Here is a 112,092-nt window from a genome sequence, read left to right as displayed (position 1 = left end):
ATGACTTACCATTTGAGTTGATTCAAGAACTGTCACTTTCATGTCAGGCGATAATCTCCTTATCCATGAAGCAGCTGACATTCCAGCTGCTCCTCCTCCTATAATTAAGACTCTTTGCATAAATCTTCCTTAAGAAACACCTTTATAACTATCATGGGGAAATTTATCTCATGAAAGCAGAAACTAAATTCGACGAAGTATATGAGCAGCTCAACTCCATTAAAGAAAATGAACTTTCCTTTAATGAAGTTGATACTGTAAGATTTGTTAAGTCTCAGATTCAAAAAATGAAAGGAAATCTATCAGAAATTGAAAATGCTTCACAAGATAAACGGTGGGAAGACATGCTTGCTAATTTCTTTCAGTTATTAGAAAAGATTAATATAATAAATATATACCTATTGCAACCTACTTCACTTTCTATGCTGATGAAAGAAAAAATTTCAGGTATAATTGAAAACCTGATAGCTTCAATATCATATTCGGTAGCTGAAGCCACGCTTTTAATAAAAGAAAACGCAAAAGAAATAGGAATAGAGTCGATCAATGTTTCAGTTTCAGGAACTCCAGCAACTATAAATGTAAGCTTAAGTATGAAGAAAACTTGAAGTTAAATGGAAAATCCTTATATTGATTGGGATACTAAGTTTGCGGAAGCTCTAAAGCTTAATGTGCCTGAAGCTAAATTTGACAATTTTGCCTTCTCAGGAATTGGAGGTAGCGGGATAATAGGCGACATAGCAAGAGTGTTTTTCCCTAATATAAAACCCGCGTCCATGATGGAAGGAAAGGAAACGCTTTTGGCTGTAAGCTATTCTGGAAATACGTCAGAGACAATAGAGGACGTTAAAACGGCTCTGCAAAAGGGTTCAGAGGTAATAATTATTACCTCCGGAGGAATTTTAGGACAATTTGCAAAAGAAAAAGGCTTAAAGCATATAATAGTCAAGGGAGGTTCTCAAACCAGATACTCCTTTCCATACTTAATTACCCCTCTTCTCAAAATAGTTTCTGAAAGAACGGGATCCAAGCTAAATCTAAAGGAACTCAAGGAGGGCGTCGAAACCAAAAAACAGGAAGTAATTGAAGAAGGAAAAAGATTAGCTAAACTGATTATAGGTAGGATACCTGTATTTTATAGTTCAAAACTTATAGGAATAGCAAAAAGATATAAACAGGAAGTAAATGAAAACGCAAAATACCCCGCATTTTACGGTGAGATACCCGAAGTTAATCACAACGAAGTAGAGGCTTATGTCCATGGTTACAATATTCATCCTGTCGTGCTACTTTCTAAGGAAATAGATGAGGTAACAGCTAAGGTATTGAATGCAACTGTTATTAAGGGAATGTTCGACAGCGATTTAAAAAACGTAAGTTCCCTCATGATGATGGGAGGCATAATGTCAATCGAAATCGCAGAAACTCTTCATGAAACTCCTGATAAGCTTTACAACATACCTAAAGCGAGGGAATTAACTTCTAATCTATTTAAGCCATCATCTATCTTGTAAGTCAAATGAGAATTTTTAACACGCTTGGAAGATCCCTTCAACCGTTTGAGCCTTTAGGGTCAACAGTAAAGATGTACGTATGTGGGCCAACAGTATATGATGAAGTCCACATGGGCCATGGAAGAACATTTGTAGCATATGATCTAATGAGTAGATATCTAAAATTAAGAGGTTTCAACGTAATCAGAGTTCAGAACATAACGGACATTGATGATAAAATAATAAAGAGGGCCAACGACAGCGGAAAAAGTTGGGAAGAAATAGTTGACGTTTATTCAAAGAGTTATCTAGAAGCCTTAGATTCCCTAAAGGTGAAGGTAGACCTTCATCCTAGAGTATCAATGCATATAAATGAAATCATTTCCTTCATCGAAGGTTTGATAGAGAAAGGACATGCGTATCAAACAAGTAGCGGTAGCGTTTACTTTGACGTCGACACGTATAGAAATTACGGAGAGCTTTCCAACACTGCAAAGAACTTGTGGAGCCAAGGAGAAGAAAGCGTGAGGGAGAAAAAGCATCCTTACGATTTCGCCTTATGGAAGGCCTCAAAGCCCAATGAACCATTTTGGGATTCACCGTGGGGAAGAGGAAGGCCAGGTTGGCATATAGAATGCTCAACTATGTCAACACGCTATCTAGGAGAAACATTCGATATCCATGGCGGAGGTATGGATTTGATATTTCCACACCACGAAAATGAAAGGGCGCAAAGCGAATCCATGCTTGGACATCCTTGGGTAAAGTATTGGGTCCATACTGCTTTCATAACAATTAAGAAAGAAAAAATGTCAAAATCTTTAGGAAATATAATACCTTTAAAGGACATAATCAAGAAATGGGGTGCTTCTACCTTAAGAGTTTGGTTCCTTTCTTCTCATTACAGAACTAACGTCGATTTCAGCGACGAGAGCATGGAACAAGCTAAGAGCTCCCTTGAAAGATTCAGAAACGCCATAGCAGTGTTAAGATCCGTCATAAAGGAAGGAAATATCTCATACTCTTCAGAAAGGGGTATAAAGACATCAAATAAGGTTCTCTCAATTTATCAGAAATTCCTTACCTCGATGGATGACGATTTCGATACCGCTTCCGCATTAGCTTCCATACACGAGTTAGCTACTTTAGTTTTTACTGAAATTCAAGAAAGCAGAGATTTCCTGAGCTCAGTTCTTGCTATGCAAGTAATGGAAAATTTCAATAGTGTATTTAGAGTTTTAGATGAGGAAATTAATGCAAATAGCCTTTCATTGGAGCGAATAGTAGATAACATTTTAGAAGTTAGAAAAACGCTGAGGGAAAAGAAAATGTATGAGGCGTCAGACATGATAAGAGATGCTCTGATGAAAGCAGGAATAAAGATCATGGACTCTAAGGAAGGCTCCACTTGGAGATTAGAGTGAAGGAAGAGAAAGTCATATAAAGGATTATTTTAAGATTCATTATAAATTCCAATAAAAAGTTATGTAGTATTAAAAGTCATATCAAAGGAATTCCATTATATTTTTCTCCTCTATTTATTTGTTTTAACTCTCCCTATCTAAAATGTAAATTGGTAATTCCTCTCCTTTAATATACCTCTTCAGCATTTCAATAGTAGTAGAAGAAATTCCCAATTTTCCTAATTCTTCTACGGAGAAAAATCTAGCTTCCTCAGCATCGGAAGCAGGCCTTAAACTCCCTCCTTCTATATTACAAATGAAATCTAAAATAATGTAATGGAATCCTTCCTTAATTATCTGAACCACAGCTAATAGCTTACTTGGCTTTACTATCAGACCTGTCTCTTCATTAATCTCCCTAATGAGAGCCTCCTGAACAGTTTCTCCGTATTCTACCTTTCCTCCTGGTATAGCCCATGTACCTGCATTAGGAGGTTTTGTCCTTTTCACAAGAAGAACTTTTCCGTTTTGCTGTATTAGTGCACCTACTGCCATTAATGGTCTATTCATAATGTCTTCCCTTTACATACGGATAAAAATTAATATTTTCCACCTTACGTTTTTCACGATGAAAGGTTTACTCTTTGCGTTTGTTATTGTCCTTATAATTAGCGAGATAGCCTTACCTTCACTGGCTCTGAATGATTTTCCTCAGCCACCTGACGTAGGTAAAACCTACAGTTTGCTTCAGGTACCGAGCTCGCTTAATTACATAGTAAAGCAGATTAATGCAACCGAAGTAAAATATGTAAAAGCTACTAACTCTACAAATGCTACAACTTCAACGAAAAAGTTGATACACATAAATGCAACCTATAGCGTTAACATTAATCTAATAAAGTATAACAGCTTCGGAAATCTAACGGTTTCGGTAACAGGAAATTTCACTAAGGATAATATTTCCTTCTATGAAGGTAACTTCACATTAAATCCGACTATGGATCCATTTACAATGGAGTATCCGTTCATAACACCTCAATATCTCTTTAATTCGACGTATGAAATACAGACGTCTAGTTATCAAGCTGTATTCGATTTAATTAAAACCCTAAACCTCAACTTTGCAGGAAATAGTGAAAAAGCACTTAAATACATAGTATATGACTCAATTACAGGAAATAATTACACAGTTACGGTACTACCTAACGGCTTGATATACGAGATTTCAAACTCCTCGTTTAATATGACTTTACAGTCTCTTCCTTCAATTATAAACATAACTTTAGAAAATTCAATTAAGGCATTAAATGAATCAGTTATAAATTCATCTTATGAATATTCTCTATACCAGTTTAACCCTACAGCTTCTACAATTCTACCACAATCGCAGTTAGAATTATATTATCCTATCACGTTTTCAAATGGAATAGTCACATTTAATGAGTTTGAACTTAGAATTTTGCCTAACGAAACCGTAACGGCCCCTAGAACCCTAGGTGGATTTACAATATACAATTATATTGATATATCAGAAATAAACCAGACATTTGTATCTTTTGTGTATAATCCGGGACAAGACAATGTAGTGTTCAATGGCGAGAACTTCACTTTAGTTAATATGACAAAAGTTTCAACCCCAATAGGTCAGTTTAATGCTTACTTGTACAAAAACGTGTCAGACGGAGGAAACGCAATTCAGTATTTATATGTAGCGAAATCTGGTTTGTTACTAGAATATAAGGGAGTTGAGGTCAGATCTGGAGTTCCCACAACAGTCGACGAGTTAAAATATATTGGAGATAACTATGTAAGTCCTACACAGACATTTCCATCCCACTCCATATCCGACACTCAACTTCCATATAATGTAGTTAATCCTAATACCTCATTAATAATTGCAGTAGTAGTAACATTAGTAATTGTTGCAATAATTATTCTTCTTCATAGAAGATTCGGTTAAAGCATAATTTTTTTAAACAAGCTGACAAAAAGACTTTAATTTTTGAAAGACGAGTGTGTTTCATGAGTCTCATATCTGATATTGTAACTTCTGATTTGTATACACAACAATTAAAGAAACTAGAGAGAGTATCCCAGATATTGTCGCTTGAAAATGACGTTATAGAGTCGCTATCCCAGCCAGAGAGAGTAATTCAGGTAAAGGTTAATCTAAAGGGCAACGATGGAAGAGTTAAAACTTTCATTGGATGGCGTTCTCAGCACAACAGTGCCTTAGGACCTTATAAGGGAGGAGTGAGGTTTTCTCCGAATGTGACCCAGACAGAAGTTATGGCACTATCTATGATGATGACATGGAAGAATTCCCTTTTAGGTCTTCCGTATGGAGGAGGAAAAGGGGGTATAAGGGTTGATCCTAAGTCTCTACATAGAGATGAGCTGGAAAGATTATCGAGAGGATACGTTAAGGCAATTTATAACTACATAGGAAGCGATATAGACATCCCCGCTCCTGACCTTAATACAGATCCACAAATAATGGCATGGTTTCTAGATGAGTACATTAAAGTAAGTGGAAAGGTAGATTTCGCTACGTTCACGGGTAAACCCGTTGAAATAGGAGGACTAAGCGTAAGGGAGTATAGCACTGGACTAGGACTGGCAACTATAACGAAAGTTGCAACAGAAAAGATTTTAGATGGCATTGAAGGAAAGAGAATAATAATTCAAGGTTTCGGTAATGTAGGATATTATGCTGCTAAATTTCTAACGGAGATGGGAGGAAAGGTAATAGGAGTTAGTGACTCTAAAGGTGGGATTATAACCGAAAATGGAATCGATCCTGAAAAGGTATTGGAATTAAAGAAAAACGGAGAGCCCATATCGTCTTACGAAGGTAAGAAGGTTACTAATGAACAATTATTGACATGGGATTGCGATATTCTAATTCCGGCCGCTGTTGAAAATGTAATCAATAAGACAAACGCGTCGCAAGTTAAGGCAAAAATAATTGTAGAAGGAGCTAACGGTCCCCTAACGGCTGACGCGGACGACATTCTAAGGAGGAACAACGTGACAGTAATTCCTGATATATTGGCAAACTCTGGTGGGGTAGTGGGAAGTTATGTAGAATGGGCGAATAACAAAATGGGAGACATAGTAGAGGACGAAGAGGCAAAGAAGCTAATTATTACAAGAATGGAAAAGGCATTCAACAACATGTACCAAGAACACGAGAAGAAGTTTAGTGAGTATGATTTCCGTACTTCAGCTATGGCAATAGCAATAGAAAGGGTAGTTAGGGCGTCTAAATTAAGAGGACTAATGTAATTTTTTAAGCCAATAATAACAAAAACCTATCTAGTTTTTACTGATGTTTATGAATATAACTATTTTCTAGAGCTTTATTATAAAAATATTACGAAATAAAGTAAGGTAGAGCGTAAAGAAGTATCAAAACTATTGTTATTATAGCTGCAACAACTAGCATCCATTTTGAAATGTTCTTAGAAGAGCCAAATATTATGGGAATTGGACCGAGGAATATTACGCCTCCGACTTCCGTCTTTCTTTCCTCTTGTTCTTTCGACTTCACTCTACTAGACCGTCTAACTGACTTAGCTAACTCGTAAATTACTCCAAAAAAAACAATTATGAAGCCTATGAAAATCATCAAGGTTCCAAAGTCAATTAACGAATTCATATTTATGTTAGAGTCTGAATGGATTTAATTTTGTTTGCCAAGATTTCTATCTCTTTAGGTATTTCTACCGTGTCTACTTGGCTTATCATTTCTCCTATTGAAGTTCTAATTTGATTATAGTCAATTCCCCTCTTTTTCATTAGATTGAAAAGCCACTTCAAATTCTCCTCCTTACCTAAATCCTTTAGCTCCTTATCATCAGGCGATATTCCCATGTTTTTCAGAACGTTAAGTAAGACTTGCTTATTATAATAGCTTTCAACTTCCTTACTCATTGGAACGCAATATTCCCTAAGGCTGATGTCTATGCTATCGCACATACCAAGAAATATGGTATCTAGCTTTAGCATTCTCCTTAACTTTAGCCAATTATCCAATTCCAATGTAGATGTGACCTTAAATACTTGGATTCCAGTATCCTCAGGTACTATGTTGAGTCTCCTCAACCAGTTGTTGATAACTACCGGCTCTGCGTTATAGTCAGTTAAAATCACAATTCTATTAAATACTATATCACTAAGACTAATCTTAAGTATACTTAAAATGTTCTTTAAGCCATCTCTAGGTTTCACAAGCACTGCAGTAGAGCTACCTTCAATCCTCCTGAGTACTATGTAGGAGTCTACGTTTGAGGAGACAACGTAGGGGGAGTGAGTAGTTATGAATGCTTGAAGGATTCCAGAATCAGTCCAGCTTTTGATTAACTTCATTATCTTAGACTGAAGCGTGGGATGCATATTGATCTCGGGCTCCTCAACCAAAAGTATTTTGTTACCACTTAACCATATTATAAATAACATGAGAAGTACTCTTTGAAAACCACTTGCAGCCCAGTCGATATATATAGGCATGTCATATACATTAAGCACAAGTTTCCTTCCCTCCCAAAATTCCATGCCCTTTATTTCCGGTATGGTCTTGCTTACTAAGTTAACGAAATCATACCAATACCTTCTTAGATTTATTGGAGAACTATTCATGTCCATCATTCTCTTCATAGTTTCATCGAAATAGGTTTGATCGAATATGGGGACATACTCAACGTGTTGAGATGCATACTCCGCGATTTTCCTGATAGTCTGTAGATCGTCTTTGCCCGGCGGGGAGCCGTTTATAACTACCCTATCCACGTTCCACTCAGCATAACCTCCACTGTATTTAACTTCGTTTTCAACCTCCAAAATTATAGGGGCATTTTTGCCTAAGATTTTATTAGTCTCTTCTGAAGTAAACTCTATCCTTCCTCCAAGTCGCATCTCTGACGATGTATCGTAACCTTTCCATAAAAGAAGAAGCTCGTTATTCCTATCCTCTATTGACTTCTTTTCAATTCCAGAAGAAAGGTTTCTAAGGAATAGATAGATTGCAGTCAGGAAATTAGTTTTGCCGTACCCATTATATCCTACTACAACATTGAAGCCACCGATATCATTCAATTCTATCGCTGATATACTTTTAAAATTCTTTATGTGTAAGTCGGTAATCTTCACTGCCTCTCACAAGTAATACTACAGGAATTAAGTTATAATCGTTAAGTACTTGAGGTATGGGATTTTCTCATAATAAAGAAAAAGGCGGTATTATCGGCCCAATGCTTTAAAAGATTCCCTTTACAAATCCACCGTCTACTGTTATTAATTGACCGGTTATATACGTTGACATGGAGGAAGCCAAGAACAAGAAGACGTTAGCTACCTCCTCTGGAGATGCTATTCTCTTCAAAGGAATTTGAGATGTAATATCTCTCAGAACTTCATCTTCGTTTTTAGACTCCCTTTGAGCTCTGTCCTTGACTAGCTGTGAAACCCTCTCTGTCATTGTCCAACCTGGGAGAACAGCGTTGACGAGAATTCCCTTCTCTGCAAGTTCATTTGAGGCTGACTTGACTAGTCCAGCAAGCGACAATCTGACTACATTAGATAGATCTAGATTAGGCAAAGGTTCCCTTAAAGTCATTGAAGTGGAAAGAACTATCCTGCCCCCATCTTTCATCAATTTTGCAGATTCCCTGACTGCAACTACCGCGTTAAGGAGCAAAAGATTAAACGCGTCCCTCCAATCGTCATCTGAGAGTGTAGATATGTTACCTGGTTTAGGGGAACCTGTAACGTAACATAGAACGTCCAATCCACCCATACTAGCTTCAGCGTCTTTTATAAGGGACTTTACTTGGTCAACATCGCGCATATCTGCTACAAAAGAATACACTCTTCCTATAGATGATAGCTTCTCTTTGGCTTTATCCAGATTTATCTTTGAGCTTGAGGAAATTGTTACTATAGCCCCTTCCGAAAGAAAGGCCTTTGCTACGGAAAATCCAATACCCCTGCTTGAAGCAGTTACTAAAACTCTCTTACCTTTAATTTGTAGATCCATCTTTATCGAAGAACTGATCTATGGTGAATGATTTAGAGTTTATCTCTTTTTTTATTTTAAGGAAGTCTTGTCTTATAATTTCCCTTAAGCTGGGATTATATAGTGCAGCTGCAGGGTGATATGTGGGAAATACTTTGATTTCAAGTTCGTAGAATTTAACTTGATGAAATTTTCCCCTTACGCTTGTTATATTAGCAAATGATATTCCTGAACTCGAAAAGATAAAGGAAGTAGAATGTCTACCTAAGGTAACTATAACACGTGGTTTTATTTCTCGTATTTGAGAAATAAGATAAGTTGAGCATGCCCTTATTTCCTCAGGTAGTGGATCTCTATTATTTGGAGGTCTACATTTCACTACGTTCGTGATAAATACATCTTTCCTCTGAATTCCCAGAACTTCGTTTATCATAGTATCCAACAACTTACCTGCAGCTCCAACGAAAGGCTTACCCATCATATCTTCCTTTGCCCCCGGAGCTTCACCTATAAACATAATTTCTGCCTTCGGGTTTCCCTCTCCAGGAACTGGATTTAACCTTAGCTTTGAAAGTTGACATTTTTTACAGGATAGCACTTCTATTGCTATGTCATCTAGAGACATCTTACCTTAAACTGATTCTAACCTTGTTATTTAAGTTTCAGGTAATCGACCCATCATCACTGATCATCCTATGTCGGCGTCATCACTAACTGTTCCCCGCCATGCTGACTACCCTCATTTAAGCGACTTCGCAAAATCGGGTAGGGATGGAAGGCGGGGATAAATATTAACTTGTTATATAACCTTTTAACTCTTATTAGTTCTAATCATCTTGTATGCCCTATAAAGAATAACAATTAGAACTATCTGGCCTAGATCTATTACCAGTGTTTTTGCTCCATTGAAGGTTATTTCTATCAGAAATGGTAATATCATTATTTCTGGTTTCCATGTTTCATAGATCAAATAATAGTTAAAATAATTTAAAAATACAAATGAAATACCAGAAGAGTCTATTAGAACGTTATAGAATGTGGACTTGGTCCCATAAAAAATCACTATAGAAATAAAGAATAGCATCAGAGCCAAAAAAGTGGAAAATGAGACGCCCACCGGTAAAGAGAGATTATAGTGAACACCAGTAGGTGAAATGCCTGCTAATTCCTCATCTCCTACTGGAACCACTGGAAAAACGGAAAGGAAAATCAAGGTCAATAGCGAAGCTATTATAAAGACATAGGCATAATACCCCTTCAAATCCATGCATAGTTTTCTAAAGGTATGAGTAAAAAGACTATTCATTATGTCTAAAAAGTTCTTGGATCTTCAGGACCTTATCTTGATAAAAACCTCACTTGAAAAGGTAAAGATGCATGTAAACGAGAGAGAAGATAAAAGTATATTCAAATGGATAAAAAGGGAATCTGCAGTAACTATCTCAAAGTGCTATAAATTTCCAGAGTTGAAAGAACCTGCAGAGGAGATGAAGAAGGCTATAGAAGGAGAAGATTATGAGAAGTTAAAGGAAATTCTGCCAGAACTACTGAATAAGGTCGAAACTAAAATTAACGAATATTATAACTCAATGCAATAAAAAATATCGAGTATTTATTAATATCTATATAATAATAAATAGAATTTTATAAGAGATGAATGATATAATATAGACCGTTTACGTTTTGATACATAGTATAGAAAGCCACTAGAACAATTATTATAGCAAATATTTTTCTTAATGTAGACTTTGGAATGGTAGAAGCCATTGAAGCCCCTAGATAACCTCCAGCTATACCTCCAAGTAGATACAAGATGCTTACTGTAACATTAATATCACCGTAAACTGCATAAGTGGAAGCAGCAGTAACTCCAAAGGTCCCTACGGCAATTAAGGAAGTACCTACTGCCCTTAGCATATCTAAAGAGGAACTGAACAGAAGCCCTGGAACTACGAGGAATCCTCCTCCTATTCCAAAATAGCCTGAGGCAAAACCTACAGCAAAACCTGCTGGGATTACCCTTTGAAGGTTTATTCCAGATGTTAGAGATGCTAAACCTAACTTACCGTTTCCTACAACTGTGCTATCAGTCTTTGCTTGGATTGACTTGCATCTAGTTTTCCACATCTTAGCTGCAACGGCTATCATTAAGAAACTGAACAGAAATAGAACGAATGCCCCAGACATTAGATGGCTAAGATAAGCTCCTATGATATCTCCTATGACTCCAGGGATTGTAAAGAAGATACCTTGCTTAATTCTAACGTTTCCTTTCCTAAAGTGCATATACGCGTTAAGGTAAGCATTCAAACCAACTGCGAGTGCCGTTGTCCCTAAAACTAGATGTACGATATAACTATACTCTGAAGGTGTCTTAGCCTCTGATGCTAATCCTACGAAATATAAGAGCAGTGGTATTGCAAGTATTGATCCACCTCCGCCTATCAATCCAAGGCTAAATCCAACTAGAACCCCAGATATTATTGACAACAACAATTGTAGGGGCGACAAAGTTACTGAAAACGATGGATCGGCAAGCATGAGATGAATTTATCGTTTAAACTTTAAAAAGTTATGTTTGTATAAAATCACAACTAGTATCAACACTATAATTAGTATTATTGTTATCACATAAACTAAATGATCTATTTGGCCGACCACTGTAGAGTAGTTCTTGCCAAATAGAAAGCCTACGTAAGCTAACACTCCGTTCCAAATAAGTTGGCCCAATAGCGTGGCTATTGAAAAGCGACCTATGTTCATCCTCACCAATCCAGCAGGATACGATATTAAGGCACGTAAGGCAGGAAGGAATCTAGCAAAAAAGACCGCAAAAACTCCATAAGAGTTAAACCATGAATACATCTTCATTAAATTACTTTGATTTAATTTGATATATTTTCCATATCTTAAAAGAATAGGCTCTCCTATTCTAGATGCTATGAAGTAATCAAACAAGGATCCTATCATAGCACCTAGCGTTCCTATTAATATAGCACCTACCAAATTATATTGACCTTGAGATGAGAAATAGCCAGCTAATGGCATTATAACTTCGCTAGGCACGGGCAAACCTAGTGCTTCTAAAAACATAAGAACAAGTAAAATAGTGTAAGACGTAGGCTCTAAATTCATTTATGGAATCTCGCCACCGTGGGGGCATTTTTTGGGTCTTCCCAGGTATACATAAAGTTTTTCCATAACCTCCTCAGGAATCATGTAATCGAATTTCTTAGAGATGTCGCATGCAGATTTTTCATCAAATCCTATTTTAACTAATAGAGTTTCCACAACTCTATGAGTTTTTGTCCATTCTTCATATTCCTTCTCTCCACTCTCTGTAATCCATATCCCGTCCTTTTCCTTCTTTACCAAGTTCTTCTCAGTAAGATGAGATATCTCTTCAAATACGCTTGAAGGGGCTATATTCATATCTTTGGCTATTCTAGCTATCTTTGCTGGATTACCATTATCGTTATACTTCTTTATGACAGTCAGATAATCATATTCTCTCTTAGATACCTCCATCGCTAAATATTAGCTTTTAAAGTAAATAAACCTTAGTAAAGCCGACCAATGATGAGAATCATAACTGCAATGGTAACTCCTTTCAATTTAAAGGAAGAAATTGACTTTCCAGCAGTAGAACAAATGATATCGTTCCAAAAGAAGAACGGGATTAATGAGTTCTGGATCTTAGGAACTACCGGAGAGTTTAACATGCTAAATGAGGAGGAAAAGGTTTCATTAGTAAGAAAAACATTAGAAAAAACTAAAAGCGAAGACTTGCACGTAGGAGTTAGCTCGGATTCCGTATCTAACGCAATAAGGTTAGCCAAGAAATTCATAGACTTGGGAGTTGGTTCTATCTTCAGTTTACCTCCTATTTATCATAGAACCGAATTAAAGGGATTGATTACTTACTTCGATTCTTTGAGAAAAACGGGGGACAGAGTTACCCTATATTATAATCCGTTGGCAACGGGCTTCAATATTCCACTAGTTTACATCGAGAAGTTACTCGAAGAAGGATTAATAGATGCGATTAAGGTATCTACAAACAATTTCCAAGAATTCCAGAATTTCATTAATTTGAGAGAAAGAACAAAATTTACGCTACTTTCTGGAAACGATTCCATGATACTGGAAGCCTTTTTAGGGACTGATGGAGTAGTGTCGTCAGTAAGCAACTTTGCTCCTGAACTCTTTGTCGAGATATCGAAAAAGGCATCAGAAGGATTGTCTACTGATATACTTAACGTCACAAACAAAATAAAGAAGCTATCTGAGGTTACAAGCATGAAAGATTATCCTACTGGGGTTAAAATAGCGATGAAATACAGGGGACTTTACGTGGGGAATTGTAGATCTCCCTTACAAGAAGACCCCAACGCTCAATCTGTTATTTACTTTACTTTGAAGGAACTAGAACTCTAAGAAATAGATTTTTCTAAATATTTTTGTTATTATTGTTAAATAATATAAATACTACATTTTGAGTAGAGCCTAGCTTATCCTTCAATGAAATTATTATTAACATTACCTGATAATTTTGAAATTGACTTTTTTTTATGTGAAATTGAAGATAAACTTGAGCATAAACTCTATCATTAACTTGACTGAAAGTGCTTTTTATTGCTTTTACAGAATAGAAATCATGACATGAAGGGAAGAATACCGAATCGTTAGGTAGGAAAGATATCAAAACTGGAAGAGTCTCCGTTGAATTGATAACTATCAGATCAGGATACACCGAAAACGAAGAACCGTGAGAACATAATAGGGATAAACTCATAGCAAAATTGAATAATTGAGAGTTAGTGAGAGTTAACCTACTTGCATTTGATTGATTTGAAGAGAGCGAACTTGGAGTCTCGTTCAAAACATCGTAAATTGTACTTACATTAACTAATAATACCTCTATAGTGGAATTCCTAGAAACGTTAGGAGAAAACGAGGGAACCTTGCTATAAGTTGTTCCATAAGATAAATAGAATACTGATTGATTGTACTCCCTTACTATTCCTTCTTCGCTAGAAGTTACTACTCCTTCTAGTCTTGATGGAGATTGCATCGCAGAAAGGACGAAGGGTAAAAATAACGCCACAACAGCCAACGATACAGAAGCCATTATGCCAGCGGCTGCCACTAACCACGTCTTCACATCATTCATTCTAATAACTATATTTATATTCTTATTCGAAATTCAACATGGCTTTTAGTTAGTCCTACAATTTAGGGAAAACCTTATATAGTGAGATCTAATCATCTTAATCTCAAAATGCTGAAAATCTGGTTTATTCACATAGGTATTGCAACTATAGGAATTATAATTACCGCGTTAATACTGATTGAGTTTTTGAAATTAAATAAGGAATTTAAGAGCAAGACTTCCAAGGTTCTAAGTATCCTTGGAGGTTTAATGGTAGCTGAATTCTTCTCCTTCTTAATTGATTTTATAATGTGGAGAAATGACTCGAACCCAATTTACATTTTCCCATCATTGGTAACGATTGTAATGGCATTTTCAAGCTTGCTAGTATTTTACTATTATATAGCAAAGCTATAACGAATGAATTGATTTTAAGTAACAAATAAATTAAGTTGATATATTTTTCATTTTCTTTAAAACATCTCTTATGAAATATACAGCCGCAGTAGATATTGAAAGAAATCCGAAAATCTCGCTTGCCCCCGTACCTTGATAAAACAAAGACAGTGCAATGAATATTACTAATGAAGTAAGAAAGAACGATGCGAGAAACATAGAATTGGGAAGTATGGTATTCCTTATTCTTATGTAGTCCTCAAGAACTACCTTACTGACTACATATCCGTCATCCACTTCTCTGATCAGACCTTCTTCCATTAATTTCTTCAAATGATAGTGAACCAAGGATTTCGAACTCATGTTCAAGTCTCTCTGTATCTTGGTCAGCCTAACTGGTTTCTTCTGCTTTATCATGTAGTTATAGATCTTCAACGTTGTTCCCGAAAGCTCTGCCATTGCTATATCTCTCTTTTCTGTAACTCAAAAAAGTTTCTAGAATTTTATACAGATGATTCTTGCGAAAGGTTTAAACGTTTTAAAGTTTACAGTTCTTTGATGTCTTCCGAGAAAAGAATCAAGGTAATCGTGGCTAAACTTGGCTTAGATGGCCATGATAGAGGTGCCAAGGTAATAGCAAGAGCTCTTAAAGATGCTGGAATGGAAGTAGTATATACTGGATTAAGGCAAACTCCAGAACAAATCGTAAAGGCAGCGATACAGGAGGACGCGGATGTAATTGGAATAAGCATACTTAGTGGTGCTCATTTAGAACTCATTCCCCACATTACAAAGTTGATGAAAGAGAATCATATAGACGATGTAGTTCTAGTTGTAGGAGGCGTAATTCCTCCACAGGACATTCAAACGTTGAAAAACATGGGCGTAGATCATGTCTTTATCCCAGGCTCAAACCTAAAGGAAATCTCAGAATTCATCAAGGAAGCTGTAGCGAAGAAGAGGGGCCAAAAGCTTGAGCGAACTTCTTGATAGGGCTATCAAGGGAGACGAGCTTTCAATAGCCAGACTTCTGACTAAAATAGAATACGTAGATCCACAGGGACTTATAGCCCTGGAGGAGCTAAGCAAAAGAGCGGGAAAAGCTTTCACTATCGGAATAACGGGTATACCAGGAGCTGGTAAGAGTACAATAATAGGTGCTCTCATAGAGGAATATCTTAAACGCGGACATAAAGTAGGAGTCGTAATGATAGATCCATCTAGTCCTTTCACTAAGGGTTCCTTCATGGGAAATAGGATAAGGATGCAGGAGAAAACCATGTTAGATAACGTCTTTATAAGGAGTCTGGCTTCAAGAGGCCATCTTGGAGGAGTATCTGCAGAGGCATTAATGCTAATAGAGGCATTGGACGGTTTAGGTTTTGATAGAATAATAGTGGAAACTGTAGGCGCAGGACAAACTGATACAGAGATAGTATCCAGTGTTCATTCAATAGCTGTCCTTACAGTTCCTGGAACGGGGGACGAAATCCAGGCTTTGAAAGCTGGAATAATGGAAATAGGTGACTTTTACGTAATCAACAAGGCTGATAGACCTGAGGCTGAGGCTTCCTACATTTCGATTAAGTTCGCTATAGATTCAGCAGAAATAAATTTCAGAGATGGATGGAAACCGTTAGTTCTCAAAACTATCGCAACTAAAGGAGAGGGGATAAAGGAGCTAGTTGACACGTTTGAAGAGCACAGATCATTCTTGGAAAGCAAGGGCATTTTTTCGAAGAGGATACTCGAAAGAAAGTCCAAGATGATAGAACTAATTGTAAGGAGAGAAATTGAGCAGCTATTACAGAAAAGTATGGAAGAGAGAAAAGAGGAATTGATCAAATTACCCCTAATGAATGCTGTATATTCTCTCAGAGCAGAATTATTAAAGAAGATGAATAAATAAAACAAAAATTACGTTGTCGTCGCGCAAGCTTACATTTATTTTAACGGCTTATAATGCCCTTACGTTTCATTTCTCTGACTACAAGCTCTCCTATTCTAGTTAAGCCATAATACTTATGATGGGTTCTTGTTTCCTTTTTAGGTTTAGATTTTCTATCTCCAAACTTTATTACTTTAGATTGAGCCTCCTCGAATATACCCATCCTTTCTAACTCCTCCAGCTTGGGTATTATCTCCTCGATAGGCTTGTGAGTAAGCTTTGCATAAGTTAAGGCATGATCTGCATTGAGCTGATCTGCAAGAGACACTAAAGTCAAATATAGATCATCAGACTTTAGTAGATTTATGTAACCCTTAATTAACATCCTCTCGTCAAGCTTCCTTAAAAGATGGTCTCCGATTCTCGTTAAAGTATAATACGTATGATGCTTGTGTACCTCAGAGCTAAGTTTAAACTTAGCTTCTGTGTTCTTCAACGTTGCGCCATGAACTCTCTCTATTAATCCTTTCTTTTCTAAATAATCTAGAATATCTACGACGTCTTGTATTGGAATCTTGGTGTTAAGCATAATTGATTTACCATAGTCAACATTAGCTTTCTTTAAATGCTGAAGAACTTGTAGGTACCTACTATCTACGAGTACATCTTTCAACTTGTCCATTAATATTTGATCCTCATCTGACATCACAGACCCTTCAGGAACTCCTTTATTTTAACATTGAAACCATTTGCGTCGTCTAAATAGCACGCATGTTGCTTGCCTACATTGTAAAACTTGGAGGTCTTTATATACCTTTGTATGAGCTCAGCGTTACTCCTAGGTGAAACGCTATCTTGAGAGCCCCAGATCAGCAAGACTGGTTTACCGTCAAGTTTAGGAAGATACTTCTCGTATGATGGAACTCCAACTGCGCCGACTAGTACAAGTCCTCTTACCTTCTCAGGATGAGTTACAGCAAAACCTAAAACTGCCTCACCTCCCATCGATGCACCTAAAAGAATTGGTTTATCTAGCTTCATTGTATCAACGAATGAGTTGATAAAGTCACTCAAACTTCCAAAGTTGCCTGAGGAAGACTTACCGTAACCAGGAAAATCAACAGAAATTGCTTTATATCCAACTTCAGCTATTGCGTCGATAGTTCCAGTTTCCTTATACGTATAGGCGTTAAACCTAGCTCCATGAAATAATAGAAAGGGTTTACCTTCCCCCTTTTCTAGATAATGTATCTTAACTCCATTTACTTCCACGTACTTGTCTTCTAATGACAACATAACTTTAACTTATACTTTAATGTCTTTAAAGTTTTTTTTCAACTTTTCCATTTAAATATATTACATATAAAAATAGATATAACATTTTTATACATTAATTTATATATAAGTTCTAAATATCATATATGAGAAGAGAAATTAAAAATATTATAAAACTATTTAATTAGATTAATTAGTTATCCACCCATAAACGCACTTTTAAAGATAATTAGTCTCAAAGTTCTATCCTTTAAAGAGTTTTTTAAAAAGGTTTATTAAGTACGTTAAATGAACATATATTTAGATAAACATGCCAAAGGTTCTTGTACTAGGAGGAAGATTTGGAGGATTAAGTGCTGTATACACATTAAAGAGATTAGTTGGAAATAAGGCTGACATCAAGCTGATAAATAAGGATAGATTCACTTACTTTAGACCCGCTCTGCCTCATGTTGCTATAGGGGTAAGAGACGTAGAGGAGCTAAAGATTGACCTTAGTCAAGCGATGCCAGAAAAGGGAATTCAGTTCCAACAAGGAGAAGTAATGAAGATCGATGCTCCAAAGAGCACTGTAGTATACAAAAGACCTGATGGGTCAATAGTTGAGGAAGATTATGATTACGTAATAGTAGGAATAGGTGCACATCTAGCAACTGAGCTTCTAAAGGGTTGGGACCAGTACGGTTACAGCGTATGTGAGCCAGAATATGCTGTAAAGCTCAGAGAAAAGCTCAATAACTTCAAAGGAGGTAACATAACCATTGGCTCAGGATATTTCTACCAGGGACATAATCCTAAGCCAAAGGTTCCTGAGAACTACGTACCAACAGGAGACTCAGCTTGTGAAGGACCAGTATTTGAGATGTCTCTCATGTTACATGGTTACTTCATGAAAAAGGGAATGCTCAACAAGGTGAAAATGACTGTATACTCCCCTGGTGAGTATCTATCGGATCTGTCAGTAGGATCAAGGAAGGCAGTTGCGTCAATATACCAGCAGCTAGGCGTAAACTTAGTTCACGGATTTAGGATTAAGGAAATAACTGACAAGGAAATCATATCTGAAGATGGAAAGAAGCTACCAAGCGATCTAACAATAGTCTTACCACCATATACTGGTAACCCAGCTCTAAAGAACTCCACTCCTGACCTAGTAGACGACGGAGGATTCATACCCACTGACGGAAACATGGTTTCTATAAAGTACGATAACGTCTATGCAGTAGGAGACTCCAACTCACTCACAATACCGAAGTTAGGGTACCTTGCAGTAATGACTGGAAGAATAGCTGCACAGCACTTAGCTAACAGATTAGGAGTTCCAACCAAAGTAGATACATACTATCCAACCATCGTATGCGTAGCTGATAATCCTTACGAAGGATTCGCGGTGGCAGTCAAAGATGATACTTGGTACGGTGGAAATGTAACAGTCGCTGATCCAGCACCGATGAACCACTTGAAGAAAGAACTATTCACGAAGTATTTCATGTGGACTAAAGGAGATATGGCACTAGAAAAGTTCCTCGCAAGCTGGTGATTTTTTTAATGAATACCCAACTTGATGCTTTAGATAAACTTCTTTCTGAAGATAAATTAGATAGTCTAAACAGAATGCTTGATATAATTCAAAGCGCTGACAAGTTAGGACTTCTGGATGTAATAAGAGGAGTACTGGACGACGAAGAGTACGTTGGTAAGATACTAGGAGCTATAGTGAACGACAGAACAATGGAAATAGCTACAAATTGGAACAAGCTTTTAGACCTAGTAGAGATGTTCACTGACGCTGATACCATATCTAACCTTAAGTATTTGCTAGGCTTCTTCGGAGATCTAAAGAAGACTGGAATTTTGGATCCTATAAGAGGAATGCTTACTGATGAGGAATACCTTGGTAAGATACTAGGAGCTATAGTGAACGACAGAACAATGGAAATAGCTACAAATTGGAACAAGCTTTTAGACCTAGTAGAGATGTTCACTGACGCTGATACCATATCTAACCTTAAGTATTTGCTAGGCTTCTTCGGAGATCTAAAGAAGACTGGAATTTTGGATCCTATAAGAGGAATGCTTACTGATGAGGAATACCTTGGTAAGATACTAGGAGCTATAGTGAACGACAGAACTTTAGGATTGATTGAAAAGTGGGACAACCTAATAGACCTAGTTGATGTCGTAGCTGACGAAGACACTGTTAACGCCGTAAAGAATGTGCTTGACATACTGAAAGACCTAAGTAAGAACGGCGTATTAGATCCAATAAAAGGACTGATAAAAGACGAGGAAAGCTTAGGAAAGATAATAGGCGGGGTAGTCAATGATTTCACACTTAACTTGATGACCTATTGGAATCAAATAACAAAGGACTTAGCTACAATCGATCTTAATAACTTCAAGTACTTCACTTACTTAATAAGTGCTACTGGAGAAGCTTTAAAGACAGAGAACGTAAAGCCAGTAAAAGGAATGTGGGCAATTTTAGGAGAACTGAAGGATCCAGATGTGCAGAGAGGAATGGGAGTAGCATTCGCAGCTTTGAGACAGATCGGTAAACTATACGATCCCAATAACGGCAAAATAGCATTGCAAACGAAACAATAAAGTAGGCAACATAGTATTTTATTTATAACTTTCTTCTTATTTTTTAGGACTTCTTAGAAAAATTTTTATCCTTTAGACCTTCTGCTTCGATGACTACTTTATCGTTTATCTCATTTCCTATATATGACATCTATAATAGAGTCATCAACAGGAAGATCAAAAGAACGTATTATATCTCGGCTTAGATACTTGAGTATAGAACCAGATCTTATGACCCAGGGCGGAGAAGACATCACTGACAAGACCTTTATTAGTCTATCTCCTTTCACTAAAAAGGCCTTGCCTGGAGATAATAAAAACAGATAATCTAAATGAGATAGTCTAACTGGTGATATAGCATCATTATATGACTCTATTATTTCACAGTCATGCTCAGTTTTTCCCAAAAAATTCTGGAGACTGTTTGACACATCTTCATGAGAATCTAGAATCGCCTGAACCAAGTCGTCTATCTCAATTGGATTAAATCTTTTTATTAACTTATTAACATCTTCTAAATTAATTATTATTTTTCTTATAGCTTTAGAAACATAATAATGATCTTCTATTTTACTGCCTAGAAAACGAGATCTTCTCATCATAAAGAAGAAGTCACTCGACATATATTTTTCATATTCTAGAAAATCCATGTTAATCTTTTCAAGGTCTATTGGAACAGAGATTATTGATACAGGATTTATGTAACGCGGATCTATTCCTGTGGCCTTAAAGTATTTCAATGCATCGTTCCCTATGAGAAGACCCAGATTTAGAGACTCCTGAACTGTATATTGACTATACCAGATATTGTGACCTGCTACTGGTTTGAAAGGAAATATCCTTTTTCCTATTGAGCTAAAAAGATAGATTAGTTTTAAAGAAAAGGTGGTTTTACCGGCATCAAAAGGAACTAATCCACTTACCAATATTCTGGTCATTTTATCCTAATGATTTTCTAACTAATGCCATTTCATAAAGGAAGCGTTTAGCCTCAGCGTTTTCCCCCTCCTTTACTGAAAGGAGAAACATGCTGCTAAGTAACCTATGTTTCTTAAATTCATATGAATTATCCTCGCCTACTTTGATTCCAAGGTTATTCTCTGCGTATTCTGCATCCTTCTTAATTTGGGCGGTCACTTTTTCATCTATCTTCCATGCATCTTTCAGTAAATCCAATGATTCCCAGTTGAAGTACTTTAATGCTCGTTTAAGATCATCCTTTATGAACTTATATTGAGAAAATACGTTTTCCACATCTGCGTCCTTCATAGATGACAGTGACGATATACCTATTATTTCTGGAGGTATCCCTATGGAGTAAAATGCTCCAGTAAAGGATATTGCTCTAGGTAGAGTTACCTTACCCGTGCTCCTAGAGTATCCAAAGAGTCCTATATGAAGTTTTCTAGCTCTACGTCTGGGCATCAAAGATGCAACTTGATTCACTACTCCTGCCAAGGGCTCTATTACCGCTTGATACGATACAGTGAAGTTGTCAGCTACATTCTTAAGCGACATCTCGACGTCTGAGTCTAACTCCACTGGCTCCAAAATTGGAGAATTATTTATATCGGATACGGACTTTTCAACAACGTCCGGAGGATAATCATACTTGTAGGCCGACTGTATTGTGAATGTATATACTCCTTTGTATTCCTCCATTACGTTTTTGTAGTTTTCTGGATTCATGTTTCCTCTGAAGGGAAGTGAACCCACTCCAATTATAGGAAATACTTTAATGTTAAGGGTTCTGGATAATTTGCTTAGCTTACTTAAAGCGACTTTTGCAGATAGTACAGCTGATAGCATACCGTAATTCATAGCTGGATCGGATCTAGCTAGAAAGACCCTTACGTAGGCCGGCTTAATGGCTTTAACGTAACCACCTACAATCTCGTCTGCTTTCATTAGGGAATCTTTGTCCTCTATTAACGGAATCACTTCAACCGTCTTAGGTTGTATCTCACCCACTAGATCTCTGACGTATAACTCGTCCCAAAGTCTTACGTCTTGTTTCCCGGCAACCACCTTTTCATAATACTTTGCTACTCCAATCAACTCTATGGACTCTGTGGTGAAAGGAAGAATAACTTCAAACACTGGAATAGCGTTCTTTCCGTAGAATTTCTCAGCTATATCGAAATTATTCGGTATGCTCTCCAATGTTTCCGCGAATACTTTTCTGTCAGCACCCTCTATTCTAGGATTTGGGAGTCTGTATGTAACAAAGACGTCAACTCCAATTTGCCTCTTCTTGAAATATTCTGGATATCGTGAAAAAAGCTTTCTTATTACGTGGGTATCTACGTCCTTACCTTCAGCGTCCCACATCACCTCCTGAACGTTGTAGTTACTAAACGCTAGAAAAGCTTCAGTTACCTCATCCTCTCCCTCAATTGCCTCTCCTCTGCTCCACTCTGGTACTCTGGCGTTGTCAGGATGCTGTGTTGACATAGTTCTAGGAATGAGTCTCATTTCACTCTACATCTTTGATTTAGTTTTTATCTTTTTCTCATAAAGGAACCAATAAAATTAACATTATAGTAATTTATTTCTTTCCTCAAGGTAACCATATACATTCTCAATGAGTGGATGCTTATAAAGGGAAGAGGGTAAAATCATAACCATGGAGATTGGTCAAGAAGCTCCAGATTTCGAAGCCGAATCCTCTAAAGGTAACGTGAAACTTTCCTCTTACAGGGGAAAGAAAGTGATACTTTACTTTTACCCTAAGTCGTTTACCCCAGGCTGTACTAGGGAAATGGAGAGATTCAGTGAAATCTATGACCAAATCAAGGAAAACAACGCCGAAGTCATAGGCGTGAGTGTAGATTCCATTTCCACTCAAAAGAAATTCGCCGAAAAGTATGGCAATAAGTTTCCAGTTGTCTCTGATAAGGAAAAAAGAATTTGTGAGGTATATGGCGTTCTAAATGAAAAAGGAACTAGTGCACAGAGAATAACTTTCATTATAGATGAAAAAGGTAAAATAATAGAGATTCTAAAGAAGTTGAAGAAAGCTGAAGAACACGCGGATAAGGCCCTTGAGATTATAAAGACAAAGAGATAGGAAGGAAATAAGAAGAGGAGAAAAATAAAAGAGGAACAAAAAAATACGCAGTTATATTACTATTTAATTTTTATATATCCTTTTCGAATATCTTTCACATGATTTCATCAAAGGAAATGAGAATTTTGGAAATAAATAGTGAGGCACTTGGAATACCTACTTTATTGCTTATGGAGAACGCTGGTTCATCTGTAGTAGATGAAATAAAGAAGAGGATAAATTTATCCGGGAAAAAGGCAGTGATTTTTGCCGGTCATGGAGGAAAGGGAGGTGACGGTCTAGTCGTTGCAAGACACTTAGCAGAAGAGGGAGTAGAAGTAGAGGTTATTCTCTTGGGTGAAAACAAACATAAGGATGCCGTAGTTAATTTGAACGCTATAATTGATATGGACTATTCAGTAAAAATTAGAAATTTAAATGGAGATCAGATAAAGCCCGTTGAAGCAGATATCCTAGTAGATGCGATGCTTGGAACCGGTCTAAAAGGTGAACCCAGAGAACCCTTCAAGAGTGCAATACAAGCTTTCAATGATAGCAAGGGATTTAAAATATCTATAGATCTCCCATCAGGCTACGACGCTGATAAGGGCTGCGTAAACGAGGTTTTCGTTAGGGCTGACCTAGTTGTAACTTTTCACGATATCAAGAGGGGTTTAGCTAACTTAAATAACATAGTAGTAAGAAAAATTGGAATACCGCTTGAAGCTTCAATATACGTGGGCCCAGGAGACGTTTTACTTAATATGCCAAAAAGAGATCCTAGATCTAAAAAGGGAGATAACGGGAGGGTAGCGGTAATTGGTGGAAGCCATCAGTTCTCTGGCGCTCCATACTTTTCGTCTATGGCCGCCCTTAAAACTGGAGTAGATCTTGTATATGCTGTGGTTCCAGAGTCAATTTCAAGAGTAATCTCTGAAAGGTCCCCTGACTTGATAGTAATTGAAACAAAGGGAAATGATTTCTCCAAATCAAATTTAGATGATATTAAGGAGATAATAAAAAGGGTTGATTCAGTAGTGGTGGGTCCAGGGATGGGTACTTCTCAAGAAACAAGAGAGTTTTCCAAAGAAATAGTTAAGCTATTAATGGATATGAACAAACATACTGTGCTAGACGCGGATGCACTCAAGGCGTCTGCAGGAATGAGGCTAAACAAGAATTTCGTGATCACGCCTCATGCAGGTGAGTTCGAAATTTTCTCAGGAGTTAAACCATCGCCCTCAATTAAGGAAAGGATAAAACAAGTGATCGAGATATCAAACAAATATAACGTTAACATATTACTTAAGGGTTTCGTAGACGTTGCTAGTGAAGGAATTACGTTTAAACTGAATAAAACGGGGAATCCTGCTATGACTGTCGGAGGTACAGGAGACGTTTTAACCGGCATAATAGCAGGGCTGATGGCAAGAAAGGTAAATCCTTTTATGTCGTCATATATGGGTGCATTCATTAACGGAATTGCAGGTTCCATCGTTTATGAAAGGCTTGGAGAACACCTTAAAGCCTCAGAGATTATCGAAGCTATACCAGATGCTATGAACGACCCATTAAGTAATTTTCAAAAAAGGACCTACAGAAGAATTCTAGAGTGAACTACCCTGCCCTTACGTACAGCGCTTCCTGTTTTCTAGCCTCACCTAGCAACGCAGAGAACGAAGCCCCACAATGAGGGTCGTTCCGACCCCGATCTCCTCAGGATGTTGAGGGAAGCGTGGTAGAAGCGGTCTGCGATCTATTGTAGTGTTTGGGAATAGAGTTGTTTGTATTGTTCACCCTGTTTCCTTAAGTCGAGAGCTAATTGTCTCAACTCCATCTCCGTGAGCCATTTTCCGTCTCTTTCATGAAAATAGATGTCTGCCCAGCGTAGGGTGTTGTATACTTCTGACGCTAACTTCAACTGGACTTTTAACACCATCAATGTTTGTTCATCAGTGTAAGCACGGAAGCATAACCCTAAGGTTGACATTAAGAGCATTTTTGGAAGGAAGAATTACTTAAGTGAGGTTATCCATTCCCCCATCTTTCGGAAGGGATCTTCTGCCCCCTTAAGCCCATCAAGATAAATATCAGTTTCGAGTTACCTCTTCATTCATATCGGTATTGAAGTCAGTCATCACTTAGTCAAGCTTTACATTGGGATCATTTAATATTTTTTCATATGAGTCAAGTATTTTAGGTAAGCACTCTTTAGACTTTAACTGAAGTTGAACTTTAACTTCCGGCTCAACTTTCTTGTCCGATAAGAAGGAAGATAACATATATATTGTAGAATATTTTACGAAAATATCCCTTGAATTCTCCTCTTTCATTTTCTCTATTTCTTTTAACCATTCTAGCATTTTATCTTCCCCTAAATAACTTACCAATTTTTCAAAAATCCCTCTTGCATGTCTAAATTCGGTCATAGACTTTTCTGAAATTATTTTGGCTTCCTCTATTTTCTTCGCCTGCTCTAACTTTCCAGCTGACAGTTTTAGGAGAAAGTGATCTTCAGAATTTGCGATAAATAGTTCTTTTAAACCCATTTCAGTTTTAGGACCTAACCTTTGCATACTATTTACTTGTACTACACAATAAAATTTTTTTGGAAAAAATCTGTGAAGGTCTATACGTTACCTTATTTGCTGCTATTATGCCTTGCGATGAATCCATAAGATTAACGGTATCAAGATAGTAAGAAACGTATGCTTAAACTTCTAGATTATATTTTTATGTAACTTAGTCTACAAACTAATGCTTATATATTGGGAGGAGCTAAGATTAGATTCAGACCCAAAATGGTATCCGAAACCCAAAAAGTAACCGAGCTATTAGGAAAGTTCGCAGTAACAGAGGATAAGGCACACACAGATGAGTACAACAGAGTTGCAATGGCAGCTAAGGCTGAAGGACATGCTGACGTAGAAGCTATGCTGTGTGCATACGCTGCTCAGGAGAAGGAAATAGCTGACAGCGCTAGGAAAGTAACCGAGCTATTAGGAAAGTTCGCAGTAACAGAGGATAAGGCACACACAGATGAGTACAACAGAGTTGCAATGGCAGCTAAGGCTGAAGGACATGCTGACGTAGAAGCTATGCTGTGTGCATACGCTGCTCAGGAGAAGGAAATAGCTGACAGCGCTAGGAAAGTAACCGAGCTATTAGGAAAGTTCGCAGTAACAGAGGATAAGGCACACACAGATGAGTACAACAGAGTTGCAATGGCAGCTAAGGCTGAAGGACATGCTGACGTAGAAGCTATGCTGTGTGCATACGCTGCTCAGGAGAAGGAAATAGCTGACAGCGCTAGGAAAGTAGCTGGCGCTTAAGCTCTTAAGCTAATTTTTATCAATTTTTAAACACTCTATTTTTCGGGTAGTAGTTGGTATTACTTTCCTATTTATCGAAATACAAATAAATGTTATTTCTTATTATGGCTTTATGGACATAGGTTTTATCATTGGTGAAGCGACACCACAAGAAGCGTACATGATTACGTTGGGAAATATAAGGCTTGGCACTTACGTCGTAATAGAGTACGATGATATCAAAGCTCTAGGCCTTATAACATGGCTAACCAGAGGTAGTCCTTTGCTAGATGGCCAAGTAAACGATATAGAAATGGTTCAGGATATGACTAAGAACAAGGAAAGAATACCCCATTACATAAAAGCTACAATAAAAGTCCTTTGCGATCTTAATCAGAACGGTAGATTGCCTACATTGCCTCCTTACCCGGGCACAGTAGTTAGATTAGCAACCAGAGACGAACTGAATGCCATATTTTCTTCTGGCGAGCTCAGAATAGGAACTTTGGTAGGAACTGACGTCCCAGTAAAAATATCCATAAACTCATTATCAAGACATTTGGCCATATTAGCTGCAACTGGATCTGGAAAGTCTAACACGATAGCAGTTCTGTCCGAAAGGATAGCTGAGTTAGGGGGAGCGTCCTAATTTTCGATTATCATGGGGAATATTCGGACAGCGACATAAGGAACTTAAACGTACTCGAACCTAAATTAAACCCATTGGAACTAACCCCAAGGGAGTTCGCCACTTTACTTGAGATTAGACCTAATGCATTCAAGCAATATAGGGTTCTAAGAAGGGCTTTTAGTGAAACCGTAAAAGAATTCAGAGATTTTTTAACTAAGGGAGAGATAGATCTTGTTAATGCCAATTCAAATTTCTTCTCAAAGCTGGAGGAAAAAATAGAAAATAACGAAGATGAAAAAAAGGAAACGAAAGATGAGGTTATAACTAAGGTAGAAGAGTTTCAGGACATATACTCAGGGATAGTAGATATCATTGCTCCTGATATTGGAGAAAGATTGAAAAGTGAAGCAGTAAATGTGGTAAATCTAAGTCCTATGGAACCTGAAAGTATGGACGCTTTAGCAGCGCATTATCTACGAAAAATATTAGATTCAAGGAAGGCGGTTAAGAGAGGAGGATCTGGAATTCCATTTCCAGTAATAGCAGTGATAGAGGAAGCTCACATCTTCCTGTCAAAAGATAACGATACATTAACCAAGGGATGGGCATCGAAGATAGCTAGAGAAGGAAGAAAGTTCGGAGTCAGCCTTTTCATAGTTAGTCAAAGACCAAAGGGACTTGACGATACGATTCTAAGTCAAATGACTAACAAGATAATTCTAAGGATAGTAGAGCCTAACGACAAAAAATATGTACTAGAATCAAGCGATAACCTTAGCGAAGATTTGGCTGAGCACCTCTCTTCCCTTGATGTAGGGGAAGCAATAGTAATTGGTAAAATTGTGGGAATTCCAGCTATCATAAAGGTTGATAAATTCTCAGGAAGGCTAGCCGGAGCAGATCCAGACCTTATAAAGGAATGGAAGGAACAGATATCGGAAAGGGAACTGAAATCAAAGTTTGCTTCATTCGGTGAATAAAAAATGCAGCTACTTCATATATCTGATACACATCTAGGAAAAAGGCAGTACGGATTAGAGGAAAGGGAAAGTGACGTCTATGAGACGTTTAGCAATCTCATAGATCTCGCGATAGAAGAAAGAGTTAAGGCGGTCATTCATACAGGCGACTTATTCGATCAACCAAATCCTCCAAATAATGCAATATATCATGCATTAACTGAAATTAAAAGATTAACTGAAAAAGGAATAATGTTCTTAAATATACCAGGGGATCACGACACTCCGAAAAGGAACGGAGAGAAATATCCACAAAAAATATTGGAAATAGCTGGTCTAAAGCTTCTCAATGATTCTTCTGTAACGCTAGAGGACCGCGTGAAGGTAAAGATTATTGGTTTTAAACATACGCCTACTTTGATAGCCGAAGGGTTAAAGGATAAATTGAGGAACACTAAACCTGAGGCTGGAGCGAAAAACGTGATAATGTTACATCAAGGAATAAAACAAATATTACCTTACGCTTATTCTTGGCAGATTTCCCAAGGGGATCTGCCCTCAGGATTTGACTATTATGCGTTGGGTCACTTTCATACGAGAATGCTCCAAAAGTTCGGAAATGGAATGTTAGGCATTGCTGGATCTCCAGAGATTATAAGAGAGGAGGAAATTGAGGGATATGAGAAGAAAGGAAAAGGAGCCTTCTTGGTAGATTTATCGAAAGACGTTAATGTGCAACCAATCAACCTAGACATAAGACATCAGGAAGTAATTGCTATTGATACCGACAACTTCCAACAGGAAATAAACAAAATCATAGATAAGATGAAATCCCTAAATAACAAAAAGAAGCCTATCCTTCACCTTGAGATTAACGGAAAGCCTTCAAAACAGATGTTAGAATACATGAATAGACTTCAAAGCGTAGTCCTTCACTATAGAATTATAAAGTACAACGTATCTGAAACGGAAGATAAGCTAAATGTAAAGGTTGAAAATACTACCACCGTCAATGAGCTTATTAGAGAATTCTTAACTAAACGTGGTTACTCTAAGGAAGATGCAGATCTACTTATTGAAGTAATCAATGACGTTGAAAATGAAGAGAAGGTGAACAAAACCATCAAGAAAATTGTAGGTTTAGTGGATTGAAATGAAAATAGAGGGACTTTATTTAAAGAACTTTTTAAGTCATGAGAGCACAGAAGTGGTATTCAACGATGACGTAGCGGTAAACGTCATAATCGGACAAAACGGAGCAGGAAAGACTTCCCTAATACAGGGAATAATCTTTTCCATATTTAGGGAAGCTGACAAAGGAAATCAAGCCGACTTGGTCAGAAAGGGTGCAGTGGAAGGCACCGTGAAGATGAAGTTTAGATGGGGAAATAGAACGTGCGAAGTAATCAGGCACGTTTCAGTTAAGGGCAAAGCTGAAGATGATATTTTGGTGTGCGATGGTATACCAAAGGCGAGGGGGATTAGAAAGGTATCAGATGAAATGGTTAACATGTTAGGTGTGAACGGAGACCTAGCTAAGTCCACCTTCATCGTAAGGGAAGGTAAAATTATGGACATATTGGAGGAAAATATCTTGGGAGAAACGCTCTCAGAGACAATAAAGGCGGATAAGCTGAATAAACTTACCGATAGCAACGGTTACATAAGGTCGATAATGAAAGAAGTAGAGAAAGAACTTGAAATCATTAATGAACTTGAGAGACAGATTGAAGATGACAGAAAGTATCTGGAACTAAAAAGGAAGGAGCTCAATGATAAAAAAGGAGAGATAACTGCAATAACTGCAGTCCTTGACTCCATAAAAACCGAGGAAAATGCGTTAAGAATCAGATATGACGAGCTAAAGAAAAGGAAAGAGTCTTACATTGAATTAAACAAAGAAATGACGATGAAGAGACAAGAAGTAGAGAAGCTTAACCAAGAAATAGAGTCACTTTCTAAATTAGTTTCAGACATAGATTTGCTTAGAAAACAGCTAGAATCCCTTAAGAGCTATAAGGAAATGGAAAGCGAAATCAACAGTTACTCCGAAACTAAGCAGAACCTGGAAAAACTAAGGAATCTGCTTGAAAATCAAGAGAAAGAAATAAAAAATAAGCGAATTAAGCTCAAGAAGAAAGAAGAAACAGAGCCATTCTATTACAAGTACTTGGAGATCCAGGAAAGGCTTAAGTTAAACAAAAAGGCTTTGAATGATCTTTCCAGATATAAAGGACAACTTGATAAAATAAAGGAAGAGTTAGATAGAACTCAAGAAGAAGTTTCTCAGATTGATGTTGAAAAACTTCAACAAGAAATAGAGGACTTAACAAGAGAAAGGGAAAACAAAGGAAAAAACAGGGATGATATACAGAAGGAAATAGGAGGAATTGAGAGCCAAATTAGAGAACTGGAAGATTCTTTGAGGAGAGTTGAAAAACTTGATTCTGATACATGTCCTATATGTGGAAGCCATTTAGATGAGGAGCATAAGCAAAAAATTCAACAGGAAAAGGAATCAAAGCTTATAGTACTGAAGAAACGTAAGGAAGATTTAAAGCGTGAACTAGAGGACCTAAAAAGTAAGCTAAACTCATTGGATGGAAAAATAGAATTACTTAAAGTTAATTTATCTGAAATTAAATCTAAAATAGATAGACTTGAGAAACTAAAAAAAGATTTTGACCTAATTAATAATAAAATTAACGATTATGATAAACTTGAATTTATTGTTAGACAAGATGAAGAAATCATAGAAAAGGAGGAGCTGGAAGCCAAGTTCAGGACTTACCTTTCTGTGAAAGAAGTTACAGAAGAGGAAATACGGGACATGGAATCTGAGAAGCAAGAAATTCAAATTCACATTGAAGATCTTAGCAATAAGCTCAAGACAGTAGAGCGTAAGTTAAATGGACTTACTGTGGAACAAGTAAGGGAAAAAATTGAAGATTATAATAAAATTGATAGAAAAATAAGGGATATTGAAAAGTATGAAGAGGTATTAAAAAAGGATAAGGAGAAGTTAAGCGAGATTAAAAATGACATTGAAGAAATCTCAGCGAGTATTTCTCGATTAAACTATAACCAAGAAGAGTACAATGAAGTGGAGAGAAGAATTGAGAAAGTGAGAAAAGAACTTGAGGATAATATCAGTAAGAGGGCAGAACTTCAGGGAAATATTACACAACTAGAGAAAGAAATAGAGCAAAAGGAGAAAGAAATGCATGAAAAAGAACACAGAATATCTAAGAAACAAGCTTATGAGAACAGCGAGAAAAAATTAGAGAAACTAAGAGAAGATTTAGGTGATAGCGGGCTTAAGAAATTCTTGATAGAGTCAGTTATTGCTTTACTTGTAAGCAACCTTAACGATATATTGGGGAAGTTCGATTTGGCCTTTAGGAACGTAGATATTAAAGCCGTGACCTCGGGAAGAACTAAAATCAGAACCGATTTCAAAATCGAGATATATAATACTAAGGGGGATTCTCTATCTATAGATAATTTGAGCGGAGGGGAGAAAATCTCTTTAGCGCTAGCGCTTAGGCTTGCCCTCACTAGAATAATTTCTAACCCAGGGTTTATAATATTAGACGAACCTACAGTTCACTTAGATGAAGAGAGAAGGAAAAAACTGATAGAGATAATAAAGAGCGTAAATAACGTAGTACCCCAAATACTGGTCATTACGCATGACGAGGAAGTCCTTGATGCTGCAGATGTGGTTTTCAGGGTAACGAAAGAAAACGGGGTAAGCAAAGTTAGAATTGAGCTACCGGGTGAAAGCTAATGATTAAGGAAGTATATAACAGCCTAGTCAACAACTACCTTAAAATAAAGAAGGATCTTTTTGCGTTCTCTGATAAAGTAAGCAAGGAAACACAGGAAAAAATTAAGGATATCTGGATCGAATACCTTCCTAAGGGAGCGGATCCTAAAGGAACCTTAGCAATAGACGGAGGGATGTTCTCAAAGGAAGTAAGAACAGGAGTAATATTCGTAGTAAATGCAGAAGCAGTCACCCACGACGGAGAAAAAACTGTACCTAAAGACAAGATGGCTTTAGTTGGTGCCTTCAAGCCAGGTAATGATGCAAAAGACATGACTGGACTTACCATGGAGGCAATGGAAATCAAATTGGGAATCTTAAACCCTTCCCCATTGATTTTAATGGACGGTAGCATTAGAAAGAAAATAGGTAAAAAGGTAGATGAAAAATATGCCTATTTAATAGATGAAATAAAAAGTACAACTTTAAGTAGGGAAATAGTTTCTTTAAATCTAGAAGATGAAGAGAAAAAGAAGAATTCTTTGATGTTAGAGAATAAGTTACTCATAAGCAAGCTAAAGGAAACTGCGAGTACGTTATGGATTTCCAAAAAGAGCAAATCATCTGATGTGTTTAATTCTTTTTACTCTGATATGACAATATTAGAACTCTTCACCCAAATGCCAGGCTATACTAAGCCTATAATTCATCAAATAGACGAGAAGGTAACCGGCGGCCTAAGGGAACTAGATGGATTGAAGGGAGAATATTCGACGTTTTATATTAGATTAAATAAAGGAACTATGATCCTTAGGGTAGACGTGTTCGGTAGAGTGACTGATAGGGAAATAGAAAACATAATGGACAAACTATCATCTGACTCCATAAAGGGGTATCCTTATCCTCTTATTAAAGCGCACACAGACGTTAAGGTATCAAAGAGCGACAGAACTAGAATAATGAACATGATTGGAAGGTATAACAACACTGGAGTTAACTGGTGGCCTTATCAGTTTCGTTGATCTCGAACTGAACTGTTACATGGTTTATATTATATTTTTTTAATACTTTTTCTATTTTTAATCGTCTTTTTTCTAGATCTTCAAGGCGATCGTCGGGATTTGCTTTTAGGTGAAGTGTAGCCGCGTTAATGTGGTCGCAGACAGCCCAAACATGAAGGTGATGCACTGAAGGGTCTATTTGCCTAAGTTGTTCCTCAACTTTAGCCATATCTATTGGGGACCTTTCCATTAAAATGGAATAAGAATGTCTCAGTATAGGAATCGATATATAAATATTAAAAATTACTAAGACAATTGCAATGATAGGGTCTAAAACGTTCCAATTAGTAAATAGAATCACAATACCAGCAAAAGCACCTACTATATAGTTAATCGAATCCATGACTGCATGCTCTTTAATACCGTACCTACCATTTGCTAAAATTACCGAAAAAGCAGCTAAAAACGAACCTAAAATCAAAGGTAATTGATAACTAAATGGAGAACTCTCTACCTCCTCTAAAGAAACGATTACTGCAACCAACGACCCTATGAGTACTATTCCTACGTTCATTATAACGGAAAACACTTCCGCCCTATGTAAGCCATAAGTGAATCCTCCATTCCTCAAGTTAAGATCTCTAACAATACGGGTCGAAACTAAAACCACAAATAAATCCCCTACGGCGTGTATAACCTCAACCAAAGAAAGAGATGAAAAGTCCATCAGGTTTACTAGAAAAAGCGAAAGGAATGCTGTAAAGAAAGCTATGCTCGTCTTTTCCATTACTATAAAGTATAACTTCGATCATTTTTAACAATATTTAAGCGATACCCTAAAAGATATTTTTACTAATATTATGACTTAGATTTCCTTTGTTATATTCAACACAGTCTTTATGATATCTATTTTCTCCTGTACGTCATTAAGTAAGTTTATCATGTCATTATACCTTCTCCTTATAAAAACTGAAGACGAAAACGTCATATCATCAAGCCTCTCCTCTAGCCTTATTACGTCCTTCTCTATTCTTGCTTTCAATTCTACATAAAAAACATATAAGTCGTACATGGTGAACGTTATTCTCTCTCCGTCATCTCTAAATGCATAGAATGGACACAAGTAGCAAAAAAGGGAATGAGGGACGATCTCTCCGTCTTTTTTCCATGCTGTAAGAATCTTGCTATTTTTATGAAACTTCTTACATGCCCCATCAATGTAAAAGACACAGTTCCTCATTTTACTTTCTCCTTCGTTCACTAACTTATCATATTCCTTTAGTCTAGAGGATAGTGCAAGATCTATTGATAACCTAGTGAAATTCTCCATTTATGATAATACTTTGTTGTTGTCCCTTTTAGATTTTCATCAAAAACAACTTTCTTTCATGGATAGCTAAAGTGGTAATTAGTTTTCAAAAATAACCCTTAATAAAATATTAGTTTCCATAGCTCAACAAGTAATTAACTCGTTAAATTACGCATGATGTTGCGTTTTTGTACACAATAACTTAAAAGCTTCACACGCAGCTAGTTTCTATTATGGGACTAGTTAGAGAACCTATTACGGTTAGACCTTACGATACGTTACTGCAAACACTTAAAGTAATGATTACGGATTACGTGCCGAAGGCTATAGTGTCAGATGAGAAAGGGCAACCGCTTGGAATAGTTACGCAAAAAGATATATTAAAGTTTATATATTACCATGGAGAGAAAAGATCTTTCTCTTCAATTAGGGTTTCGGAGTTCATGCAAAAGGAATTCATCTCCGTGAAAGAAGGTCTGGATTACCTAGAGGCAGCAAACATATTTGAATCCAAGAAGGTTCCAATGTTGGTCATTACTTCCCAAGAAGGCAAGATAATCGGAATGATAATTAAGAGCGACCTAGCTGGATTCTATGCAAGCAAGATTAGAGGTCTGCATAAAGTAAAGGATTACATGACTAAGGATCCTATTGTGGTCTCCACTACAGAATCCGTTTACGAGGTATTTAGGTTAATGGTAGAGAGAAACTTAGGCAGAGTGATCCTTAACGACTCTGAAGGAAAGGTTGAAGGAATAATCACTACTACTGATATGCTGTTTGTAGCACCGTTCCTAAGAGGAAAAAGTGAAACAAAAGTGGAAGACCTAATGAATCCAGATCCATTTGTTGTTTATGAGGACGAAGATCTAGCCTCTGCTGCTAAACTGATGGCCACGAGAAAAATAAAGAGCGTCCCAGTCATAAACGACAACGGCAGAGCTGTAGGAATAATTACAACATCAGACATAGTTAAGGCGTTAACCAGCGAAAGCGTAAGGGAGTACTTGTATGAAATAAAAATGTATACTACATCTTTCTAATTTCTAACTTTTTATTACATCTAGCTTATGATCTATTGAGTTCTCTTTATCCCTTCTATCATCTATCTTTACTATGGTGACTATCCTTTTTACACCCTCCTTTTCCAACCTATCGTTTATTTCCTTAATCAGTGAACCTAAAGTTGTTATATCATCCAGCTCAATGGTAGTCATTGACGGCGCTGGATAATACTTCAAACCCTTTTCCTTAAGGACTTCAAATGCTATTTTCACATATTTCGAAAGACTTGTAGATGATGTCCCAATAGGCTCGACTGAAATATCTACTAGATATCTAGCCATGTGTGTTACTGACGATCAATGATATAAAAACTTAAAATATATCTTAGAATTTTATTATTAAAAAATAGAAATTGTAATTTATTCTCTATATGTATACTCAATGTAATAAATTTAGCGCTTTTAACTTTAACGACATTAATTTTAAATAATTATCAACTGAGAATAACTACTAGTATGAGTGAAGCTATCGCCAATGAATTAAGAAAGAGAGGGCTAAAGGTAACTCCGCAGAGACTTGCAATAATGCGGATAGTACAGAAGCAGGGTCACTATAACGGAGAACAAATTTATGAGGAACTAAAGAAGACAGAACCGAGCATAAGTCTTTCAACCGTTTATAATACCTTAGAGACATTAAGGGAAGCTGGACTAGTCAACTCCTTTGAGATAAACGGAATGAAGTGGTACGAAGCTAGAGTAGAACCACATGCTAATGTATACTGTGTTGATAAAAACGAAATAATTGATATGGAGGTTGATGCGTCATCAATTATTAATGACATGAGAAACAAAGGTGCAGAAGTGAAAAACTTGAATATTGTTGTGTATGCGGAGTGTTCTAAGCTGAAAGAACAGAAATAAGCAATTTGACGAATTTCTCCCTATCTGCCTTGAGCACTATTTCTGCATTGGGCTTATTTCCTGTCATATTGTACCAATCTACAAGCATCCCTCCTCTTGACATTCCACACGTCTCAACATTAACGTAGAACTTTGATGTCTTTACTGCGATACTATTGTCATATGAAATAGAGACGGTAAGGGAGTCTGGGTGAACACTGCCGTCTAAGCCTTCTTTAGATTTAGAGAATTCTCTCATTATTTCATTAGCCTTAATGAAAAGATATGATCTCCTTGTTCCTAAACTTTTTATTTCTTCCCATTCATCGTCGTAAACTATAGCGCTTTCTTCTGTAACCTCCCAAGGCACGATCGTTATATCGAAACCAGCATTGAGAACTATCTGCGCGGATTCTGGATCAGTCCAGAAGTTGAATTCCGCTAGAGGAGAAGTATTCCCTCGAGAGAACGCTCCTCCCATAATCCATATCTTTTTTATTAAGGAAGGCAAAGTAGGTTCTTTCAAGAAGGCTAATGCCAGATTGGTAAGAGGAGATACTGCAAAAACCTCAAGCTCTCCCTGATATTTCCTAGCAAGTGAGATGATAGCGTCTGACGCGAACTCATTTTCGACGCTTCCTTTTACTTCTATCTGGTTAATATTGCCCATGCCATGAGTACCATGAACTTCCTCAACAGTTCTCCATATTCCTAGCAAAGGACGCCTGCTCCCAGCGTAAATGGGAACGTTCAGACTCAGATACTCTTTAGTAAATATTGCATTTTTTATTTCATTTTCAAATTTTACATTGCCAGCAACAACTGTTATAGCCTTGAGGTTTGTTAAAGCTGAGGCTAAGGTTATTGCAGTTGTATCATCGCTAGCAGTATCTGAGTCTATTAGAGTTGGAGTTTCACGCTTTCTAAACAAGTATTTATCAACTTGCATTTAAACTCAACAAGTAGAGAAAGTATAACACTGCAAATTAACCTTTACTACGCTGACACATTCTCTTTATAAACATATTATTATTTCCTTGTACACTAAATAAATATTTTATATATTAATTCAATATATATTGGTGACGAATAGATATTGTTCAGTTCCAACCAGGAACTATCAAAATATAGAGAATATATTATTGAATTTTATAAATAAACATTCTTACTTAATGTATTAACCGTCCACACTAATTTTGCTTTAGTCTTAGGTTCGTAAGCTTCCTTGATAGAGCGATAATTCAAAAGTACTCAATATAGGCTACATCCCTCCCGGGAAGGGCGAGGGTTCCCCCCCAGAGGGTTCATAGTTCCCACCATCGATTCGGGATTACATCTCTCATTTGGTGGGCAGTCGAGGGGCTCAGAGAAACACTCCCATTTGGACAGAGTGGGTAGGGGACTTTCATTTCTTGGCTCTAGTCCCTTGAAGGAAAAGGAAGATGATGGTTGCTCCTCCCACAGTCCCCTTAAGCCCTCAATCGAGCTGGGGAGGAGCATCGTTAGCGTCAGTAAAAGTTTTTAAAAAAAAAAAATTTAAACCTTTTATAAGGGGGGTATCCATCCCCGCCTTAAAAGGCGAGGCTCTCCGCCCCCTTAACCCCCTTCTCTGTAAAGATAAAAAACAATAGGACAAATATCTGATGGCATTTACTCAGAATTGGTTTATAAATTATATAAAGCTTTTAATTAATTTACATAAAAAGAGTAGTTTTAGTAACATGGTTTACTAGAAGTAAATGAGAGATTTTATATTTTGCCTTTTTTAAGGATAACCAGATGAAGTTAAGAGTATCAAACATAGGAGGTATTACGGAGCCTCTAGAACTTGAAATAATGCCAGGCGTGATGTCTTATGAGGCTCCTAATGCATATGGAAAGACTTCACTAAGTAAGTCATTAATATCTCTCTTAACAAGCTCTATAAAGCCTGAAGATCTTCTCAACGTTTTTAGTGACAACGGAGAAATAGAGTTGATCGAAGAAGACAATACATATTATAGGAAAATAAAGAGAATAAAAGGAAAAATTACAGAAGAGAGACAGCTCCTGATGGACGACGATAGGGCACTTCTACTTTCATACTTCTCTCCTGAGAACAAACTTCTAGTACAAGTTTTAGCTGGAGAGGATAATGTAGAATGGTTTATATCTACTACATCGAAAATTAACGAAATAAAGGCTAAAAAAGAGGAATTAGAAAAACTACTAAATGATGCAAAGAACGCCAAGGACGAAATGCAGAAGAATTACAACATTGCGATAGAGTTACAGCAGAGATTAGTAGCCATAGATAGACAGATCGAAAAGTTAGAAAAGGAAAAAGAAACTGGATCAACAATTATTTCCAATACAGTTCAAACTATAAATATAACGAGGCAAAATAAGCTAGATGAAATAAACAGCAAGATCAACGTTAGAAGGGAGGAACTAGAGAGGACAAAGCAGAAGTTAGAAAAAGCGGAAGCGGAAATAAAGGAAAAGGAATCTAAACTAAAGACGGAAACTAAGCAAGAAATTGAAAAGGAATTGAAGAAAATTGAGGAGGAACTGAGGAGTCTTACTTCGAAGAGGTCTGAATTAGAAATAGAGCTGAAAGTTTTAGAAAGAGTTTCAGAGGAAATAAAGGAAGCTGATCAACGTCATGCATCTTCTTGCTATGTCTGCGGAAGTCACGTAGATCCAGAAACATGGAAGTCCAGATCTGAGGTGATTTCAAAAGAACTCTCTAGTAAAACCAATTCGCTTGAGAGCCTAAGAAGCGAAATAGTGAAGCTAAACAACAAGAAGCAAGAACTGGAAATAAGGCTAAAGGACTTTGACAGGATGGAAAATGAAATACTCGAACTAAAGAACAGCTACGACGCATTAAAAACAAAGATAGACACGTTACAATTCCAGATCCAAGATCTTGAAAGGCAAAAGAGAGAGATGGAAGAAAAGTTCAACAGAACTGGAGAAGGAATAGCTGGAATGAAACTCTCTCCCATAGATGAAAGAATAAACGAATTGAAGAAAAAGAGAAGCGAAATTATATATGACTTACAGAACTTAGGAGTACCGACTTTAATTGCAGAAAAGATATCCCAAAAGGAGAGAGAAATTCAAAATTTGTCCGAACAAATAGATAAATATACAGTAGATTTCATGAAGAGGCTTAGATCAGCCAAGGAAGAATTTATGAGAATTTCCAACTTTATCCTGAAGGAGATGGAATTTAACCTCAATGCGGAAATAACTGATGATAATAAACTTGTAGTCAAGAGAAACGGGGCTGACCTTGATATAAAGAAGCTGTCATCATCCGAGAGAACAACTATCGCACTTATCTTGATAATAAGCGCACTAAAGAGCTACTTCCAGACTCCTTATTTCGTTATAGACGAATCCGCAATGACATTTGATCAGAAACGTTACGAAAAATTACTTAAAGTTCTTACAGGAATATCTAAATATGTGATAGTAACGAGAAGTAGCGAAAAAATTAATGTTAGGAAGGCGACCAAGGAACTTCGAGCCTCTTCATAAGAATTTTATTTAAGTCAGTTTTTACCGCATCCTGAACTTGTTCTGGAATGCTATCAATAGTGGAAAACCATCCGACAGCTGCAGTCATTCCAAGTTCCTCGGCTCTCTGTTTCAACCATAGGGCAACTGCCAGTCCCGCCATTGTCGGTTTGAAAATCACCATAGAAGGCCCTATAGAGGAACTAGATATTTTTATGGAATGCTTAGAGATAGTTTTCCATCTTGTTTTCGTTATTATTCTCACTAATTCCTTTGCCCTTTCCCTTTCCCCTATCGCGTAAAATATTATCATAAATAGAAGAAAGTTGCTACCTTAAAAAAAGTAATCCGACTGTATTAGCCTGAACCAGTTCCACAGTTACAATATCCATATTCATCAATTTCTGAGCCACAAACTGGACATACATATCCACTGCCTTTAACCTCACTAGCATTCTTGCCGTACTGCAAGTAATGTTGGTCTAGAAGAGAATTAACCAGATCCCTTATTGATACTATACCCTTAATTCTTCCGCTTTCCTTATCCATTATAGGTAAATGTCTAATCCCGTTTTCAATCATTATTAACAACGCGTCTTCTATTGAAGTATCTTCTGTTATACCCTTTACTTGCTTAGTTGCATAAGCTTCTACTGGCTTATTTATGTCGTTATTACTAACTGCCCTAGTAATATCCCTTTCAGTTAGTATACCTATTACCTCATGTGAGTCACCTTCAACGATCAAAGAACTAATATTATTTTCCCTCATTTTCTTAGCTGCATCCCTAACTGTAGCGTTTTTGTTAATCGAAATGGGAGCCTTGTTGGCTATTTTAATGACTTCCAATAACATAGTATGATTATCTTCGTCAATAAATTAAAGCTTTATTCTATAAAAAAGCTCTAACCAGATATAAACTGATAAGCCTTAACTTGTTCAGGGTCAACAACTATTAGATAACTGTGGAGTATCCCAGAATTGTACTCGCTCCCAGGATTGAGAACTAAAGTGTTTCCAATCCTGTCAAAACCCCTAGACTCATGAATATGACCGTGAAGACCTAGAAGAGGCGACGTTTCCTCGATAATTTTCCTTACCGATTTAGAACCAACGTGAGACATCTGAATCTCTCCTCCTTTAACTACAGGTTTCAGATCTTTATCCAAAAGTGGTGCGTTATCAAGATTAGTGAAGTATGGAGGTGCATGAATGTTATAAATAGCACCTGAAGGATTCGACAATTTATCTGTTATTTCCTTTAGATCTCTGTATATATCTTCTTCAGGCTTCTCCCTGAACGTGTTCCACGGTGTAGGATTAACATAGCCATATGAGAAGAACTCGTGACCTTTGACATCAAATATTTCCTTCTCTCCTACCTTGAATCTTTGACTTTCCTTCAGGACATCGAACATGTATTCCGGATCGTCATTGCCCAAGTTAACGAAAATGGGAGTTTCTAATCCCTTGTATTTTTCCTCTGCAATTTCAATCCATCTTCTAAGTGTACCCTTAATTGCTACTCTGAAATATTCATCCTGTTTTTTAGGGTTAGCCTTAGCTTCTTCTACCTCTTCTCTCGTCATCAAGACATAGTAAACCCCAAAATCTTCCATGGACTTTTTAACCTTAGCTATACCTTGTTCGTCGTATACGTTCCCATCAACTTCGAACTTGTTGTTCCCCATATCAACTATTGGCTTCAGGCTCTTTCCTGCCAAGTCCCCACCTATAACTAGGACATCGACAGAGTACATTAACCCAGCATTTAGAAATTTCCTGTAAGTTACGTACGATGCATGAAGGTCCGACGCAAACAGTATCTTTATGGGTTTCTCGTTCTTCTTCTCTATCTTGTCCCTTTTCCTGAAGAAGATCACATGATATTTCGTACCACATGATATTTAAAGTTATAAATACTAGATGCTAATGTTTGGTGTGAAGCCCAAATGTTAATTATTGTGATGATACGGCACGGGCAGAGCGTATCTAACGTGAACAGAATACTTAGCCATGATCTCAACGCATATCCACTTACTGAAGAGGGAAGGGAACAAGCAAAACGGGTTGGTAAGGAAATTTCTAGGCTGTCACCAAAGAAGGTTTTCACGAGTCCGATCCTGAGAGCATATCAAACAGCCACGATAATTGGAGAAGAAAACGGATTAATACCAATAATAGACGATCGCCTAAAGGAAAGATATCTAGGAGAGCTCAATAATAAACAGTTTGAACCTAATGAACATTGGAAATTAAAATTAGCTAAAAAAGAGATAGAAATTAAAGGAATAGAGAACTGGGATTTATTGAGGAGAAGAATTAGAGAGTTCATCAATGATTTGAGAAGAACTGAAAATGGAGTAATAGTAGCTGTAAGTCATTCTGACCCTATAAGAGCAGCAATATCTGACATGATGGACATGGATGATGTATCTGCTTGGGGCATAAAGATTCCAAATGGGAGTATAACAACCTTAAGCTGTGATGATGAATGCAACATATTAACGATAGGAACTCCATTCTTTACTCAACAAGTTCTAGACAGACTCAAAGAGAAGATCCAGGTCACTCAATGAGTTCTTGATTCTTGCTAAAGTGTTTTTATTTACGTCATTAAATACTACCTTATGAATTTTTTCCTTAGAATTTAGAACGGTCTGCCTAATCACGCTCTCGTCAAGCGATTTAACATAATGCTTAGAGACTATATGACCTAAACAGGATTCTGTAGTCATGGATGAAAATGTATAAGCGTAATGTGGACCACCGAAGCCTATGAAGTTATCCTTGCACTGAGTTGGCGAATCGATTCCCCTCATTACAGCATCTACAAGTTTCTTCACTAGCGATTCGTTACTCCATAGTTCCTGTGAACTTCCTAATTCAGCAAAGATTATGGGGGTTTCCAAGGTAGGTCCGTGATGGGTGGCTTCAAAAACTTTATCTATATTTACATCTATTTTTAGAATCTGCCTATATATTGATGTAGCCAAACTTGGAAAAGAAATTCCAAGCGTTCTAGGTCTTCCTCCCATTGTACTGTCTAATGGGTTACCAGGGTAATGGACTGTTAAAGACGGTTTTCTGGAAGAGCTTTCATGTCGACATATTACAACCAACGGCTCGCTTCCAGTGTAAGTAAAATCTATAACGTCACCGTCTAATTCCTCAAAGGCGTAGCCTAGCCTTTTGACCGTAAGCCCTACTTGATCCTTTAGAGATATAGCAATTTTCGTCACTCTGCATCCCTACGCTCCCAATAACTTTATTCCTTCTCTAGCTAAATATGGGGCTAAGGCGAAACCGAACTTATAGCCAGTCAGCAGTACTGCGTTACTGGAGACCTTCTTTATCAACGGTTTTCCGTTTGTTGACACGGTCCTAAAACCTGTTAAAACGGACAAGGTAGAGGTGTCAATTCGTAGGAACTTAGAAATTATGGAAACTGTCTCCCTCAGTTCGTCGTAGATAACCGAAGGATCTTCAGTGTTTACTGAATCTCCATTCAAGTAAAGGTCTCTTCCTTCTACTGCAATTCTATTTCTGCTTATTAAAATGCCGTTAAGCCCTACCTTTTTAGTCCTTATTAGATGACCCTTAAATAAGGATATATCCTCATGGAACATTTTTTTAGTTAAAAAACCCGTAGAAAATATAAAATATTTAGCAGATATCTCTCCCTTGTTAGTCTCTAATGATTTAATTGAATTACCATCATAATTTATCCTTAACACTTCCGTTCCTGTTTCAACGTTTAAGACATCTTCCATTCTTGTAAAGAACTCACTTCCTTCTACGAACATGCCATTCTCAAACATTTCAGCCTTGTCAACGTCAAGCTGGGGCTCGAAAGTCCTTACTTCATTCTTGCCAATTAGTTTCCCCTTACCCGTGAAATCATCAAGTTTAAGTATATGGGTCTTTTTGCAGAAAACTCCTAAATTGAAACAGACGTCATCATAATCCTTCTCAGAAGCTAAGCATAAGTCTTGAAATTCGCCACAAAGAGGAGGCATAATTGACCACAGACTAGACAAGGAATTCTTACCTATGCTTTTCTCTTTCTCCACCAGTAAAACGTCGTCCTTCTTCATGAAGGCAGACCATACTCCAGTTATCCCTGCACCTATAACCACTAAGTTATACATGTCTTCTACTAGTTACATCGAAAATTATTAACGCTTATATCCACTTTTAGCCTATACATGTATTATGTATACTAAATAAAAAAATAAATTTATATTATATTTCAATATTTTAGATGCATTTAGCTACATCTGATAAAAACTTTATTATGTTACTGACCTTAGTTTAGAGTATGACCCAAGAAGAAAAAGACCCAGAGCTAGAAAAGCTTCTTAACGAGAAACTGAAAGGCATGACAAATAAGGTGGAAGGAGAAGTTATGCATCTAGATTCAAAGACCTTCGATGATTTCCTGAAAACTCACAAGATAGCAGTAGTTGACTTCTGGGCTGAGTGGTGCGCTCCATGTATAATGCTGGCACCGATCGTTGAGGAATTAGCCTCAGATTATCCTCAAGTGGGATTTGGAAAACTCAACTCAGACGAGAGCCCTGACATAGCTGGGAGATATGGAGTGTTCAGTCTGCCTACTATACTATTCTTTAAGAATGGAGAACCCGTAGACGAAATAGTGGGAGCTGTTCCACGTGAAGAAATTGAAAGAAGGCTAAAGTCTATTTTAGGTGGAATGTAATGAAGCCTATACTGCTTGGCATTGACAGCTTGAGCTATAGTAGCTTCCTGAAGTGCAACCCAAGAGTTTTGGGAACTCTCTTTGGAAGTACATACAGAGGAGTGGTAGTAAACAAGGATTCAAAGAAACCATTCGCTGCATGGGCGAAAGTACTAGGCATGAAAGAGATTCCGCAAAGCTTCCTTAACGACCTAAAGCCAGAGTCCATTCCATTAATAGAACAAACTAAAGCTATACCTATCAACATACCTATAACTAATCCTAGCATGGGAGAGGTCAGCTTCTCGATCACGGAAGCTGACCTTGATGAAGAATTAAAAGCAGTTGGAGATGCTATACTGGAAAATGCAAAGAACAGACCAGTAATCGCGAGCATTACATCTTTTGAAGTCATGTTAAGTAAGAGTGAAAAATGTGGACTTTATTCTAAGATTGATTCCTTCCTCGGGAAGGTTTTAAGTAAGGCTGATGACTTCATTCTCTTTTCTCCTTATGGAGAACCAAAGGGTGGAAGCGTAGAAGATTACGGAATATTCTTAGCGTCTGTACCTAGACCTTCAGAACATGAAACCGTAAAGCTCGAAGAGATAGGTTCCTTATTTAACAAATTAGTAAAAGGAGAAGCATTTTATTAGAACTATTTTTTACTTGTTTCGAACTCTTGATTACATTGGTATAAACCTATCAAGAATCAGATAATAAAAATAATTATTTTAGCATAGAAATAAATAAAAAGACTATATTAGTTTTTAGTTCATATAAAAAGCTTTTATTATAAAGGTGGAGCTGCATGAAAAGGTACGTTAAATGCGGAGTTTACTAGCATCCTGCTGTATATTATTTTAATCTTAGAAAATAAGGGATTTATGATAAAGTTAGCTCTTGGTTTATCAAATACGTCAAATCTAAGTAAGCCAGCAACGCCTCCACCATGGAACATACACAAAATGCCTTGTTTGTAATAAGGTCTTTCTATTCCTTTTAACTCTTTAATTATTGTTGACACGGCATTCTCAGCTGCTATCATGGCTCCTCTAGCTGTTCTCGCTGGCACCATTCCTTGAGCCAGGTCTCCCACAGCGAAGACATTCCTGAACGACTTTGTTCTAAATGAGGGTAATTCAACTGGAACGTAATATGTGTCATCTGAGAAAACCTTCGCTACCACCTCTGGAGCGGAAAGCCTTGGCAGAATTGACACGAAATTCGCCTCTATTTCCTTTCCATTTTTAGTTACAACTTTATCCTTCCTTACTTCCGCAATCGAATCGCCTTTTACTAATTCTATACCTTGCTTCTCAAAGAACGAATTAGCTTGCTTTGATATATTCTCAAGGGGGAGCATGCCGAACACGCCCCTTGGACTTTGGGTTATCAAAGTTACTCTACCCTTAATTTTTCTCCTTATTATTTCATTCTTAACTATGAGAGCTAATTGATAAGAGGGACCTTCAATCGGACTGTTAGCAAAGTTCCCTATAACGGCGTCAATTTCATCCGCTTGTCCAAGCCTTTCCTTAATCTTCAGAAAGTCTGAAAGAGGATGATGCATGAAAGCAAACTGATTTCCTGGTATCTTGTAAAAGTTCTCCTCATAAGCTCCACCGAGGGCCAATATCAAGTAGTCATAATCGAACGTCCCTTTACTGGTCTTAACCTCGTTAGATTGGGGGTCTATTCGTTGAACTTCTGCCTCAATGAACGAGTTACCTTTTAATTCCATAGCTTCCTGTGCATCAAATTTCGTATCTTCGACATTTACATCGTTAGTTAACAGAGCCGGAAAAATGGTATTTTCATAAACTGTCCTGTTCCTTGAAATTACAGTAATTTTCACATCATTTACGTATTCTCTTAGACGATGAGCTACTGTTAATCCTGCATAACCTGATCCTAGAACGAGAACTTCCATGTAATCACCCTAGAAAAGGATATAAAGCTAAAATCACTGGCTGTACGTATAAAGCAGTCCTAGATATTAAGCCTTTAGTTATATGCCCTACTGCACCAAGTCCTCTTTTGCTTTCTTTATCATGAAACACTATGTCTGTGGCTTCGCCTAACTCTTTCCCCTGAATCATTAGACTGGAGACTTCCTCAGGTAGGGTAAAATAGGAAGATGTGGCAAGGTTTTCTCTCCCTTCTTTTGATACGCAATGCACCACGGCAAAAGCCATGACCATTCCTTGTCTAATACATACTCCTCCTTCTATACCTATTCCTATATCGCCAGAAGCTAGCTCAATTGATCTTATAGCCCTATTTCGAGCTCCCACAAAGGTATCGTTGCAATAAGGTTGTAGCGGAACCCCACTATCAACTTCAACTCCGATTACTTCAGCATCGATGCCCATTAACTTAAGTGCTTCCATAACTGCATTGACCTTTACCTTATTTTTACTACCGACTGTAACCAACATTTTTTATCTACGAGATAAGGTTCATTTTATGGTAACAATAAAAGTTGGTGCATTGGCAGACTCAGGAGATTTGTATCCTTTCATACCTCTGATTGAAGGGAAGGTAAAGCCAGATGGATTTAATTTAGAGTTTGAGGTTATACCCACTGTTCAAGATATTAATGAGTTGGTTTTAAAAAGAGAGGTAGACGTTTCAGTACCATCAGCAGCAATGTATCCTTACATTCAGGATTATTATTACATCATGGGAAATGCCGTTGCCTCCGCAACAGATGGAATAACGGGGATGCCTGTCCTTGCTGTGAATAACCTGAAGAAAGAGGACCTTAAGAACTCAAGATTAATCGTTCATGGACCTAATACAACAGCTTTCACCTTATACAAGTTATTAATCGGACGATACAGTAAGCTTGTCATAGTCCGCAGAGTGTTAGATGAAATGAAGGCATTAGGAAGGGAGGGCGACGTACTGGTAGCTGTCCATGAAATCAAAATGATGTATGCCATGAAAAAATTGGGCATAAAGGCGGTTCCAATTACAAGCATGTGGGACATGTGGAAGAACATCTCAAACGACTCACCTATGCCAATGGGAATGGTTGTTGTAAACAAAGACTTAGGAAAGGACCTAGCAATCAAGTTCAAGGAAACCTATGAGAAAAGTAAAAAGTATGCTGAGAAACACCTAGATGAGGTCATACCTAAAGATGTACAAATAATGAGAGAAGCTCAGGGTGCTGATCTAGAGGAGGAGATAGTCAGAAAAACAATCTGGGCCGATATTCAAGAATACAACGTACCCTTAGAGCAGGTTAGAAGAGGTTTAGAGACATTTTATAGATTAACCGAAGAAAAGGCTATCCTTCCTAAAGTAAAGGAGATAGAACTAATCTGACTTTATGTCTTAGTTTCTAGTATATATAGATTAAGTTATTACCTAACTTTTTCACTTTGAAAAAAGTAAATAATGCATTTACATTTATAAAGACAACCATCCTACTGACCTTTCAGTTCCCGTTTAAAAGGTTCTAAGCTGAAACTATCTGACGATTTGATAGGAAAAACACTTCTTCTCAATGGGACTATTTTTATTTCTACATTAGCAATATTATCTAAAGAATTTACAATTTTATACACCTTCTTCCTTATTTTGTAGGCTTCTTTCAGCGTCATACTGCTGGGTAGACCAATAACCAATGACACTGAATAAAATGACCCTACTTTTCTAATGGAAGCTGACAGAACTTTAACGTTAAGTTTCTTTACCTTGTCAACCACTTGTTTCCTAAGTGGAGTATCTATTGATGCACCCATAAGCGAAAGCACTGCCTCCTTAAGTTCTCTAGCTGTATCCAAAGTTACGAAACCTACTATTACCAATACTATTCCTAAGGTAGCAAAGTAATTATTAAGAAGTAACATGAAACCGCTAACAAGCTCAGTAGATATATCTAATTTACTGTGAGCTATATCTGATCTTACTAGACTAATCCAACTGTATTTTCTCTCGGCTAAAAAGATGAAAAAGGTAGCAATTGCAGGTAGCCATGTGAATATGGCTAACCATCCTGGGATCTGGGATCCTCCAGTGTCTTTGACTACACTAATAATTAAATCCAATGATAGAAATAGAACTATAATTGACGCCAATAGAATGCCTAAGCTCTCTAAATTATATTTGCCATACGGAAATCTCTTAGATCGTTTGTAAACTATTCTCAGCACTATCGAATAAAAAAACGCTGAGAAAGTATCAATAAAACCGTGATATGAGTCAGCTATTAGAATGAATGACCCATACCACGAGCCGAATACAAATTCAACTAAAGACAAAGGAAGAAGGAAAGCTCCCATAAATAGAAAAATTCGGGAGGCTGAATTTAGACCCTTTAACGAAATCAATGTACATCACCTCACTCGACACCTCAATGTCGCCATAATATATGCAACTATACATAAAAGGATTTCCGGCTAATTGAATTCATGATTATTTTAAGACATATTCCTTTTCGTCCAGGAGAAATATTTTCGTAAAAACTAAAAAAGTTATAATAAAAAGTTAACTTTTGGTCAACATAACGTCCTTTATCAAAGCGAAGGGGACTCTGGTTGGCGTTTCGACCTCCCACCACATCTGTTTGTAAGTTGTTTTCGATAGTTCTACCAAATTTTTAATTATTACAGATAATTTATCAGATATCCTAACTCTTTTGACTCTACCTATGGGCTTACCGTTCTTGTACGCAATAACGGCATCTCGACCAACGGTGGAGAACTGACCTTCGTAATAGTTCTGTAACCTAGTATACCAATTATTGTTAAAGAATATCACGTTACCATCAGTCAAGGATCCCTCATCCGCGTCCCCACCGTCAACCTGCAATGACCATGGCTTAGGATCTACCCAACCAGCGTTGCCAGTAGATTTTTTGTTGAATTTTTTTGCTAATGAGTTATTAAAAAGAAAAGTCCTCAGAACGCCGTGCTCTATTATCGGTTTATTGTAAGTTAAGGTTCCCTCGTCATCAAAGTTATAGCTACCTACTAGATCGTTTTTAGCCATATCCCAGAGAGTAAACTTTTCAGAAGCTACAATATCTCCCTCTTTGGATTTAGCTAAAAACGACATGGAAGACATTATGCTATAAGCAGATGACATCAAGCCTATTATTTCCACTAAGTTAGCTAGAACCATAGGGGATAAAACTATATCATGTTTTCCTTCTTCAATCTGAGCTTCTCCATCTATTGAAGCGTACTCTTTTGATTTCTTAACTGCCTCTATTATCTCAGATTCATTGAAAATGGAGGATACGTTGGACCATTGACCAGATCTTCCCTTATCTATGCTCCTGAAATAACTCACATTAAAACTTCTAGTTTCGTCGCCTTGGAAACCGTAAGAGGTAAAGACCCTTTTCCTAATCTTCACTAAATTTAAAGTACCATATAGAGGCATTTCTGCAGAATCAAGTATTTTTTCCACTAATTTGTTAGGTTCTTTAAGATAATATTCTAATTCTTTATCAGAATAGTCTACCTTGATAGTTCTGTCATTATTGGATATTATAGGTGTCATATCAGTTGGCTCTAGTAAATTTAACTTCTCGTTTAGAGATTCTAGGTTAGTATCCATTTCATGAATTGTTGAAAATGTTGTTGTTAAAAACTTATTTTTCCTAGAAAGCAATAAAGAAACTGGACTGGTTTTCCATCTTTGAACAACAGTAACTTTAGAGTCTGCGAACTTTATCATCGTTGACTTATTATCTAATAAAATTAGACTAAACGAATCACAACTTTTTCTAAGCTTATCTAGTACTTTGTCCATCCTAATCGCCCAATTTCTTCAAGCTGAGACCTCTTAATCTAAGATCTGGCCCGCCCATCCAGACTGGTACTCCTTGAGATGGCTCTCCTTTACCGCACATTCCTGCATAGAAAGACAAATTGTTATCGACAGCAACAATTGAATTGTAAATCTGTCCTGTATTTGCTTCAAATACTGGGAAAAGAACTGGAGAGCCCAATTCTCCTTGCTTAATTTCATAGGCTTCTAGACCTACGTACCTTTGGCTCCATCTAAGGTCATCTATGTTCCATTCCATAAACGATTTTATAAAGACTCCTTCCCTTATGTCCTCTATCATCTCATCAAAGGTAATTGAAGAAGGCAAAAAGAAGGTGTTAGACATCCTTATTATGGGTTCCGCGGTAAAGTCTGAAGTCCTAACGGACCCATTACTCTTAACCCCAAATGAAGACGATGTAGATCTATCATATAGAAGTTCACTTATCATCCCATCCTTTATAAGGAATTTCCTCCTTGCTCTTACTCCTTCATCGTCGGACAGGAAAAAACCCATGCTATAAGGTAAGGTAGGGTCGTCAACCACACTTACAGATTCACTTGCGAAATGCCTATCTGATTTGATATCTCTCCCTGTCAAATAGCTCATGCCAGCTTGTGCACCCTCTCTTCCTAACACTCGGTCTGCTTCAAAAGGATGTCCCGCGGATTCATGGGCTATAATACCTGCTATCTGTCCGCTTAACACTATGTCTGAAATCGAGGAAGGTGTAGCCTTAGCCTTAGCTATTACTTCATTGAAAGATTTTACTTTCTCGCTTAGATATTCTTGAAGGTTCCAGGAATTCAAGACTTCATATCCTCCTGCAGATCCAAGCTCGTCAGAAAAAGCATTTATGCTTCTATCCCCCTCTCTCATTACTATGGAATACATGTTCCATACTCTTGGTATTTCGGAATGAACTGAAGCACCGTCTGAGGTTATTATATCCTTTTTTTCAAATAACTCTATATATATCAATTCAAATGATAATATCTTACTCGATATCTTTATGCCTTCAACGTCTTTCATTACGTTTTTCATGAACTTTATCTTTTCTCCCAAAGAAACTAAATCCAGAGGGGTCTTCTGAGTTACCTTATACTCTCCAACGAATATGTCTTCAACCTTTCCAAAGGAGTTAGACCAAGGTCTGGCACTCAACGGATGAAAGTATTCCAAGTCTTCTTTTATCTTTTCTTTACTCGGAGAAGAGAAAAAATAAATTATATTATCTTTGACCACCCTCAACGAGAAACCTGCAGATTCACTTTGATTAACACTAGTGGTAAGACCGTTTAATATATTAAAGTCCTGAATCTTAAGAGCGTGATGTCTAGCCTCTATGTAATCAAAGCCCCTCTTTTCTGCATACTTTAAGAGCCAATCTAAGTCCTCAACGTTGGCTGACATGAAACTACATATAAACTCCGTTATTAATAACCTTTGATAACTAGATCAGGAAAAACTTAAAATTAAAGAGTGCGAGAAGTCTTCTTGATATAACATGAGCAAGGAGCAGAAAACTGAGGAGATAAACACCATAATGGACCTCATAAAAGCTCTATTCAAGGACGATAATTGGTATCTGGGAGGTTTCATAGTTGCTTTAATATTGTTCATCCTATTTGACGTAGCTGCCTTTACTCCACATTAAATAATAAAATAAGTAGCTATCTAATGGAAAGATATATAAGTTTAGTTAAGAATGTTTTTTTCTGAGATGCCAGATGCCCAGAGTAAACATAGCAGCTGATGCTGAACTTATAGAAGAGCTGGAGCAGGAAGCAAAGAAGAGAGGTTACACTATATACGCACTTACCAATATTGCTATAAAATCTTTGCTAAAATTGCTTAAGGAAGGAGAAGACGCAAGCGTTCTGGAGAACATAGTAGAATATCATAGGTTATCCAGCTCTTTAGACCTGGTTCCAGTTACGTCTTGGTATCTTGAAAATATTACAAGACTAGCTTATGAAAAAGATCCCAAAGAATACGAGAAAGTTTGTGAGGGTGTAGGAGAACAGATAGGATCTTACTTGAAATCTAAGGCGAACGACATAAACGACCTAATGGAAATTTATAACAACATAAAAACGCTAATGCCGATCAGGGATGTGCAGATCAAGGATTCCAATGGAATGGTTGAATTTAGAATATATGGTACTGGATTCAGTGCAATATCTACTTTATGTGCAGCTAGAATTTTCTCAAAGATAGGAGAAAGTTTCGGGTTAGAAATTAAGAAGGTAGACGCGTTGGCGGGTGGGATTGTTACCCTCGTAGGTAAGTTCTCAAGCCCATCCAGCAAGTTGATTACATGAACCAATTAGTCTACATATGACAGATTGAGTTTCTAAAACGTAATTACTAATTGACACTAGGGAGGATGCACGTTTATATACTTCTTGGCTAAAGTCACCATGAGGAAAACCTCCAAGACCAATTATCCAATCCTCTCCTAGCTCGCAAAGATAGGACGGCGGTTTTTTCTCGCCATTTTCAGTTAAGAGAGCTAATTTATATTTGGAAAGTATGTCGTCTAAAGTCTCATCTAAAATCTCTATGAGAGGAGTTTGAGAATTTGGAGGTATCTTACGATATTCGAACAGTTGTTCCATGAGTCCCAAAAACCTATCGTAATTTTTTGGTGGTCTAATTTCTGGATTAACCTTAATAATAATAGAATTTATAGTATGAATATACAGATTTACCTTTATAACTGGATCGGTAAGCAACAAAACCATAGCGGAATGAATTATGTCTGGTCTTCCTCTCTTCTCTTTGTCCTTAAGGTTCTTCATTGCGTGATAGTGAATTGACACGTCCAGTATAGTTTTACTCGCTTCTCTCTTCCTTCTCCTGGCATTGTTTTTTACTGCCGGATGATCCAATAGTTCCTTCGGCACTGTCTCCAATGCAGAGTCAAGAAGTATAACGTTAAGAAACATGAAAGGCTTAATTGTATGTCATTTAAAAGATTGATTATGGCAATAAAGGCAAGGTTTAGGATATACGAGCTAATAGAGATGGGCATAAACGAAGTAAAGAAGGGTAACGTGGAAAGGGGAAGGGATTACGTAAAACTAGCCATTGAATATGCTAAGAAGGGTTCAATCAAAATACCAAGAGAATACAAGAGGAAATACTGCAGAAATTGCTTTGTTCCGCTTGTTATAGGTATAACGGAAAGCAGAAGAGTAAAGTCAAAGATCTTAATAAGGCGTTGTATGGAATGTAATTGGATAAGAAGATATGACCTCAGAGGACTTAGTAAAGAAAGTGAGGGCATCTCACTCGACGCTAAGGATAGGCAAAAACGGAGTAAATGATGGGCTCATAAATGAAGTTAATAGAAGACTAAAACAGGAAAAGGTCATTAAAATAAAGGTTGCAACTGAAGACGATGTTAAAGAAATTGCTGCAATTGTATCAGAAAAAACTAAAGCCAAACTTATAGAGATCCGCGGATTTACTTTCATATTGGCTAAAGATGATAGCTTTTGATGTCATTAGGGCTACCGGTCATAATAATGTAAAAGGGACTCATAGAAATACGTTGGAGATAACAAAAGACGATTACCTAACGCCTAGAGGAGATTGCATAATCGGTATAAACGCCGATAAGGCACTATCAGACTTAAAGGAAGAAGTTAAATCAATAATTAAAAAAGAGGGAAGCTTCATTTACGTTATTTTAAAGGTGAAAAACCTAATAGACATTGTTGAGGGAAGAGGTTCGTTATATTTACCCTTATCTAATTCGGAAAAAATTATAGTGAGGCGATCTAACTTCATTTCAGATTCTACCATTATGATCCATGCAAATAAGGCAGCTAAAAACATAAGAAGAGATCTAATAAATGAGCTTAGAAAAGAAGAAGAGCTAATCTCCTATGTCGTTGCATCTGACAGTCCCCTTAAATATGAAGAGATCCTTGGCATAGTCATTAACTCTAGACCAGACAACAGGAAAAATCTTCTCTGAAGCTTCTTCCTCATTCTTGCTTAATACGTAAAAAATCACCTCATTTCCGACCCTACATAGCTCTGCCTTAAATTTTTCTACCATAGTTGGATTGTCTGCTATGACAACGTTGAAGGCAGAATCTCTAAAAGGAAGAAAAGAAGAGTCGTATTGCAAAATGTCAATCAATCTATCTAACTTATTCAAAATGGCGCTTTCCTTCAAAAGAATCAAACCGTCCAAGTTTAAGTCCCCGGAAACCACCCTTACGTTCTTCTTAGCTATAAGGAGGGAAAATGGTCCGTAACCCGCAAACGCATCCAAAACTGGTCCTTCCTTTACGTAATCTCTTACACGTATCCTTTCGTTAGACATCGAGGGATTTACATAGACCTTAGAAACGTCAACTAGAAATTTAATCCCTGCCTCTTTGTATTCAGTAACGGGGTTGTCAACACCGCGTATCAACTCCACTTCATTTACCCTAAGTTGGCCAGAGACCTTTCTCCTTAGGTAAACCGACCTTACTTTCTTGTAAATTTCCATTATGTGGGATGCCGCAGCGTCATAGTCCTTATCTCCTTGTTCGGTAATTAGGGCTATTTCCCCTATAATGTAAAAACTCCTTAAACCTGGAACCACATAACTTAACTTCTTAGGTTTAGACTTTAGTTTAGGCTCGCATTCCTCAACTTGATAAGATCTGTAATCTAGCACAGGTATATAAACAGAGTTACCCTGAAAAATTGGAGAATAGCTAGGATCTACTTTAACTTGTCTTATTACCTTGTTATATTCCTTCCTATCAACTTTTATGCAAAAAACCATAATTCGAAAAAAGTCTTGTATTTACTCCTTCTTAAACTTGCTCATCTCGGAGCTATGACCGGCAAAAAGAGATGCACGTGGATCGATATATTTTTTGGCAACACTTATAGCTATTGCCGCTTGCCCGAATCCCACTGCAATTAACGCAAGTTTGGCAGAACCGTCCTGCTCCGCTATATCTCCTGCGGCATATACTCCAGGTAGATTAGTCTCCATTCGTGCATTAACTAGAACACTTCTACCCTTCATGTTTAATCCCCACTTAACCATGTTACCTAATTCGCCCTTATGACCTATACTGATTATCACCGCGTCTACGTCAAGTACTTTCTCTTCGTTAGTTCTATTGTCGAAAATTACTGCCTGAGTAACTTTGGTTCCGTCTCCTTTAACTTCCTTTAGCTCGTGCCAAGTGTAAACTGTAGCTACGTCGTACATTTCCTTAACGCTTCTTTCATGCGCTCTGAACTGATCCCTCCTGTGGGCTAAATACACCTTCTTTGCAACAGGAGCTAAAGTTAAAGCCCAATCTACAGCTGAGTCTCCTCCCCCTATTATCAGAATGGTCTTACCTTCAAAGTCTTTCTTCCTTTTCACTGTGTAAAATACTCCCTTATTCTCATATTCAACTTCTCCCTTTGCGCCGAGCCTAACTGGCTCTATCTTGCCTATACCTGTAGCTATCATAACTGACTTTGCCTTATAAGATCCTACGTTAGTTTTAATCACCCACATGCCATCCTCGGTTCTCTCTAAGCCGTCAGCAAGTTCATTTAATTTAAACTCTGGGGAAAACATTTTAGCTTGCTCTATTAAGTTCATAGCAAGGTCATATGCCTGAATTCCTGGAAAACCGCCAACGTCATAAACCATCTTCTCAGGATACCATTTTATTAACTGACCGCCTAGCTCGTCCTGTGCTTCAATCACAACAGCCTTCATATCACGAAGGCCAGCGTAGAATGTTGAGAAAAGCCCAATTGGACCTCCGCCTATTACAGCTATGTCATACTCGCCCATTAATTACCCTCCGGTCTTTCTTTACAAGCTTATACTATTTAAACTTTTACTTATCTATCTTACACATTGGGTTATTACTATGGAAAAACAACTAATTGAGATTTTGCTGATATTGGCTTTAGCTACGTTCCCAATATTGATGGGATCATGGATATACATGTATAGAAAAGTCATAAATGGGGGATTAGAGTACGTAGGGGAAAAATACAACGAAAAGAAAATAGTGATTCCCCCAGGAAAGTTTACCGTTGTAGAAGTGAATGGAAAATGTGTAATGGTCTCTGAAGGAATGAACTCATGGTTCACGATAAGGATAAACGGTGGAGTGAGACAGAGAGTATTTAAAATAAGACTCATTAACACCAAGGGAAATCTTACCATAATAAATGAAAGTAAGACGATGTCCCTTTCAATAAATATTAGATGCGAAGCCTCAGCTTAAAGAGAAATGACGTCAGTGCCATAGCTATAAGTAAATTTACTATCCATATAAAATACCCACTAAAGCTACCTATTGGTTGAAGGGACATTCCCAGTAAAATATCTATGGTATTTACTTCCGCTAAACCTATGCTTGAACCCTCCTTAGCAATTGAAGTAGTGAGTGAATACAACACTGAAATTGCCAATTCGTTGAAAATGCCTACTATAAAAATTGCTGGCAAAAAGGCTTGCGTGTATAGAAGTAATGATGGGACAGTACCCAAAATTGAGGAAATTAAGAAAAGTCTTAACTTACCGACTTTATCACCTAGAAAACCAAGAGAACCCCCTAGCATTGACGATAAGAGAAGAAGTCCCGTGAACTCGGAGCTAGAAACTAATGATATATGAAGATAATATAGAGAAAAAGTAGGAAATAGCTCTCCTATAACGTAATAAACTCCCCATACGCCAGCGGTAGAAAGACCTAAGTAGAATATCCTCTTGTCCCTTACGACGTTCCAATTGGGTTTCAAATCTGACTTGTCAAGATAACATAAAACTGAGGAGAACAATGTCATCAAAGATATTAATGCAAATGATATGAAACCAAGATAGCGCTCAAGTAGTATCCAGTTTAAACCTAACAACCCTCCAAGAGAAAAAAGGGAATTATATATGCCCAGAGCTGTAGAGGGTCTATCCTTATTTAGAAGGACCAGTAATCCTCCCCCGCTGGAGAAAAAGAGGGATGCACCTACCCCAGCTAACATGTAGGAAAGAAGTAACTGGAGAAAAGATCCTGAAAAGTAAACCAGTAGGGGCGATAAAGACATTATCAATAGACCAGAAACCAGACTCCTCCTTAAGCCTATTTTTGAGGCTATAAATGCAGAAGGTAATTGCATTGAACCTGAACCTATAAAAAACGAGAGAGGCACTAGTCCTGCGAATGACAATGGAAGAGAATATTTTTCTATAATGGAAGGTAGAAGAGGAGCTAGATAGAACCACTGTATTGCGTATATAATCCTTGCAAAGAATATCCGTTTCCCATTCATTAGGTTGACAAGGCTAGATTACTATTAATAACTTCCTTAATCAGTGAATCTTAGATGAAGTTTAAAATCATTAATAAACCTTCAGAGGCTGTACTCAAGATTGCAGAGTCAGTAAGAAAGATAGGGATAGAGAAGGGCTTCGATTATACCGACAATGATGCTGATTTCGTTATTGCAATAGGTGGAGATGGAACTCTATTGAGGGCAATTAGGGAAGGAAAACCTATAGTAGGAGTTAAGGCTGGAAGAAGAGGTTTCCTCATGGATGTGCCAAAGGAAAGGATAGAAGAAGTCTTCGATAGAATAAGAAGTGGAGATTTCAAGGAGGAGAAATACATATTGTTGGAGGGCGAATTCAATGGAAAGAAGGTGAAGGCATTTAATGAAATTGGAGTAATGTTCGACAGACCAGAGGCCATACAAGTTCAAGCCAAGTTCGGAAGAAATGAGATATCAATTGAAGGAGATGGGATACTGGTTTCCACTCCACAAGGAAGCAGCGGATGGAGCATGTCGATAACTAGGAACTTGGTGAGCAAGAATCTAGAAGCATTGGAGATAGTATTCGTTAATCCAATTTATCAACCTTTAAGATCTTTAGTTATAGAACTCAGTCCAATTACCTTGAAAATGCTAAACAAGGGATATATTCAAACAGCTAGAGTAGTAGCTGACGGTGAAATATTTTCCTTGATGAAAAGTTGCGAAGAAATGACAGTTAAACCTGCAGAGGAAAAGGCTATACTCATGAGGTTTTTCGAGCTGGACACGATAAGGGAATCGCTATGGACAAGATAATATTAGATACTGCTGGCTTCCTAGCTGGAATAGAGAATGCCTTCCCGAGGGTTTATACTACTGCTGAAGTCATTTCGGAAGTTAAAGATTCGAGCTCACTAATGAACCTCAACATGGCTATATCTAGCGGGAAGGTAATCGTCTTTAAGCCAAAAGAAAGTAGCGTTAAGGAAGCCTTAAGTTATGCTTCTAAGGTTAAGGACTATTCTCTATCTAAAACAGACATTTCCATTCTTGCACTTGCACTTGAATTAAAGCCGTGCGTGGTATTCACAGACGATTTCTCTCTGCAGAACGTTTTAAAAATTGCAGAAATAGATTATAGATCGGTTAAAGTTAATAGAAAAATCAATGAAATAAGAGAATTCTACTATAAATGTGAGAGTTGCGGAAAAACTTATAGCAAGTACATAGAGAAGTGCAACATATGTGGGAGTAGAGTTATAAAAACTAGGAGAAATAATCATTAAAATGAATTACTTCCCAATGGAATAATAGTGCTTATTTAAATGAAGATAGACTATAAAGAGTTCAGAAATCTTGTACCAGCTACAAGAAAGTTCAAGTATCTAAATCATGCAGCAATTTCACCAATACCTTTACCGGTATTAATGGAGGCTTTCCAATTCATGTATGAAGTGTCAGAAAGCGGTTCTATTGGAGTTAACTATGCAGAGAGGGATGACCTATTTTACTTAAGGGACAACATTTCTAAGTTAATTAGTGCATCGCCGGAAGAAATTTCTTTAGTCCCTAATACATCTTTCGGGATAAATATAGTTCTACACGGAATTGGACTTAATCAAGGGGACGAAGTACTTACTGACTCGTCCGAGTTTCCAGCTATACCAGCAGCATCGTCAAAATTAGAGAAATTAGGAATTAAAGTTAAGATTGTCAACGTGAGACCAGAGACTTTCGAGTACGATATAATAGACAAGATAAACGAAAAAACAAAGTTAATCGCAATAAGTTCCACTAGTTTCCTTACCGGAGTTTCTCCTAAACTATCATTGATTTCCAAGGAAGCTAAAAGAAATGGATCGTATCTATTAGTGGATGGAATCCAGACTGTGGGAGCGGGAAAAATAAGCGTTGAAAAAGACGAGATAGATTTCCTAGTAGCTGGAGGTTACAAATGGCTTATGTCCCCTCAAGGATCTGGTTTCCTATACGTCAGGAAAGGATTAATTGAGGATCCACCATGGTACGGCTGGAGAGGAGATTCTAATTATGAAAAATTTGACATACACCCATTTTCTCCAGATAAAGGACCTAGAAGATTCGAGTTAGGGGCTTATCCCTTAGCTCCTTTGGTGGCCATGAATAAGGCTATTGAAATTATCAGGGACAATGAAGATACGATATATGATAGAGTGCTGTTGTTATCTAAAGTTAACATAGAATGCCTAAGCGATAAAGGAATGGAAGTGGTAACCCCAATGGAGAAAAGGGTCGGTATAGTTACAGTTAAAAGTAGGAACTCCAAAAGAAGCGTAGCCGAACTTTACAAAGAGGGTATAGTAGTTTCCCCTAGGGGGGAGAACGTAAGAATATCAGCACATTTTTACAACGACGAGGAGGAGGTCAAGGAAGCTTGCGAAAAGTTAGCTATAATTGAAAGAGAGATTAACTTGTAAATTTTACTTAGTTAAAAATATAACTCGTTTAACTATTTTTAGAAATAATATAGCTCTTATATGTAATATTAATTTCTTTTTTATACCTAAATTATTTCTTATCTATTAGAATTAATTTATTATCTGTAAAATTTATGAACTTGGAAGCTGTCTCAATAGAATAGCCTTGCCTTACGAAGATTGGAAGATCATCAATTGACTCTACACTGTTCTCTCCTTCGAAAATATCTCCTTGAAGGTTAGCCCACTTCCCTTTTGGTAAATAGACTTCCCTTCTATTAGTTCCCTTTTGGAGTATTGGAGCAAATAATATGCTTGAACCTACCATAAACTCATCACACCTATATGAACTGTCATCTTGAGGGAAATAGTAAGGTAATGGCCTTAAAACTGGATGGCCTTTTTCATTAGCTTCATCAACAAGCTTCTTAATGTAAGGCAGAAATTCATATCTGAGCTTTATCACGTCCTTTATTCTCTTCCTCCAAGGTTCAGGCAAGAGATATATTTCCTGATCTTCTCCGCCTTTAGCTTTGTGATTCCTAAATAACGGCATAAAGAGTGCTGCCTGAAAATATCTGAGCAATAGTTCGTAATCCCTGCTTGTTCTTATTCCGCTTTCTCTCCCTGAGAAACCTCCTATGTCGAAACCTACGTAGGGAACTCCACTAATTGAAAGGCTCAATGTAAGGGACAACTGAAGTCTAAGATCGTCCCAACTGCTTACGTTATCTCCGGTCCAAACTACTGCGTACTTATGTATTCCAAGATATCCGCTCCTAGATAAAATAAATGGATCCTTCCCCGTCCTTCTGAAACCATCAAATGTGGCTTCAACTTCCTTTAAGCCATACGCATTATGCAAAAGTTCGTGTGGTATCCCTTTATGAAATGACTCTCCAAAAGTACCTTTTCCAAGCACAGCAGGTTCGTTCATATCAATCCATATTCCGTCTACGTTGTATTCTTTAATCCATTCTTCAGTTTTCCTAGACCACCATTCCTTAGCCTCATTTGAGAAGAAATCAATCCATGCACATTTGCCAGGCCACATATCATCAATATATATTTCTCCATTCTTGTTCTCCACATAAAGGCCAAGAGCTTCCCTAAAGGGGGGATAGCTCTGGTCCACCTTAAGGCATGGACTGAATATAGTTACTACCCTAACGTTCCTTTTATGCAATTCTTCTATCAGGCTTTTAGGGTCTGGGAACTTATTTTTGTCCCAAGTAAACATCTTGTATTGTTCCATATAGTCTATATCAAGATAGACCACTGAAATCGGCACGCCTTCTTTTAAGTGTTCATCTATTATATTAATCAAGGTAGACGAAGGATAGTAAGAATACCTGCTTATCTGATAACCTAAGGACCACTCAGGTAACTTAAATGGATATCCTGTGAGCTCAGATAATAATTCAAAAAGTTCTTCCATACTCTTTGTTTCCAGAACGTATAAATCTAAACTGTTATCAACGAAGCCTAAGGATATCTTATCATATATTATATTACCTATATCTGCAATTCCCTTACTAGCATTATTGAAGAGAACTCCAAGTATTTTTTCTTTATCTATTGAAATAAAGAAATTAATTGACTTATACATCGGATCAGTGTACCAATTATAGTGTCCTCCTACATCTATGTTCCAAAGTGAGAACGTGAACCTTCTTCTATCTAACTCGAATGCCCTTTCTCCCATACCCAATATGTGTTCTCGAATGCCCAAGTCTTTTTGTACAACTATCTTAAAAGTGTCTTTACCTATGCTATAGTTCTCCAGGACAGTCACATAGGGCAAATCTGAGGCTTGAATAAAGCCTAAGTCTTTAAATGATACCGGAGGAGACGGGTCGTTGACTCTAACATTATAAACAGTACCACGTTTTTGACTAACCTTCCTTATATCTACTTTCATAGGTTTTACTATTGCGAACAGTTATAATTTACTTTTAGGAACAACTAACTCCTAGCAGGCTTTCAGGATTTTATGAATGCTTTCTTTTACTATTTATAGACAATAAATATTAGATTCTTTATCTGAAGTGAGAGCCAATAACTTTATCATTATAAGATTGGATAAAGTAATTTTATTTATAGATTATAGAGGTATACAAGAGTTTAAACTCTCAGCTTGTATTTATTCTTTACATACTCAAATTTTCCTACAAGTCCATTAGTCCTATTTTCATGTTAAAAATAACGTTTTCTTATAGTTATCCCCTAGATTCCGCCTCGTTAATCAAGCAGTATTAAATATTGAAAATTATTAATATTTTTCGCTCAATCTATTAATTTAAAATATTTTCACTTCTTTCTATTTCTTTTCTTTGGATTATCTTTTTTCTTCTTGGCTTTTCTTTTTACTTTAACTTCTACCCTTCCTTCACTTTGGTAGCTTTCATTGCTTGGATTGGAAGATCTAGCAGCTAAAGCCTTCTTCAATTCTCCTACTATCATGAAGTAGTCCCTGAACCACAAGAGAACTGCTCTATCCTTGTCGATTTTAACTAGACCGTACGGATGTATTATTCTAGAAATATTAGAATATATGTTCTCAAACCTCTCGCTAGGATAACCTACAATGTAACAACCTAAACCTATGAGAGCGCTAACCTTTGGCATGGCTAAGGTTAGATAATCTGCCTCTTTCCCACATTTACACTTTAGCCTTTCCTTTAAAGGAAAGTCCTCCATATTCCTTGAATATTCTGGGAACTCTAAGTGTTTCCTACAAACCGGTTTTCCAATTAAATAAATAGTATCCCGATCTATCGGTGGCTTCCCTCCTGTTGTTTTCTTCAGCCTACCGATAACCTCTCCGAAATGCAGAATAGTATATCCTGCGTCAACCATTCTATGCCATTGCCTTTTCCTCAGAATTTTCTCGTAATCCTTTGTTGTATTTTCGATAAAAATTGAAAGAAAGATTCTCTCCAGCAAAAACCTATTTGACTCCTCTGCGGAGTGTAAGTTTCCTTTCATTGCGTTCATATAACCGTTATCTATCAATGTTTCTATTTCGTCCGCAAACAGCATTCCCTTATATAGCTCCTTACTCTCCTTTATGAATGATCTAACAGTCTTATACAGACCACTCCATCCTTTAGGCACGTTATCCAAAATATCTAATGTCTGCCTTTTTGAGGTACATAGATCGTCTGTGAAAAACCTTACTGCCTTTTTGCACTCCTCCAGTTTACATTTATCAAATAATATCTTAGCTTCGTCTTTGTCGCACATTTTCAAGCTCCTCTAAAATTGCAGAAGCTGCTGTAATTACGGGTTTTTCACCTTTTAATTTATCTAAAATGGGTATAGTAGAAAGAATGGTACAGGCAACGTAGATTGAATCTACCTCTTGATTCCTATGACCTATAGATACTGAGTCCTGGACAAGTTGATATGGCGTAGATGCTATCGCCGGACCTCCTGTTCTTCCCATCGCAATTGAACCTATTACTTTAAATCCGAAATCCCTTAACCACTTAACTTCATAATCATGTCTAAATTGATTGTAAGGAGTAACTAAAAATACATTTTGAGAACCCTTTCTTTTTAGGGTATTTATTATGGATTCTGTTGAAATTACTACTGGAACTGAAAAGAATTTCTTAAACTCATTCCATCCCCTCTTTGAAAATACACCGTATGATCTAGCATATATAATGACGTCTGCATCTTCTATATCATGTTTCATCTTTGAGAGTTCTTCAAATGCTTTACGTCTCTCCCTTTCTGACTCTCCATGTCCAGGAACGTACTTCATGTAGAAAGTTCTCAAATCACTTAGTACCATCTTTAGATCTTTTTCAAGAGTGGTATTTTCCGATGATATTATCAATGAAACTTTCATAAGTTTCAAATGCTGGTTTAAGGATATTATTGTTGCCCCTTTGTATATACTTCGTATATTTTCTTCAATTTCTCTAGTAATGAGATTGCATGTTCCTTTCTTATTTCAAAACCCTCTCCTTGAGGTCTAGGGTGAAACTCCCCATGTAGCTTTTCGGCATTTACAAAGTCAATTGTTATGGAAGAATCGTTCAATTTATAGGACAAATATTCAATAAAAGCGTAGTAAGAATGATAGTCGTTTATTTCCATATCTTCCTTAAGAGCAATTAGCTTAATTAGATAAGATAGACTTAACCAATAATGCTCTCCAGCTTGAGTCAGATCATTTTCCTCTATTTTCTCTGCTAACTCTAGGTGAAGTTGAGATAAACTTTGAAGAAGATCTTCTATTCCGCGTTTTCGTGTGGAAATTAACACATCTACTAAGAACTCCTCTTCGCTTTTTCTTTCTTCCTCAGATGCCTTTCTTATAAAATTATAGACTAACTCGCTCAATTTCTTTAACCTATTATATTAAAGAAGATAAAGCCAAAATACCTTTCCTTGAATCTATAAGCTACGCCTTCCTTAAGGCTTCGTTAAAAATGTCTTTGAGGAAAAAGTTGCTGTAATTTTAGACCTTTGAATACCAAGTTCAACAAAAAAGGATACACTGTACTGAGTTTCAATGATAAATGAACATATAAACTTTTAATTAAAAAATCTTAATCTTCTATTAACTTTTAAGCTAAAACATGGATAAACTTTTAAAATAAACAGAAACAAAGAGATCTAAATGTGCAGAATGTTCGCTTATTACGGTTCATCCTCAAGGATGTTAAATGAACTTATATCGTGTCTAAAAATGAGTTCCGAAAAGGATCCTCTGAACGGAAGACCACATGACAGCGGATGGGGTTACGTTATAATAAAAAGGGATTCGATTAGTTACTATAGGTCTGGTAAACCAATTTTCAGAGAGAGCGTGCCAGTTTTCTTAGAAGATGATGATATGATAGCAATATTTCACGCTAGAAAAGCTACAACTGGGAAGATAGGCTCACAATTCTCCCATCCTTATATGGAAACTAACATAGAGGGAACCCATTTCTTCGCTCATAACGGTACTGTAAATAAAGAGGAACTAGGAAAGAAAATGGGATTAACACAGAAGGAATTTTCAAAATATGTAGACTCTGAGCTCGCCTTTAAGTATTATTTAAGTACGAGGGATATAGAAACCATAAAGCAAGCCACGGAAACAGCACTCAACATATTCTACGCAAAGGTTGATAGGGATACACAGGATGTCGAATTAAAATATTTAAATTATACAACACCAGATCACGATAAACCATATTATCATCTATACATGGATACCAGCGATGGAATAGCAATATATTCGTCCTCTTTAGCCTTCATCTGTAAGGGGCTTTCTAGGCAGAGGGTTCCGCAGGGATTTAACATAGTAGGGAGAATGAAAATAGAGGAGAAAGAGTTACAGCTAGCATGAATCTTATTATTAGTTATTTTTATAATAAAAAAAATCTAGATAATAAGCATAATTTCTAAGCTATCCAGAAAGATTTAAAGCAAATAAGATGTATCTAAATCTTATGAATATGTGGAGAAGAATAATCAGATGGTATATCCTGCTAAGGCTATTAAAGGTTCTAACTAAAAAGAGAGGTAGATGGACATGATGGAGACCGTGAAGAAGGAAATAAGCAAGAGACTAGAGGAACTATCCAAGGAGTTTTACGAGAACGTGATACCACCATTAGACATATACGAAAATGAGGGATTCCTTTACATTATAGCCGATCTACCTGGATTCTCTAAGGATTCAATAAAAGTTAGATTACTTGGAGAGAATTATCTTCAGATAATTGCAGAAAGAGAAAGTAAAATTGAAGGAACCAAGTACATATCACAACGCCCAACAAGAATAGACAGGAAGATAAGGTTACCACTTAGAGTCAAGTCAGATCAACAAATAGCAGCTAAGTACGATAACGGAGTGCTTACTATAAAAGCACCAGTACAGTCTGGAGGAGTAACGATTAAAATCGAATAAAAGACAAACCGAACAATGCTATTAATATGGATAATATATCATTTTCTGTAATAATATACACAATTATTGCAGAAATTATTAAGATCTGAGGAAGGTAACTTCTTTTTTCTTTCCTTGCAGGTATGATAGGTTTCTTCTTTTTACCCAGAAGAGAGTCCATAATCCTCTTACGGATATTCTGCAGAACTTCTCTGCCTTGTTCTAATATCACCTTTGTCTTATATCCTTCCTCATCGAGAAGCCTCTCTGAGAATTCAAGGAAATTGAACTCTGAGTAAATGTTTCTGCAGGTTCCTTCAAGAACACTTATCATTCTCAATGGAAGAACTAACTTATATGGTAATCTCAATGGAAATTTATAGAAAACTTGATTAGAGATATCTAAAAAATCCTCTACTTCCATTTGATCTACTTCTATTCCTTGTAGATTTTGCATAAATAGGTCTATCCCCTGAGCTAGAATCTCCCTATCAGCGTATGGATCTATGGCTCCTAAATCGTCCATAACCGACACCAAAGTATCGGCATCAAATGACGTAAGGGCATAATAAGCCCTCACTAAGATATTCCTAGTCTTAGCGTCAACCCTACCAACCATGCCAAAATCATAGATAACTAATTCCCCCTCCTCATTTACTCCAACGTTTCCTGGATGAGGGTCTGCATGGAAATAATCATTATTAAGTAATAGATTCATAAAAACCTTAAAAACCTTATATGAAAGGGATCTTCTGTCATATTTTGAAAGAACCTCCGTCGAAGTCACTTTCTCTGAGGGGACGTACTCCATGACTAAAATATGCTTGGTAGATTTAATGAGGGAAGGAACCTTCACACCTGGATATTCCTTCAAGGCTTCCTTTATGTTCCTTAAGTTGTTAGCTTCCTTGTTGTAATCCATTTCGTCAAATATTCTGGTCGAAAATTCATCAACGAAAGTTTTCATGAGATCTACAAATGTCTTATCTAAAACAAACCTTAACAGCGGAAGCAATCTTTTCATTATTTTTATATCATTAGATACAACTTTGTCTACGTTTGGTCTAACTACCTTTATAGCTACCTTTTTACCTTCCTTAGATTCTCCTAGGTAAACTTGCCCTAAAGAAGCAGAAGAGATGGGAACTTTATCTAACACTTTGAACTGTGTTCCGAGATCTTTCTCTAGTATTTCTCTCACTTCCTCAAAAGATGCAGGAGGTACTTCATCTTGAAGTCTAGATAGTTGCCTAATATAAGGTTCTGGCATTATATCAGGCCTTACAGAGAGGACTTGCCCAAACTTAATGAACGTAGGACCAAGGCTTATAATCACATCAGTTAATTTCTTTGCCTCTTCCTCCATTTCTATCTGGTCTAGTTTTTCGTCAGCTAGAATCTTCTTCCTGAATTCCCTGTAAGCTAAAATTCGAGGAGCAAGCTTCAAGATAATCTGGAGTTCCCTTTTCATCTAATTATGCTCTTTCTGGAGGGTTTTGTAACTTTCTCAAAGCTTACCTTGAAGGTTGTACAGTTTTGTTAGAATTTCCATCTTTGGATATGTTTTCATTTTGAATCTCCTTTACTGTATCCATAATCCTCAGTATAACCTCATGTCTAGGAGGTTCCTCGTATTGACCTCTGCACATAGCATCCACAACTATAACATATGAGCTGAGCGTGGTTTCAATAATTCTAACTGCTGGGTCACCTACTATGAAGTCTAGTTCCTTTAGCTTTTTGGTCAACCTAGGTATCATCACTCTTGGATCTATCGAATTAGGTATCTCATATCTAGTTCTCACTCTTCTTGCGTCTTCGTTATGAGAGAATACTGCTGCCTGAATCATAATGCTGTTAGGAATCTTCAACGGGACGCCATCATCGGTAAGTATTGACGTATAGATTAAGGATATATCTTGAACTACTCCCGTATAGCCTGGTATAAGAAAGTCATAGGAATAGTACTTAGGAGGATACGTAGCTAAATCTAGTCCGTATTGCCAAGTTGATATTGTAATTCTATCTCCAACAGAGAAGGGTCTAGAAGTGAATATAACTAAGCCTCCAAATATATTAGCGAGCATATCTTGGCTAGCTAAACCTAACACTAGACCAGTAACGGTTCCTCCGAAGAGTATGCTAGTAATTCCTATTTTAACTAATGCAAATACAGCAATTACAGTTACTGCATATCCTGTTAATTCAGTCAATATCTTAAGTCCCTCTCCAACCGTAGGTGAAATTGACTTGGAAGTTGCCTTCTTCACAATGTTAGCTACAATGTTGGTTAGAACTACTCCACCGAATAGTATTAGAACAGCATATACTATATTTATAATCGCAATATTACTAATAACGTGAAGAACATCGCTCAATATGAATACAGCTAGGCCTGCTATTATTATGATCACTAGTATAGAAATCAATATCCCTAATGTTATCTTAACTCCAGAAATCCTCATAATATATCAAGTAATACGTTTCGGTAAAAAACTTTCCCGTTAAAAGCTCAATAATTATAGAAACCCTTTCCAGAATCCTTCCCAGTTTTGCCTTCCTCTATCATGCGCTTCAGTAGATCAACAGGTTTATAGGCTTTATAACCCTTAGAATAAATTTCTTCTAGATTTTTAACTATTTTATCAAGGCCTATTTCGTCTGCAATTTTCATCATTCCCTTAGGGAAATTATAACCGTAAACCATTACATTATCAACGTCCTCCGCGTTAACTATGCCTTTTTCTATGAGAAAACTGCCCTCATTAACAGCCAGGGACATTATTCTGGCTGGATCGACCTTACTCTCTTGCGGTAGTTCAGGCTTTTTATACTTACCAGGATACGGATATACGTAGAAACCTTTGCCTGATTTCACTCCTAGTTCTTTATTAGCAATTTTCTCCTTATACATAAGGCAAGGAACATCCTCTGCTGATCCACTGCTAACTATAACGTTCCAAAGATCTACTGAAACATCCAAACCTACGTAATCCGCAAGCTCAAATATACCCATTGGGAGACCTACTTTCTTCCTTAAGGCACTATCAACCTCTTCCTTAGTTGCCTCATTGGACTCAACCTCTCTACAACCTTCCTGCATCAACCTTAAGTAAATTCTATTACCCACGAAGCCTGGTATCTCCTCCCTTAATCTGACTGGAACCTTATCTAAAGTCTTAGCAAGCTCAACTGTAGAATCCACAATATCGTTCCTAGTATACTTGCTTGGTATTACTTCAACTAATTTCATAATAACTGGAGGATTGAAGAAATGCATGCCTATAACTCTATCCGATTTACCTATACCCTCTGCTATAACAGATATAGGTATAGAAGACGTGTTAGTCGCCAATACTGCATGAGACGGAGTATTAGCTAGAATGGATGAGAATACCTTTCTCTTCAAGTCCAAATTTTCAGGAACAGCTTCAATAACAAAATCCTTATCCTTGAAAATATCATATGATGTTGAGAATGAAACTCTTGACATTATCTCCTCTGGGGTCTCCTTTAGACCGCCCCTGCTGCAGATCTTCTGCAATGATTCTACCATCTTTTCCTTTGCCCTATTTAAAAAATCCCAAGATATGTCAACTACAGATACCTCAAATCCCTTCATAGCTGATATTTCCGCAATTCCATGACCCATTGTGCCAGCTCCGACAATCCCTACTCGTTTAATCTGCATGGGATAAATCTCTTTCTAAAGGTATTTAGGCTTTCAGGAAGCTACCTTTTAAACCTTATTAATTGAAGAGAAAAATACCATGGCTCGTAGAATGTGTCCTCAGTGTAAGAAGGTAGATGAAATAGAAGTTATCCATGAAGGTAATGTAATCACCAAGAAGTGCCCACATTGTGGCTTCATTTATATTACGTATAAAGTTGAAAGGCAGGAGATACTTGAACATAAGGAGTAAGAGATAAGGAAAACTGTATCCTTTATTGCTAATATAAAAATTTGTTTATAAAAAATTAAAGATATTATTTCCAATCATAATAAAAGTTTATTTTACTATTAAAGTTGAGTCCACCTTGATTTCTTTATCGAGAGCAAATAGAAGATAATAGTCTCTATAAAGAGGGGGATTAGAAATAGCAAGTCCTCTTCACCTAGCCCAGCAGCACCTTGTGCTAATATAGCAGCAGAAGTGGTAGGAATTAATGAAAGAACGTAAACTTCCCATCCTTTTAACATACTGTAAGGGTAGAAAAGAGGTGGAATTGCTATGAAGAGAACTGGCAAAATGGAAGCAATGCCCCAGCTGTATCTAACGTGAGGAAGATAGCTAGCTATAAGAAAACCCAGTCCAGACGTCGAGATAAGTAGGATTAGCGATATGCCCAAGATTTCGGCTAAGGAGATTACATTGAGAATACCTTCAAATATTGAAAGAAAAACGTACAATATGATGCCTGGTAATGAAAACACCAGATTAGACAAAACTAAACCCAGTATGTATTCTTGAGGTCCTATCTCAGTAGTTACCAGCAAATCCTGCAAGTGAAGTTCCATTCTTAAAAAAGCGAAGTCGGTGAGAGATATGAGCCCGTTTTCTGCTACAACAGATAGAAGACCTCCTATTATTGCATAATCTAGTAAAGCCCCACGTGAAACTATATAAATTAGAAACAGAAGAGCCAGGGGAGAAGCTAAGTATCCGAGCACGTAAATCCATCCTCTTCTTATATTAGATATTCCATAAAACCAAACGAATGAAAGTATGAATTTTACGTTAATTCCTCATCACCACCGAAAAGTATGAATAAATCCTCTAATGAAATTGGTTTTATTACATATTTTCCTATGTACTCAGTAGCATCAGCGTACTTAACATATTTTATCAAGGTTCTCCCTACCTTAATGTCTCCTGTTCCCTCAACCCTTACTATATCCTTATACTTCTCAAGTAAAGAGAAAGGAGAACCCTTTACTACTAACCTTCCCTTATTGATCATAACTATTTCGTCAGCTAGCTCCTGAGCTTCCTCCATGTAATGTGTTGTCAATACAAGCTTACTATCCATGGATTTGAGGATAGACCATACCTCAAGTCTAGATAGTGGGTCTAAGCCCGTCGTTGGTTCATCCAAAAATACTACCTCGGCATCTGAGGCTAATGCCATAGCCACGAAGACCTTTCTCTTCATTCCTCCAGAGAGAGAATCCGTGGATTTATCCCTTACTTCCCAGAGACCAACCTCTTTTAAAACTTCTCTAGCTCTAGACTTAGCTTCCTGAATCGAAAAACCTCTGGAGGTTAAATACATCAACAGATGTTCATAAGACGATGAAATCCCGACCGGCTTAGCCTCTTGAGGTATAGAAGACACTATCTTCCTTACTTTCTTCCTGTCTTTTTTGATGTCATAACCCTCAACTAAGGCTGAACCAGAAGTCGGTTCAAGTTGTGTAGAAAGGATCCTCATGAAAGTGGTTTTCCCCGCTCCGTTCTTACCTAATAAAGTTAACGATTTTGAGCTAGAAACAAACGAAATGGAATCTAAAGCTTTAGTTCCGTCTGCATAGATTTTTGTAAGATCCTTAGCCTCAATCATAGAAAGGTACAACAAAAAATACGTTTAAAAAACTATGTAAAGCCTCCATTATTTTACTATAAGAACTGGTACCTTAGACATTTCCACTACGTTAAATGAGACACTTCCTAATACTGCACGTTTAAGTTTACTGAGACCTCTGTTTCCAGTTACTATCAAATCACCTCCCCTCTTTTCTGCTATATCTATTAAGGTTGATGCTGGATCGCCCTCAGTCACTATTCCCTCGGCTTCTAATCCTTCCTTCTTAGCTTCCTCCACTGCAGAATTTACGTCATTTAATGCCTTCTCCTTCATAGCCTTTATGCTGTCGTTTAATGGTAAGGTAGAAGAGTCGTAAGCAAAACATACGTTTACTACACTGACTATCAGCAATTTACCCGATGTGAGCTTTGCGAGTGTTTTACCGACACCTAGGGCTTTCTTTGCTTGTTCCGAACCATCGTAACCTACGACTATAGTTTTAAACATAATAGAAAGAATCGCTTTGCCAACTAAAATATTTTATAAGTTAAAAGATTCCTTAATTTTACTATAAAAATATAATGATAATAATAATTTTCTAGTTTAAGAAATTTTTAGGGTAAGAAGAACATGTTTATTAAGGTCGGAAATACGACTTCAACACATGAAAACTAAGGTTGCTGATCTTCCTTTGCTTGGAGATAGATACACAATGACGACGGACAAGGACGGATTGAAACTGATAAACAGCTCAGGAGAGAGCGTAAATTTATCTCTCTTAGATTTAGGAAACGAGATCAGCGATGAAATTACTAAAAACAAAGGAATATATTACAAGTTAATACCTCTTTCAATGTATCCTGACATAATAACATTTAAACTAATAGATACTGTAATAAAAATAGGGGGTTTAGCCGACGATTTATTGGAAGCCTCATGTAAGAAAGGAGAAACTTATTGTAAGTATGCATTATCTAAAATAAAAGAGGAAAATTTGCCTTTATTTAAATTAAGTACAGATACATTGAATAAAATAAAAAAGATTGACAAATCTTCGCTCTTCTTGTATGAAGACGTTAGGGGTCTTTATACGGTAGATAAGGAAATAGCATTCGAAAAGATAACCAGCAAAAAGATCCTTTCCTTGGAAGATCTATACATACTAAGAGAGATGGGAAAAATAAAGTACATACTTAAAAGGAGTGTAGTGCATGTAGATAGTAACTTCCCAGCAGACTTCATAATCCTTCTAAGCTCTTTGACCACAAAACGAAAGGAACTCTTGGAAGTAATTAAAGAATTGACTCCGCTTAAGGTATCAGAGTGTAGCTTTAGAACGCCGGAGATGACCGACTTTCTAAGGATTTACTCCGCAGAATTTGATGAGTTTTTGAATAAGAATAGTATATTATTTATTTCGGATATAAATACAGCAATAACCAGAAACGGTACAAAAGTTAATATAGATCTCACAGAATTTTTTAAGGAAAATAAAATAACTGTTATGAAGCAATCGGCTTAATATACATTGAATTTTTATTAACTAAAAGATTTATCATTTATGAATAATAAAATAAAAATTTTATAGTATTCATAAAAAAGTGCACGGCAAACAACCTTAGGTATATTCATATTTAGTTATCACTGTCCAAGACATTAGTTTGTCATAAAATATTTTTGTTTATTAATTATAACTTTAATGTTAAAAACACTAATTCCATCGTTACCAATCAGTTTACTCAAGACATAGAATAGTATAAATATTAAAGAAAATTTTTAAGAATGCGTGAGTTATGTAATTATTAGGTGAAAAGTTGGAGATGGTTAAGATCTACAAAACGCTAGACCTCACTGGCACATCTTGTGCAGGACCTATAGGCGAACTTTTAGGAGTTATGGATGAAATTAAGGAAGGAGAAGCTGTAGAGGCTATAGTTGGAGATGCTGAAACTGCAAAACAAGTAAGGGAGTGGGTAAAAGCGACGGGCTTCAAAATGATTGATGATAGAGAAAAGGAGGGAAAATACTGGTTTGTTATCGGAAGGTGAAAAATATGAAAAGGATAGTTGTTGCAGGAGGAGGAATTGCTGGTACAATAGTCGCAAACAGAATAGCTCAGAAGTTAAGTGAAGAGTTAAACAGGAGAGAAGCTGAAATCGAGGTTTTAACAGAGAGCGAGGAGCACATCTATCTACCAGGTCAGCTTTTGCTTTCTTTTGGAATTGAAGATCCGTCTTCCCTGGTGAAGAAGGAGAAGTACTTGCTAGACTCCAGAATAAAGTTGCACACAGGCATCTCAGGCAAGATGAAGAAGATAGACGTAGCAAATCATGAGGTTATTACCGAAGATGGAAAAATACATAGATATGATAACTTAATTATCGCTACTGGAGTGGAGTATGCTTGGGACGAAATAAAGGGATACAAAGAGGGCTCATTTACGCCATTTGAAATGGATTCTGCAATGAAACTGAGAGAGAGGCTCGCTGATTTCTCTGGCGGAACCGTTGTAATTAACGTTTCTAAATTGCCACATAGATGTCCGGTAGCTCCTCTTGAGGTTACTATGTTACTTGAGGATATGGCTAAGAAAAGAGGAATTAGGGAAAAGACCAAGATAATTTATACGTTCCCAGTAGGAAATCCCTCGGGAAGAGTCTTTGGAATAGACACAACAAACAAGGTAATATCCAAGATGTTTGAAGAGAGAGGAATAGAAGTAATATCTCCTTTTAATGTATCGTCAGTAGACCCTGATAAGAAGGTCATAGAATCATCGGAAGGAGAAAAAATCAATTATGATTTGTTAATTTCAGTTCCTCCCAACGTAGGTTCCAGAATTATTCAGGACTCCGAAATAGGTGACAGAAGAAGATGGGTTCCCACTGACAAATTCACACTTAACATGAAGGGGCACTCTGACGTTTATGTAATAGGCGACGCCACGGATCTACCTATATCTAAGGCCGGCTCGACCGCAGACTTCGAGTCTTACGTCATAGCAAATAATGTTGCAAATGACATAAAGGGCAATTTAGGAAGGAAGTCGTTCGATGGATCAGTTCTTTGTTACATAGCTACTGGAATGGACACTGCAACGTACATAAGGTTCAACTATAATAGACCTCCAGTCCCTCCTCCACCTTCATACGTACATTGGTGGGGGAAGTTAATGTATAATAAGATGTATTGGACGGTAACTGCTAAGGCGATAGTATGACAGAGTCTCAGATTTTAAAAAATAAGGATACTGAAGTTTTGGACAGTCTATCGACCGCTTTGGACTTCTTAAAAGACATTATGACTGACGATGTGGCAGAGAACATTGCATCGTCATTAGCAGGAATCATGACAATAGGAAAAGAGTTATCAGACGACAAAATAAACTCTGAAATAATTTCCATTTTAAGAAAGAGTAATGAAATCTCAGATATTCTCAGTTTCTATTCAGAGCTAAGGGAAGAGGGAATTCTAGAGATATTAAAAGGATTCATGTATGGAGCAAAGAGCTTGAAAGATATGTTAAACGATGAGGCAATAGAGAAGCTTGGAAACTACATTTCCATAACCCTAGAATCATTGCCTAAAATAGATCAGTTTCTTTCCATGACCTTCGACGAAGTTCCAATGGCTTTTATGAAGGCGTTAAATAGTGAAAAACTAAAGGAAGAAATTAAGGGGAAAGAGAGGGTAACAAACAAGGATTTAATAGCTATGTTTAATGATCCAGCTACAAAGAAAGGCCTACTGATATTCCTATTAGCGATGAGGGAAATGGGAAAAAGTATATAATTTAGATAGAAATATTTTAAATCTAACGCAAAGGAAGTTTCGTAAATACTAAAAAAAGTACATGACCACGATGAAAAAATCATAAATTTTTTATTGAGGAATATTAAAAATTTTTAAACTTACATGAGTTCTCTCTAATATGAAAGCTGTTCTTGCATATGATGGCTCAGAACATTCAAAGAAAGCACTAGCCACATTATTAACTATGCTAAAAAAGACTGATGAATTACACATAGTCACAGTAATAAAGGAAGCTCCAAGATCTCCAGAACAAGTTATAATAGAAAGCGAAGAGAAGGCTAAACAGATCTTAGAATCGATAAAAGAAAACGTAGGCGATTTCCCTGTGTTCACGAAGGTGCTTGAAAGCAACGATGTGGTGGGATCAATAGTAGAATATTGTAAGCAAATAAATTGTAACTTAATAGTTACTGGAAGCAGAGGATTATCTGGAATTAAAAAAGCTATACTTGGAAGTGTATCCTCAGAAATAGTAAGCAAATCCGACGTATCTGTGCTAGTAGTGAAATAGGCAACCGATATCGGAATCGAAAACTATAAAGTTCTTTACGGTTTTTTATACATATGGACGAGCAATCTATCATAGTTGAAGACCTAGTGAAAAAGTATGGAGATTTCATTGCTTTGGATCATATATCATTTGACGTAAAGAGCGGAGAGGTTTTCGGACTTCTTGGACCTAACGGTGCTGGAAAAACCACAACAATTAAGATACTCACGGGTTTAACTCAGCCAACTTCAGGAAAGGCAATAGTATCTGGGCTGGACGTAACCCAGAACCCTAACGAGGTTAAGAGGAGAATAGGTTGGATTTCAGCTGATGTAATAGTAGATGACGACCTCTCGGCATGGGAAAATCTGGAACTTCAAGGAAAACTGGAAGGAATAAAGGACTGGAAGGATAGAGCCAAGCAACTTTTAGAATATTTTGGAATATTTGAATTTAAAGACAAACAATTAGGAAAATTTTCAACAGGAATGAGAAAGAAAGTAGAGATTTCTATGGCTCTCCTTAACTCGCCCGATGTAGTCTTCATGGATGAACCTACCATAGGTCTTGACGTATCAACAAGAAAGGCATTATGGGACATTATCAAAAAGATAAACAGAGATTTCGGGGTCACGGTTCTACTCACTACTCATTACATGGAAGAAGCTGACATGTTATGCGAAAGAATAGCTATAATTAACAAGGGAAAAATTACAGCAGTTGGATCACCAGAAGACTTAAAGTCAAGATATGGAGGTGACGTGATAGAAATACAATTTTATGGTAATTTTGATCCTAAAGTTTTTGAAAAGTACGGGGCCGCAACCATAAAGGAAAACGTAATCAAAATCAAGGTGAATAACGCGGAAAGTATTCTCGTAGATATGCTAAAGGACCTATCGCAAGTTAAAGTGAAGTCACTGAAAATCGAAAAGGCTTCGCTTGATACCGCGTTCCTTAACTTAACCGGAAATACAATAGAGGAAGAAGATTTCGATGCAAGGAAATTCTATACCGTGCTGAGGAGGTCGAGAAAATGATGGATAGAGTAATTGCTCTGTATAAAAGAGAACTGAAGAGAACTTTCAGAAGTAGGTTCATGTGGCTCACAATCTTAATACAACCATTAATGTGGTTGATATTCTTTGGAAGCAGCTTTTCAGGAGCTCCTACTCAATTTCTGCAATCGTTTTTCCACACTAAGGATTACATAGCCTTCATACTTCCAGGGGAACTTTCAATAAGTATGGTTACAGTAGGAATGTTTAGTTCCATGAGTCTAGTTCAGGACAAAAGGTTCGGGTATTTGAGAAGAGTCTTAGTTACCCCTACTAGGAAGTCTGCTATTTTTCTTGCAAAGGTCATGGGTGGAATGACCAGAGGTTTGCTACAGATTCCTGTAATGCTACTAGCTAGCTTGGCACTTGGAGTTTCCTTCAATTTAAGCGTAATAGCATTGATCGAATGGATAATCGGAATGGTATTCTTAGGTATAGGTTTTTCCTCAATGTATTCTATAATAACAATAAACTCAAGTGATTGGCAAGCACCTGGTGTGATATCTAATCTAATAAACTTCCCATTAATGTTCTCAAGCACAGCTCTGTTCCCGAGAGCATTCTTCCCTTCATGGCTTAAAATAATAAGTGATGGTAATCCTATTACATACGCTGCTGAAGTGGGAAGGGATGCCCTAGTATACGGAGATCCACCAACAATAGATTACATGTTATTTCTAGTAGCCTTCGGAACTGTATTCCTTATCCTTGGAATAATAGTATCAGATAAATACTTAAAGGCAGAATAAGACGATTTTTTAGATGATTAAAGGGTCAGTGCTGAGCTGTGAAGAGATGTTTTTATAATGAGTTTACCTTTCATATATATTGATTATTGAGTTTTCATGGCATATTTAAGGAAAAAATCTCTAACCTCAATAGATGTAGGCCTCCTGCTAGGGTCTGGATATGTCATTCTTTTTAGAAATTCTATGATCTGAGGCTCTACTATTCCATTAAGTGATGAGTATTTCCTTGTAGCGTATAGAGAACTTGGAATTGCATTTATGTCTAAAGTTTTTTCGAATTTAATCATTGCGCTAATCATCTCGCTTGAATTTAAAGATTCCCCGGTAAGTAACCTGAAGGCTGTAGCTCCTAGAGCGTATATGTCTGCACTTCTCTTAGCTCCTCCTGTTTTTAGAGAAGCTACCTGCTCTAATGGCGCATAATATGGCGTATAACTATTTGGTTTACTTCCTTCTCTAACTGCAGAGCCTAGATCAGATAACTTAGGTTTAACAAGATTATCCTTAAGTTTATTGAATGCATCTAAACCGTAGGGAGGAAGCTTCTCAGTAAAGAGTATATTTTGTGGCTTTACGTCGCAGTGAACGTAACCTTCAGAATGTACTATGTTTAAAGCTTCAGCTATTCTAGAAGTAATAATATACACAATTTTCTTCCAGTAATCTGACGTAATGAGATTACTTATTTTCCTTAAGTCGTCTGATGATCCTCCTTCCATCAATTCCATTACAATTGTTGGTGGTCTCTTCAGATAAACCTCTGCATTGCCTGCTCTTATTGCGTCAACGTCAGTCTTATCAGCATAAACAGCGTACAATTTAACAATGTAGTTTGACATCTCGGATAGCTCGCTAAGCTTAGCAGACTCCCCTAATATTTCCATTACATTGGAAATAGAAGAAAGGAGTGGAACTTTTAATGCGTAATAATTCCCAGCCTTATACGCCTTGAGTATGTAACCAGTTCCGCCCTGTCCTATCACGTCAATTACTTTGTATCCATTTATTTCTTCACCCTTCCACATAGATGGATCCCAGCTTGACAAGCTGATGTTTTTGAAGGATGAAGATGAGCCCAATTCTACACAAGCTTGATTAAATCCTTTATTACAAGATATCTTTAAGTAATTTATGTACTTTTCTTTATTACCAATATCATTGAACTCTCTAGCTAAATAGAAAATCCATTCTGGAGGAACGTTAGCTTGCGAAATGAATGATTCTAAATCTTTACACTTCCCTTTCCTTATCATTAGCTTGGCTATTTCCTGAAATCCATTCTGATCCAACGTAGAAAGCTCACACTTAAGGAATGGAACTAGGCTACAATTGGAATTTATAGCTAAGTTTATCATTTCTTTATCCTCAAGTATAAATTTCAGATCTTCACACCTACCCTTCATAATAAGTTCACATACATACTTAGATAATTCCAGCTTACTAATTTTATCTTTATTTTTGTAAACTAATTGTATACTCTTTTTAAACTGACCTTCTCTAAGGTCTGAAAGGGCTTTCTCGATAACGCTCTTCTTCTTCCTTGAAGGCACTAGTGATAAAGCAGTTATAACTATACCTCCCCCAATGAAAGGAAGGTCAACAGAGAAGGGTGAGATCTGAACGCCGTAAAGCAAAAGCGGTATTCCAAGCACCATCAGTGGACTCCATAATTTGAGTCGTCCTCTGCTCGTCATAATAACAGATAATATAACTATTCCTAAACCTATTAATCCTAGGATAGAATAAGTAATAAAATAATAATAAATAAAATATATAGAGAGAAAGAAATCTAGGACAAGAAAAAGCGGAGCTAATTTAGCTCTGGAGAAACCAGTCTGAAATAGCACTATTCCTAAAGATAACGCCAATAATTTATATAGTAAAACAGTAGGGTAGAAGAAAAAATAAAGAACTGAAAGCACTGCAAAGGGATAAAGAATGCTCTTAATCCAATCAACCTTATCTCCGTAACTATGTGTTAGCATTACGGTTGAAACAAAAAGAAGGAATAATGATATTATCAAAGAGTAATTATAAATTGTATTTAAATTAGTTAATGGTTCACCATACATGAGGCTCATTATTGCAACGTAAATTGAGACGGCAAGAGTAATAACACCCAGTATAACTGAAAGTAGCAGCTTACTTTTCATATTAAAATTTAGATAGGAACGTTATTTAAGACTGTTCGTTTTAATAACTACTCCCTTATCCATATCATTTTTGAAAAAATTTATAAAAAGCATAATTAACTGTTATATACAACAATGGGTAAGCAAATACTGATCAATCTTAAATGTTCTCATTATATATAACAATTTATGGAACATAGAAAACTAGTTGTGTTGTTTCTATTGCTCTTATTGATCGCCCCTTTTGCCTTAAACATTGTAGCTATGCAATCTACTCACGATGTAAATGCTCAGAATTTACTCATCAATAAATTAAACTTACAAAAACCTAGTTATTATTATGTTAAAATTCAGAATCTGTCAAACTACAGTTTTCTTCTGACAGAGATATCAAATTATTCGCACTTCACTGAAAAAGTTATATTTAGCGGTAGTAATAATGGAATGGCGACCTATACGTCGTTTTTGAACGTAACTCCTTTGAACGACGGAGGGTTTTACATCAATACAAACATACCTAATGTATTTGAGCTTATATATAAATTAAATTCAAGATCATATATAATATGGAGCGGAAATTTGACCAATTCGCTCAAACTCGACTTTAATCTGCCTATGAGTGGAACGCTACAAATTACGTACTTTACCCCTGAAGGAGCTTATCATACGTCTCTTAACTTGTCTAACGGTTATGTCTTTGAGAAAATTTCATTATTAGATTATAAACCAAAATTTATAGTAGAGTCTAATGTAGAAAAAGTTCCACCTAATATTATAATTTCAATTTCTAAATATATTTCAACAATAAACTTAAATGAAAGTAATTATACCATAAGACTAATCCCTTCTGTTCTGGAAATAAACAAAGGATTTGCGACAGCAATGGTAGGCTATAACAATAAAGCATGTGTAATTGAAATGATGGGAATTGACGGTAAGCCCACGTTATTTGCAACACTATTTATGATTAATGGAACTACGGCGTTAAAAGATACAGGGAATAACGAAACATTAGCCGAAGGAATCTTGATATACAACTTTACTATAAACGGACAGAAATCCTATGGAGTAGCCACTAACTTAGGATTAGATTCCACAGTTCCTCTAAATTCTAGCATAATATTAGGCAATTCTGTAATAATAAAAATAAATGGTACAAATCTATTACTTTATCCTAATGGAACTTTGGTGAAGGAAAACATTTTTCAATTAAGAGGAAGTTACTCTTTTGTGTTAAATAACTACGGCTTTTTCAGCGTAAAAGAATACGTTATCAATCAAACTGGAATTGCATATACAAAAGATAACGTGAACTTGTATTACCAAAATATGACACCAATCAGAGACATATTCCACATAAACAATTCTACATACGTCTATGTATACAAGGGAGAAACACTGGTAAGTATTTCCTCCATTCATCCTTTGGTAAACTTCCTTATAAGGAACGTGCTATTCATGATAATATCAGTCATACTATCATTATTAATATTATTAGCTGGCATTTTATTTTCTAGATCTTAGAATTACTACCGATAACGGTAGTATGTAGGAATTTAATTAGTAGCAAGCGATTTTTTATCCTTATAAATAACCCGATAAAGTATGGTAGATTACTTAATATCCACATTACTGTCCTTTCTGATTGGTACAGGACACGGATTAGAACCAGATCACGTAAGTACTGCAAGACTTTACAAGAAGGATTATAAGAAGGTAATAAAATTCGCAGTATCTCATTCTGCAGGCTATATATTAATAGCAATACCCATAATTTATTTAGCTAGCTTCTTCGAGGAAGAGATACTCATAATTTCATATATTACAGGTATATTTTTCGGAGTCTTACTTATGATCGAGACGGTAACAGGTAAAGAGTTTGATATCGATCCAAGGTTCGCCGGTGTCCTTCAAGGAAGTGTAGTTCTTACGCCATCAAAAATATTAACCATTGTCCTGGCTTTTGCCTCACCCTTTCCGTATAACGTCGGAATACTTTTAGCATTCGCTATTGGATCTACCTTGTCTATTATGACCTTGTCGTTGCTTACAGTGATACCTACTAAATATTCCTTTTGGTTTAACATCGTCGTATCGCTTATAACAATAACATATATCATGTTTCAATTAATTACCTCTATTTAGAGAACATTTTCATACAACCAATATAAATAAGAGTTGCATTAATTATGTCTTAATGGTCAACTGCAACGTCTTCATCAGTAGGCTTTTAGAGCCTTCTTCGAAAACTTTGCTCGATAACAATAGATTATTAGACGAGTTTGTGAGAATGGCTATGCCATGTTCCCTTTACAACGGAAAAACTAACGATAAGAATTCGGAAATCTTAAGACTGGCTGAAGAATTCTCAGCTAAGTTGATCCATATGATAGAAGGAGCTTATGGCACATTAGCCATTTATGACGGTATATTAGTTATATTTAAAAATAATAAAAATAATCAAAAAGAGAGCTTTTCGTACTATGTTTTCAAGAACTTGCTTTACGGTATTTAGAACCTTAGAAATGAAGATGTTAGCAATTGTAAAATAAAAAGAAAGTATTTTAAGATTAAAAGAAAAACTCTGTCTATGATCTTGTCATTAACGTTACTAGTAACTATAGTTATGACCATAATTGGGATAATAATGCTTTTCCTTGGTTTAGCTTACATTATACTAGACTTCTTAGATGCGCCAGGATTTAATGGAGTTAAGTCAATAGGTTTCATGTTGGCAATTTTGGGCTTAATCCTAACTCTACTTGTATTTTTTGTAATAAGATAATTCTCTAGATAAGAAATTAGCTATAATAATCAAGACTTTTCTATATAATCAGAAATTTTTACTTCGTTTCTGGTCTCCTCTCCTGTTATAAACCTCTTTACATTATCTATGGCTATTGACATCGCATTAACCATTACTTCATTATTCCCATATGCGCCTGCTGTATGGAAAGTTGCAAAGAAATTGTTAAGCTTCCAAAGTTTAGATGTAAAGAAGTTCTCCTTTCCTTCCGCATCTTTCCAGAATACATCTGTTGCAAACCTTACGTCATTTCTTTCTGATAGAAGCTTAAACATTCCGTCCTCGTCCACAGTCTCTCCTCTACCAACGTTAACTATAATGCAATTCTTCTTGACGCCTGAAAGTAGATCGTAGTTCAGTATTCCCTTTGTCTTAAGGTTGAGAGGTAAGGTGTCAACAATTATGTCAGCTTCTCTTACATACTCCTTTGCCTTTGTAATTTCATCTGTTTTATCGAAGACTGTTATATCCTTGAAGGATCTGGAAATACCTACGTTAAAGGTTTTAAATGACCTTCCTAGCCTAGCCACCTCAGTACCTATTCCACCTCCTCCAACTACAAGAAGCGTCCTCCCGTAAATTTGATACGCAGTGAGTCGTTCTTTAATGTTTACACCCTTAGCTGCTGCCAATATTAGCCCCCATGCATGTTCGGCAACGGGCAAGGCATAGGCTCCTGCATTTGAAAATATCTTAACATGAGGGGGAATTAGTTTAAACTCTAGATTATCAACACCAGCAGAAAATGTTTGAATCATTTTTAAATTTTTACATTTCTCTATAACTAAATTTATCCGAGAAGGCCAACCAATGAGAACGTCAGCATCCTCCAGATCCTTGCTCGTGGGATCGTCTATAATTAATATGGTCTTCAACTTCTCGGGTAACTTTTCGGTAGAAACTACTTTCATAATCTAAGTAGGTATCATTATGGGTATTAAATGGCTCGTTAACACGAAAAAGGCTGAATCACGAAATTATTTTTAACTTATAAATATCTTCTCTTTATCTTACGGAAATCAAGGTTCTATTTACAGACTTGATGGAAGTCCTCTGCAACTTGAACACCAGCAAGAGAAACGCTATTGTTGTTACTAAAACAACGACAGTTGAAGATAACTTTTCGTCTCCAGTAATAGATATTATTTCAGGGAAAAGAAGACCTCCGAATGAAGCAAGATTCATGCTTGGTCCGATTTTCCAAGGTTCTACATTAATCATCCTGGAAATGATTGGCAACAACGAGTTAAGACCTAGTCCAAACATAGTGAATATTGAAAGCAAGGCTAAATTTAGTGTACTGAAACCTAGGACAGCAGTGCTGACTATAATCAGGGCAACTACTGTTATGGCTAGTGTTAATCTCTTCACCATAGGAAGGAAAAGATATGCAAAAATCGAAAGCGAATAGCCTACTATAGTTTCAAGAAAAGCCTCTGAACCTAACATGGATGGAACTAACTGCATAACGTAGGCCGGAACGAATCCCAAAAAGAATACCGAAAATGCCCTCCAAGAGAAAGAAATTTTACCTACCTTACTTACTGAATATCTTTCAGTTCTTAATAATAATAGAGATAGTGTTACTAAGCCTGGTATAAACATATAACTTCCAAAAGACTCAAATAAAATTACTGAAATTATCCAACCAAATGCCCATCCTGCCATGGTAAGACCTACAATTTTCTTGTCCTCGGTTAAACTTGCTAGCTCAATCGATGCAGAAGTTGAAATGCCGAAGAGGACACCTAAAATAAACCTGGTTGCGACCAAAAACGAGTAGTTTAGAATAAACGTGTCAATTACGGAAATTAATGACATATAAATTAACGACAGGATCATGGATCTCTCTACGCCTATTACGAAAGTTAAACGGGAATAGACGAAAGGAGTTACCATCCTTCCTATGAATGGAATGCCTATGAGAATCACGGAAATCCACGTAGGAAACTTAGCTGCTTCCATATAGAAGATGTAGCCTAACAAAAAGAACGATGATAAGGAATATGATAATATGGGCAGAAAGCCTCTAACAGCAACGTTATGCTTGTACATTTTTGTCAGTTGTTCATAGATTCGAAACTATATTTAAGTTTAAGTGAAGATAGATTAAAGTTTACTAATATTACTTATATCTTAGTAAAAGTTACAACATGAATCAGATAATCAAAAATAACTAAAAAGAGAGAAACTTTATCATAAAAATACTGATATATATAGATTCTTTAAATAAAATGATGACCTTTGCCTTGAGCTTGAACTCTGCCTAATTTAACGCTAAAAGATAACATTGTGTATATGCCACTGTTTCTAACTTTGGTAAAGGAATCAAGAAATTCATTTTCGTTTGCAACATCAAAAACAGCTTTACTAAGTTGTATTATTTGAGGTATTTCCTGTCCTATTGGAAGAAAAGCTATTTCTATTCCCTGAAGTAAGATATTTTTTTGAATTTCTAAAAGGAAATCGGCCACTTCCTCAGGTTTCATAGAAGATAGTTTTTGATAATGTTCTTGAGCTATCTGAATTCCCATTATAATAATATAAAAATTACTTTCTTTTTTCAATTTTACTATATCTACTACTGGACCTCCTTGGGGAGGAGAAACTGAAATATGAAAGAATTCCTGAACTTGAGATGGCCTAAAAGTCTTCATATTCAGAGACTTAAATAGCTCCTCAACTTTTTCGTCGTCCATAAACAGAAAATGAATGAAAAAAAGATTTAATTTTTAACTTATAGTGAAGGTGGACTTTGCAGCTTCCTTCATTGGAAGAGCTGGAGTTAGCAAGTAGATTGTGTAATGACCTGGAGATAACATAACAGGGAGCTTCAATAGGAAGACTGCGTCAGTACCTAGGCATAGGTAAAGTCCGCTATAATCGTTATATCCTACCGCTTTATCTAGGTCGTACTGAGCTTTAGTTAAATTAACTACAGATGAAGCTATGCCAGTAGTGTTAAGGGTAAGCTTCATTGTAGAATTCTCTATTATTATCTCAGTTATTGAGGCAGGATACGCATCAGGTCCATTTACGTCGGTTATATTAAGGGAAATGTAAGTATGGCCATCCTTATTAAAGGCGTCCACTGGAGCACAAAATTCAATCTTGGGTTTCTTGGAATCATTGAATAGCGGACCGTAGACGTTCCCATAAGCTATTTGACCTATAGCTAAAATAGCTACAACTACTATAATTGTAAACAGTATTGCACCGGCTTCAAATGCTTTCATTTTAATCACCATAATCTAATATATTTAAGGAGAGGAGCATTAATTATTGGCCTATCTCCGTATTTCTTATATAATATTTCGTCAACACCATATTTCCTTCCAGCTCCAGCTATCATTATGGATACTGCACCTGCTAATAATAAAGATAGAATCTGCCATTCATCTTCACACGTAGACCCTAACCACGCTGCAGGTGCTAGAGATAGCGCCATTCCTCCTGCGATGAAGCCGAAGAATCTAGAGAGTACACCAATTATTAACGCTAAGCCAACTATTATTTCAAACGCGCTAAATATAGCTAAGAATGTAGCTCCGAAAGATGGATCCGAAAGGAATGATAGTAAAGCTCCCTTAAAAATTCCTGCATGTGGAAGGAACGTTACTACCTTGTTTAGCACGAAAGAGGGAGAATTAGGATCGAGTTTTGCTGGCTTTAGCACTGCCTTTCTTAGTCCTCCGTCTAGCCACATCCATCCAACTGCGAAACGGAGAGGAAGATAAGAGATTGTTTTTACATTCTCTAGATCTTCCTTCTCTTCACTCTTTCCACTCACTTAAACCACTAAATATCATTCATCTATACTAAGTTAAAAAAGTTAATCAAAATTTTACTTATTATTCTAGATCTAAAGAGAATAATAACTTCAAAATGCATATAATAAATATTTTTAAGAATTTTAAACTTCTTAGGAAGTCCAAGAAAAACCCAGTTAATAGAAAAACAATTTTAGACCAAAAAGAGAACATAGCACATGGGCTCTCTAGATGAAAAATTATGGGAAATCTTAAACAATATGATACCATTATTCCAAGACGACATAGATACTTTTCTGGTAAAAGAAGGTTACCTTACGGAGGAAGATGTTAAAAAATGGAATGATATTGTAAAATTAATAAAGGAAGCATATAAAAAGTCATTTTCTTCTCCAAACGAATGCTTAGAAAAAGTGAAGAATGCAACAGAGCTACTTTCTTCCATTTCCACAAAAAAACCTCTACCGCCAGAGATGAAAACCAGACTAGAGGAGATAAAGGGGTATCTCTATTCTTTACTTCCGCAGGAAGCTAATTCCTCTGCTTAAAATTTTTTAATTTGTAGCATCTAAATCATTGATTCTTTAAAAATAAATTTAAGAGAAATTAGAAAGAAGGAGATTTCCCTTTAAGCTAATTTTAATATTTTATAAGGTATGTGCTTAAAAGCTTTGATGAAAAGAAAGCCCTTAATTTAGGATAGTTTTAAAAATAGACTAAAGAGAAAAGCTTATAGGGACTTACATGACCCTCGCTAAATCTGTTTTATCTTTCAAGGAAAATTATGGTCAAGCTATGGCAGTAACAGCACCTCTTGGTAGCGTTGTATCCACCTCAACCGCTGCGATAGTTTATGCCGGTACCTCGGTTGTTTTCACTACCCTTTTATCATTACTTGCAAGTGCGCTTTGGATATACACGTTGACTAGATATAGCAGAAAGATTGCAAGTGCAGGAGGATTTTACACATATAGCTTTAGCGCATGGAGAAGTAAGAAGTTATCCTTCGCAGAGGCTTTGACTGAATTATTCGCTTACTCAATGCTAAACGGAGTCAATGCGATTACAAATTATTTACTTGTTGATATTGCCTTTTCGATAGAAGGACGTTCAATGCCTTTATGGATAGGAATAGTAGTCATAATCGGGTCCGTTTTATATCCTACCCTAATTTCACTAACTCATATAAAGAAATTGATGTCTTACGTAGTAACCATGAGCGCAACTGCTGAAGCCGTGCTATTAATAGTATTATTCATTATATCCCTACATAATGGTTTTCATTTCAATTATATGATTCCCAGCAAAAATCTGAGCATGGGAGATATAGCCACAGCGTTTGTATTGACTACGGTTAGCATTTCTGGAGCTGGTGCAGCAACGTATCTTGGAGAAGAAACAAAAGACCCAACTAAGAATGTAGCTAAAGGAATGTGGCTGGCGTTGATAATAGGCGGTATTTCGATGTTCCTTGGAACCTACGCTTTAGTTGCACTTTGGAATGGTTCCTTATCAACACTTTCCAATTCTCCTCAACCTTTACTCTATGAAACTGTAACCTACGGCTCAATTACGATGTTTATAGCATTAGTTATGTCAATGAACAGTTTACTAAGTTCGAACATAGGAACAACTATAGGTGCAGCGAGGGTCTTGTACAACTTAGCGAGAGAAAAAGCTGCACCTAAGTTTTTCTTGAAGACAAACAAGGAAGGAGAGCCATTACTTGCCACAATCACTGTGGCTTCCATCACTGCTATCGTGACTGTGGTAAGCATTTTCACTTTAGGAATAGCCTTGGCATTTACTGAAGTTAGCTCAGTTACCGGTATTCTTTGGCTTTTAGGAAGGGTATTCGACGGAGTGGGAGTTCCAGTATTTTATTGGAGAATAAGGGAACTAAACGTCTCATCAATCATAGTTCCTTTGGTAGCAACAAGCATAAATGTATGGGGTGACTTCACATCAATAATTTCCATGGATGTAAATCAGGCTATCATCTTAACTTCGATAGCTATAATTACGGTGATTTGGTACCTGAAGAAGGCAAGATTCGGTACTCCAGGCAGATTAGTAGTTGACGAAAAGAACGAAGTTATAGATGTGGAGGAATACTTAAAGAAAAAGGTAAGCGCTACCTAAATTATTAACTTCTTTTAGAATTAGAATTCATTTTATTATATAGTCCCATATAATTAATGATATAATGAAGCCAATCAGAGTTCCGGCAAATAATTGAGAAACTGTATGTTTTCTTAATTCGTATCTTGAAATGACTACAAGAAATCCAAAAGGTATCGAGAAAAGAATAGGAAAACCAATCGTTAAATAACCATAAGTTATGAATCCACTGATGGCAGTAGCGTGGATACTTATTTTCCATTTCAAAGATATCAATCCATCTATGAAGGTTACCAGCGAAGTGGTAAGCAGGGCAATAGCACTTATAATATATCTAAAGATAATAAGAGATACCATAAAATATAATATTGATGATATAAAAAGCACCTTAGGTCTAACCTCTCTCAAGTCAGAATTTTTACCTCTATATAGAAAATATGGGAACACAGATCCACTAATGACAACCAAGGGCAAGAGCAAGAATGCAGTAAAGGCGCCGTAGTAGTATGAACTAATAACAAAGAACCATATCGGAAGCTGAATCAATGGATGACCTATCAGGGATAGAAATTTCCAGACCTTCTTCATTAGGGCATTATTCGAATCTAAGAAGTAAAATTTTTTATTTCATTACAAATAGCATACCGTAGTGATAAGGACCTACTTCAAATTTTTCTTTTAAATTGAAATCTGGAAAGCTATTAACGTAGTCCTGCTCGCTCATCCTTATATTATAAGGAGGACCTTTTTCTATTTTCTTATCTTTCTTCCAATCTATAATTAGGATTTTACCTCCATTTTTTAAAGCCCTAAGTAAAGCCTTGTAAATTTCATTTCGATTTTCCATGTCATGAAAGGAATTTGCCATTAAAACTATGTCTATTCCAGACTTCGGCAACGAGTTTACATCTGACAGAAACTCCACGTTTTTACTTGTGCAATTTTTTCTAGCATAGATTAACATTATCTCGTTCTTATCAACACAATAAACCTTAGATGCAAGTTTAGCTAATCTTATACAATAAAATCCAGGACCACAACCGATGTCAGCTACAATATCAGAACTCTTTATAAATCGAGGAAGAAATGTGTCAGGATTCTCGTATTCAACTCTCTTATCATTCATTAGAAAATTAATCATCTTTTCAAACTTATGCTCCATAGATATATTAGGTACCTAAAGTTTTTAACCTTTTTCCCAAGATGTACTTATATAAAAAATTTTATCAGTAATAATTCATGTAATATTCTTAATAATAATGCTAAATTATTATATAACTTTTTAGTATTAAAAATATTAACTAAATTATACTTTGCAAGAGGTGACATGTTCAATATTATTTTTAAAAAAGGACTTTTGTGAAACTCGCTGATAAGCCACTAAAAGTCCCTCATAAGAAGTAAGATTACAGCTAACCTAGAGAGAAACCTATCACCTAATGGATGCGTTTTCCAAAGCAATAACAAAGAAAGAAAAAATCTGTAATTCCTCCTAATAAAACTTCTAAAACCTACTTATTTATAACATGAGATGAAACTTCAAAAAATCCACTTAAATGCCTTTTAAGCCAATTATCACAAGAAATGATATCAACACAGCAGTTCTAGGAAAAGCTAGACTTTAAATAAAGGACAAGAAAAACATCAAGAGATAATTCGAAAGGAATTATAAACATGAGAAAATAAAGGTTGATTATGAAAAGATTAGGCTATATTGCTGCAATAGTTCTCTCATTGCTATTTTTTGCGGTTTTAGTACTTCCTACGATTCTTCCTAACGAGATGTTCCATTTTATTAAAGTAAGCAATACAGGATATAGTAAAAAAGTGACTGTTTATTTAATAAGCTGGTACGGATGCCCTTATGGGGCTTCTTTGTCATGGCCCCTTTACGACGCTCTTTCTCATTTTGGTAACATAAGTGCAGCAAGTCATTATTCTATATATGAGAGCGACGTCGGCGGATATGTTCCTGGTCTTATTTTTTTAAACTTCAGGCCAAATTCTAGCCTATCTTTCCATGTCATATATTTATACAATCAATATCTCAATGCCTCACCAAATGGAACTTACATGGCTAACTTGGTCAGTGGAGGATTAAACGAGCTTAAAGTAGAAGCTCCTAAGTGGATCTATACGCTAGTAGATAAGTATGATGTCAACGATAGAAACATCTTTACTGGTTTGTCACTTTCATCTCCAGCTTACTTGGGAAACCCTCCTCATATACCAACTACGCTCATAATTACTGGTCCTAACGGGACGTGGATTCTAATTGGGTATCTAAATCAATTAAATCCATCTTCTTTATCTGTACAGACTAAAGGACCAATAAATGAAGAGCAACTATTGGCAAATCCAACTGTGATCAAAACCTCTAATACAATTATAACTATAATAGATGCTTCTGGATATAATTAAAAACAAAAATCTTTGAATGAAAATTTATCTAAATCTTAGCTTGGACTAATTTGGCTTATGTTGACGAAGAGATCTTTCTGTCCCTTATGATAAACCAAGTTCCTAGAGAGACTGCACCGATCCTACATTCGCTATCTACAAATTCTGCGTATACTACAACCGTAGTCTTTCCCTTTCTTATCACCTTAGCGTGACACTTGAAAGGACCCTTGAACATTGGCTCTAGAAAGTTCACCTTTAATTCCTGTGTGACTTGATCTATTCCATCATTTACAGAGCTAACTGCTAAACCACAAGTAAAGTCTATCGCAGTGGATATTATGCCTCCGTTCATAACACCTCCCCTTCTAGTAAGTTCTGGCTTAAATGGAATTTCTACTTCACATTCGCCTTGATCTAGACGAAGTACACGTGCACCTAAAAGACCTGAAATATTACTTTCCTTATTTGGAACATCCGAAAGCAAATCTAGATGCCAATTTAGAAATAAAAAACATTTTAAAAAAGTTATGGTGGCTTAACATCTACTGCTGCTACTGGACACACGTTCACACAAGCCATGCAGAATATGCAAGCTTGTTCGTTTATCGGATCTGCTTTTTTCTCTGAGGCCGGATGACCGGGTGTGTCTAACCATTGAAACACGTTAACTGGACACGCGTTTATGCATGAGCCGTCTGCTATACATAAGTCGAAGTCTACGCCAACTATAGCTCCATGTATTCCAAGTACCTTAGGATTCTCAACAGGGCCATAAACCTTGTGCCCTTCGTGCGTTCCTACCTCAGGTCTACTGGTCCTGTAGTTCGGATCTATGCCCATTTTTCCACCAACTAAAGTCTCTTTCCTTCGCTTAATAATCTAGCCCCTAAATTGTTCGGGATTTAAATATACATATAAAGTTTTTTTATCAGCTAGAGTTAATCAATATTAAGAAGTAATATATATTTTGAATTAAAGAAATTTCATAATGTTGTCAATAGATTAACGCAAGAAATCCTCCACTTATAATTAACGAGACTACAACCCAATAAACTATCATTCCCTTCTTACTTGAAGCGTAATTTCTCATTATTTTCCTATTTGAAATTATTAAGCCCATTAGAATTATGGGAAAGACAAGAGCAAGTACCTCAAATACCATTAAGTTTAAGATCAAATTAATTAAAGACTGCGATATTAAGGGAAGTATAGCTGCTGGAATGGATTCTGCCAAATAGACCTTGAACCAATTTCGTCTTCCTATGCCAAGAGCTTCTGTTACTCCCCAAGCACTACCTAAGGATATTATAACTAAAGCTATGAAGCCTGAGAGAACCAATGCAAGACCAAAAATTAAAGGGGAATAAGGTCCTGCTAAGGAAGAAAGAGACCTTGCTATTAACACAGTATTTTGAAAGTTAGCAGAGTTAAGTCCTGTTGAAGCTACCTCTATTGCGACCATCAGAGATTCTGAAACCAATGCTCCTATAAGGGTCTCTACCCTCATGAGTTTGAGACTTTTGATCCTTTTCTCCGCTGTTGCTGAAGCTTGATAAAACAACATAAAAGGCATTACTACCGCTCCTATGTTAGCAGCAGCCAGGAAGATAAAGCTCCTAGACGTAGAAAACAGAAATGGAGAAGAGTAAGGATCATAACCCCTAAACGCAGCTGCCATAACGTAAATTAATATCATGAAAATGGAACCTATTATAAGGTACTTCTCTACCCTCATATATTGTCTTTTATAAACAAGCAACAGATGCAAAAAGTAAGCTGTAGGCACTGAGACTAATGGTGATATACCTACAAATTCCATGCCTACAGCTATTCCAGTATATTCTGCCGCATAGCTAACGAAATCAATTATCGCCATAGGAAAAGCTGCAATCGAAGCTACTTTCTTTCCCATGTTCTCTCTCAATATTTCAGCTAGTCCCTTTCCGGTGGCTATACCTATTCTTCCTGATACTTCTTGAACTAAATAAAGGGGAACACTGAGAAGAAGCACAAACCAAATTAAACCATAACCGTACTGAACTCCGTTCTGGGCTGCAGTTATAAGGCTAGCAGCATCCATGTTAGCTATCATCACTAGCCACGCCGGACCCCATTCCCTGAAAACCCCTTTAATACTCACATTTTCATTTAACGTTCATAATTATTAAACTTTACGATGAGGCGTAAAAGTTAGAAAAGTATAGAAATAATCAATAAAAAAGAAAAAGAAAAATTGCATAAGTTTAAAGTCCAGCTTGATTGATGTAAAGTATGATAAATTTTGACGAGCAAATAAGGAGAGCTTTGTCCGATGCTGGTTATAATAGTCTTACCCAAGTGCAGGAGAGAGCTATTCCATTATTGCTTCAAACCAAAAGCGTAATAGTTCAAGCTAAAACTGGATCTGGAAAGACTGCATCGTATGTGCTTCCTCTTCTTCAGTTAGGTTACCCTTCATTAGTTATTACTCCAACTAGAGAACTTGCAGGTCAAGTTTCTGATGAATTTAAGAAATTAGGAAAATATAAGGGAATAAATGTTGCTACAATTATAGGAGGAGTCGGGTACACTTCACAGTTAAATGAATTGAGGAGTGCTAAGATTGTAGTTGGAACTCCTGGAAGGTTACTGGATTTGTGGAGCAAGGATAAACTTGATTTCTCACAATTTCAGGCTGCTGTAGTTGATGAAGTAGATAGAATGTTTGATATGGGATTCGTAGATGACGTCAGAATGATTCTTAAGCATACGACTCCCAAGGTTTTCGGTTTCTTCTCTGCTACGGTTCCTCCAGAAGTAGAAAGTTTAGCTAGAGAATTTTCTAGATGTGCTGAATTAATAAAGCTGGATGAATACAAACCAGTAGAAGAGGTAGAACAAAGGTTCGTTGAAACTAGAAATGACTGGACAGATAAGGTATCTAAGTTAAGAGAATTATTAAATTCAAATAGAGGAAAAATAATAGTTTTTACGAGAACAAAAGAGAGAGCAAAGATGCTATACAATTCTCTTTGGGATTTAGGATATAGAGCCTCAGTAATGTACGGAGATCTGCCTCAAGCTAAGAGAGAACAGAACCTGAGACTTTTCAGGGAGGGAAAGAGAAACGTTTTAGTTTCTACAGACCTAGCTTCACGTGGAATAGACGTCATAGACGTAGATTTGGTGGTTAATTTCGACGCCCCTAGAGACGTAGAAACTTACATACACAGAGTCGGTAGAACGGGCAGGATGGGACGTAACGGTGTTGCAATTACTCTCTATACTACAAGGGAAAGAGAAATAGTAAACAGGATGAAAAATCTATCGAAAAAACTAGAAAGTAAAGAAACAGCTAACTCCTAATCAAGATAGCATATTCTAGTTTTCTCCTTAGAAATAATTTTCTTACAAACCATTCTCCTTATATTAATAAACTGGAAAAGCTTCTTTTTAACTGCAGTGTCAATAAACATTGAAGTATAACTAGTAACCATAAACCAAACTCCCTGCCTTAGTTGTACTGTGATCAATCTTGGAGTAAGCTCAACTAGAGCATCTACTATTCTATCAACGTTGTATCCCGTGCCAACTACACGAATTTCTTTCATCGCAAAATCTCCTGAAATACCGTCAATATCGATTCCGTCAACGTAGAGGGTAATTACTGAACCTAACTTGAGAACTGAAGCAAATTCCTTTTGGTTGACTTCAATTCTATATTTAGAAACGTAAGATAGCCATCTATCAAGTTTCCTTCCTCTGAGTTTAGATCTCAACGCTCCTTGAAGACTCATTGACATAATCATATCAGTCATGTTCAACGTTACGTAATCTGGATCCCTAAATAAAAGAGAACCATTACACTTAGTCTCGCTTACTATATCTCCACAAATGTAAGTATATTCCTTAAGTGGAGGCATTAGAAGATCCTCCGATTCCTCTACTCTCAACTCCATAATAGAAAAATGCTTAACGGTATATATATTAGAATACTTTTTGTAAAATTGCTTCTACATTAGTCATAAGGTAATTTATGCTACAAATAGCTTCTTTTAATTTATTTCTATATCCTTATTAAATAGCCAAGTCATTTTAAGTTACATCACAATTCAGTACTCGGCAAATACATCACTATTTCAGCTTGATTGATTTCAAGGTATAAATTAATAAGAATTTTTTACTTTCAGGACTATCATTTGATAGATGCTAAAACTAGGATGAGTTTTTTATTATTTAGAAATACTCTATAACACGATGGCAAAGAGAAAAGCTGATAGGAAAACAAAGACTAAGAGACAAGATAGCAAGCTAATTTACATTCCATTCATAGTATTGGGAGTACTCATAGTTGCTTTAGTTGGCTTCACTTCCTATAGCCATCCAGTTTTCTCGCCTGCAAGTTATATATCAAGCTCTCCTGCTCCTTTTAAATTCTTTAAAGTAAATAATCAAAATTATGCTGGGAATAGCACAGTACAGATTTATTTCATAAGTTGGTATGGATGCCCATATGGAGCTACGGATTCATGGGCTTTATATAAAGTACTAACTCAATATGGCACCGTTAATGCTACACCAGGACACTCATTAAGCGAGCCTAACATACCCTTTATTCCAGCACTATGGTTTGAAGGATATCAACCAAAGCCAAATTCAAATGTGGACTTCCATTTTCTTTATATCTATAATGAAAATTTGACTGCAACACCAACTGGTGTTCCTGTTAACCCTACTAACGGCAGTGCGGTAACAATAGGTTTACAAGAAATAAAGGATAATCTTAGTTTCGCTCCTTGGATATATAACTTAGTTAAGGAATATGAGGTAGATACTCCTATAGTTACTACAAGTTCTGGTCTAAACGATTCTATAGCATACTCTACTCCGGCACCTCATATAGCTACACTAATAATAATAACAGGACCAGGAGGAACTTACATGGAAATAGGTTTCGTATCACCAATGAACCCAGATGTAATAGGACAATCATCTGCTACTGCAGCGCAACAATACGCCGAGCAGTTATACTCTCAACTAAAATCTAACGATATTACAAATGGCAGTGTAAAAACAATGATAGACCAAGGAAGCCAAGTAATTAATTACGTTATTTCACAAGTTCAATGATCTTATATCTTTCCTTATCTTCGACTACCCTCATGGGTCCTATGTACTGAGAGAGACATTCTTCCTTACATTTTTCCATGCTAGGAACTCCTTTATCAAATAAAAGAACTAATGTAGAGAATTTCCCTATAGAATTCATAATTAAGTTCCCTGCGCTTTCGGTGTTCCATATTGCGGGTAAAGCTTCAAGCTCATGGTACATGGACTTCCTGTAAAATTCTGAGTCGATCCATCTTTCCTTAATTGATTCACCATGTCCATACTTGTTCTGGCCCACAAACAATGGAACTACCAAAACGTCCGCATTTTCAATTTGATTTCTAGCATTTTTCTCTACTCTCTTTCTAATTTTATCCATCAATATTCCCATAAAGTACATTCCAAGCTCCTCATCATAGCTGTTATCCTTGTCGTACTTGGAATGAAACTGTGAATTCGCCCATGAATAGGATTCTATTATTTCTTTTTTGTATTGATAAATGTTATCTAAGAATGGGAAATCCGTAACTGAAGAGAGAGCTGGAGATAATATAAATACATTTTTGCCCTTTAACTCAGGTAGTTGGAAATAACTATGCGTTATTAGCGGATCAGCACCTATTCCTGCAATGTAACCATAATGCTCATCTGTAAAAGAATAATAAGAAATTCTATATTGATTCAGGATCTGAGAGTTAGGATACCAACTCTTAAATTGAGATATTCCTTCTTTAGATGATTCGTTAATTGCCTCCTCTATTCTAGAATATGCTTCCCTAGTACTATTGAATTCACCATCTAACTCTCCATAAGGCACGAAAATAGGCTCTCCCCACTTCGGAATAGCATAACGTAGACCGTAAGCTTTAGCAACGTCAGAGATTGAACAGTCTATTATAGTTTTTATCGCAATCTTCATGTTTTTATCCAAAGAATCTATATGGTATATTGCCTTCTTACTACGTTTAAAGAGAAAGCTCATGACATAAATCTATCTTCATCACAAAAAAAGTTACCTAAATTGAACTTAAAATACGGAGGGTTCAGTTATAAGTAGCCTTCATCAAAAGTCAGTTTCTGGCGGCTTCCTCATCAAAATCTTTAAGCTCCAAACAGATTTAAGCTCATCTATGTTATCACTAAATTATATTGATTCTAAATTAGAAGTAACTACCAATTAGAGTTAAATTTAAATTAGAGCTTGAGTACTTGAATATAGGAGAAAAAATGTCTACACAAATTGATAGAATACCTTTAATAGGAGAGGAATTTCCTCGTCTAGAAGTAGAAACCACACAGGGAAAGAAAGTTCTTCCTGACGACTACAAAGGAAAGTGGTTCCTTCTTTTTTCTCATCCAGGAGATTTTACTCCAGTATGTACAACTGAGTTCATTGCCTTCGCAAAAAGGTCTGACGATTTCAAGAAACTAGGTGTAGAGCTAATAGGATTGAGCGTAGATAGCACAATAAGCCACATAGAATGGATAAAATGGATAAAGGACAAGGTCGGAGTTGAAGTTCCATTCCCCGTGATTGCGGATCCAATGGGTCAAGTCTCTAAAAAACTCGGCATGATACATGCACAGTCTGCTACTTCCACGGTAAGGGCGGTATTTCTGGTTGATGATAAATCTAAGGTTAGACTCATCATGTACTATCCATTAGAATTGGGTAGAAACATAGATGAATTACTAAGAGCGATAAAAGGGCTTCAGATGGTAGATAAATACAAGGTTGCAATTCCTGCGAACTGGCCAAATAATGAGGTCATAGGAGATAATTTCCTGGTTCCTCCACCTAGAAACATTGCAGATATAGGAAAAAGATTACAGGAATACAAGGGATTAGATTGGTGGTTTACCTTTAAGGAGTCTCCAAAGGAGGATTCGGAGGAAGCAAGAAAGTACCTAGAAAGAGTAGCGAAGGCAGTTCCCAAAGGTCAGTAATTTTTATAAGGTAAAACTAATATAAGAAAACAATTTATCCTTTCCTAACAGATCACTTATTAATGTCTAACGAATTGTGCATCGAAGTTTCAAACGTTACAAAGAGTTACGGGAACATAAACGCTCTTAATGGTTTAACGTTTTCTATCGCTTGCGGTGGAAAGTTCGCTTTGCTTGGACCTAACGGTGCCGGGAAATCCACCACCCTTAAACTTCTCATGGGATTTCTTAAGCCAGATAGAGGGTCAGTTAGAATTAAAGGATTACCTCCTTGTTCTGTAGAGGTAAGGAAAATTACCGGCTATCTCCCAGAGAACGCACAACCATATCGAACCATGACAGTTCGCGACAATCTGCAGTACATTGCAGCTCTCAGAGGGGTTGATATGAACCAAGTATATGAGATTGTAGACTTGTTGGACCTTCGCAAATATTGGAATTACAAGGCTTCTCAACTCTCTCAAGGAAATCTGCAAAAGCTTTCAATAGCGTTGGCAATAATGCATAAACCAAGTATATTACTTATGGACGAACCTCTAAATTATCTAGATATACCAACGCAAGAATCTGTAATTTCAATTCTATCTAAAATATCATCCACTATGTTAGTTTCAACTCATATAATGAGTGTAGCAGGAAGACTTACTGATAACGTAATAATGATAAACAAAGGACAAGTAGTATGGATGGGCACATTTGAAGACATAAAAAGAATGGGAACTGAGGATGAACCTATCGAAAGCATAGTAGCAAAGCTAATGAGGGGTTAATTAATTGGGTTTAATTGAGAATGCTAGGAGATTAAAGGAAGTCGGAGAGGCTTATGAGGAAACGCTAAACCAACTTCTGAATGATTTAACCCAAGTTATTTCAGGAGAGTGTTCAGCCCTAGAAATGGAGGATTCCTTGTTTCCCGTATATGCTCCTTCAGCAACAAAGAAGGGAGGGATATTGGCGTTCCCATTTAAATGCATGGGAAAGAGAGGCTATCTTATAATCAACGAGGAGGGAATATTCTTCGAGGATCTAGATGGTAACGTAAACAAGATAAGAAGTTTAGATGAAAAAGCTTAGTAATGTCTGTTTATATCATATGTTGTGTTACCCTTTGGACAGGATAAGAAAAAAGAGGAACTATTCACCTTAGCTCTGCCTCTGATATCCTGGTGGATTCCTATTATGGGACCTGCAATTACTGGATTTCTAATAGGATTGAATTTAGATCGAAAAGAAGCAATGAAGTTCAGTGTTATTGATTCAATGATAGGTTCTGGTTTAACTACTTTAGTTTACTATCTGCTGAGGAGCATAATTAGCTATCCTGCATTTGTAGTGATCATAGTTCTCAACATTTTGGGTTCAGTTCTATGCATAACGGTATCTCTATTTATCAGTAAAAACATGACTAGAACAATAGTAACTAACAATAGACTTGAAGCAGATTTTTATGTTAATAACGTCAATGAAGTTGAAGAAAAACTAAAAAACTATATAGATCCTGCCCAATGTAGTCCACCAAAATACGGTCTCTCAGAAAACAAAATTGAAGTTATTAGAAGATGTGGAAATATGAACCTATCGTACGAGATTACAGAAGAAGGTTCTAATTTGTATAAGGTTCACTTAGTGATATCTACGTAAAAAGCTAGATTTCTTATAATTAAAGTAGAAGTAAAAAGAAATTTATTCCTTTAGGAAAGGAGCTATTGCATTCTTAAAACCAAAATAATCGTTAACATGCTCAATTCCTAGTATTGAATTGAGCATAGTTCCCTTGACAAATGATGGATCCATTTTCATCGGCAACTTAGATATTACTACGTTTGAAGCTTCATCTGGATTCCTTTTGAATGCCTCTATTCCTTTTTGATACGCTTCTAGTATCACTTCCTCGTTTCTATTGATATGAACACCACAGCTACCTGGCATTTCTGGTATCAAATCCTCGAATCTTATTCCCTTTCCAAAAGCTGAAGATACAACAGCAGAATCTACTTCTCCAGATTTCAGCAACTTCATAATCTCGCTCTGGTCATTCACATAAACTATCTCGACTTTCTTACCGGATCTGGAAAGATAAGCCCTTAGCAATACGTCAGCTGCGCTACCTTTTCTCCAAACTGCAGTCTTATTACCTATAGATGGGACTATTTGCATCAAACCCTTTACAAGTACCTTATCTATCCTTAGACCTCTCCTTACTAAAGATACCGTTGAATCGAAAACAGCGTCAGCATCTCCCTCTTTACCAAAAGAGATGTTAATTCTCTCGTCGTTTGCAGCTAAAAGAGGGTATACAACAGGACCTGGTGCGGCTATTACGTTTATTTTGTTCATAGATTACTTCTATACCTAGACATTTTTAAGTTTAATCTTTTACCATTTAACTTGTTAGTAACTCATAAGCGTCACGAAAGAACATTCAATATGTTATTCTCTAAGTTTCTTTAAATATTCAATTAAATTTCTTTCAAAATTAGTATCTCTGCCAAGAAACTTAAAGAAACCCTCTTCAGTAATCTTTCCAGAAAGGAATAGGGAAATAGCCGCATAAAGCCTCTCTAAGCTACACGGATAGTCTGAGAGATTTAGGGACTTTAAAACGTTCCTAGCTCTATCGTCTATCGACACTATACATCACTAAATCTGCATTATTGCTTTTCCTATATCTCTTATAGAAATTATTCCTACTACCTTACCTTTATCAGTTACCGGTAAATGTCTAATTCCCTTATCCATCATAGTTTTTGCAGCTTCTTCTATATCTGAAGAAAGGTCTATTCCTATAACCTCCTTTGTCATATAACGCTCTACGTTTGAATTTATGTCACCGTCAGCTGCTGCTCTCGTTACGTCTCTCTCAGTTAAGATACCTATCAGTTTTCCCTTCTCGTCTACTACAGCAAGCGCACTTATATTAAGAAGGGACATGCTCTTTGCGGCTTCAACAAGAGGATCTGAAGGCTTAACTACTATGACTTTTCTACTGATATATCTTTGATCCATAAACTAGTATTTGGCCAAGGGTATATTTAAAGGATTTTTTATAACATACTTGTGTTATAATATTTATTTTACTATAGACTGATCGTACTAGAAGTGAAAACTCTCTCATTTTTATTTATCAAAATGAAAAGCTACTTTTTGAGTAGAATTTGTTTAATCAGTTAGATATATTCACTATCACTATTATCATTTTTATTTTCAGAGATTATAATGCTAGAATTTGTTGATTTTAGGGAGTTTCCATCAAAAACAAATAATAACTGATCCAACTTTGGCTTGAGCTTCCTATCAGTGACTACTATTAATGGAAACTTCTTCAACTCAGAAGTCAAGGATATGAGACTGTTAACATGTAAAGATAGTCTCTTCTTATCAGATAACTTCTTGAGGAAGTTTACGTTTTCTATAACGTCCGATACGTTATAGAAAGTATGTACTATTTTATGATCTACTTCCACTAAGCTGTCATCGTCCATTATGAAAACTATATCAAGAGCTCCAAACTTTTGGAACATGTCTTTAAGGAAATCCTTCAGAGAGTCGTCATCAATGTTGCAGTTTAGATCTATTGCTATCAATGGTTTCATAGGTATGAGGATTACTTTCTACTTATAAACTTTTGCGTACTTTTTCTTTAAAAGAGATCAGCTGAATTCCTTATAGATATAAGTGTAAATAATCAAAATGATTTTAAAGTGATGTGTTAACTTAAAGATATTAAATGTGTTGTTCTTCTTTGGCTCATATTACCAGTCGCTTGATAGTTAAAAATAACCAACCAAAATAGAAATATTATTAGAAGTAGCTTCAATCGTTTAGAAATATTATTCAGAAAATAATTCTTAATTTGCAAAAAACTTCGTCATGCTTGCTGCCTAATTTTTAAAGGAAGCTAGCATAAGATTTATGTTAATGATAGTCGTTCTAGGAGGAGGTCCTGCTGGAATTTACGCTTCTATTGAGGCAGCAAAGAGAGATGCAAAAGTTACTCTAATAGAAAAAGAAGAAAGGATAGGTGGCACTTGTACGCTCTATGGCTGTGTTCCTACTAAATCCATGCTTTATCCTGCAAGGATAATAGATTCTCTAGAAAAGTTAGGAGGTAAAGGGGAAATCTCAATGACTTCTATCCAAGCTCTTGCTAGAGGATCCGTTGAAAGAATTTCAAAAGGAATAGAGTCTACGTTAGAAAGCCTTGGGGTTAACATAATACACGAAAGAGCATACATAAGGTCCGGTAACGTCATAGTAAGAAATGAAACTTTACCCTCAGATTCAGTAATTATATCAACTGGTACAGAAAGGGATAAGGAAAACGATATGATCTATAGTGAGGATTTACATGAGGTTGACCTTTCCTTCAAAACAGTGGGGATAGTAGGCGGGGACGTGGGAGGTTTAGAAGCTGCGTGGTTATTACATACCCTCGGAAAAGAAGTTTACATGATAGACAAGAACTCCTTTTTGATGTCATACCTAGATGATGACATGAGGAAAGCAATAACGTCATACTTTAAGAGAATAGGAATAAAACTTGTACTTAATACAGAGGTGAAGTCTATAGAGAAAAAAGAGAAATTTCTATTGAAATTAAGCGATAACGAAACATTAAGTGTGGACAGAGTACTCAAAAGCTTCGGAAGACATCCTGCCATAGAAGGTATTGATGTACCAAAGAACAGATACATAAGAGTTGACGACTACCTTAGAACTGAAGTAAATGGTATATTTGCAGCAGGGGACGTAATAGGTACACATACCGCGCATTCGGCAATTTATGCAGGTAAAATAGCAGGAGCTAATGCAGTGGGAGAAAGAAAGGAGTTCAATAGAGAAGCTATACCACACGTAGTATATACTAGACCTGAAATAGCTTACACTGGTCTAATGGAAGGAAAATGCGTGAAAGTCCAGGCTGGTTCAAACGGAAGAAACATAATAGAAAGGGAAACGTTCGGATTCCTGAAGCTCTGTTCTGAAGGAAAAAGGCTGGTTTCGGCTGAAGCTTTCATGGAAGGAGCAGAGGATGTTATAGCCACTGCCTCACTAATGATTAGACTTCATCTAAATCTTGATCAAATACAAGATTTTATACCTCCACACCCCTCAAAATTAGAACTCCTAAAAGATGCCGTAGAGGAACTCATAAACATAAATGGCTAATATGAGTACACTTCCATTAAGAGATGCTATATGCATATACATATATACACAATATTCACTATTTCTCTTTGTTGAGTTTCACCCAAATGGAGATAATCTTTATTTAGCTGATTTTTATTGCTGACCTTGCATAAAGTTGGTATTAACGTCCTCTGGTTCTTCATACCATTTAACCTTATCTCCTATTTTAGATCTCATTTTCCACTTCATTGACTTAGGATGTTCTTCTATTTTCTTTACTAAAATATTTAATTTATCATCTATTTGTTTAGAATATTCAGAGTAATTAGAGGAAACGAACTTTCTCACGTTTTCCACATTTAACGAGAAAGTCCTGTAGAAACCCCAATCATCAGATAGGAGTTTAGCTATGTAATTAGAATCCAGAGTCCTCTCATCATCCTTTTCACCTATTTCTACATCATGAAGCAAAGACAATATGTCCTTATAGTCATTCTCCGTCATTTTTACTATCTGCATTTTACTCAACAAGAGATCTGAAGTTGGAATTGTATATCTCATTATGTTAAGTCTACCTTTCAAATTGATTTTATGGCACATGTTGAATTCATCTAGAAACACATCTATTGTAGTCTCAAGAACCGGATCATAAAACATCAATCTAACACTTCCATGAAGTGCGTTAAACCTTTTGTTAGGCATCATCCCCATCTTTTCTAATGATGAAGATATCTTAGAGCTTTGACTCGATAAACCAAAGTAATCTGCATCCTTGTACTGACGAGAAAATATTTTGGAACCTTCCTTTGCTATTATTGCTATAGCTGCACCACCGATTAACCTGAGGGTTATGCCGTCGTTGTTACACCCGTCTATCACTTCCTTAGCTCTGTTTAGGAGTACCTCGCGCTCAACCCCTATCTCTTTTCACCAATAATAACTATCATACATGATTTTTATTTTTATAATATCCTACTCTAAACATTAGTTAAAATTAACGTTTAATAGCGAAGCTAAATAATAAAAACTAATAGAAATCTATACCATATACAATGAAAGATTTTAAAGAATTGATACTATTATATTCAAAAAATATCAAAATCCTACTCGGGAGGTATCTCTTCAAATAACATTTCCATATCTATTCCAATCCTTCTTTTGGTATATAATTTGGCTAGGTAATATATTAGAATTCCTGACCCATATATTGCTATAAGAGAACCTATAGTAGAAACATTTATCGGTAGCAGGAACGAGTTATTCCAAGTTAGGGCTAAGGTATATATCAAGAACCCGAAGGTCAGGAAACCTATAATTGATATGATAGGAACTCCTAATAATTTCCTCTTGAATGGAACTGCGTTCTCGTAAACTCTCTTCTTTACGTACGGCATCAAGGCGGTTGATAGTGCAAATACTGCATAGCCTATTTGAAAGACTATCGTAACATCTACAGTAGATATTGCAGGGATGAATGCGTACATCAAAACTCCTGCTAAACCTATAATTGAAACTAGTATAGTAGATTTAAGAGGAATATGATATCTTTCATTAACGTCTGCCATCCACTCCGGCATTATTCTATCAAAAGACCAAGCGAACATGTACCTAGTCAAGGCTACAACTAAGGGGGGATTACTGTAGAAATTTGGAAGCCATAGGGCTATGAACATTATAATATAAAGCAAAACGTTATGGTCTACTATTAAAGCAAAGAATGGAGTAAAAGGTCCTATATCTTGTAGGGACGAATAAACCGGATCGCTTATTCCGTTACAATCTATGTAAGACCATGAAGTAAGGAATTTCTGTCCAAAGGCATGAATATTGAGGTAGGAGAATATTGCATAGTAAACACCTACCATTGCAATAGTAAACACTATAGAATAAAACACGTTCTTCTTTACGCTCTTCATCTCTCCGCTCCACGAAGCTGGTAAGTTATACCAAGCATAATAGTACCACACTACTGGTAAAGCTAGTAGCGTAGCAGAGAGAGGGGAAAAGAAGGTTAATCCATTGGATTCCGCATCATGAATTACCTTAGTATATGCGTTAGGTACGCCAGAGACTGAGCTTAAGCTAGACGCAAAGGAGGAAGGAGTGATAGTAACTAAACCTATGAACATTATTATAGTTGTTACAACAGATATCAGGCCACCATATATAATAAACTTCCAATGATCCTTACCTAAAGAAGCTATTACGCTGCTAAACAATACAATTACCAAGCCTACTGAAACTTCTCCTATCTTACCGTCAAAAAAATTACCTAAACTTAGAAACAGGCTATTATGAAAATAAATACCAAGTCCAGTAAAGAGATATGCAAACCATTGAGCACCATAAAAACTATATATTCCGAGAGACAAAGCAAAGGCTATCCATAGACCCCAATAGTTGACGAAGCCTATCATTGGATTAGTAGCCCTACTATTGAAGACGTAATCCCCTCCAGCTCTAGGCATAGAGACAGAGGCGATGAAAAACAACGACGCCATGAGTAGAGTGGGAAGTAGAGAAATAAAGAAAGACAGAGGTAAGTTGGCACCAGGCGATAGAAAAAGCCACTCTATTATTAATATTGGTACTCCTCCTGTCACTAGCCCGAAAGTAGCAAGTGATGATGACCAAGGACTTACCTCTCTCACCAAGCCCGAGGATTGTCTTATGAAAAGGTTTTTAGAGGGATTATTCTGGACCATTGCGCCAAACTTTAAGCAATTATTTATCATTTATAAAGTGAACTGCTACGTTTTCTTTTAATGAAACATACATTATCCATAAAGAGGCGAAAAAAGAGAACAAAAATCTAATGAACAAAAAGAAAAAGAAACTCTCTAGCTTTAAAAATACCTTTATTTCTTGTCTAGCATATTCTGAAGCTCTTTTGGAGCGTCTTTTTCAGAGACTGCTCCTCTACCAGTTTTTCCTCCACCTTCATCGTAGGTGAAGCTTATCATCTTGCCTACTTTCCATACTTTCTTTATTTTAGATGTATCTACTTCTTTCTCTTCTCCCTTATACTTGAACTTTACCATTACCATATCTTTTCCCTAATTAAGGGTTAAGACACTGTCGTTAATAAACCTTACGATAGTTACGCAAGTAATACTTATGTTAATTCTTCAAGCTGTACTACAGATAAATCTATAGTTCTTTCAATTCTATTAAGATGAGGAAATTTGTTTGAAAATGATGGACTATAATAGTAACAATTTAACATTCTACTAATAGCTCAAGAGAAGATAAGCAAAATAATACAAGGAAAAGAACAGACTTTCATAAAAAGTATACCGATGAACTATTTGTACTTGATATACATAGAGCGGTATTTCTTGTCTACTCTTTAGACTTAATATTAAGTAATCTTCTTTTATATGAAACTTATTGTTTTTACTATATACTTTCTATTAATATGAAAGTTAAGAATTAGCTGACTAACTGATCAGCTAGAACATGCACTGCTAATACATGCTTGTAAAAAGCCTCGGCGGAGTCAAATCTCTCTCCACACTTACATATATAACGGTTCTTCGAGTACCTATCTAAATAATTCCTACATTCAAAATATAACTTCTCTAAAGAGTTGTTTAGGTCTCTCTTGCTCTTCTTGGATAACAAGTTTAGATCCATTTCCTTAACTGCCATCAGAAAAGGATAGTACGATATCCTCTTGCTGCTGATTTTGTTACTCTTCATTATCTTATTTAGAGCTTCAACCATAGTCATTGCTATCCCAATATATTAATTGACTCTGAGGGATTTAAATATTTATTCAAAAACAGATATCTGCTATATTAATTAAGTTAAAAGTATTAGAATGCATGGAGAAGTCTAAAAGCAAAGACTGTTTTGACGATAAATTATACAATAAAAATACATATCATGCCAAATTATCTTGAAAATGAGATAATAATATATATGAAAAATCATATATAATTTTAGGAAAGATTCATACACTTCTAGTCTCATTAATCTTCTTCTTCATTAGCTTATATAGTAACGCTGGATAAACCCCTAATCTTACTAAGAAAGTATCAAAAAGGGCTGCCAGTGCGATAGCCGCTCCCAACTCCGATATAACAGGTATAGGATCAGTAATTAGTACACCAAATGAAGCGGAAAGTATCACTCCCAATGCGGTAACAGCTCCGGCAGATAACGAAATACCTGCTACTATTGATTCTGCATTACTAACTCTTTTTTCTTCCCTGATCCTGCTTAAAATAAATACGCTATAGTCGCTAGCTAGTCCCATCATTAGTATGTAAACCAATATAGGTATGAAAAACGTAACACCGGACGAAGAGTCATTTCCATATGCTATATAGACAATTGAAAGTGCAGAAACTATCGTTAGAATTATAGTAAAAACTACTCCTGCAGCTATTTTTATTGACCTCATGAATAAGGCTAATACTAAAAATAAAACGATGGGGAGAGCTATAATTACGGTATTGTAATAAGGAAGTAAATAGCTTTGCAGATCCATGAAGATAGCTGTCTGTCCTCCCACTAGTCCTCCTACTGGTGAAACTTCGTCCTGAAGCTTGGATATCAACGAGAATGCTTGTTTGCTATCAGCATGATAATTTGTAATTACAGTTATTAACGCAGTCCTATTATCTATCCCTATATTTTCCTTCATTAACTCTCTTACTGCTTGGTTATACGTCCCATTAAAGTTTGGAGGAACTGGACCAAATACTTCCTTCACTCCATTCATTTTTGAAATATTATCTTCAATACTTGCGATATGCTCTAAGAAGGAGGTGTTAAAGTTGTTATTGACATGAATTACTATCTCAACTGGGTTAAGGAACGAGCTACCGAATGCATTCTCTATTACCTTTAAACCTTCGACTGCAGGATAGTTTGGTAAAGAGGACGTTGAAGCTTCATTAAAGTTAAGTGGAACCGAAACTACAAATAAAGATGCTATTACAGTAATTATTAATACAGAAACTAATATAATTGATGAATGAGATATCGAAGATCTCGACACCTTCTCTACGAATTTATTTGAGGAATGTGAAAGTTTGCTTGGCCAAAATACCTTTTTACCTAGTTTCATGTAAATTATTGGAAGTAAAGTAGTTGCTATAAGTATAGTTATAGGAATAGTAGGAACTATTACAAGACCCCACGATGTTATGTATGGTATAAAAATTAGAGATGAAAAAACTGCGGTAACTGCTGTCCCAGATATGATGATTGCTCTCCCGGATGTTCTCACTGAGGTTAGCATAGCTTCCATAGGTCTGGCTCCCTTAGCTAACTCTTCCCTAAATCTGGATAGTAGAAATACACTGTAGTCAGCACCTATTCCCATGACGATTACTATTAAAGGCTCAACTACCTCAAAATTTACTCCACCTTCCAGTATACCAATAATGGAAATTACTGCAAATCCCATCAGGACCGATAAGGATATCAGGGAAAGGGTTATGAGAGGGGCTATAATCGATCTAAAGTAAATTCCTATAATAACCAATAGAGCCAAGAAAACCATGATAAATGTAATAGACTGCCTAGTACCTTCAGATGAAGAAAGTTCCTGGATTAGAGGGGCTGAACCAGTGATGTAAAAAGTTCCGTTAAATGTATGCCTTACTGAACTTCCTACACTATTAGATATTATCCCTGCAGGATACGTTCCATTAGGAAATGAATATGAAGCACAGTAATTAGTATATACGAAAACTACACTAACATTGTGAGCAACGTATTGAGATATTAAAGAAGATGGTGGATGAACATCTTGATAAAGTAACGGACAACTGCCGTTTACTTGTTTAAACATAAGGAGATTCACTTCAGAAATAGAAATCCCAGTCATGTTAGATACTGCATGTGTTAACAACGACGATTGGTTATAGTTGCTTCTATTCATGTATTTTAATGCGACCAAACCAAGCGGACTAATTGCTTTAATCGAATTGTTAAATGCAATTGAATACGATAAAGGTAAATTTTCATGTGTTGCAAGGAAAGCCTTAGAAAAGTTGGAGGCAAAGTAATCATAGAATTTGTTGAAATATATAATGTTGTTACCGAATTTTACCTCCGAGGGAATTCCCTTAGTAGCCATAGATAAAGAGATAGATTCGTTATTGGTCTTTAGGAATAGGTCTATGAACTTATATGGAAAGAAATATACTGCATAGGCTGAGGCGTTTAGCAACCTTCCACTCTCATTTAAAACCTTCCCTATAGCGCTAGCATAATCGATGTAGATTGTAGCCTCACTAGTTACGTTCTCTACACCATGAACTTTCAACACGCTTTGTGAAACTATATAATTCTGTAACGGAGAAGCATTAACCAAGACTATATCAATAGAATTATTGACAGAAGTAGAGTGGAACTCTTTAGATATTATGTTCTCCGCCTCACATGCAGGATAATATGAAGGTAAAGTGTAATTCTGATTATAAGTCAAATAAGATGATGCTTGCGAGGCCAATAGCAAAGAAACTGCTAATACTACTAACCAAATGGCTATCCTTAGGTTGGTTTTCATATTCTATAATAGAATGGTTTCTTTAAATGTCTTATTGGCATAAACTGATTTAATTAAATAGAAAACTAGACTCATATGGAAATCATTCTAAACTCAGCTAAAAATTAAATGTCTTTTAGAAGACGCCCAAGCTCTCAAGTGATATGAAGTCTTCTGCATCAGTTAAACTTGTAAACCTATCTGATATAATCATGCTGTACGTGTGAATACTCATAAGATACCATATTACTCTGGGGTTTTTAAGAAATGGCCATTATTACAAATAGACAATTGTCTATATTCGCTGAAGCTTTCAATTTAATTATGTCAGGGAGATCATTGGAGAACGCGTTCGATATTGCATTTAAGGAATCAGGAAAAGGACTAGATAGGAAAAGAACGTTTAGAACGTTCGTGAACACCCTAAAGGAATTACATTACGTAGAGGAGATGTTCCCTTGCAGGAACTTATATGAAACTTTCAAAATAGCTCTCGAAATGGCAAAAGAGAACTTTCCTCTTACGCCAATGCATTTTCCTTTATGGATTAGGGAGAGGTTACTTGCAGCAATAGGCGAGGAGGGAATAACTAAACTAGACAAAAAGACCCAATGGATTAGAGTTAATACACTAAAAGGGGATTTTACCGAAACAATAAATTCATTAAAACAAAAAGGCATTTCTTTATTGGAAAAAGAATTCCCAATGTATGAAGCTAAAGGGAAATACCCTATATCTAAAACCAGGGAATTTGAAGAAGGATTAGTAATTCCCCATGACTTGTCCAGTTACTTCGTGGTGAAGGCACTAGAACCTAAGCGTGGAGAGAGAATATTAGAGATAGGCAGTGCTCCTGGAATAAAGACTTCTTTAATCCAACAATTAACTAAAAATCAAAGCTGGGTTGTCTCAATTGACATCTCAGTAAGGAGAACTTTGACTCAAAAGAGCTTGCTTAGAAAATGGGGTGTAGAAAACGTCGAAATAATAGTGGGAGATGGTGAAAACGTTCCTATTAGGAATATAGATAAGATACTAATTGATGCACCTTGCAGCAATAGCGGCACATTTTCCTCTGACCCTACGGTATTTCTTAGACTAAATAGAGCAGAATTAAAGAATTTAGTAAAAATTCAAAGTAAAATACTCAAGAAAGCTGTAGAATATAACGTTCCAACTGTCTTCTCAACTTGCTCCATTTTACCCGAGGAAGGAGAATTCCAAGTCGAAAGATATCTCAATCACCTATCTAAAATTCCTTGGGATGAATCGTTCTATGGATACAAAAAATCTAAGGTTTATATGCATGTAGCTAGAACGTATACGCATATTCATAGATGTGACTCCTTCTTTATCTCAAGGTTAAATTTTTAGAATAAATGCAAACTAACAGATAAATAATGATTAAAATTACATAATTTTAAATAAAACAATAATAAGAGCTTGGCTGTCTAAAGCCTTTCTTTTAATAATTTTCTCCATAATTTACCGTTTTCGTCTACTCCACTTTCAACTTCATATCCCATTGACATCCAGTACTCTATTCCTCCTTGCATTACATAGGCTTTCTTCTTATAAAGATGTGGCATTCCATACGTTGCATATCTTGCTCTGTTTCCATGTTCGCAAATTACACCAACCTCATGATTCTCGAATAGATCTTTTAGATATTCTAAATAATCTAATGGAACTAGTATTGAGCCAGGTATATGATGATCTTCGTACTCCTCTGGCGTTCTAACGTCTATCAATTTAATCCTGCCTTGCTTCCATAATTTTCTTATAACTGAAGGGGGAAGTTCCATAACATTCTTCACAAAAGGAGTAGTATATTGCTCAATTACTTCGACCATGTTAATTCACTTTAAACAATGTTAAAGTGATATAAAAAGTCTTTTATCACTACGATATTCATTTATTACTTGTAGAAGATTTAATTATTATAAAAAGTACTTAACAAAGTTCCTCCATTCTGACGGGTATAGAAGTTATTTTCTTACCTATAGCCTTCTCTAACGCTCTGATCACTGCTGGCGGAGTCCCAATGGTTGCGCCTTCACCTATTCCCTTGGATGGTAGAGGTGCATTGGAGAACCCAACTTCCATAAATTCCCACTTGACATTGAAAGTCTCCATAGACGTAGGCATACCATATTCGGCTAAGCTACCAGTGATGAGATTACCATTCTCGTCGTAGACCATTTCCTCTAAAGTAGATTCTCCCCAACCTTGTGCTACTCCTCCCCTTACTTGTCCCTCTGCTAACATAGGATTAATTACCCTTCCTATATCATCTATGGCGTAGTAATCTAAGATCTTGGGTTTACCGCTTTCATCAACTACAGCAAGTGCTACATGAGCTCCATAAGGATGGGTTAAATCGTCCATGCCAAAGTAAGCGGTAGATTCTAATCTGGGCTCTTCTTTATATGCCCATGCTCCTCCTAAATTAGCAGTAACCTTCTGTGATATGTCTTTCAAGGTTATATATTGTCCAGTTTTAGGATTAACCACCCTACCATCTGTGTATTCAAGCTCTTGAACGTCGGACTTAAGGAACTGAGCTGCAAGCCTCTTAGCTCTCTCCTTTACCTTCCTTGCTGCGAGGAGGGCTGCGTTTCCAGCTAAAGTTAAACTTCTGCTTCCATACGTACCGAAGGCTTCCCCGATAATTGCGGTATCCCCCCATATCACATCTACGTCATCTATCGGTACTCCTAGTTCGTCAGCCACTATCTGAGCTATTGCTGTACCAGCACCTTGACCATGAGGCGCT

At 36.5% G+C, this 112,092-nt stretch carries 129 protein-coding genes and 2 pseudogenes (2 of these 131 running past the window's edge); 61 read left to right on the top strand and 70 right to left on the bottom strand.

Annotated features, from left to right (window positions below; genetic code table 11):
- Positions 1 to 120, bottom strand: partial view of an FAD-dependent oxidoreductase gene (locus RQ359_RS08500; protein WP_156016879.1) — the beginning only. 1,200 nt of this gene lie to the left of the window's left edge; 120 of the gene's 1,320 nt are visible here — the first part of the coding sequence; it begins with the start codon at positions 118 to 120; the stop codon falls past the left edge of the window.
- 50 nt (positions 121 to 170) lie between these two features.
- On the opposite strand from RQ359_RS08500, the gene RQ359_RS08495 reads away from it, so the two are divergent.
- From RQ359_RS08495 to cysS, 3 genes are read left to right on the top strand one after another with little or no spacing between them, the layout of a single operon-like run.
- Positions 171 to 608 (top strand): hypothetical protein, encoded by a 438-nt coding sequence (locus RQ359_RS08495; RefSeq protein WP_457921164.1) that lies wholly within the window; start codon positions 171 to 173, stop codon positions 606 to 608.
- A gap of 6 nt (positions 609 to 614) precedes the next feature.
- Positions 615 to 1,514 carry a bifunctional phosphoglucose/phosphomannose isomerase gene (locus RQ359_RS08490; protein WP_457921163.1) on the top strand — a complete coding sequence of 300 codons (900 nt, stop codon included), beginning with the start codon at positions 615 to 617 and terminating at the stop codon, positions 1,512 to 1,514.
- A gap of 5 nt (positions 1,515 to 1,519) precedes the next feature.
- Positions 1,520 to 2,917, top strand: a complete 1,398-nt coding sequence (gene cysS / locus RQ359_RS08485; RefSeq protein ID WP_156016885.1) for a cysteine--tRNA ligase — start codon at positions 1,520 to 1,522, stop codon at positions 2,915 to 2,917.
- Positions 2,918 to 3,040: 123 nt separating this feature from the next.
- On the opposite strand, the gene RQ359_RS08480 is transcribed toward cysS, so the two are convergent.
- Entirely contained in the window at positions 3,041 to 3,466 is a 426-nt protein-coding gene (locus RQ359_RS08480; protein WP_054837949.1) for an NUDIX hydrolase, read from the bottom strand.
- 58 nt (positions 3,467 to 3,524) lie between these two features.
- On the opposite strand from RQ359_RS08480, the gene RQ359_RS08475 reads away from it, so the two are divergent.
- Positions 3,525 to 4,856, top strand: a complete 1,332-nt coding sequence (locus RQ359_RS08475; protein WP_054837950.1) for a hypothetical protein — start codon at positions 3,525 to 3,527, stop codon at positions 4,854 to 4,856.
- Positions 4,857 to 4,927: 71 nt separating this feature from the next.
- Positions 4,928 to 6,184: a Glu/Leu/Phe/Val family dehydrogenase gene (locus RQ359_RS08470; RefSeq protein WP_338117033.1), complete on the top strand. Its 1,257-nt coding sequence runs from the start codon at positions 4,928 to 4,930 to the stop codon at positions 6,182 to 6,184.
- Between the two features lie 88 nt (positions 6,185 to 6,272).
- Here RQ359_RS08470 and RQ359_RS08465 read toward each other — a convergent pair whose 3' ends face one another.
- From RQ359_RS08465 to RQ359_RS08445, 5 genes are all read right to left on the bottom strand, one after another.
- Positions 6,273 to 6,557: a TIGR00304 family membrane protein gene (locus tag RQ359_RS08465; RefSeq protein WP_457921162.1), complete on the bottom strand. Its 285-nt coding sequence runs from the start codon at positions 6,555 to 6,557 to the stop codon at positions 6,273 to 6,275.
- A gap of 2 nt (positions 6,558 to 6,559) precedes the next feature.
- The gene (locus RQ359_RS08460; RefSeq protein ID WP_054837951.1) at positions 6,560 to 8,047 is read right to left on the bottom strand and encodes an ATP-dependent nuclease; all 1,488 of its coding nucleotides are present in this window, start codon (positions 8,045 to 8,047) and stop codon (positions 6,560 to 6,562) included.
- Positions 8,048 to 8,153: 106 nt separating this feature from the next.
- Entirely contained in the window at positions 8,154 to 8,933 is a 780-nt protein-coding gene (locus RQ359_RS08455; protein WP_054837952.1) for an SDR family oxidoreductase, read from the bottom strand.
- Positions 8,917 to 9,537, bottom strand: a complete 621-nt coding sequence (gene udg, locus RQ359_RS08450) for a type-4 uracil-DNA glycosylase (protein WP_156016891.1) — start codon at positions 9,535 to 9,537, stop codon at positions 8,917 to 8,919. Before udg ends, RQ359_RS08455 begins: the two co-directional genes overlap by 17 nt.
- A 186-nt stretch (positions 9,538 to 9,723) precedes the next feature.
- Positions 9,724 to 10,179 (bottom strand): hypothetical protein, encoded by a 456-nt coding sequence (locus RQ359_RS08445; RefSeq protein WP_054837973.1) that lies wholly within the window; start codon positions 10,177 to 10,179, stop codon positions 9,724 to 9,726.
- A 40-nt stretch (positions 10,180 to 10,219) separates the two neighbouring features.
- On the opposite strand from RQ359_RS08445, the gene RQ359_RS08440 reads away from it, so the two are divergent.
- Entirely contained in the window at positions 10,220 to 10,510 is a 291-nt protein-coding gene (locus RQ359_RS08440; RefSeq protein ID WP_054837953.1) for a hypothetical protein, read from the top strand.
- A gap of 46 nt (positions 10,511 to 10,556) precedes the next feature.
- Here RQ359_RS08440 and RQ359_RS08435 read toward each other — a convergent pair whose 3' ends face one another.
- Genes RQ359_RS08435 through RQ359_RS08425 form a run of 3 tightly spaced genes read right to left on the bottom strand, consistent with a single transcriptional unit; the run spans position 10,557 to position 12,440 of the window.
- Positions 10,557 to 11,453 carry a sulfite exporter TauE/SafE family protein gene (locus RQ359_RS08435; protein WP_054837954.1) on the bottom strand — a complete coding sequence of 299 codons (897 nt, stop codon included), beginning with the start codon at positions 11,451 to 11,453 and terminating at the stop codon, positions 10,557 to 10,559.
- 9 nt (positions 11,454 to 11,462) lie between these two features.
- On the bottom strand, positions 11,463 to 12,047 hold the full coding sequence (locus tag RQ359_RS08430) for a DedA family protein (RefSeq protein ID WP_156016893.1): 585 nt from the start codon (positions 12,045 to 12,047) through the stop codon (positions 11,463 to 11,465).
- Positions 12,048 to 12,440, bottom strand: a complete 393-nt coding sequence (locus RQ359_RS08425; protein WP_156016894.1) for a metal-dependent transcriptional regulator — start codon at positions 12,438 to 12,440, stop codon at positions 12,048 to 12,050.
- A 48-nt stretch (positions 12,441 to 12,488) separates the two neighbouring features.
- Between RQ359_RS08425 and RQ359_RS08420 the strand changes: the two genes are divergently transcribed.
- The gene (locus tag RQ359_RS08420) at positions 12,489 to 13,349 is read left to right on the top strand and encodes a dihydrodipicolinate synthase family protein (protein WP_083476913.1); all 861 of its coding nucleotides are present in this window, start codon (positions 12,489 to 12,491) and stop codon (positions 13,347 to 13,349) included.
- A 13-nt stretch (positions 13,350 to 13,362) separates the two neighbouring features.
- On the opposite strand, the gene RQ359_RS08415 is transcribed toward RQ359_RS08420, so the two are convergent.
- Positions 13,363 to 14,076, bottom strand: a complete 714-nt coding sequence (locus RQ359_RS08415) for a hypothetical protein (protein WP_156016896.1) — start codon at positions 14,074 to 14,076, stop codon at positions 13,363 to 13,365.
- Between the two features lie 117 nt (positions 14,077 to 14,193).
- Between RQ359_RS08415 and RQ359_RS08410 the strand changes: the two genes are divergently transcribed.
- Positions 14,194 to 14,481, top strand: coding sequence for a hypothetical protein (locus RQ359_RS08410; protein WP_054837958.1), 288 nt, complete (start codon positions 14,194 to 14,196; stop codon positions 14,479 to 14,481).
- Positions 14,482 to 14,511: 30 nt separating this feature from the next.
- On the opposite strand, the gene RQ359_RS08405 is transcribed toward RQ359_RS08410, so the two are convergent.
- Positions 14,512 to 14,919, bottom strand: a complete 408-nt coding sequence (locus RQ359_RS08405; RefSeq protein ID WP_054837959.1) for a winged helix-turn-helix domain-containing protein — start codon at positions 14,917 to 14,919, stop codon at positions 14,512 to 14,514.
- Between the two features lie 96 nt (positions 14,920 to 15,015).
- Here RQ359_RS08405 and RQ359_RS08400 point away from each other — a divergent pair, with 96 nt between their 5' ends.
- Both RQ359_RS08400 and meaB read left to right on the top strand, forming a co-directional pair.
- Entirely contained in the window at positions 15,016 to 15,450 is a 435-nt protein-coding gene (locus RQ359_RS08400; protein WP_054837960.1) for a cobalamin B12-binding domain-containing protein, read from the top strand.
- The gene (meaB, locus tag RQ359_RS08395) at positions 15,434 to 16,369 is read left to right on the top strand and encodes a methylmalonyl Co-A mutase-associated GTPase MeaB (RefSeq protein ID WP_054837961.1); all 936 of its coding nucleotides are present in this window, start codon (positions 15,434 to 15,436) and stop codon (positions 16,367 to 16,369) included. The genes RQ359_RS08400 and meaB overlap by 17 nt, the downstream gene beginning before the upstream one ends.
- A gap of 40 nt (positions 16,370 to 16,409) precedes the next feature.
- Here the strand turns inward: meaB and RQ359_RS08390 are convergent, their stop codons facing one another.
- Positions 16,410 to 17,054 (bottom strand): DUF2250 domain-containing protein, encoded by a 645-nt coding sequence (locus tag RQ359_RS08390; RefSeq protein ID WP_054837962.1) that lies wholly within the window; start codon positions 17,052 to 17,054, stop codon positions 16,410 to 16,412.
- The gene (locus tag RQ359_RS08385) at positions 17,054 to 17,644 is read right to left on the bottom strand and encodes an alpha/beta fold hydrolase (protein WP_156016898.1); all 591 of its coding nucleotides are present in this window, start codon (positions 17,642 to 17,644) and stop codon (positions 17,054 to 17,056) included. Before RQ359_RS08385 ends, RQ359_RS08390 begins: the two co-directional genes overlap by 1 nt.
- Before the next feature lie 289 nt (positions 17,645 to 17,933).
- Here RQ359_RS08385 and RQ359_RS08380 point away from each other — a divergent pair, with 289 nt between their 5' ends.
- A complete protein-coding gene (locus RQ359_RS08380; RefSeq protein ID WP_054839173.1) occupies positions 17,934 to 19,163 on the top strand; it encodes an NAD(P)/FAD-dependent oxidoreductase in 1,230 nt (409 codons plus the stop codon).
- A gap of 8 nt (positions 19,164 to 19,171) precedes the next feature.
- Positions 19,172 to 20,230, top strand: coding sequence for a DUF1641 domain-containing protein (locus RQ359_RS08375; protein ID WP_457921161.1), 1,059 nt, complete (start codon positions 19,172 to 19,174; stop codon positions 20,228 to 20,230).
- A 110-nt stretch (positions 20,231 to 20,340) separates the two neighbouring features.
- Here the strand turns inward: RQ359_RS08375 and RQ359_RS08370 are convergent, their stop codons facing one another.
- A complete protein-coding gene (locus RQ359_RS08370; protein ID WP_054839174.1) occupies positions 20,341 to 21,147 on the bottom strand; it encodes a hypothetical protein in 807 nt (268 codons plus the stop codon).
- 1 nt (position 21,148) lies between these two features.
- Positions 21,149 to 22,684 (bottom strand): phosphoenolpyruvate carboxylase, encoded by a 1,536-nt coding sequence (gene ppcA, locus RQ359_RS08365; protein ID WP_054839175.1) that lies wholly within the window; start codon positions 22,682 to 22,684, stop codon positions 21,149 to 21,151.
- A gap of 151 nt (positions 22,685 to 22,835) precedes the next feature.
- Here ppcA and RQ359_RS08360 point away from each other — a divergent pair, with 151 nt between their 5' ends.
- Positions 22,836 to 23,279 carry a peroxiredoxin gene (locus RQ359_RS08360; RefSeq protein ID WP_156016902.1) on the top strand — a complete coding sequence of 148 codons (444 nt, stop codon included), beginning with the start codon at positions 22,836 to 22,838 and terminating at the stop codon, positions 23,277 to 23,279.
- A gap of 98 nt (positions 23,280 to 23,377) precedes the next feature.
- On the top strand, positions 23,378 to 24,874 hold the full coding sequence (locus RQ359_RS08355; protein ID WP_156016904.1) for an NAD(P)H-hydrate dehydratase: 1,497 nt from the start codon (positions 23,378 to 23,380) through the stop codon (positions 24,872 to 24,874).
- Between the two features lie 143 nt (positions 24,875 to 25,017).
- Here RQ359_RS08355 and RQ359_RS08350 read toward each other — a convergent pair.
- Positions 25,018 to 25,248, bottom strand: a pseudogene (locus RQ359_RS08350) (RNA-guided endonuclease InsQ/TnpB family protein); the annotation flags it as partial.
- Positions 25,249 to 25,399: 151 nt separating this feature from the next.
- Positions 25,400 to 25,807, bottom strand: a complete 408-nt coding sequence (locus RQ359_RS08345; RefSeq protein ID WP_457921160.1) for a hypothetical protein — start codon at positions 25,805 to 25,807, stop codon at positions 25,400 to 25,402.
- Between the two features lie 219 nt (positions 25,808 to 26,026).
- On the opposite strand from RQ359_RS08345, the gene RQ359_RS08340 reads away from it, so the two are divergent.
- The 5 genes and pseudogenes from RQ359_RS08340 (at position 26,027) to nurA (ending at position 32,950) form a co-directional block, all read left to right on the top strand.
- Entirely contained in the window at positions 26,027 to 26,590 is a 564-nt protein-coding gene (locus tag RQ359_RS08340; protein WP_156016906.1) for a rubrerythrin, read from the top strand.
- A 112-nt stretch (positions 26,591 to 26,702) separates the two neighbouring features.
- Positions 26,703 to 28,180: pseudogene (gene herA / locus RQ359_RS08335) on the top strand (DNA double-strand break repair helicase HerA).
- A gap of 3 nt (positions 28,181 to 28,183) precedes the next feature.
- Positions 28,184 to 29,311: a DNA double-strand break repair protein Mre11 gene (gene mre11 / locus RQ359_RS08330; protein ID WP_156016908.1), complete on the top strand. Its 1,128-nt coding sequence runs from the start codon at positions 28,184 to 28,186 to the stop codon at positions 29,309 to 29,311.
- 1 nt (position 29,312) lies between these two features.
- Positions 29,313 to 31,949, top strand: a complete 2,637-nt coding sequence (locus RQ359_RS08325; protein ID WP_156016909.1) for an AAA family ATPase — start codon at positions 29,313 to 29,315, stop codon at positions 31,947 to 31,949.
- On the top strand, positions 31,949 to 32,950 hold the full coding sequence (nurA, locus tag RQ359_RS08320) for a DNA double-strand break repair nuclease NurA (RefSeq protein WP_156016910.1): 1,002 nt from the start codon (positions 31,949 to 31,951) through the stop codon (positions 32,948 to 32,950). Before RQ359_RS08325 ends, nurA begins: the two co-directional genes overlap by 1 nt.
- Here the strand turns inward: nurA and RQ359_RS08315 are convergent.
- Both RQ359_RS08315 and RQ359_RS08310 read right to left on the bottom strand, forming a co-directional pair.
- Positions 32,922 to 33,716, bottom strand: coding sequence for a cation diffusion facilitator family transporter (locus tag RQ359_RS08315; protein ID WP_156016911.1), 795 nt, complete (start codon positions 33,714 to 33,716; stop codon positions 32,922 to 32,924). The genes nurA and RQ359_RS08315 overlap by 29 nt on opposite strands.
- Positions 33,717 to 33,794: 78 nt before the next feature.
- Complete coding sequence (locus tag RQ359_RS08310) at positions 33,795 to 34,259, bottom strand: hypothetical protein (protein WP_156016913.1); 465 nt, start codon at positions 34,257 to 34,259, stop codon at positions 33,795 to 33,797.
- A gap of 212 nt (positions 34,260 to 34,471) precedes the next feature.
- On the opposite strand from RQ359_RS08310, the gene RQ359_RS08305 reads away from it, so the two are divergent.
- Positions 34,472 to 35,281, top strand: a complete 810-nt coding sequence (locus RQ359_RS08305; RefSeq protein ID WP_054838345.1) for a CBS domain-containing protein — start codon at positions 34,472 to 34,474, stop codon at positions 35,279 to 35,281.
- Positions 35,282 to 35,284: 3 nt separating this feature from the next.
- Here the strand turns inward: RQ359_RS08305 and RQ359_RS08300 are convergent, their stop codons facing one another.
- Positions 35,285 to 35,584: an MTH1187 family thiamine-binding protein gene (locus RQ359_RS08300; RefSeq protein ID WP_054838346.1), complete on the bottom strand. Its 300-nt coding sequence runs from the start codon at positions 35,582 to 35,584 to the stop codon at positions 35,285 to 35,287.
- A gap of 174 nt (positions 35,585 to 35,758) precedes the next feature.
- Between RQ359_RS08300 and RQ359_RS08295 the strand changes: the two genes are divergently transcribed.
- Positions 35,759 to 36,166 (top strand): Fur family transcriptional regulator, encoded by a 408-nt coding sequence (locus RQ359_RS08295; RefSeq protein ID WP_156016915.1) that lies wholly within the window; start codon positions 35,759 to 35,761, stop codon positions 36,164 to 36,166.
- On the opposite strand, the gene RQ359_RS08290 is transcribed toward RQ359_RS08295, so the two are convergent.
- Together RQ359_RS08290 and RQ359_RS08285 are read right to left on the bottom strand one after the other, a co-directional pair.
- Entirely contained in the window at positions 36,144 to 37,094 is a 951-nt protein-coding gene (locus RQ359_RS08290) for a nucleoside hydrolase (protein ID WP_156016917.1), read from the bottom strand. The two genes, RQ359_RS08295 and RQ359_RS08290, sit on opposite strands and share 23 nt — an antisense overlap.
- 302 nt (positions 37,095 to 37,396) lie before the next feature.
- Positions 37,397 to 37,657 (bottom strand): hypothetical protein, encoded by a 261-nt coding sequence (locus RQ359_RS08285; protein WP_457921268.1) that lies wholly within the window; start codon positions 37,655 to 37,657, stop codon positions 37,397 to 37,399.
- Positions 37,658 to 37,924: 267 nt separating this feature from the next.
- On the opposite strand from RQ359_RS08285, the gene RQ359_RS08280 reads away from it, so the two are divergent.
- Complete coding sequence (locus RQ359_RS08280) at positions 37,925 to 39,673, top strand: archaea-specific SMC-related protein (RefSeq protein WP_156016919.1); 1,749 nt, start codon at positions 37,925 to 37,927, stop codon at positions 39,671 to 39,673.
- Here the strand turns inward: RQ359_RS08280 and RQ359_RS08275 are convergent.
- From RQ359_RS08275 to RQ359_RS08265, 3 genes are read right to left on the bottom strand one after another with little or no spacing between them, the layout of a single operon-like run.
- Positions 39,636 to 39,965: a hypothetical protein gene (locus RQ359_RS08275; protein WP_054838347.1), complete on the bottom strand. Its 330-nt coding sequence runs from the start codon at positions 39,963 to 39,965 to the stop codon at positions 39,636 to 39,638. The genes RQ359_RS08280 and RQ359_RS08275 overlap by 38 nt on opposite strands.
- Positions 39,966 to 40,009: 44 nt before the next feature.
- Positions 40,010 to 40,507 carry a CBS domain-containing protein gene (locus tag RQ359_RS08270; protein ID WP_054838348.1) on the bottom strand — a complete coding sequence of 166 codons (498 nt, stop codon included), beginning with the start codon at positions 40,505 to 40,507 and terminating at the stop codon, positions 40,010 to 40,012.
- Between the two features lie 50 nt (positions 40,508 to 40,557).
- The gene (locus tag RQ359_RS08265) at positions 40,558 to 41,535 is read right to left on the bottom strand and encodes a metallophosphoesterase family protein (protein WP_054838349.1); all 978 of its coding nucleotides are present in this window, start codon (positions 41,533 to 41,535) and stop codon (positions 40,558 to 40,560) included.
- A gap of 69 nt (positions 41,536 to 41,604) precedes the next feature.
- Here RQ359_RS08265 and RQ359_RS08260 point away from each other — a divergent pair, with 69 nt between their 5' ends.
- Entirely contained in the window at positions 41,605 to 42,231 is a 627-nt protein-coding gene (locus tag RQ359_RS08260) for a 2,3-diphosphoglycerate-dependent phosphoglycerate mutase (RefSeq protein WP_156016921.1), read from the top strand.
- Here the strand turns inward: RQ359_RS08260 and RQ359_RS08255 are convergent.
- The gene (locus RQ359_RS08255; protein WP_054838350.1) at positions 42,193 to 42,894 is read right to left on the bottom strand and encodes a D-aminoacyl-tRNA deacylase; all 702 of its coding nucleotides are present in this window, start codon (positions 42,892 to 42,894) and stop codon (positions 42,193 to 42,195) included. The two genes, RQ359_RS08260 and RQ359_RS08255, sit on opposite strands and share 39 nt — an antisense overlap.
- A 9-nt stretch (positions 42,895 to 42,903) precedes the next feature.
- Positions 42,904 to 43,803 (bottom strand): NAD(P)/FAD-dependent oxidoreductase, encoded by a 900-nt coding sequence (locus tag RQ359_RS08250; protein ID WP_156016922.1) that lies wholly within the window; start codon positions 43,801 to 43,803, stop codon positions 42,904 to 42,906.
- Between the two features lie 170 nt (positions 43,804 to 43,973).
- On the opposite strand from RQ359_RS08250, the gene trxA reads away from it, so the two are divergent.
- Together trxA and RQ359_RS08240 are read left to right on the top strand one after the other, a co-directional pair.
- A complete protein-coding gene (trxA, locus tag RQ359_RS08245) occupies positions 43,974 to 44,375 on the top strand; it encodes a thioredoxin (RefSeq protein WP_156016924.1) in 402 nt (133 codons plus the stop codon).
- Complete coding sequence (locus RQ359_RS08240) at positions 44,375 to 45,010, top strand: hypothetical protein (protein WP_054838354.1); 636 nt, start codon at positions 44,375 to 44,377, stop codon at positions 45,008 to 45,010. Before trxA ends, RQ359_RS08240 begins: the two co-directional genes overlap by 1 nt.
- Positions 45,011 to 45,147: 137 nt before the next feature.
- Here RQ359_RS08240 and RQ359_RS08235 read toward each other — a convergent pair whose 3' ends face one another.
- Together RQ359_RS08235 and RQ359_RS08230 are read right to left on the bottom strand one after the other, a co-directional pair.
- On the bottom strand, positions 45,148 to 46,287 hold the full coding sequence (locus tag RQ359_RS08235) for an NAD(P)/FAD-dependent oxidoreductase (RefSeq protein WP_054838355.1): 1,140 nt from the start codon (positions 46,285 to 46,287) through the stop codon (positions 45,148 to 45,150).
- 4 nt (positions 46,288 to 46,291) lie between these two features.
- The gene (locus tag RQ359_RS08230) at positions 46,292 to 46,795 is read right to left on the bottom strand and encodes a DUF84 family protein (RefSeq protein WP_054838356.1); all 504 of its coding nucleotides are present in this window, start codon (positions 46,793 to 46,795) and stop codon (positions 46,292 to 46,294) included.
- Between the two features lie 28 nt (positions 46,796 to 46,823).
- Here RQ359_RS08230 and RQ359_RS08225 point away from each other — a divergent pair, with 28 nt between their 5' ends.
- Positions 46,824 to 47,690 carry a menaquinone biosynthesis family protein gene (locus RQ359_RS08225; RefSeq protein ID WP_457921159.1) on the top strand — a complete coding sequence of 289 codons (867 nt, stop codon included), beginning with the start codon at positions 46,824 to 46,826 and terminating at the stop codon, positions 47,688 to 47,690.
- A gap of 101 nt (positions 47,691 to 47,791) precedes the next feature.
- On the opposite strand, the gene RQ359_RS08220 is transcribed toward RQ359_RS08225, so the two are convergent.
- The 3 genes from RQ359_RS08220 to RQ359_RS08210 form a co-directional block, all read right to left on the bottom strand.
- A complete protein-coding gene (locus RQ359_RS08220) occupies positions 47,792 to 48,697 on the bottom strand; it encodes a cation transporter (protein WP_156016928.1) in 906 nt (301 codons plus the stop codon).
- A 157-nt stretch (positions 48,698 to 48,854) separates the two neighbouring features.
- On the bottom strand, positions 48,855 to 50,126 hold the full coding sequence (locus RQ359_RS08215; protein WP_156016930.1) for a TldD/PmbA family protein: 1,272 nt from the start codon (positions 50,124 to 50,126) through the stop codon (positions 48,855 to 48,857).
- Between the two features lies 1 nt (position 50,127).
- A complete protein-coding gene (locus RQ359_RS08210; RefSeq protein ID WP_156016932.1) occupies positions 50,128 to 51,558 on the bottom strand; it encodes a TldD/PmbA family protein in 1,431 nt (476 codons plus the stop codon).
- A 94-nt stretch (positions 51,559 to 51,652) separates the two neighbouring features.
- On the opposite strand from RQ359_RS08210, the gene RQ359_RS08205 reads away from it, so the two are divergent.
- Together RQ359_RS08205 and RQ359_RS08200 are read left to right on the top strand one after the other, a co-directional pair.
- Positions 51,653 to 51,802, top strand: a complete 150-nt coding sequence (locus RQ359_RS08205; protein ID WP_170267526.1) for a hypothetical protein — start codon at positions 51,653 to 51,655, stop codon at positions 51,800 to 51,802.
- Between the two features lie 73 nt (positions 51,803 to 51,875).
- Positions 51,876 to 52,469, top strand: coding sequence for a hypothetical protein (locus RQ359_RS08200; RefSeq protein ID WP_054838364.1), 594 nt, complete (start codon positions 51,876 to 51,878; stop codon positions 52,467 to 52,469).
- Here RQ359_RS08200 and RQ359_RS08195 read toward each other — a convergent pair.
- Positions 52,440 to 53,096 carry a 16S rRNA methyltransferase gene (locus RQ359_RS08195; protein WP_156016934.1) on the bottom strand — a complete coding sequence of 219 codons (657 nt, stop codon included), beginning with the start codon at positions 53,094 to 53,096 and terminating at the stop codon, positions 52,440 to 52,442. The genes RQ359_RS08200 and RQ359_RS08195 overlap by 30 nt on opposite strands.
- A gap of 36 nt (positions 53,097 to 53,132) precedes the next feature.
- On the opposite strand from RQ359_RS08195, the gene RQ359_RS08190 reads away from it, so the two are divergent.
- From RQ359_RS08190 to RQ359_RS08180, 3 genes are read left to right on the top strand one after another with little or no spacing between them, the layout of a single operon-like run.
- Positions 53,133 to 53,477: a ribonuclease P protein component 4 gene (locus RQ359_RS08190; protein ID WP_054838417.1), complete on the top strand. Its 345-nt coding sequence runs from the start codon at positions 53,133 to 53,135 to the stop codon at positions 53,475 to 53,477.
- Positions 53,401 to 53,652, top strand: coding sequence for a YhbY family RNA-binding protein (locus RQ359_RS08185; RefSeq protein ID WP_156016936.1), 252 nt, complete (start codon positions 53,401 to 53,403; stop codon positions 53,650 to 53,652). Before RQ359_RS08190 ends, RQ359_RS08185 begins: the two co-directional genes overlap by 77 nt.
- A complete protein-coding gene (locus RQ359_RS08180) occupies positions 53,639 to 54,133 on the top strand; it encodes a DUF371 domain-containing protein (RefSeq protein WP_054838365.1) in 495 nt (164 codons plus the stop codon). The genes RQ359_RS08185 and RQ359_RS08180 overlap by 14 nt, the downstream gene beginning before the upstream one ends.
- Here the strand turns inward: RQ359_RS08180 and RQ359_RS08175 are convergent.
- A complete protein-coding gene (locus RQ359_RS08175; RefSeq protein WP_156016938.1) occupies positions 54,032 to 54,940 on the bottom strand; it encodes a class I SAM-dependent methyltransferase family protein in 909 nt (302 codons plus the stop codon). The genes RQ359_RS08180 and RQ359_RS08175 overlap by 102 nt on opposite strands.
- 21 nt (positions 54,941 to 54,961) lie before the next feature.
- Positions 54,962 to 55,960, bottom strand: a complete 999-nt coding sequence (locus RQ359_RS08170; protein ID WP_156016941.1) for an NAD(P)/FAD-dependent oxidoreductase — start codon at positions 55,958 to 55,960, stop codon at positions 54,962 to 54,964.
- A 79-nt stretch (positions 55,961 to 56,039) separates the two neighbouring features.
- On the opposite strand from RQ359_RS08170, the gene RQ359_RS08165 reads away from it, so the two are divergent.
- Positions 56,040 to 56,402, top strand: a complete 363-nt coding sequence (locus RQ359_RS08165) for a hypothetical protein (protein WP_156016943.1) — start codon at positions 56,040 to 56,042, stop codon at positions 56,400 to 56,402.
- Here the strand turns inward: RQ359_RS08165 and RQ359_RS08160 are convergent.
- A complete protein-coding gene (locus RQ359_RS08160; protein WP_156016945.1) occupies positions 56,380 to 57,444 on the bottom strand; it encodes an MFS transporter in 1,065 nt (354 codons plus the stop codon). The two genes, RQ359_RS08165 and RQ359_RS08160, sit on opposite strands and share 23 nt — an antisense overlap.
- Positions 57,445 to 57,498: 54 nt before the next feature.
- Between RQ359_RS08160 and RQ359_RS08155 the strand changes: the two genes are divergently transcribed.
- From RQ359_RS08155 to RQ359_RS08145, 3 genes are read left to right on the top strand one after another with little or no spacing between them, the layout of a single operon-like run.
- Positions 57,499 to 58,242 (top strand): NAD(+)/NADH kinase, encoded by a 744-nt coding sequence (locus tag RQ359_RS08155; protein WP_156016947.1) that lies wholly within the window; start codon positions 57,499 to 57,501, stop codon positions 58,240 to 58,242.
- The gene (locus tag RQ359_RS08150; RefSeq protein WP_054838369.1) at positions 58,230 to 58,712 is read left to right on the top strand and encodes an NOB1 family endonuclease; all 483 of its coding nucleotides are present in this window, start codon (positions 58,230 to 58,232) and stop codon (positions 58,710 to 58,712) included. The genes RQ359_RS08155 and RQ359_RS08150 overlap by 13 nt, the downstream gene beginning before the upstream one ends.
- A gap of 39 nt (positions 58,713 to 58,751) precedes the next feature.
- Complete coding sequence (locus RQ359_RS08145; protein WP_054838370.1) at positions 58,752 to 59,882, top strand: aminotransferase class V-fold PLP-dependent enzyme; 1,131 nt, start codon at positions 58,752 to 58,754, stop codon at positions 59,880 to 59,882.
- Between the two features lie 91 nt (positions 59,883 to 59,973).
- Here RQ359_RS08145 and RQ359_RS08140 read toward each other — a convergent pair whose 3' ends face one another.
- The 4 genes from RQ359_RS08140 to RQ359_RS08125 form a co-directional block, all read right to left on the bottom strand.
- The gene (locus RQ359_RS08140; protein ID WP_054838371.1) at positions 59,974 to 61,803 is read right to left on the bottom strand and encodes a TIM-barrel domain-containing protein; all 1,830 of its coding nucleotides are present in this window, start codon (positions 61,801 to 61,803) and stop codon (positions 59,974 to 59,976) included.
- Positions 61,804 to 62,192: 389 nt separating this feature from the next.
- Positions 62,193 to 63,128: a hypothetical protein gene (locus RQ359_RS08135; protein ID WP_054838372.1), complete on the bottom strand. Its 936-nt coding sequence runs from the start codon at positions 63,126 to 63,128 to the stop codon at positions 62,193 to 62,195.
- Positions 63,106 to 63,741, bottom strand: coding sequence for a maleate cis-trans isomerase (locus tag RQ359_RS08130; RefSeq protein ID WP_054838373.1), 636 nt, complete (start codon positions 63,739 to 63,741; stop codon positions 63,106 to 63,108). Before RQ359_RS08130 ends, RQ359_RS08135 begins: the two co-directional genes overlap by 23 nt.
- A gap of 26 nt (positions 63,742 to 63,767) precedes the next feature.
- Complete coding sequence (locus RQ359_RS08125) at positions 63,768 to 64,238, bottom strand: PaREP1 family protein (RefSeq protein WP_156016949.1); 471 nt, start codon at positions 64,236 to 64,238, stop codon at positions 63,768 to 63,770.
- 280 nt (positions 64,239 to 64,518) lie between these two features.
- Here RQ359_RS08125 and RQ359_RS08120 point away from each other — a divergent pair, with 280 nt between their 5' ends.
- Both RQ359_RS08120 and hsp14 read left to right on the top strand, forming a co-directional pair.
- Entirely contained in the window at positions 64,519 to 65,235 is a 717-nt protein-coding gene (locus RQ359_RS08120) for a class II glutamine amidotransferase (protein ID WP_156016951.1), read from the top strand.
- A gap of 180 nt (positions 65,236 to 65,415) precedes the next feature.
- Positions 65,416 to 65,799: an archaeal heat shock protein Hsp14 gene (gene hsp14 / locus RQ359_RS08115; protein WP_240900114.1), complete on the top strand. Its 384-nt coding sequence runs from the start codon at positions 65,416 to 65,418 to the stop codon at positions 65,797 to 65,799.
- Here hsp14 and RQ359_RS08110 read toward each other — a convergent pair.
- Genes RQ359_RS08110 through RQ359_RS08100 form a run of 3 tightly spaced genes read right to left on the bottom strand, consistent with a single transcriptional unit; the run spans position 65,786 to position 69,469 of the window.
- On the bottom strand, positions 65,786 to 67,249 hold the full coding sequence (locus RQ359_RS08110) for an ABC1 kinase family protein (RefSeq protein WP_054838377.1): 1,464 nt from the start codon (positions 67,247 to 67,249) through the stop codon (positions 65,786 to 65,788). The two genes, hsp14 and RQ359_RS08110, sit on opposite strands and share 14 nt — an antisense overlap.
- 43 nt (positions 67,250 to 67,292) lie before the next feature.
- Positions 67,293 to 68,243, bottom strand: a complete 951-nt coding sequence (locus RQ359_RS08105) for a mechanosensitive ion channel family protein (protein ID WP_083476949.1) — start codon at positions 68,241 to 68,243, stop codon at positions 67,293 to 67,295.
- A gap of 47 nt (positions 68,244 to 68,290) precedes the next feature.
- Positions 68,291 to 69,469, bottom strand: a complete 1,179-nt coding sequence (locus RQ359_RS08100) for a 3-hydroxyacyl-CoA dehydrogenase (protein WP_156016953.1) — start codon at positions 69,467 to 69,469, stop codon at positions 68,291 to 68,293.
- Between the two features lie 79 nt (positions 69,470 to 69,548).
- Here RQ359_RS08100 and RQ359_RS08095 point away from each other — a divergent pair, with 79 nt between their 5' ends.
- On the top strand, positions 69,549 to 69,701 hold the full coding sequence (locus RQ359_RS08095; protein ID WP_170267527.1) for a hypothetical protein: 153 nt from the start codon (positions 69,549 to 69,551) through the stop codon (positions 69,699 to 69,701).
- Positions 69,702 to 69,799: 98 nt separating this feature from the next.
- On the opposite strand, the gene RQ359_RS08090 is transcribed toward RQ359_RS08095, so the two are convergent.
- From RQ359_RS08090 to RQ359_RS08080, 3 genes are all read right to left on the bottom strand, one after another.
- Complete coding sequence (locus tag RQ359_RS08090) at positions 69,800 to 70,450, bottom strand: ABC transporter permease (RefSeq protein ID WP_206338988.1); 651 nt, start codon at positions 70,448 to 70,450, stop codon at positions 69,800 to 69,802.
- A gap of 62 nt (positions 70,451 to 70,512) precedes the next feature.
- Entirely contained in the window at positions 70,513 to 71,340 is an 828-nt protein-coding gene (locus tag RQ359_RS08085; protein WP_156016955.1) for an ABC transporter ATP-binding protein, read from the bottom strand.
- A gap of 48 nt (positions 71,341 to 71,388) precedes the next feature.
- Positions 71,389 to 71,811 (bottom strand): universal stress protein, encoded by a 423-nt coding sequence (locus tag RQ359_RS08080; RefSeq protein ID WP_054838378.1) that lies wholly within the window; start codon positions 71,809 to 71,811, stop codon positions 71,389 to 71,391.
- 157 nt (positions 71,812 to 71,968) lie between these two features.
- Here RQ359_RS08080 and RQ359_RS08075 point away from each other — a divergent pair, with 157 nt between their 5' ends.
- The 7 genes from RQ359_RS08075 (at position 71,969) to RQ359_RS08045 (ending at position 77,414) form a co-directional block, all read left to right on the top strand.
- Positions 71,969 to 72,826 carry a hypothetical protein gene (locus RQ359_RS08075; RefSeq protein WP_156016957.1) on the top strand — a complete coding sequence of 286 codons (858 nt, stop codon included), beginning with the start codon at positions 71,969 to 71,971 and terminating at the stop codon, positions 72,824 to 72,826.
- Positions 72,827 to 73,124: 298 nt separating this feature from the next.
- A complete protein-coding gene (locus tag RQ359_RS08070; protein WP_054838419.1) occupies positions 73,125 to 73,352 on the top strand; it encodes a sulfurtransferase TusA family protein in 228 nt (75 codons plus the stop codon).
- 5 nt (positions 73,353 to 73,357) lie between these two features.
- A complete protein-coding gene (locus RQ359_RS08065) occupies positions 73,358 to 74,524 on the top strand; it encodes an NAD(P)/FAD-dependent oxidoreductase (RefSeq protein WP_054838420.1) in 1,167 nt (388 codons plus the stop codon).
- Complete coding sequence (locus tag RQ359_RS08060) at positions 74,521 to 75,096, top strand: helical membrane plugin domain-containing protein (RefSeq protein ID WP_054838380.1); 576 nt, start codon at positions 74,521 to 74,523, stop codon at positions 75,094 to 75,096. The genes RQ359_RS08065 and RQ359_RS08060 overlap by 4 nt, the downstream gene beginning before the upstream one ends.
- A 139-nt stretch (positions 75,097 to 75,235) precedes the next feature.
- The gene (locus RQ359_RS08055; protein ID WP_156016958.1) at positions 75,236 to 75,628 is read left to right on the top strand and encodes a universal stress protein; all 393 of its coding nucleotides are present in this window, start codon (positions 75,236 to 75,238) and stop codon (positions 75,626 to 75,628) included.
- Between the two features lie 53 nt (positions 75,629 to 75,681).
- The gene (locus RQ359_RS08050; protein ID WP_156016960.1) at positions 75,682 to 76,647 is read left to right on the top strand and encodes an ATP-binding cassette domain-containing protein; all 966 of its coding nucleotides are present in this window, start codon (positions 75,682 to 75,684) and stop codon (positions 76,645 to 76,647) included.
- Positions 76,644 to 77,414 (top strand): ABC transporter permease, encoded by a 771-nt coding sequence (locus RQ359_RS08045; RefSeq protein WP_156016962.1) that lies wholly within the window; start codon positions 76,644 to 76,646, stop codon positions 77,412 to 77,414. Before RQ359_RS08050 ends, RQ359_RS08045 begins: the two co-directional genes overlap by 4 nt.
- An 83-nt stretch (positions 77,415 to 77,497) precedes the next feature.
- Here the strand turns inward: RQ359_RS08045 and RQ359_RS08040 are convergent, their stop codons facing one another.
- The gene (locus tag RQ359_RS08040; RefSeq protein ID WP_156016965.1) at positions 77,498 to 79,567 is read right to left on the bottom strand and encodes a serine/threonine-protein kinase; all 2,070 of its coding nucleotides are present in this window, start codon (positions 79,565 to 79,567) and stop codon (positions 77,498 to 77,500) included.
- Between the two features lie 168 nt (positions 79,568 to 79,735).
- Between RQ359_RS08040 and RQ359_RS08035 the strand changes: the two genes are divergently transcribed.
- The 4 genes from RQ359_RS08035 to RQ359_RS08020 all read left to right on the top strand — a co-directional run bounded on the left by RQ359_RS08035 (position 79,736) and on the right by RQ359_RS08020 (position 82,331).
- Positions 79,736 to 81,070, top strand: coding sequence for a hypothetical protein (locus tag RQ359_RS08035; RefSeq protein WP_156016966.1), 1,335 nt, complete (start codon positions 79,736 to 79,738; stop codon positions 81,068 to 81,070).
- A gap of 81 nt (positions 81,071 to 81,151) precedes the next feature.
- Positions 81,152 to 81,691, top strand: coding sequence for a hypothetical protein (locus RQ359_RS08030; RefSeq protein ID WP_054838385.1), 540 nt, complete (start codon positions 81,152 to 81,154; stop codon positions 81,689 to 81,691).
- Positions 81,692 to 81,743: 52 nt separating this feature from the next.
- Positions 81,744 to 82,061 (top strand): hypothetical protein, encoded by a 318-nt coding sequence (locus tag RQ359_RS08025; RefSeq protein ID WP_054838386.1) that lies wholly within the window; start codon positions 81,744 to 81,746, stop codon positions 82,059 to 82,061.
- 81 nt (positions 82,062 to 82,142) lie between these two features.
- Entirely contained in the window at positions 82,143 to 82,331 is a 189-nt protein-coding gene (locus RQ359_RS08020) for a hypothetical protein (RefSeq protein ID WP_156016968.1), read from the top strand.
- A 29-nt stretch (positions 82,332 to 82,360) separates the two neighbouring features.
- Here RQ359_RS08020 and RQ359_RS08015 read toward each other — a convergent pair whose 3' ends face one another.
- From RQ359_RS08015 to doxD, 5 genes are all read right to left on the bottom strand, one after another.
- Positions 82,361 to 83,263, bottom strand: a complete 903-nt coding sequence (locus RQ359_RS08015) for an NAD(P)-dependent oxidoreductase (protein WP_156016970.1) — start codon at positions 83,261 to 83,263, stop codon at positions 82,361 to 82,363.
- Positions 83,264 to 83,357: 94 nt separating this feature from the next.
- Complete coding sequence (locus RQ359_RS08010) at positions 83,358 to 84,407, bottom strand: transporter (protein ID WP_156016972.1); 1,050 nt, start codon at positions 84,405 to 84,407, stop codon at positions 83,358 to 83,360.
- Between the two features lie 170 nt (positions 84,408 to 84,577).
- Entirely contained in the window at positions 84,578 to 85,051 is a 474-nt protein-coding gene (locus RQ359_RS08005; RefSeq protein ID WP_156016974.1) for a DUF2299 family protein, read from the bottom strand.
- A gap of 33 nt (positions 85,052 to 85,084) precedes the next feature.
- The gene (locus RQ359_RS08000; RefSeq protein WP_162308991.1) at positions 85,085 to 85,588 is read right to left on the bottom strand and encodes a TQO small subunit DoxA domain-containing protein; all 504 of its coding nucleotides are present in this window, start codon (positions 85,586 to 85,588) and stop codon (positions 85,085 to 85,087) included.
- Positions 85,589 to 85,593: 5 nt separating this feature from the next.
- On the bottom strand, positions 85,594 to 86,142 hold the full coding sequence (doxD, locus tag RQ359_RS07995; RefSeq protein WP_338116984.1) for a thiosulfate:quinone oxidoreductase large subunit: 549 nt from the start codon (positions 86,140 to 86,142) through the stop codon (positions 85,594 to 85,596).
- A 198-nt stretch (positions 86,143 to 86,340) separates the two neighbouring features.
- Here doxD and RQ359_RS07990 point away from each other — a divergent pair, with 198 nt between their 5' ends.
- The 3 genes from RQ359_RS07990 (at position 86,341) to RQ359_RS07980 (ending at position 88,745) form a co-directional block, all read left to right on the top strand.
- A complete protein-coding gene (locus tag RQ359_RS07990; protein WP_156016978.1) occupies positions 86,341 to 86,670 on the top strand; it encodes a hypothetical protein in 330 nt (109 codons plus the stop codon).
- A 196-nt stretch (positions 86,671 to 86,866) separates the two neighbouring features.
- Complete coding sequence (locus RQ359_RS07985; protein ID WP_054838393.1) at positions 86,867 to 88,264, top strand: APC family permease; 1,398 nt, start codon at positions 86,867 to 86,869, stop codon at positions 88,262 to 88,264.
- Between the two features lie 211 nt (positions 88,265 to 88,475).
- Positions 88,476 to 88,745, top strand: a complete 270-nt coding sequence (locus tag RQ359_RS07980) for a hypothetical protein (RefSeq protein WP_054838394.1) — start codon at positions 88,476 to 88,478, stop codon at positions 88,743 to 88,745.
- Positions 88,746 to 88,865: 120 nt separating this feature from the next.
- Here RQ359_RS07980 and RQ359_RS07975 read toward each other — a convergent pair whose 3' ends face one another.
- Positions 88,866 to 89,405 carry a class I SAM-dependent methyltransferase gene (locus RQ359_RS07975; protein ID WP_240900116.1) on the bottom strand — a complete coding sequence of 180 codons (540 nt, stop codon included), beginning with the start codon at positions 89,403 to 89,405 and terminating at the stop codon, positions 88,866 to 88,868.
- A 533-nt stretch (positions 89,406 to 89,938) separates the two neighbouring features.
- On the opposite strand from RQ359_RS07975, the gene RQ359_RS07970 reads away from it, so the two are divergent.
- A complete protein-coding gene (locus tag RQ359_RS07970) occupies positions 89,939 to 90,664 on the top strand; it encodes a DUF929 domain-containing protein (protein ID WP_156016980.1) in 726 nt (241 codons plus the stop codon).
- Positions 90,665 to 90,719: 55 nt separating this feature from the next.
- On the opposite strand, the gene RQ359_RS07965 is transcribed toward RQ359_RS07970, so the two are convergent.
- The 3 genes from RQ359_RS07965 to RQ359_RS07955 form a co-directional block, all read right to left on the bottom strand.
- Positions 90,720 to 91,130 carry a PaaI family thioesterase gene (locus RQ359_RS07965; RefSeq protein WP_054838396.1) on the bottom strand — a complete coding sequence of 137 codons (411 nt, stop codon included), beginning with the start codon at positions 91,128 to 91,130 and terminating at the stop codon, positions 90,720 to 90,722.
- A gap of 41 nt (positions 91,131 to 91,171) precedes the next feature.
- Positions 91,172 to 91,486: a 4Fe-4S dicluster domain-containing protein gene (locus RQ359_RS07960; RefSeq protein ID WP_054838397.1), complete on the bottom strand. Its 315-nt coding sequence runs from the start codon at positions 91,484 to 91,486 to the stop codon at positions 91,172 to 91,174.
- Between the two features lie 154 nt (positions 91,487 to 91,640).
- On the bottom strand, positions 91,641 to 92,786 hold the full coding sequence (locus tag RQ359_RS07955) for an NRAMP family divalent metal transporter (protein WP_054838398.1): 1,146 nt from the start codon (positions 92,784 to 92,786) through the stop codon (positions 91,641 to 91,643).
- A 131-nt stretch (positions 92,787 to 92,917) separates the two neighbouring features.
- Here RQ359_RS07955 and RQ359_RS07950 point away from each other — a divergent pair, with 131 nt between their 5' ends.
- Complete coding sequence (locus tag RQ359_RS07950; RefSeq protein ID WP_054838399.1) at positions 92,918 to 93,991, top strand: DEAD/DEAH box helicase; 1,074 nt, start codon at positions 92,918 to 92,920, stop codon at positions 93,989 to 93,991.
- Here RQ359_RS07950 and RQ359_RS07945 read toward each other — a convergent pair.
- Positions 93,988 to 94,584: a hypothetical protein gene (locus tag RQ359_RS07945; RefSeq protein ID WP_156016982.1), complete on the bottom strand. Its 597-nt coding sequence runs from the start codon at positions 94,582 to 94,584 to the stop codon at positions 93,988 to 93,990. The two genes, RQ359_RS07950 and RQ359_RS07945, sit on opposite strands and share 4 nt — an antisense overlap.
- Before the next feature lie 298 nt (positions 94,585 to 94,882).
- Here RQ359_RS07945 and RQ359_RS07940 point away from each other — a divergent pair, with 298 nt between their 5' ends.
- Positions 94,883 to 95,755 (top strand): DUF929 domain-containing protein, encoded by an 873-nt coding sequence (locus tag RQ359_RS07940; protein WP_156016984.1) that lies wholly within the window; start codon positions 94,883 to 94,885, stop codon positions 95,753 to 95,755.
- Here RQ359_RS07940 and RQ359_RS07935 read toward each other — a convergent pair.
- Positions 95,736 to 96,716, bottom strand: coding sequence for a hypothetical protein (locus RQ359_RS07935; protein WP_156016986.1), 981 nt, complete (start codon positions 96,714 to 96,716; stop codon positions 95,736 to 95,738). The genes RQ359_RS07940 and RQ359_RS07935 overlap by 20 nt on opposite strands.
- A 245-nt stretch (positions 96,717 to 96,961) precedes the next feature.
- Between RQ359_RS07935 and RQ359_RS07930 the strand changes: the two genes are divergently transcribed.
- The 4 genes from RQ359_RS07930 (at position 96,962) to RQ359_RS07915 (ending at position 99,322) form a co-directional block, all read left to right on the top strand.
- Positions 96,962 to 97,681 carry a peroxiredoxin gene (locus tag RQ359_RS07930; RefSeq protein ID WP_054838403.1) on the top strand — a complete coding sequence of 240 codons (720 nt, stop codon included), beginning with the start codon at positions 96,962 to 96,964 and terminating at the stop codon, positions 97,679 to 97,681.
- A gap of 62 nt (positions 97,682 to 97,743) precedes the next feature.
- A complete protein-coding gene (locus RQ359_RS07925) occupies positions 97,744 to 98,451 on the top strand; it encodes an ABC transporter ATP-binding protein (protein WP_054838404.1) in 708 nt (235 codons plus the stop codon).
- A gap of 4 nt (positions 98,452 to 98,455) precedes the next feature.
- Positions 98,456 to 98,755, top strand: coding sequence for a hypothetical protein (locus RQ359_RS07920; RefSeq protein WP_054838405.1), 300 nt, complete (start codon positions 98,456 to 98,458; stop codon positions 98,753 to 98,755).
- Positions 98,756 to 98,779: 24 nt separating this feature from the next.
- Positions 98,780 to 99,322, top strand: a complete 543-nt coding sequence (locus tag RQ359_RS07915) for a hypothetical protein (protein ID WP_054838406.1) — start codon at positions 98,780 to 98,782, stop codon at positions 99,320 to 99,322.
- 42 nt (positions 99,323 to 99,364) lie between these two features.
- Here RQ359_RS07915 and RQ359_RS07910 read toward each other — a convergent pair whose 3' ends face one another.
- The 4 genes from RQ359_RS07910 to RQ359_RS07895 all read right to left on the bottom strand — a co-directional run bounded on the left by RQ359_RS07910 (position 99,365) and on the right by RQ359_RS07895 (position 101,274).
- Complete coding sequence (locus tag RQ359_RS07910) at positions 99,365 to 100,018, bottom strand: DUF3834 domain-containing protein (protein ID WP_156016988.1); 654 nt, start codon at positions 100,016 to 100,018, stop codon at positions 99,365 to 99,367.
- A 93-nt stretch (positions 100,019 to 100,111) separates the two neighbouring features.
- The gene (locus tag RQ359_RS07905; protein ID WP_054838407.1) at positions 100,112 to 100,312 is read right to left on the bottom strand and encodes a hypothetical protein; all 201 of its coding nucleotides are present in this window, start codon (positions 100,310 to 100,312) and stop codon (positions 100,112 to 100,114) included.
- A gap of 9 nt (positions 100,313 to 100,321) precedes the next feature.
- A complete protein-coding gene (locus RQ359_RS07900; protein WP_054838408.1) occupies positions 100,322 to 100,687 on the bottom strand; it encodes a CBS domain-containing protein in 366 nt (121 codons plus the stop codon).
- Positions 100,688 to 100,848: 161 nt separating this feature from the next.
- On the bottom strand, positions 100,849 to 101,274 hold the full coding sequence (locus tag RQ359_RS07895) for a hypothetical protein (RefSeq protein ID WP_054838409.1): 426 nt from the start codon (positions 101,272 to 101,274) through the stop codon (positions 100,849 to 100,851).
- Between the two features lie 325 nt (positions 101,275 to 101,599).
- Between RQ359_RS07895 and RQ359_RS07890 the strand changes: the two genes are divergently transcribed.
- The gene (locus tag RQ359_RS07890) at positions 101,600 to 102,850 is read left to right on the top strand and encodes an FAD-dependent oxidoreductase (protein WP_162308992.1); all 1,251 of its coding nucleotides are present in this window, start codon (positions 101,600 to 101,602) and stop codon (positions 102,848 to 102,850) included.
- Between the two features lie 114 nt (positions 102,851 to 102,964).
- On the opposite strand, the gene RQ359_RS07885 is transcribed toward RQ359_RS07890, so the two are convergent.
- The 5 genes from RQ359_RS07885 to RQ359_RS07865 form a co-directional block, all read right to left on the bottom strand.
- A complete protein-coding gene (locus tag RQ359_RS07885) occupies positions 102,965 to 103,732 on the bottom strand; it encodes a hypothetical protein (protein WP_054838412.1) in 768 nt (255 codons plus the stop codon).
- Positions 103,733 to 103,914: 182 nt separating this feature from the next.
- The gene (locus RQ359_RS07880; RefSeq protein WP_156016992.1) at positions 103,915 to 105,516 is read right to left on the bottom strand and encodes an APC family permease; all 1,602 of its coding nucleotides are present in this window, start codon (positions 105,514 to 105,516) and stop codon (positions 103,915 to 103,917) included.
- 153 nt (positions 105,517 to 105,669) lie between these two features.
- Positions 105,670 to 105,858: a Sul7d family chromatin protein gene (gene sul7d / locus RQ359_RS07875; RefSeq protein ID WP_054838413.1), complete on the bottom strand. Its 189-nt coding sequence runs from the start codon at positions 105,856 to 105,858 to the stop codon at positions 105,670 to 105,672.
- Positions 105,859 to 106,243: 385 nt separating this feature from the next.
- A complete protein-coding gene (locus RQ359_RS07870; protein WP_240900126.1) occupies positions 106,244 to 106,537 on the bottom strand; it encodes a hypothetical protein in 294 nt (97 codons plus the stop codon).
- A gap of 229 nt (positions 106,538 to 106,766) precedes the next feature.
- Positions 106,767 to 109,337: an MMPL family transporter gene (locus tag RQ359_RS07865; RefSeq protein WP_054838415.1), complete on the bottom strand. Its 2,571-nt coding sequence runs from the start codon at positions 109,335 to 109,337 to the stop codon at positions 106,767 to 106,769.
- Positions 109,338 to 109,583: 246 nt separating this feature from the next.
- Here RQ359_RS07865 and RQ359_RS07860 point away from each other — a divergent pair, with 246 nt between their 5' ends.
- Positions 109,584 to 110,690 (top strand): RsmB/NOP family class I SAM-dependent RNA methyltransferase, encoded by a 1,107-nt coding sequence (locus RQ359_RS07860; protein ID WP_156016994.1) that lies wholly within the window; start codon positions 109,584 to 109,586, stop codon positions 110,688 to 110,690.
- 77 nt (positions 110,691 to 110,767) lie between these two features.
- Here RQ359_RS07860 and RQ359_RS07855 read toward each other — a convergent pair whose 3' ends face one another.
- Both RQ359_RS07855 and cutA read right to left on the bottom strand, forming a co-directional pair.
- Complete coding sequence (locus RQ359_RS07855; protein ID WP_054838264.1) at positions 110,768 to 111,169, bottom strand: rhodanese-like domain-containing protein; 402 nt, start codon at positions 111,167 to 111,169, stop codon at positions 110,768 to 110,770.
- A 100-nt stretch (positions 111,170 to 111,269) separates the two neighbouring features.
- Positions 111,270 to 112,092: the final stretch of a glyceraldehyde dehydrogenase subunit alpha gene (cutA, locus tag RQ359_RS07850; RefSeq protein ID WP_338116985.1), read on the bottom strand. It continues 1,367 nt past the right edge of the window; the window shows 823 of its 2,190 coding nt (coding positions 1,368–2,190); its start codon lies beyond the right edge, outside the window — the gene reads right to left on this strand; the stop codon is at positions 111,270 to 111,272.

The organism is Sulfuracidifex metallicus DSM 6482 = JCM 9184 (assembly GCA_032834875.1).
Classification (GTDB): Archaea; Thermoproteota; Thermoprotei_A; order Sulfolobales; family Sulfolobaceae; genus Sulfuracidifex; species Sulfuracidifex metallicus.
The sequence above is the reverse complement of the archived record's forward strand: the minus strand, read 5'-3'. Positions and strand labels throughout refer to the sequence as shown.

Excerpts from the sequence above, each read along its gene's own strand:
- RQ359_RS08290 (WP_156016917.1), bottom strand. The coding sequence starts at position 37,094 with ATGCAAGTTGATAAATACTTGTTTAGAAAGCGTGAAACTCCAACTCTA.
- nurA (WP_156016910.1), top strand. The coding sequence starts at position 31,949 with ATGATTAAGGAAGTATATAACAGCCTAGTCAACAACTACCTTAAAATA.
- sul7d (WP_054838413.1), bottom strand. The coding sequence starts at position 105,858 with ATGGTAATGGTAAAGTTCAAGTATAAGGGAGAAGAGAAAGAAGTAGAT.
- RQ359_RS08465 (WP_457921162.1), bottom strand. The coding sequence starts at position 6,557 with ATGAATTCGTTAATTGACTTTGGAACCTTGATGATTTTCATAGGCTTC.
- RQ359_RS08095 (WP_170267527.1), top strand. The coding sequence starts at position 69,549 with ATGGCTCGTAGAATGTGTCCTCAGTGTAAGAAGGTAGATGAAATAGAA.
- RQ359_RS08000 (WP_162308991.1), bottom strand. The coding sequence starts at position 85,588 with ATGAAAGCATTTGAAGCCGGTGCAATACTGTTTACAATTATAGTAGTT.
- RQ359_RS08075 (WP_156016957.1), top strand. The coding sequence starts at position 71,969 with ATGAAAACTAAGGTTGCTGATCTTCCTTTGCTTGGAGATAGATACACA.
- RQ359_RS08355 (WP_156016904.1), top strand. The coding sequence starts at position 23,378 with ATGATTTCATCAAAGGAAATGAGAATTTTGGAAATAAATAGTGAGGCA.
- RQ359_RS07855 (WP_054838264.1), bottom strand. The coding sequence starts at position 111,169 with ATGGTCGAAGTAATTGAGCAATATACTACTCCTTTTGTGAAGAATGTT.
- RQ359_RS08300 (WP_054838346.1), bottom strand. The coding sequence starts at position 35,584 with ATGGCTAGATATCTAGTAGATATTTCAGTCGAGCCTATTGGGACATCA.
- RQ359_RS08405 (WP_054837959.1), bottom strand. The coding sequence starts at position 14,919 with ATGGCAGAGCTTTCGGGAACAACGTTGAAGATCTATAACTACATGATA.
- RQ359_RS08205 (WP_170267526.1), top strand. The coding sequence starts at position 51,653 with ATGAGCAAGGAGCAGAAAACTGAGGAGATAAACACCATAATGGACCTC.
- RQ359_RS08130 (WP_054838373.1), bottom strand. The coding sequence starts at position 63,741 with ATGAAAGTTTCATTGATAATATCATCGGAAAATACCACTCTTGAAAAA.
- RQ359_RS07940 (WP_156016984.1), top strand. The coding sequence starts at position 94,883 with ATGGCAAAGAGAAAAGCTGATAGGAAAACAAAGACTAAGAGACAAGAT.
- RQ359_RS08045 (WP_156016962.1), top strand. The coding sequence starts at position 76,644 with ATGATGGATAGAGTAATTGCTCTGTATAAAAGAGAACTGAAGAGAACT.
- RQ359_RS08180 (WP_054838365.1), top strand. The coding sequence starts at position 53,639 with ATGATAGCTTTTGATGTCATTAGGGCTACCGGTCATAATAATGTAAAA.
- RQ359_RS07925 (WP_054838404.1), top strand. The coding sequence starts at position 97,744 with ATGTCTAACGAATTGTGCATCGAAGTTTCAAACGTTACAAAGAGTTAC.
- RQ359_RS08250 (WP_156016922.1), bottom strand. The coding sequence starts at position 43,803 with ATGTATAACTTAGTGGTTATAGGTGCAGGGATAACTGGAGTATGGTCT.
- RQ359_RS08420 (WP_083476913.1), top strand. The coding sequence starts at position 12,489 with ATGATGAGAATCATAACTGCAATGGTAACTCCTTTCAATTTAAAGGAA.
- RQ359_RS08275 (WP_054838347.1), bottom strand. The coding sequence starts at position 39,965 with ATGATAATATTTTACGCGATAGGGGAAAGGGAAAGGGCAAAGGAATTA.
- RQ359_RS08370 (WP_054839174.1), bottom strand. The coding sequence starts at position 21,147 with ATGACCAGAATATTGGTAAGTGGATTAGTTCCTTTTGATGCCGGTAAA.
- RQ359_RS08165 (WP_156016943.1), top strand. The coding sequence starts at position 56,040 with ATGGAAAAACAACTAATTGAGATTTTGCTGATATTGGCTTTAGCTACG.
- RQ359_RS08385 (WP_156016898.1), bottom strand. The coding sequence starts at position 17,644 with ATGTTGTCATTAGAAGACAAGTACGTGGAAGTAAATGGAGTTAAGATA.
- RQ359_RS08430 (WP_156016893.1), bottom strand. The coding sequence starts at position 12,047 with ATGAATTTAGAGCCTACGTCTTACACTATTTTACTTGTTCTTATGTTT.
- RQ359_RS07980 (WP_054838394.1), top strand. The coding sequence starts at position 88,476 with ATGGCAGTAGCGTGGATACTTATTTTCCATTTCAAAGATATCAATCCA.
- RQ359_RS08190 (WP_054838417.1), top strand. The coding sequence starts at position 53,133 with ATGGCAATAAAGGCAAGGTTTAGGATATACGAGCTAATAGAGATGGGC.
- RQ359_RS07870 (WP_240900126.1), bottom strand. The coding sequence starts at position 106,537 with ATGGTTGAAGCTCTAAATAAGATAATGAAGAGTAACAAAATCAGCAGC.
- RQ359_RS08010 (WP_156016972.1), bottom strand. The coding sequence starts at position 84,407 with ATGTACAAGCATAACGTTGCTGTTAGAGGCTTTCTGCCCATATTATCA.
- ppcA (WP_054839175.1), bottom strand. The coding sequence starts at position 22,684 with ATGAGACTCATTCCTAGAACTATGTCAACACAGCATCCTGACAACGCC.
- RQ359_RS08025 (WP_054838386.1), top strand. The coding sequence starts at position 81,744 with ATGGTCAACTGCAACGTCTTCATCAGTAGGCTTTTAGAGCCTTCTTCG.
- RQ359_RS07890 (WP_162308992.1), top strand. The coding sequence starts at position 101,600 with ATGATAGTCGTTCTAGGAGGAGGTCCTGCTGGAATTTACGCTTCTATT.
- RQ359_RS07985 (WP_054838393.1), top strand. The coding sequence starts at position 86,867 with ATGACCCTCGCTAAATCTGTTTTATCTTTCAAGGAAAATTATGGTCAA.
- RQ359_RS08360 (WP_156016902.1), top strand. The coding sequence starts at position 22,836 with ATGGAGATTGGTCAAGAAGCTCCAGATTTCGAAGCCGAATCCTCTAAA.
- RQ359_RS07895 (WP_054838409.1), bottom strand. The coding sequence starts at position 101,274 with ATGAAACCATTGATAGCAATAGATCTAAACTGCAACATTGATGACGAC.
- RQ359_RS08005 (WP_156016974.1), bottom strand. The coding sequence starts at position 85,051 with ATGGACGACGAAAAAGTTGAGGAGCTATTTAAGTCTCTGAATATGAAG.
- RQ359_RS08305 (WP_054838345.1), top strand. The coding sequence starts at position 34,472 with ATGGGACTAGTTAGAGAACCTATTACGGTTAGACCTTACGATACGTTA.
- RQ359_RS08185 (WP_156016936.1), top strand. The coding sequence starts at position 53,401 with ATGACCTCAGAGGACTTAGTAAAGAAAGTGAGGGCATCTCACTCGACG.
- RQ359_RS08060 (WP_054838380.1), top strand. The coding sequence starts at position 74,521 with ATGACAGAGTCTCAGATTTTAAAAAATAAGGATACTGAAGTTTTGGAC.
- RQ359_RS08440 (WP_054837953.1), top strand. The coding sequence starts at position 10,220 with ATGTCTAAAAAGTTCTTGGATCTTCAGGACCTTATCTTGATAAAAACC.
- RQ359_RS08235 (WP_054838355.1), bottom strand. The coding sequence starts at position 46,287 with ATGGAAGTTCTCGTTCTAGGATCAGGTTATGCAGGATTAACAGTAGCT.
- RQ359_RS07970 (WP_156016980.1), top strand. The coding sequence starts at position 89,939 with ATGAAAAGATTAGGCTATATTGCTGCAATAGTTCTCTCATTGCTATTT.
- RQ359_RS08120 (WP_156016951.1), top strand. The coding sequence starts at position 64,519 with ATGTGCAGAATGTTCGCTTATTACGGTTCATCCTCAAGGATGTTAAAT.
- RQ359_RS08035 (WP_156016966.1), top strand. The coding sequence starts at position 79,736 with ATGGAACATAGAAAACTAGTTGTGTTGTTTCTATTGCTCTTATTGATC.
- RQ359_RS07950 (WP_054838399.1), top strand. The coding sequence starts at position 92,918 with ATGATAAATTTTGACGAGCAAATAAGGAGAGCTTTGTCCGATGCTGGT.
- RQ359_RS08195 (WP_156016934.1), bottom strand. The coding sequence starts at position 53,096 with ATGTTTCTTAACGTTATACTTCTTGACTCTGCATTGGAGACAGTGCCG.
- RQ359_RS08495 (WP_457921164.1), top strand. The coding sequence starts at position 171 with ATGAAAGCAGAAACTAAATTCGACGAAGTATATGAGCAGCTCAACTCC.
- RQ359_RS08160 (WP_156016945.1), bottom strand. The coding sequence starts at position 57,444 with ATGAATGGGAAACGGATATTCTTTGCAAGGATTATATACGCAATACAG.
- trxA (WP_156016924.1), top strand. The coding sequence starts at position 43,974 with ATGACCCAAGAAGAAAAAGACCCAGAGCTAGAAAAGCTTCTTAACGAG.
- RQ359_RS08310 (WP_156016913.1), bottom strand. The coding sequence starts at position 34,259 with ATGGAGAATTTCACTAGGTTATCAATAGATCTTGCACTATCCTCTAGA.
- RQ359_RS08040 (WP_156016965.1), bottom strand. The coding sequence starts at position 79,567 with ATGAAAAGTAAGCTGCTACTTTCAGTTATACTGGGTGTTATTACTCTT.
- RQ359_RS08070 (WP_054838419.1), top strand. The coding sequence starts at position 73,125 with ATGGTTAAGATCTACAAAACGCTAGACCTCACTGGCACATCTTGTGCA.
- RQ359_RS08225 (WP_457921159.1), top strand. The coding sequence starts at position 46,824 with ATGGTAACAATAAAAGTTGGTGCATTGGCAGACTCAGGAGATTTGTAT.
- RQ359_RS08105 (WP_083476949.1), bottom strand. The coding sequence starts at position 68,243 with ATGAGGATTTCTGGAGTTAAGATAACATTAGGGATATTGATTTCTATA.
- RQ359_RS08435 (WP_054837954.1), bottom strand. The coding sequence starts at position 11,453 with ATGCTTGCCGATCCATCGTTTTCAGTAACTTTGTCGCCCCTACAATTG.
- RQ359_RS08210 (WP_156016932.1), bottom strand. The coding sequence starts at position 51,558 with ATGTCAGCCAACGTTGAGGACTTAGATTGGCTCTTAAAGTATGCAGAA.
- udg (WP_156016891.1), bottom strand. The coding sequence starts at position 9,537 with ATGTCTCTAGATGACATAGCAATAGAAGTGCTATCCTGTAAAAAATGT.
- RQ359_RS08295 (WP_156016915.1), top strand. The coding sequence starts at position 35,759 with ATGAGTGAAGCTATCGCCAATGAATTAAGAAAGAGAGGGCTAAAGGTA.
- RQ359_RS08240 (WP_054838354.1), top strand. The coding sequence starts at position 44,375 with ATGAAGCCTATACTGCTTGGCATTGACAGCTTGAGCTATAGTAGCTTC.
- RQ359_RS07930 (WP_054838403.1), top strand. The coding sequence starts at position 96,962 with ATGTCTACACAAATTGATAGAATACCTTTAATAGGAGAGGAATTTCCT.
- RQ359_RS08150 (WP_054838369.1), top strand. The coding sequence starts at position 58,230 with ATGGACAAGATAATATTAGATACTGCTGGCTTCCTAGCTGGAATAGAG.
- RQ359_RS07945 (WP_156016982.1), bottom strand. The coding sequence starts at position 94,584 with ATGGAGTTGAGAGTAGAGGAATCGGAGGATCTTCTAATGCCTCCACTT.
- RQ359_RS08390 (WP_054837962.1), bottom strand. The coding sequence starts at position 17,054 with ATGTCAGATGAGGATCAAATATTAATGGACAAGTTGAAAGATGTACTC.
- RQ359_RS07960 (WP_054838397.1), bottom strand. The coding sequence starts at position 91,486 with ATGGGCATAGATCCGAACTACAGGACCAGTAGACCTGAGGTAGGAACG.
- RQ359_RS07900 (WP_054838408.1), bottom strand. The coding sequence starts at position 100,687 with ATGGATCAAAGATATATCAGTAGAAAAGTCATAGTAGTTAAGCCTTCA.
- RQ359_RS08480 (WP_054837949.1), bottom strand. The coding sequence starts at position 3,466 with ATGAATAGACCATTAATGGCAGTAGGTGCACTAATACAGCAAAACGGA.
- RQ359_RS08270 (WP_054838348.1), bottom strand. The coding sequence starts at position 40,507 with ATGTTATTGGAAGTCATTAAAATAGCCAACAAGGCTCCCATTTCGATT.
- RQ359_RS08135 (WP_054838372.1), bottom strand. The coding sequence starts at position 63,128 with ATGTGCGACAAAGACGAAGCTAAGATATTATTTGATAAATGTAAACTG.
- RQ359_RS08445 (WP_054837973.1), bottom strand. The coding sequence starts at position 10,179 with ATGGATTTGAAGGGGTATTATGCCTATGTCTTTATAATAGCTTCGCTA.
- RQ359_RS07865 (WP_054838415.1), bottom strand. The coding sequence starts at position 109,337 with ATGAAAACCAACCTAAGGATAGCCATTTGGTTAGTAGTATTAGCAGTT.
- RQ359_RS08475 (WP_054837950.1), top strand. The coding sequence starts at position 3,525 with ATGAAAGGTTTACTCTTTGCGTTTGTTATTGTCCTTATAATTAGCGAG.
- RQ359_RS08050 (WP_156016960.1), top strand. The coding sequence starts at position 75,682 with ATGGACGAGCAATCTATCATAGTTGAAGACCTAGTGAAAAAGTATGGA.
- RQ359_RS08380 (WP_054839173.1), top strand. The coding sequence starts at position 17,934 with ATGCCAAAGGTTCTTGTACTAGGAGGAAGATTTGGAGGATTAAGTGCT.
- RQ359_RS08345 (WP_457921160.1), bottom strand. The coding sequence starts at position 25,807 with ATGGGTTTAAAAGAACTATTTATCGCAAATTCTGAAGATCACTTTCTC.
- cysS (WP_156016885.1), top strand. The coding sequence starts at position 1,520 with ATGAGAATTTTTAACACGCTTGGAAGATCCCTTCAACCGTTTGAGCCT.
- RQ359_RS08315 (WP_156016911.1), bottom strand. The coding sequence starts at position 33,716 with ATGGAAAAGACGAGCATAGCTTTCTTTACAGCATTCCTTTCGCTTTTT.
- RQ359_RS08140 (WP_054838371.1), bottom strand. The coding sequence starts at position 61,803 with ATGAAAGTAGATATAAGGAAGGTTAGTCAAAAACGTGGTACTGTTTAT.
- RQ359_RS08155 (WP_156016947.1), top strand. The coding sequence starts at position 57,499 with ATGAAGTTTAAAATCATTAATAAACCTTCAGAGGCTGTACTCAAGATT.
- RQ359_RS08455 (WP_054837952.1), bottom strand. The coding sequence starts at position 8,933 with ATGGATCTACAAATTAAAGGTAAGAGAGTTTTAGTAACTGCTTCAAGC.
- RQ359_RS08030 (WP_054838385.1), top strand. The coding sequence starts at position 81,152 with ATGGTAGATTACTTAATATCCACATTACTGTCCTTTCTGATTGGTACA.
- RQ359_RS08375 (WP_457921161.1), top strand. The coding sequence starts at position 19,172 with ATGAATACCCAACTTGATGCTTTAGATAAACTTCTTTCTGAAGATAAA.
- RQ359_RS08055 (WP_156016958.1), top strand. The coding sequence starts at position 75,236 with ATGAAAGCTGTTCTTGCATATGATGGCTCAGAACATTCAAAGAAAGCA.
- RQ359_RS08200 (WP_054838364.1), top strand. The coding sequence starts at position 51,876 with ATGCCCAGAGTAAACATAGCAGCTGATGCTGAACTTATAGAAGAGCTG.
- RQ359_RS08080 (WP_054838378.1), bottom strand. The coding sequence starts at position 71,811 with ATGTTTAAAACTATAGTCGTAGGTTACGATGGTTCGGAACAAGCAAAG.
- RQ359_RS08260 (WP_156016921.1), top strand. The coding sequence starts at position 41,605 with ATGTTAATTATTGTGATGATACGGCACGGGCAGAGCGTATCTAACGTG.
- hsp14 (WP_240900114.1), top strand. The coding sequence starts at position 65,416 with ATGGACATGATGGAGACCGTGAAGAAGGAAATAAGCAAGAGACTAGAG.
- RQ359_RS08175 (WP_156016938.1), bottom strand. The coding sequence starts at position 54,940 with ATGGTTTTTTGCATAAAAGTTGATAGGAAGGAATATAACAAGGTAATA.
- mre11 (WP_156016908.1), top strand. The coding sequence starts at position 28,184 with ATGCAGCTACTTCATATATCTGATACACATCTAGGAAAAAGGCAGTAC.
- RQ359_RS08410 (WP_054837958.1), top strand. The coding sequence starts at position 14,194 with ATGCTGAAAATCTGGTTTATTCACATAGGTATTGCAACTATAGGAATT.
- RQ359_RS08065 (WP_054838420.1), top strand. The coding sequence starts at position 73,358 with ATGAAAAGGATAGTTGTTGCAGGAGGAGGAATTGCTGGTACAATAGTC.
- RQ359_RS07990 (WP_156016978.1), top strand. The coding sequence starts at position 86,341 with ATGGGCTCTCTAGATGAAAAATTATGGGAAATCTTAAACAATATGATA.
- RQ359_RS08425 (WP_156016894.1), bottom strand. The coding sequence starts at position 12,440 with ATGGAGGTATCTAAGAGAGAATATGATTATCTGACTGTCATAAAGAAG.
- RQ359_RS08215 (WP_156016930.1), bottom strand. The coding sequence starts at position 50,126 with ATGGACAAAGTACTAGATAAGCTTAGAAAAAGTTGTGATTCGTTTAGT.
- RQ359_RS07860 (WP_156016994.1), top strand. The coding sequence starts at position 109,584 with ATGGCCATTATTACAAATAGACAATTGTCTATATTCGCTGAAGCTTTC.
- RQ359_RS07935 (WP_156016986.1), bottom strand. The coding sequence starts at position 96,716 with ATGAGCTTTCTCTTTAAACGTAGTAAGAAGGCAATATACCATATAGAT.
- RQ359_RS08230 (WP_054838356.1), bottom strand. The coding sequence starts at position 46,795 with ATGTTGGTTACAGTCGGTAGTAAAAATAAGGTAAAGGTCAATGCAGTT.
- RQ359_RS08085 (WP_156016955.1), bottom strand. The coding sequence starts at position 71,340 with ATGATTGAGGCTAAGGATCTTACAAAAATCTATGCAGACGGAACTAAA.
- RQ359_RS08110 (WP_054838377.1), bottom strand. The coding sequence starts at position 67,249 with ATGAAAAGGGAACTCCAGATTATCTTGAAGCTTGCTCCTCGAATTTTA.
- RQ359_RS07910 (WP_156016988.1), bottom strand. The coding sequence starts at position 100,018 with ATGAACAAAATAAACGTAATAGCCGCACCAGGTCCTGTTGTATACCCT.
- RQ359_RS08015 (WP_156016970.1), bottom strand. The coding sequence starts at position 83,263 with ATGAAAGTAGTTTCTACCGAAAAGTTACCCGAGAAGTTGAAGACCATA.
- RQ359_RS08170 (WP_156016941.1), bottom strand. The coding sequence starts at position 55,960 with ATGGGCGAGTATGACATAGCTGTAATAGGCGGAGGTCCAATTGGGCTT.
- RQ359_RS08490 (WP_457921163.1), top strand. The coding sequence starts at position 615 with ATGGAAAATCCTTATATTGATTGGGATACTAAGTTTGCGGAAGCTCTA.
- RQ359_RS07880 (WP_156016992.1), bottom strand. The coding sequence starts at position 105,516 with ATGGTCCAGAATAATCCCTCTAAAAACCTTTTCATAAGACAATCCTCG.
- RQ359_RS08325 (WP_156016909.1), top strand. The coding sequence starts at position 29,313 with ATGAAAATAGAGGGACTTTATTTAAAGAACTTTTTAAGTCATGAGAGC.
- RQ359_RS08145 (WP_054838370.1), top strand. The coding sequence starts at position 58,752 with ATGAAGATAGACTATAAAGAGTTCAGAAATCTTGTACCAGCTACAAGA.
- RQ359_RS08100 (WP_156016953.1), bottom strand. The coding sequence starts at position 69,469 with ATGCAGATTAAACGAGTAGGGATTGTCGGAGCTGGCACAATGGGTCAT.
- RQ359_RS08280 (WP_156016919.1), top strand. The coding sequence starts at position 37,925 with ATGAAGTTAAGAGTATCAAACATAGGAGGTATTACGGAGCCTCTAGAA.
- RQ359_RS07975 (WP_240900116.1), bottom strand. The coding sequence starts at position 89,405 with ATGGAGCATAAGTTTGAAAAGATGATTAATTTTCTAATGAATGATAAG.